General features: G+C 60.6%; 108 protein-coding genes, 3 tRNA genes and 1 pseudogene (2 of these 112 cut by a window edge). 54 read left to right on the forward strand and 58 right to left on the reverse strand.

What is annotated here, in order from left to right; translation table 11 throughout:
- From IPJ76_17435 to IPJ76_17475, 9 genes are all read right to left on the reverse strand, one after another.
- A protein-coding gene (locus IPJ76_17435) for a beta-ketoacyl synthase chain length factor (protein QQR86346.1) crosses the window boundary here: on the reverse strand, positions 1-638 show its 5' portion. 418 nt of this gene lie to the left of the window's left edge; the window shows 638 of its 1,056 coding nt (coding positions 1-638); its start codon is at positions 636-638; the stop codon falls past the left edge of the window.
- Positions 635-1,813, reverse strand: a complete 1,179-nt coding sequence (locus IPJ76_17440; protein ID QQR86347.1) for a beta-ketoacyl-[acyl-carrier-protein] synthase family protein — start codon at positions 1,811-1,813, stop codon at positions 635-637. The genes IPJ76_17435 and IPJ76_17440 overlap by 4 nt, the downstream gene beginning before the upstream one ends.
- A gap of 36 nt (positions 1,814-1,849) precedes the next feature.
- Positions 1,850-3,130 carry an ABC transporter permease gene (locus tag IPJ76_17445; GenBank protein ID QQR86348.1) on the reverse strand — a complete coding sequence of 427 codons (1,281 nt, stop codon included), beginning with the start codon at positions 3,128-3,130 and terminating at the stop codon, positions 1,850-1,852.
- A gap of 2 nt (positions 3,131-3,132) precedes the next feature.
- On the reverse strand, positions 3,133-3,864 hold the full coding sequence (locus IPJ76_17450; GenBank protein ID QQR86349.1) for an ABC transporter ATP-binding protein: 732 nt from the start codon (positions 3,862-3,864) through the stop codon (positions 3,133-3,135).
- A 2-nt stretch (positions 3,865-3,866) separates the two neighbouring features.
- Positions 3,867-4,880, reverse strand: coding sequence for a BtrH N-terminal domain-containing protein (locus IPJ76_17455; GenBank protein QQR86350.1), 1,014 nt, complete (start codon positions 4,878-4,880; stop codon positions 3,867-3,869).
- Positions 4,877-5,311, reverse strand: a complete 435-nt coding sequence (locus tag IPJ76_17460; protein QQR86351.1) for a hypothetical protein — start codon at positions 5,309-5,311, stop codon at positions 4,877-4,879. The genes IPJ76_17455 and IPJ76_17460 overlap by 4 nt, the downstream gene beginning before the upstream one ends.
- A gap of 54 nt (positions 5,312-5,365) precedes the next feature.
- The gene (locus IPJ76_17465; protein ID QQR88502.1) at positions 5,366-6,496 is read right to left on the reverse strand and encodes a beta-ketoacyl-ACP synthase III; all 1,131 of its coding nucleotides are present in this window, start codon (positions 6,494-6,496) and stop codon (positions 5,366-5,368) included.
- 157 nt (positions 6,497-6,653) lie between these two features.
- Entirely contained in the window at positions 6,654-7,535 is an 882-nt protein-coding gene (locus tag IPJ76_17470) for an OmpA family protein (GenBank protein ID QQR86352.1), read from the reverse strand.
- Between the two features lie 43 nt (positions 7,536-7,578).
- Complete coding sequence (locus IPJ76_17475; GenBank protein ID QQR86353.1) at positions 7,579-8,040, reverse strand: hypothetical protein; 462 nt, start codon at positions 8,038-8,040, stop codon at positions 7,579-7,581.
- Positions 8,041-8,108: 68 nt separating this feature from the next.
- On the opposite strand from IPJ76_17475, the gene IPJ76_17480 reads away from it, so the two are divergent.
- The 5 genes from IPJ76_17480 to IPJ76_17500 all read left to right on the forward strand — a co-directional run bounded on the left by IPJ76_17480 (position 8,109) and on the right by IPJ76_17500 (position 11,916).
- Positions 8,109-8,672: a Crp/Fnr family transcriptional regulator gene (locus IPJ76_17480; GenBank protein QQR86354.1), complete on the forward strand. Its 564-nt coding sequence runs from the start codon at positions 8,109-8,111 to the stop codon at positions 8,670-8,672.
- A 78-nt stretch (positions 8,673-8,750) separates the two neighbouring features.
- Positions 8,751-9,317, forward strand: coding sequence for a DinB family protein (locus IPJ76_17485; GenBank protein ID QQR86355.1), 567 nt, complete (start codon positions 8,751-8,753; stop codon positions 9,315-9,317).
- Between the two features lie 78 nt (positions 9,318-9,395).
- Positions 9,396-10,829 carry a spore maturation protein gene (locus tag IPJ76_17490; GenBank protein ID QQR86356.1) on the forward strand — a complete coding sequence of 478 codons (1,434 nt, stop codon included), beginning with the start codon at positions 9,396-9,398 and terminating at the stop codon, positions 10,827-10,829.
- Between the two features lie 93 nt (positions 10,830-10,922).
- On the forward strand, positions 10,923-11,444 hold the full coding sequence (locus tag IPJ76_17495) for an SET domain-containing protein-lysine N-methyltransferase (protein ID QQR86357.1): 522 nt from the start codon (positions 10,923-10,925) through the stop codon (positions 11,442-11,444).
- Between the two features lies 1 nt (position 11,445).
- Complete coding sequence (locus IPJ76_17500; GenBank protein QQR86358.1) at positions 11,446-11,916, forward strand: SET domain-containing protein-lysine N-methyltransferase; 471 nt, start codon at positions 11,446-11,448, stop codon at positions 11,914-11,916.
- On the opposite strand, the gene IPJ76_17505 is transcribed toward IPJ76_17500, so the two are convergent.
- Positions 11,913-14,291, reverse strand: coding sequence for a choice-of-anchor B family protein (locus IPJ76_17505; GenBank protein ID QQR86359.1), 2,379 nt, complete (start codon positions 14,289-14,291; stop codon positions 11,913-11,915). The two genes, IPJ76_17500 and IPJ76_17505, sit on opposite strands and share 4 nt — an antisense overlap.
- A 190-nt stretch (positions 14,292-14,481) precedes the next feature.
- On the opposite strand from IPJ76_17505, the pseudogene IPJ76_17510 reads away from it, so the two are divergent.
- A pseudogene (locus IPJ76_17510) lies at positions 14,482-15,678 on the forward strand (IS256 family transposase).
- 490 nt (positions 15,679-16,168) lie between these two features.
- On the opposite strand, the gene IPJ76_17515 reads toward IPJ76_17510, so the two are convergent.
- On the reverse strand, positions 16,169-16,966 hold the full coding sequence (locus tag IPJ76_17515) for a T9SS type A sorting domain-containing protein (protein ID QQR86360.1): 798 nt from the start codon (positions 16,964-16,966) through the stop codon (positions 16,169-16,171).
- Positions 16,967-17,068: 102 nt separating this feature from the next.
- On the opposite strand from IPJ76_17515, the gene IPJ76_17520 reads away from it, so the two are divergent.
- Entirely contained in the window at positions 17,069-17,932 is an 864-nt protein-coding gene (locus IPJ76_17520; GenBank protein QQR86361.1) for a TIGR02757 family protein, read from the forward strand.
- A 135-nt stretch (positions 17,933-18,067) separates the two neighbouring features.
- Here IPJ76_17520 and IPJ76_17525 read toward each other — a convergent pair whose 3' ends face one another.
- Positions 18,068-20,509, reverse strand: coding sequence for a VCBS repeat-containing protein (locus IPJ76_17525; protein ID QQR86362.1), 2,442 nt, complete (start codon positions 20,507-20,509; stop codon positions 18,068-18,070).
- A 200-nt stretch (positions 20,510-20,709) separates the two neighbouring features.
- Here IPJ76_17525 and IPJ76_17530 point away from each other — a divergent pair, with 200 nt between their 5' ends.
- The 3 genes from IPJ76_17530 (at position 20,710) to IPJ76_17540 (ending at position 24,453) form a co-directional block, all read left to right on the forward strand.
- Complete coding sequence (locus IPJ76_17530) at positions 20,710-22,743, forward strand: BatA domain-containing protein (protein QQR86363.1); 2,034 nt, start codon at positions 20,710-20,712, stop codon at positions 22,741-22,743.
- Positions 22,740-24,029 carry a dihydroorotase gene (locus IPJ76_17535; GenBank protein QQR86364.1) on the forward strand — a complete coding sequence of 430 codons (1,290 nt, stop codon included), beginning with the start codon at positions 22,740-22,742 and terminating at the stop codon, positions 24,027-24,029. Before IPJ76_17530 ends, IPJ76_17535 begins: the two co-directional genes overlap by 4 nt.
- Positions 24,030-24,105: 76 nt before the next feature.
- Positions 24,106-24,453: a GIY-YIG nuclease family protein gene (locus IPJ76_17540; protein QQR86365.1), complete on the forward strand. Its 348-nt coding sequence runs from the start codon at positions 24,106-24,108 to the stop codon at positions 24,451-24,453.
- A gap of 239 nt (positions 24,454-24,692) precedes the next feature.
- On the opposite strand, the gene IPJ76_17545 is transcribed toward IPJ76_17540, so the two are convergent.
- Genes IPJ76_17545 through ruvX form a run of 3 tightly spaced genes read right to left on the reverse strand, consistent with a single transcriptional unit; the run spans position 24,693 to position 26,375 of the window.
- The gene (locus tag IPJ76_17545; protein QQR86366.1) at positions 24,693-25,325 is read right to left on the reverse strand and encodes a tetratricopeptide repeat protein; all 633 of its coding nucleotides are present in this window, start codon (positions 25,323-25,325) and stop codon (positions 24,693-24,695) included.
- Positions 25,322-25,903 (reverse strand): peptide deformylase, encoded by a 582-nt coding sequence (locus IPJ76_17550; GenBank protein QQR86367.1) that lies wholly within the window; start codon positions 25,901-25,903, stop codon positions 25,322-25,324. Before IPJ76_17550 ends, IPJ76_17545 begins: the two co-directional genes overlap by 4 nt.
- 49 nt (positions 25,904-25,952) lie before the next feature.
- On the reverse strand, positions 25,953-26,375 hold the full coding sequence (ruvX, locus tag IPJ76_17555) for a Holliday junction resolvase RuvX (GenBank protein ID QQR86368.1): 423 nt from the start codon (positions 26,373-26,375) through the stop codon (positions 25,953-25,955).
- Positions 26,376-26,598: 223 nt separating this feature from the next.
- Between ruvX and IPJ76_17560 the strand changes: the two genes are divergently transcribed.
- Together IPJ76_17560 and IPJ76_17565 are read left to right on the forward strand one after the other, a co-directional pair.
- Positions 26,599-27,471 carry a 2,3,4,5-tetrahydropyridine-2,6-dicarboxylate N-succinyltransferase gene (locus IPJ76_17560; GenBank protein ID QQR86369.1) on the forward strand — a complete coding sequence of 291 codons (873 nt, stop codon included), beginning with the start codon at positions 26,599-26,601 and terminating at the stop codon, positions 27,469-27,471.
- Between the two features lie 50 nt (positions 27,472-27,521).
- Complete coding sequence (locus tag IPJ76_17565) at positions 27,522-28,535, forward strand: glycosyltransferase family 9 protein (GenBank protein QQR86370.1); 1,014 nt, start codon at positions 27,522-27,524, stop codon at positions 28,533-28,535.
- On the opposite strand, the gene IPJ76_17570 is transcribed toward IPJ76_17565, so the two are convergent.
- Positions 28,536-29,912, reverse strand: a complete 1,377-nt coding sequence (locus IPJ76_17570) for a T9SS type A sorting domain-containing protein (protein QQR86371.1) — start codon at positions 29,910-29,912, stop codon at positions 28,536-28,538. It abuts the gene before it with no gap.
- On the opposite strand from IPJ76_17570, the gene IPJ76_17575 reads away from it, so the two are divergent.
- The 11 genes from IPJ76_17575 to IPJ76_17625 all read left to right on the forward strand — a co-directional run bounded on the left by IPJ76_17575 (position 29,865) and on the right by IPJ76_17625 (position 40,267).
- Complete coding sequence (locus tag IPJ76_17575; protein ID QQR86372.1) at positions 29,865-31,505, forward strand: HD domain-containing protein; 1,641 nt, start codon at positions 29,865-29,867, stop codon at positions 31,503-31,505. The two genes, IPJ76_17570 and IPJ76_17575, sit on opposite strands and share 48 nt — an antisense overlap.
- A gap of 95 nt (positions 31,506-31,600) precedes the next feature.
- Positions 31,601-32,215, forward strand: a complete 615-nt coding sequence (locus IPJ76_17580) for a hypothetical protein (GenBank protein QQR86373.1) — start codon at positions 31,601-31,603, stop codon at positions 32,213-32,215.
- A gap of 222 nt (positions 32,216-32,437) precedes the next feature.
- Entirely contained in the window at positions 32,438-33,346 is a 909-nt protein-coding gene (gene miaA / locus IPJ76_17585) for a tRNA (adenosine(37)-N6)-dimethylallyltransferase MiaA (protein QQR86374.1), read from the forward strand.
- Positions 33,347-33,434: 88 nt separating this feature from the next.
- A complete protein-coding gene (locus tag IPJ76_17590) occupies positions 33,435-34,493 on the forward strand; it encodes an extracellular solute-binding protein (protein ID QQR86375.1) in 1,059 nt (352 codons plus the stop codon).
- 12 nt (positions 34,494-34,505) lie between these two features.
- Positions 34,506-36,074: an iron ABC transporter permease gene (locus IPJ76_17595; protein ID QQR86376.1), complete on the forward strand. Its 1,569-nt coding sequence runs from the start codon at positions 34,506-34,508 to the stop codon at positions 36,072-36,074.
- Positions 36,071-36,745, forward strand: a complete 675-nt coding sequence (locus IPJ76_17600) for an ATP-binding cassette domain-containing protein (GenBank protein ID QQR86377.1) — start codon at positions 36,071-36,073, stop codon at positions 36,743-36,745. The genes IPJ76_17595 and IPJ76_17600 overlap by 4 nt, the downstream gene beginning before the upstream one ends.
- Positions 36,742-37,068 carry a tetratricopeptide repeat protein gene (locus IPJ76_17605; protein ID QQR86378.1) on the forward strand — a complete coding sequence of 109 codons (327 nt, stop codon included), beginning with the start codon at positions 36,742-36,744 and terminating at the stop codon, positions 37,066-37,068. The genes IPJ76_17600 and IPJ76_17605 overlap by 4 nt, the downstream gene beginning before the upstream one ends.
- Positions 37,065-37,997: a hypothetical protein gene (locus tag IPJ76_17610; protein QQR86379.1), complete on the forward strand. Its 933-nt coding sequence runs from the start codon at positions 37,065-37,067 to the stop codon at positions 37,995-37,997. The genes IPJ76_17605 and IPJ76_17610 overlap by 4 nt, the downstream gene beginning before the upstream one ends.
- An 81-nt stretch (positions 37,998-38,078) precedes the next feature.
- Entirely contained in the window at positions 38,079-39,236 is a 1,158-nt protein-coding gene (locus tag IPJ76_17615) for a hypothetical protein (protein ID QQR86380.1), read from the forward strand.
- Positions 39,237-39,277: 41 nt separating this feature from the next.
- A complete protein-coding gene (locus IPJ76_17620; GenBank protein QQR86381.1) occupies positions 39,278-39,793 on the forward strand; it encodes a DinB family protein in 516 nt (171 codons plus the stop codon).
- A gap of 6 nt (positions 39,794-39,799) precedes the next feature.
- The gene (locus IPJ76_17625; GenBank protein ID QQR86382.1) at positions 39,800-40,267 is read left to right on the forward strand and encodes a DUF962 domain-containing protein; all 468 of its coding nucleotides are present in this window, start codon (positions 39,800-39,802) and stop codon (positions 40,265-40,267) included.
- On the opposite strand, the gene IPJ76_17630 is transcribed toward IPJ76_17625, so the two are convergent.
- The 7 genes from IPJ76_17630 to IPJ76_17660 all read right to left on the reverse strand — a co-directional run bounded on the left by IPJ76_17630 (position 40,261) and on the right by IPJ76_17660 (position 47,900).
- Positions 40,261-41,358 (reverse strand): ABC transporter substrate-binding protein, encoded by a 1,098-nt coding sequence (locus IPJ76_17630; protein ID QQR86383.1) that lies wholly within the window; start codon positions 41,356-41,358, stop codon positions 40,261-40,263. The genes IPJ76_17625 and IPJ76_17630 overlap by 7 nt on opposite strands.
- Positions 41,355-42,803, reverse strand: coding sequence for a hypothetical protein (locus IPJ76_17635; protein QQR86384.1), 1,449 nt, complete (start codon positions 42,801-42,803; stop codon positions 41,355-41,357). Before IPJ76_17635 ends, IPJ76_17630 begins: the two co-directional genes overlap by 4 nt.
- An 81-nt stretch (positions 42,804-42,884) precedes the next feature.
- The gene (gene pckA, locus IPJ76_17640) at positions 42,885-44,498 is read right to left on the reverse strand and encodes a phosphoenolpyruvate carboxykinase (ATP) (protein QQR86385.1); all 1,614 of its coding nucleotides are present in this window, start codon (positions 44,496-44,498) and stop codon (positions 42,885-42,887) included.
- Between the two features lie 89 nt (positions 44,499-44,587).
- Positions 44,588-45,004 carry a DUF423 domain-containing protein gene (locus IPJ76_17645; protein ID QQR86386.1) on the reverse strand — a complete coding sequence of 139 codons (417 nt, stop codon included), beginning with the start codon at positions 45,002-45,004 and terminating at the stop codon, positions 44,588-44,590.
- Positions 45,005-45,035: 31 nt separating this feature from the next.
- Complete coding sequence (locus IPJ76_17650; protein QQR86387.1) at positions 45,036-45,548, reverse strand: VOC family protein; 513 nt, start codon at positions 45,546-45,548, stop codon at positions 45,036-45,038.
- Between the two features lie 2 nt (positions 45,549-45,550).
- A complete protein-coding gene (locus IPJ76_17655) occupies positions 45,551-46,501 on the reverse strand; it encodes a carbon-nitrogen hydrolase family protein (GenBank protein QQR86388.1) in 951 nt (316 codons plus the stop codon).
- 88 nt (positions 46,502-46,589) lie between these two features.
- Positions 46,590-47,900, reverse strand: coding sequence for an aspartate aminotransferase family protein (locus IPJ76_17660; protein QQR86389.1), 1,311 nt, complete (start codon positions 47,898-47,900; stop codon positions 46,590-46,592).
- A 297-nt stretch (positions 47,901-48,197) separates the two neighbouring features.
- Between IPJ76_17660 and IPJ76_17665 the strand changes: the two genes are divergently transcribed.
- The 3 genes from IPJ76_17665 to ribD all read left to right on the forward strand — a co-directional run bounded on the left by IPJ76_17665 (position 48,198) and on the right by ribD (position 50,754).
- On the forward strand, positions 48,198-48,395 hold the full coding sequence (locus IPJ76_17665) for a hypothetical protein (GenBank protein ID QQR86390.1): 198 nt from the start codon (positions 48,198-48,200) through the stop codon (positions 48,393-48,395).
- Between the two features lie 104 nt (positions 48,396-48,499).
- Entirely contained in the window at positions 48,500-49,690 is a 1,191-nt protein-coding gene (locus tag IPJ76_17670) for a hypothetical protein (GenBank protein ID QQR86391.1), read from the forward strand.
- A gap of 2 nt (positions 49,691-49,692) precedes the next feature.
- Positions 49,693-50,754: a bifunctional diaminohydroxyphosphoribosylaminopyrimidine deaminase/5-amino-6-(5-phosphoribosylamino)uracil reductase RibD gene (gene ribD / locus IPJ76_17675; GenBank protein ID QQR86392.1), complete on the forward strand. Its 1,062-nt coding sequence runs from the start codon at positions 49,693-49,695 to the stop codon at positions 50,752-50,754.
- On the opposite strand, the gene IPJ76_17680 is transcribed toward ribD, so the two are convergent.
- Complete coding sequence (locus IPJ76_17680) at positions 50,751-51,164, reverse strand: acyl-CoA thioesterase (GenBank protein QQR86393.1); 414 nt, start codon at positions 51,162-51,164, stop codon at positions 50,751-50,753. The genes ribD and IPJ76_17680 overlap by 4 nt on opposite strands.
- Before the next feature lie 390 nt (positions 51,165-51,554).
- On the opposite strand from IPJ76_17680, the gene dnaA reads away from it, so the two are divergent.
- The 3 genes from dnaA to IPJ76_17695 are packed head-to-tail and all read left to right on the forward strand — an operon-like array spanning position 51,555 to position 54,210.
- On the forward strand, positions 51,555-52,985 hold the full coding sequence (gene dnaA, locus IPJ76_17685; GenBank protein QQR86394.1) for a chromosomal replication initiator protein DnaA: 1,431 nt from the start codon (positions 51,555-51,557) through the stop codon (positions 52,983-52,985).
- 53 nt (positions 52,986-53,038) lie between these two features.
- Positions 53,039-53,497: a low molecular weight phosphotyrosine protein phosphatase gene (locus IPJ76_17690; GenBank protein QQR86395.1), complete on the forward strand. Its 459-nt coding sequence runs from the start codon at positions 53,039-53,041 to the stop codon at positions 53,495-53,497.
- Positions 53,494-54,210, forward strand: a complete 717-nt coding sequence (locus IPJ76_17695) for an SAM-dependent methyltransferase (protein ID QQR86396.1) — start codon at positions 53,494-53,496, stop codon at positions 54,208-54,210. Before IPJ76_17690 ends, IPJ76_17695 begins: the two co-directional genes overlap by 4 nt.
- Here IPJ76_17695 and IPJ76_17700 read toward each other — a convergent pair.
- From IPJ76_17700 to IPJ76_17725, 6 genes are read right to left on the reverse strand one after another with little or no spacing between them, the layout of a single operon-like run.
- Positions 54,207-55,646: a hypothetical protein gene (locus IPJ76_17700; GenBank protein ID QQR86397.1), complete on the reverse strand. Its 1,440-nt coding sequence runs from the start codon at positions 55,644-55,646 to the stop codon at positions 54,207-54,209. The two genes, IPJ76_17695 and IPJ76_17700, sit on opposite strands and share 4 nt — an antisense overlap.
- Positions 55,647-55,681: 35 nt before the next feature.
- The gene (locus tag IPJ76_17705) at positions 55,682-56,557 is read right to left on the reverse strand and encodes an FKBP-type peptidyl-prolyl cis-trans isomerase (GenBank protein ID QQR86398.1); all 876 of its coding nucleotides are present in this window, start codon (positions 56,555-56,557) and stop codon (positions 55,682-55,684) included.
- On the reverse strand, positions 56,554-57,075 hold the full coding sequence (locus IPJ76_17710; GenBank protein QQR86399.1) for an FKBP-type peptidyl-prolyl cis-trans isomerase: 522 nt from the start codon (positions 57,073-57,075) through the stop codon (positions 56,554-56,556). Before IPJ76_17710 ends, IPJ76_17705 begins: the two co-directional genes overlap by 4 nt.
- Complete coding sequence (locus tag IPJ76_17715; GenBank protein QQR86400.1) at positions 57,072-58,061, reverse strand: bifunctional oligoribonuclease/PAP phosphatase NrnA; 990 nt, start codon at positions 58,059-58,061, stop codon at positions 57,072-57,074. Before IPJ76_17715 ends, IPJ76_17710 begins: the two co-directional genes overlap by 4 nt.
- Before the next feature lie 60 nt (positions 58,062-58,121).
- Positions 58,122-58,739 carry a hypothetical protein gene (locus IPJ76_17720; GenBank protein QQR86401.1) on the reverse strand — a complete coding sequence of 206 codons (618 nt, stop codon included), beginning with the start codon at positions 58,737-58,739 and terminating at the stop codon, positions 58,122-58,124.
- 7 nt (positions 58,740-58,746) lie between these two features.
- On the reverse strand, positions 58,747-59,649 hold the full coding sequence (locus IPJ76_17725; GenBank protein ID QQR86402.1) for a hypothetical protein: 903 nt from the start codon (positions 59,647-59,649) through the stop codon (positions 58,747-58,749).
- Positions 59,650-59,800: 151 nt separating this feature from the next.
- On the opposite strand from IPJ76_17725, the gene IPJ76_17730 reads away from it, so the two are divergent.
- Positions 59,801-60,220: a nucleoside-diphosphate kinase gene (locus IPJ76_17730; GenBank protein ID QQR86403.1), complete on the forward strand. Its 420-nt coding sequence runs from the start codon at positions 59,801-59,803 to the stop codon at positions 60,218-60,220.
- 117 nt (positions 60,221-60,337) lie between these two features.
- Here IPJ76_17730 and IPJ76_17735 read toward each other — a convergent pair whose 3' ends face one another.
- A complete protein-coding gene (locus IPJ76_17735; protein ID QQR86404.1) occupies positions 60,338-61,372 on the reverse strand; it encodes an SRPBCC family protein in 1,035 nt (344 codons plus the stop codon).
- Positions 61,373-61,482: 110 nt separating this feature from the next.
- On the opposite strand from IPJ76_17735, the gene IPJ76_17740 reads away from it, so the two are divergent.
- Both IPJ76_17740 and IPJ76_17745 read left to right on the forward strand, forming a co-directional pair.
- Positions 61,483-62,070 (forward strand): hypothetical protein, encoded by a 588-nt coding sequence (locus tag IPJ76_17740; GenBank protein QQR86405.1) that lies wholly within the window; start codon positions 61,483-61,485, stop codon positions 62,068-62,070.
- 69 nt (positions 62,071-62,139) lie between these two features.
- On the forward strand, positions 62,140-62,835 hold the full coding sequence (locus IPJ76_17745) for a zinc metallopeptidase (protein ID QQR86406.1): 696 nt from the start codon (positions 62,140-62,142) through the stop codon (positions 62,833-62,835).
- Between the two features lie 14 nt (positions 62,836-62,849).
- Here the strand turns inward: IPJ76_17745 and IPJ76_17750 are convergent, their stop codons facing one another.
- The 5 genes from IPJ76_17750 to IPJ76_17770 all read right to left on the reverse strand — a co-directional run bounded on the left by IPJ76_17750 (position 62,850) and on the right by IPJ76_17770 (position 66,781).
- Positions 62,850-63,944 carry a hypothetical protein gene (locus IPJ76_17750; protein ID QQR86407.1) on the reverse strand — a complete coding sequence of 365 codons (1,095 nt, stop codon included), beginning with the start codon at positions 63,942-63,944 and terminating at the stop codon, positions 62,850-62,852.
- A gap of 14 nt (positions 63,945-63,958) precedes the next feature.
- On the reverse strand, positions 63,959-65,518 hold the full coding sequence (locus IPJ76_17755) for a DUF853 family protein (GenBank protein QQR86408.1): 1,560 nt from the start codon (positions 65,516-65,518) through the stop codon (positions 63,959-63,961).
- Between the two features lie 62 nt (positions 65,519-65,580).
- The gene (locus IPJ76_17760) at positions 65,581-65,781 is read right to left on the reverse strand and encodes a dodecin domain-containing protein (GenBank protein QQR86409.1); all 201 of its coding nucleotides are present in this window, start codon (positions 65,779-65,781) and stop codon (positions 65,581-65,583) included.
- A gap of 82 nt (positions 65,782-65,863) precedes the next feature.
- Entirely contained in the window at positions 65,864-66,298 is a 435-nt protein-coding gene (locus IPJ76_17765; GenBank protein QQR86410.1) for a hypothetical protein, read from the reverse strand.
- A 78-nt stretch (positions 66,299-66,376) separates the two neighbouring features.
- Positions 66,377-66,781 (reverse strand): DoxX family protein, encoded by a 405-nt coding sequence (locus tag IPJ76_17770; protein QQR86411.1) that lies wholly within the window; start codon positions 66,779-66,781, stop codon positions 66,377-66,379.
- Between the two features lie 98 nt (positions 66,782-66,879).
- Between IPJ76_17770 and IPJ76_17775 the strand changes: the two genes are divergently transcribed.
- Positions 66,880-68,196, forward strand: coding sequence for an alkaline phosphatase D family protein (locus IPJ76_17775; protein ID QQR86412.1), 1,317 nt, complete (start codon positions 66,880-66,882; stop codon positions 68,194-68,196).
- On the opposite strand, the gene IPJ76_17780 is transcribed toward IPJ76_17775, so the two are convergent.
- Genes IPJ76_17780 through IPJ76_17790 form a run of 3 tightly spaced genes read right to left on the reverse strand, consistent with a single transcriptional unit; the run spans position 68,190 to position 69,522 of the window.
- A complete protein-coding gene (locus IPJ76_17780) occupies positions 68,190-68,864 on the reverse strand; it encodes a hypothetical protein (protein QQR86413.1) in 675 nt (224 codons plus the stop codon). The two genes, IPJ76_17775 and IPJ76_17780, sit on opposite strands and share 7 nt — an antisense overlap.
- Positions 68,861-69,244 carry a hypothetical protein gene (locus tag IPJ76_17785; GenBank protein QQR86414.1) on the reverse strand — a complete coding sequence of 128 codons (384 nt, stop codon included), beginning with the start codon at positions 69,242-69,244 and terminating at the stop codon, positions 68,861-68,863. The genes IPJ76_17780 and IPJ76_17785 overlap by 4 nt, the downstream gene beginning before the upstream one ends.
- Positions 69,245-69,246: 2 nt before the next feature.
- The gene (locus IPJ76_17790; GenBank protein ID QQR86415.1) at positions 69,247-69,522 is read right to left on the reverse strand and encodes a DUF493 family protein; all 276 of its coding nucleotides are present in this window, start codon (positions 69,520-69,522) and stop codon (positions 69,247-69,249) included.
- A gap of 100 nt (positions 69,523-69,622) precedes the next feature.
- On the opposite strand from IPJ76_17790, the gene IPJ76_17795 reads away from it, so the two are divergent.
- Positions 69,623-70,600 carry an IS1595 family transposase gene (locus IPJ76_17795; protein ID QQR86416.1) on the forward strand — a complete coding sequence of 326 codons (978 nt, stop codon included), beginning with the start codon at positions 69,623-69,625 and terminating at the stop codon, positions 70,598-70,600.
- Positions 70,601-70,752: 152 nt separating this feature from the next.
- On the opposite strand, the gene IPJ76_17800 is transcribed toward IPJ76_17795, so the two are convergent.
- A tRNA-Ile gene (locus tag IPJ76_17800) sits at positions 70,753-70,823 on the reverse strand.
- Positions 70,824-70,882: 59 nt separating this feature from the next.
- On the reverse strand, positions 70,883-71,380 hold the full coding sequence (locus tag IPJ76_17805) for a hypothetical protein (protein QQR86417.1): 498 nt from the start codon (positions 71,378-71,380) through the stop codon (positions 70,883-70,885).
- A gap of 417 nt (positions 71,381-71,797) precedes the next feature.
- On the opposite strand from IPJ76_17805, the gene IPJ76_17810 reads away from it, so the two are divergent.
- Genes IPJ76_17810 through IPJ76_17820 form a run of 3 tightly spaced genes read left to right on the forward strand, consistent with a single transcriptional unit; the run spans position 71,798 to position 74,446 of the window.
- Complete coding sequence (locus tag IPJ76_17810; protein ID QQR86418.1) at positions 71,798-72,913, forward strand: hypothetical protein; 1,116 nt, start codon at positions 71,798-71,800, stop codon at positions 72,911-72,913.
- 2 nt (positions 72,914-72,915) lie between these two features.
- Positions 72,916-73,533 carry an RNA polymerase sigma factor gene (locus IPJ76_17815; protein QQR86419.1) on the forward strand — a complete coding sequence of 206 codons (618 nt, stop codon included), beginning with the start codon at positions 72,916-72,918 and terminating at the stop codon, positions 73,531-73,533.
- Entirely contained in the window at positions 73,505-74,446 is a 942-nt protein-coding gene (locus IPJ76_17820; protein ID QQR86420.1) for a hypothetical protein, read from the forward strand. Before IPJ76_17815 ends, IPJ76_17820 begins: the two co-directional genes overlap by 29 nt.
- A 3-nt stretch (positions 74,447-74,449) precedes the next feature.
- Here the strand turns inward: IPJ76_17820 and IPJ76_17825 are convergent, their stop codons facing one another.
- Together IPJ76_17825 and IPJ76_17830 are read right to left on the reverse strand one after the other, a co-directional pair.
- A complete protein-coding gene (locus IPJ76_17825) occupies positions 74,450-74,776 on the reverse strand; it encodes a hypothetical protein (GenBank protein ID QQR86421.1) in 327 nt (108 codons plus the stop codon).
- A 64-nt stretch (positions 74,777-74,840) separates the two neighbouring features.
- Positions 74,841-76,148, reverse strand: a complete 1,308-nt coding sequence (locus IPJ76_17830; GenBank protein ID QQR86422.1) for an NAD(P)/FAD-dependent oxidoreductase — start codon at positions 76,146-76,148, stop codon at positions 74,841-74,843.
- A gap of 62 nt (positions 76,149-76,210) precedes the next feature.
- Between IPJ76_17830 and mnmE the strand changes: the two genes are divergently transcribed.
- The 4 genes from mnmE (at position 76,211) to IPJ76_17850 (ending at position 80,086) form a co-directional block, all read left to right on the forward strand.
- A complete protein-coding gene (mnmE, locus tag IPJ76_17835) occupies positions 76,211-77,560 on the forward strand; it encodes a tRNA uridine-5-carboxymethylaminomethyl(34) synthesis GTPase MnmE (GenBank protein ID QQR86423.1) in 1,350 nt (449 codons plus the stop codon).
- Between the two features lie 123 nt (positions 77,561-77,683).
- Positions 77,684-78,841 carry an ATP-binding protein gene (locus IPJ76_17840; GenBank protein QQR86424.1) on the forward strand — a complete coding sequence of 386 codons (1,158 nt, stop codon included), beginning with the start codon at positions 77,684-77,686 and terminating at the stop codon, positions 78,839-78,841.
- A complete protein-coding gene (locus tag IPJ76_17845; protein ID QQR86425.1) occupies positions 78,838-79,518 on the forward strand; it encodes a WbqC family protein in 681 nt (226 codons plus the stop codon). The genes IPJ76_17840 and IPJ76_17845 overlap by 4 nt, the downstream gene beginning before the upstream one ends.
- A 130-nt stretch (positions 79,519-79,648) precedes the next feature.
- A complete protein-coding gene (locus IPJ76_17850) occupies positions 79,649-80,086 on the forward strand; it encodes a cold shock domain-containing protein (protein QQR86426.1) in 438 nt (145 codons plus the stop codon).
- A gap of 85 nt (positions 80,087-80,171) precedes the next feature.
- Here IPJ76_17850 and IPJ76_17855 read toward each other — a convergent pair.
- Both IPJ76_17855 and IPJ76_17860 read right to left on the reverse strand, forming a co-directional pair.
- Positions 80,172-80,246 (reverse strand) — tRNA-Pro (locus IPJ76_17855).
- A 682-nt stretch (positions 80,247-80,928) separates the two neighbouring features.
- Positions 80,929-81,018, reverse strand: a tRNA-Ser gene (locus tag IPJ76_17860).
- A gap of 105 nt (positions 81,019-81,123) precedes the next feature.
- Between IPJ76_17860 and IPJ76_17865 the strand changes: the two genes are divergently transcribed.
- Entirely contained in the window at positions 81,124-82,302 is a 1,179-nt protein-coding gene (locus IPJ76_17865; GenBank protein QQR86427.1) for an acetyl-CoA C-acyltransferase, read from the forward strand.
- On the forward strand, positions 82,299-83,087 hold the full coding sequence (locus IPJ76_17870; GenBank protein QQR86428.1) for a C40 family peptidase: 789 nt from the start codon (positions 82,299-82,301) through the stop codon (positions 83,085-83,087). Before IPJ76_17865 ends, IPJ76_17870 begins: the two co-directional genes overlap by 4 nt.
- Before the next feature lie 64 nt (positions 83,088-83,151).
- Here the strand turns inward: IPJ76_17870 and IPJ76_17875 are convergent, their stop codons facing one another.
- The 5 genes from IPJ76_17875 to IPJ76_17895 form a co-directional block, all read right to left on the reverse strand.
- Entirely contained in the window at positions 83,152-85,512 is a 2,361-nt protein-coding gene (locus IPJ76_17875) for a TonB-dependent receptor (protein ID QQR86429.1), read from the reverse strand.
- A gap of 67 nt (positions 85,513-85,579) precedes the next feature.
- On the reverse strand, positions 85,580-87,445 hold the full coding sequence (locus IPJ76_17880; GenBank protein QQR86430.1) for a hypothetical protein: 1,866 nt from the start codon (positions 87,443-87,445) through the stop codon (positions 85,580-85,582).
- Positions 87,446-87,455: 10 nt separating this feature from the next.
- Positions 87,456-88,424: a FecR domain-containing protein gene (locus tag IPJ76_17885; GenBank protein ID QQR86431.1), complete on the reverse strand. Its 969-nt coding sequence runs from the start codon at positions 88,422-88,424 to the stop codon at positions 87,456-87,458.
- 20 nt (positions 88,425-88,444) lie between these two features.
- Entirely contained in the window at positions 88,445-89,044 is a 600-nt protein-coding gene (locus IPJ76_17890) for an RNA polymerase sigma-70 factor (protein QQR86432.1), read from the reverse strand.
- A gap of 12 nt (positions 89,045-89,056) precedes the next feature.
- The gene (locus IPJ76_17895) at positions 89,057-93,403 is read right to left on the reverse strand and encodes a gliding motility-associated C-terminal domain-containing protein (GenBank protein ID QQR86433.1); all 4,347 of its coding nucleotides are present in this window, start codon (positions 93,401-93,403) and stop codon (positions 89,057-89,059) included.
- 164 nt (positions 93,404-93,567) lie between these two features.
- Between IPJ76_17895 and IPJ76_17900 the strand changes: the two genes are divergently transcribed.
- Both IPJ76_17900 and IPJ76_17905 read left to right on the forward strand, forming a co-directional pair.
- Complete coding sequence (locus IPJ76_17900; GenBank protein QQR86434.1) at positions 93,568-96,039, forward strand: carbohydrate binding family 9 domain-containing protein; 2,472 nt, start codon at positions 93,568-93,570, stop codon at positions 96,037-96,039.
- A complete protein-coding gene (locus IPJ76_17905) occupies positions 96,036-96,968 on the forward strand; it encodes an alpha/beta hydrolase (protein ID QQR86435.1) in 933 nt (310 codons plus the stop codon). The genes IPJ76_17900 and IPJ76_17905 overlap by 4 nt, the downstream gene beginning before the upstream one ends.
- Positions 96,969-97,128: 160 nt before the next feature.
- Here the strand turns inward: IPJ76_17905 and IPJ76_17910 are convergent, their stop codons facing one another.
- From IPJ76_17910 to IPJ76_17940, 7 genes are all read right to left on the reverse strand, one after another.
- Complete coding sequence (locus IPJ76_17910; protein ID QQR86436.1) at positions 97,129-98,628, reverse strand: AMP-binding protein; 1,500 nt, start codon at positions 98,626-98,628, stop codon at positions 97,129-97,131.
- A 12-nt stretch (positions 98,629-98,640) separates the two neighbouring features.
- Positions 98,641-99,783 (reverse strand): D-alanyl transfer protein, encoded by a 1,143-nt coding sequence (locus IPJ76_17915; GenBank protein QQR86437.1) that lies wholly within the window; start codon positions 99,781-99,783, stop codon positions 98,641-98,643.
- 3 nt (positions 99,784-99,786) lie between these two features.
- Positions 99,787-99,936, reverse strand: a complete 150-nt coding sequence (locus IPJ76_17920) for a hypothetical protein (GenBank protein QQR86438.1) — start codon at positions 99,934-99,936, stop codon at positions 99,787-99,789.
- Positions 99,933-101,120, reverse strand: a complete 1,188-nt coding sequence (locus IPJ76_17925; protein ID QQR86439.1) for a hypothetical protein — start codon at positions 101,118-101,120, stop codon at positions 99,933-99,935. Before IPJ76_17925 ends, IPJ76_17920 begins: the two co-directional genes overlap by 4 nt.
- Positions 101,117-101,356: an acyl carrier protein gene (locus IPJ76_17930; protein ID QQR86440.1), complete on the reverse strand. Its 240-nt coding sequence runs from the start codon at positions 101,354-101,356 to the stop codon at positions 101,117-101,119. Before IPJ76_17930 ends, IPJ76_17925 begins: the two co-directional genes overlap by 4 nt.
- A gap of 53 nt (positions 101,357-101,409) precedes the next feature.
- Positions 101,410-103,281 (reverse strand): M1 family metallopeptidase, encoded by a 1,872-nt coding sequence (locus IPJ76_17935; protein QQR86441.1) that lies wholly within the window; start codon positions 103,279-103,281, stop codon positions 101,410-101,412.
- A gap of 61 nt (positions 103,282-103,342) precedes the next feature.
- Complete coding sequence (locus IPJ76_17940; GenBank protein QQR86442.1) at positions 103,343-103,834, reverse strand: response regulator; 492 nt, start codon at positions 103,832-103,834, stop codon at positions 103,343-103,345.
- A gap of 148 nt (positions 103,835-103,982) precedes the next feature.
- Here IPJ76_17940 and IPJ76_17945 point away from each other — a divergent pair, with 148 nt between their 5' ends.
- The 5 genes from IPJ76_17945 to IPJ76_17965 all read left to right on the forward strand — a co-directional run bounded on the left by IPJ76_17945 (position 103,983) and on the right by IPJ76_17965 (position 110,207).
- The gene (locus tag IPJ76_17945; GenBank protein QQR86443.1) at positions 103,983-105,134 is read left to right on the forward strand and encodes a ThiF family adenylyltransferase; all 1,152 of its coding nucleotides are present in this window, start codon (positions 103,983-103,985) and stop codon (positions 105,132-105,134) included.
- Positions 105,131-105,889, forward strand: coding sequence for a hypothetical protein (locus tag IPJ76_17950; protein ID QQR86444.1), 759 nt, complete (start codon positions 105,131-105,133; stop codon positions 105,887-105,889). The genes IPJ76_17945 and IPJ76_17950 overlap by 4 nt, the downstream gene beginning before the upstream one ends.
- A gap of 33 nt (positions 105,890-105,922) precedes the next feature.
- A complete protein-coding gene (locus tag IPJ76_17955) occupies positions 105,923-108,067 on the forward strand; it encodes a histidine kinase (protein QQR86445.1) in 2,145 nt (714 codons plus the stop codon).
- Positions 108,064-109,590 (forward strand): response regulator, encoded by a 1,527-nt coding sequence (locus IPJ76_17960; GenBank protein ID QQR86446.1) that lies wholly within the window; start codon positions 108,064-108,066, stop codon positions 109,588-109,590. The genes IPJ76_17955 and IPJ76_17960 overlap by 4 nt, the downstream gene beginning before the upstream one ends.
- Positions 109,591-109,670: 80 nt before the next feature.
- A complete protein-coding gene (locus IPJ76_17965; protein ID QQR86447.1) occupies positions 109,671-110,207 on the forward strand; it encodes a hypothetical protein in 537 nt (178 codons plus the stop codon).
- A gap of 94 nt (positions 110,208-110,301) precedes the next feature.
- Here IPJ76_17965 and IPJ76_17970 read toward each other — a convergent pair whose 3' ends face one another.
- Complete coding sequence (locus tag IPJ76_17970) at positions 110,302-111,384, reverse strand: 2Fe-2S iron-sulfur cluster binding domain-containing protein (protein ID QQR86448.1); 1,083 nt, start codon at positions 111,382-111,384, stop codon at positions 110,302-110,304.
- 131 nt (positions 111,385-111,515) lie between these two features.
- Here IPJ76_17970 and paaA point away from each other — a divergent pair, with 131 nt between their 5' ends.
- The 4 genes from paaA to paaJ all read left to right on the forward strand — a co-directional run.
- Complete coding sequence (gene paaA / locus IPJ76_17975; GenBank protein QQR86449.1) at positions 111,516-112,460, forward strand: 1,2-phenylacetyl-CoA epoxidase subunit A; 945 nt, start codon at positions 111,516-111,518, stop codon at positions 112,458-112,460.
- A 94-nt stretch (positions 112,461-112,554) separates the two neighbouring features.
- Positions 112,555-112,848: a 1,2-phenylacetyl-CoA epoxidase subunit B gene (paaB, locus tag IPJ76_17980; GenBank protein ID QQR86450.1), complete on the forward strand. Its 294-nt coding sequence runs from the start codon at positions 112,555-112,557 to the stop codon at positions 112,846-112,848.
- Positions 112,849-112,851: 3 nt separating this feature from the next.
- A complete protein-coding gene (paaC, locus tag IPJ76_17985) occupies positions 112,852-113,622 on the forward strand; it encodes a phenylacetate-CoA oxygenase subunit PaaC (protein QQR86451.1) in 771 nt (256 codons plus the stop codon).
- A 75-nt stretch (positions 113,623-113,697) separates the two neighbouring features.
- Positions 113,698-114,133 carry the 5' portion of a phenylacetate-CoA oxygenase subunit PaaJ gene (gene paaJ, locus IPJ76_17990; protein QQR86452.1) on the forward strand. 50 nt of this gene lie beyond the right edge of the window, so the window shows 436 of its 486 coding nt (coding positions 1-436); it begins with the start codon at positions 113,698-113,700; its stop codon lies beyond the right edge, outside the window.

The raw sequence follows: 114,133 nt of genomic DNA on the forward strand, positions 1-114,133 counted from the left end.
AGAACGAAATAGGCTGAGCCCTCCCCTGCCAGGGCGCCGGGTCCCGGTCGGTCCAATACATCGCGGTTGCCGGTCCGGGCTTCAGCGCGCCAGACACAACATGAAGCTTGGGTGGTGATGAAGCCGGGGGTGATGACATCCACGCCACCAACCAGCACGTTGCGCTGGCCTTCCCTCACCTGCAGCAGACCATCCGCAAGAGCACTCGGAAAGGAGAGCCCGGCATGGAGGTAGGTGTAGTTGTACCCCTTGCAGTCCACGGCCATGGCGATCTGCCCGGCCACGCCGTTGTGCGTACTACCGATGAAGGCCGTTGGGTCGGGCACCTGCTCATCGTGCTCGATCATGTTGTTGAGGAAGCGCTCCGTGCTCTGCTTGCACCCATCACCCGTGCCCACGATGACGGCACCCGGTTTCTGAACGCCAGCCTTCTTCAACGCATCCATCCCGGCGGCAATGCCCAGTTTCACCAAGCGGGTCATGCGCCGTGCCTGCATGGGCGGCACGAACGAACTGATGTCCGGGATGGTGGCCATGAGCGGATGCGCCTCGTACCAACGCGGCCCCAAAGCTCCTTCGCCACCGAACGTTGGCTGGGCGGAAATGGCGCTCGCACCTGTAATGAAGACCTTGCTCATGGCGCGCTGATGACCAAGGAGGTGTTGTTGCCCCCGAAGCCGAAGGAACTGCTCAGGACGTGCTGCATGCTGTGTCCAGTTGAACTCTTCAGAACCGGAACCAGCGGCACTTCGGTCATGGGGTGTGCGAACCGCAACGTGGCGAAGTGCGCACCGAGGCGGATGGCCAACAACGCGTAGATCGCTTCAACCACACCCGCGGCTGCCAACGTGTGGCCGGTGTAGGTCTTCGTGCTGGTGAAGGGAGGAACCCGGTCGCTGAACAAGCGCACCAAGGCCCGGCTTTCACTGAGGTCATTGTTGAGCGTGCCGGTGCCATGCACGTTGACATGGTGGATGTCGCCAGCCGTGAGACCGGCGTCGGAAAGGGCTTGCGACATCGCTAGGAAGGCCCCTTCTCCTTCCGGACTGCTGGCCGTGGCGTGGAACGCCTCGTTGGTATTGGCGTGCCCGCTGACCCGGCCAAGGCTCGTCCCACCGGTCCTGCGCAACGCTTCATCGCTCATGATAACGAGATAGCCCGCAGCTTCACCAAGATTCAGCCCGGTGCGCGAGCGATCGAACGGCCTGCATGGCTGATGGTCCAGTATCATCAAGCTGTTGAATCCGTTGATGGTGTATTTGCTCAGGGCATCGCTGCCGCCCACGATGGCTGCATCGAGCTTGCCCGCGCGGATCATGCGCGACCCCAGCATGATGGCGTTGGCACTGCTGCTGCACGCCGTGCTGATGGTGGTAACAAAACCCGTGATGCCCAAGTGTCCTGCCACCCTTTCGGTGTGCTCCCCGGGATCATGGGTGGCCACGAATTCCTTCGCCTTCGGCCCAACGGGATCGGTGAAGAACTGGCCGTAGATGTCTTCACTGCTGTCCATCCCGCCGGCGGTGCTGGCCGAAATGAAGCCGAGCCGCAGACCGTCGAGGGGAACACGGGCAGAACGAAGGGCTTGTTGCACTGCGATCACCGAAAGCAAGGCTGTCCGCGTCCATCCATAGGGGTCACTGACCTCGCCGATCTCAGCCAACCGTTCGTTCGGGTGTTTTATCTCGGCTGCTGGAATGGTTGCAGCATGCCGGGTCTGCAACCGGGTGATGGGACCGACCCCGGTGCGCTCGTGAAGGAGCGCATCCAAGTTGGCTTGCACATCATCGCCAAGCGCGGTGATGACGCCCATGCCTGCGATATGGACCGGTGGACGATGCACGTGGGTTCAGCGGCGCGTCATCCGCCGCTCGGCCAAGATGGCGAACGCAAGGCAGATCAGCGTGAACAGGAACAAGGGCGCCAGCTGAACGGCCACCTCACCGAACGGCGCATGGCGCAGCAGTACCCCGTTAAAGGCCTCCATGCTCCAATTCAGTGGTGAGAGGCGACCGATGGCCTTCATGGCTTCGGGCATGATGTAGAGCGGCACCCAGATGCCGCCAATGGCACTGAGGATCACCACGGCCGTGCTGCCGAACACGGCGCTGCGCTGTTGCGTGCTGCTCACTGCACCCGCGGCCAAGCCGAACGAAGTAGCAGCAGCACCCACCGCAATGCACACCAGCAAAAGCAACAACAGGCTCACCCCGTGAAGGTCCAACGCGGCCAAGCCCAGCAACGGTAGGATGAACACGCCCATCAGCAACAAGAGCACGGCTTGCGACACGCACACCAGCAGGTAGCTGACCATGCGCGCGGCGATGCGTTCGCCGGCACCACCTGGCATGGTGAGCAGGCGCGTCATGATGCCCGCGCTCCGCTCCTTCACCATGTTGCCCGCCAGCAGCACCACAATGAAGAACATGGCGAAAATGGTCCACGCGGGAACGTTGTGCTGCGTGCTGTTCTCAGCCACTCGGTCGCCACTGAGCTCGGCTCCTGCGATGGTCATTCCCACCTGAAGGATGGGCTTCACCAGTTTGAGTTGCGGTGCTTCGGTACCGGTGAGCTCTGCGATCTGCGCACCCATATCGTTCAGCAGCCGATCGCTGGTGATCTCCCCGAGGATCTTCGCTAGGTGGCTGTTCACCAATTCGCGGAACGCTTGTTTCACCGTGGGGTCCAGTATGACCAGCACAACCGAGGTGTCAGGCCGAACAATGCCGGTGCTGTCTCCCGGTGAGAAAACCGTGGCAATGGTGGTCGCCGAGCCTGCGTTGAGCGTGGCCGTTGCGCGTGCAGGGACAATGACGGCCACTTGATGCTCACCCTTCCTGATGACTTCGCGAACGGCCTCCCCGGCCATGCCCTCCGGCGCGTCGTGCACGGTGAACGGGCCTGCTGCTCTCAAGCCTTCGCGCACCCGGGCCCCAACACCTTGACCATCGTTGTCCACGAACAGCACGCTCATCTGCTTGTCACGGAAGTCGCGGAAAGGAGCGTCCTGCACCACGGCCATGATCGTGACCAAGGCCATGGGCATGAGGTAGAGCAAGGCCAACCCTCCCCTGTCCCGCACCAGCAGCAACAACTCCTTGCGGATGTGGGCGGCAATGCGGCGCAGCATGGTCAATCGCGTAGAGCTGTGCCGGTGATGGACAGGAACGTCTCCTCCAGTTTCGCAGCACCGGCGCGGCCCGGGTCGGCCACGTTGGCCACTACACGGCCATGGTCAACGATGACCACACGTGTGCACAACCGTTCGGCTTCTTCCATGTGGTGGCTGGTGTACACCACTGTGGTTCCTTCCGAATGGATCTCCTTGAGCAACTCCCAGATCGCAGCGCGGCTCTGCACGTCGATGCCAACGGTAGGTTCATCCAGGAAAAGAACTTGGGGCTGATGGATGAGCGCGGCCACCAAGTTCAGCCGGCGCTGCATACCCCCGCTCCATCCGGAAATGCGTTCATCGGCGCGTTCCCAAAGGCCGACACGTTGCAACAGCGCCGCGGTACGTTCAGCGAGCGTCGCCTTCTCGAGCCCATGTACCTGACCGAAGAAAACCAGGTTCTCGCGGGCCGTCAACGTATCGTACAAAGCGATCTCCTGCGGCACCAGACCGATGAGCGGTTTTGCTCTGCCCACGTCGCTGCGGAGGTCCGTTCCACAGACTTCCACAACACCTGAAGTGGCGTGGCGCACTCCGGTGAGGATGCTGATCAGCGTGGTTTTCCCCGCGCCGTTCGGGCCGAGCAAGCCGAGGAACTCTCCCCGGTCAACGGAGAGGTCGATGCCGTCCAATGCCGTGCGCTCCGCGTAGCGTTTCACCAATGCGGAGACACGGATGACGGCCTCGCCCATGACTACAGCGGCAACTTGGCCAATTGCTTGAACAGGGCCTTCTCCGCGCGGCCGATCACCTCCAGTTTGTCGGCCAGCTTATCGTAGGTCATGCCTTCGCTCGGGCGGCCCTTGCAGATGCGGCCCGCCTCGAAGGCGAAATCGCGCCACAGGTCGCCGATGCGCGTCATTTCCTTGGCGTGTTCCCTCAGTTCAGGCTTCTCAAGGATTCGAGCAGCCTCTTGCAGGAAGGCGGCGAACATGAAGCGGAAGCCTGCTCCACCAGTACCGATCTCTTCCTGCATCCTTATGATGTTCCCGAGGAAGAGCTTCGCGCGGCGATCACCCAGTTTCTTCTCGTACTGGCGCACCTTGCCGGCGATGTACGGGATCCCGCGAACTCCGAACATCGGCAAGGGCACGTTGCTCATGTCGCGTGCGGTGCGCTTCAGACCCTTGGCCACAGCGGCTTTCACGTCGCTCCCCTTCGGCACCTCCGTGGGGTAGTACATGCGGCCCATGGTGTCCGGGGTCCCTTTCGCGAAGCGCGCACGCACCAACGCCCGGCGATGGATGACGGTTGGGCCGTCCATCACGGGATCGCTCACCAGGTAGTCATCGCCCTTGCGGCCGAAGACCACGATGTTGTGCGCGTTGAAGTGGAAGCGGAAGGCTTGTGGCAGATAGGGCAGGTAGAAAACACTGGTGAGCATGCCCACCGGCAGGCCTTGGTCCAGCACGCGGTCCAGCTCGCGCATGGCCTCATCCTGGTCGCGGAACTTCATGCGCTTCATGCGCACGCCCATGTTCTTGCAGAACCGCTTGAAGACCCAGCCCGGGAGGATGCGGTAACTGGTGACGGGTATGCCGTTGAGCTTCAGGAACGGCATGTGGCTGTAGAACAAACCGCTGCCGATACCAAAAGCCAGCGGCTCGCTCACCTGCACACCATGGAAGCGCATGAGGTTGCTGATGACCCCGCTCTCGCAGTGCGCGCTCTGCTGGTGATCGAACGGGATCGCGACGTCTTTGCTCATAGACCTGCGGAAGTGATCGGGCGGTAAGGTTGGTCCGGCACGCGTTTGAGGTCTTCCACCGAGGTGAGCAGCACTTCTGCATACTGCTCCAGTGTGGCCGGATCCAGTGAGGCGAACTCTTTCACTTCCAAGTGGCGCTTCACCTTGCGGGCATTGATGCCCATGTGCTTCGCAAGAAGCTCCGGGTCCATCATGTTCTTTTCCATGTGGAAGGCGAGCGGACTGGTCTTGCCTGCGAGTACTTGCTGTCGTGCTTCTTCCACACGGTCATTGATCACGTCCCATGCCTGGCCCAGCACAACGTTCTCGGGCTCCCAGCCCACGCTGGGCACCTTTACGTACTCACCGTTCTCGTTCACGGCGTACTTCACCACCTTGAACTTGCCCTCGAGCATGTTCGCGTCGTCCTGGGGTACTTCGTCCTTCTTCATGGGCGTGGGATCGGCGCAAAGGTGCACAACGCGCCCTACGCAGCGATACGGTGATCACACCACCGTCAGGAAGGCGAAGCTGTAGGAGAACCTGGCGCTCTCCGGCACCACCAGCAGGATCCGGTGCCCTTTGCGCAAGCGACCGCTCCGCACCAGTTCGTCCAACATCAGGTAGATGCTGGCACTACCGACGTTGCCCACCTCGGTGAGGTTCATGAACCAGCGGTCCCAAGCCATGGGGATGCCCTGGGCCACGAACTCATCGTGCAGCTTCTGCTTGAAGAAGTTGGAGGACACGTGAGGGAGCACGAAATCGATGGAACGGCTGTCCACACCGTGTTTGGCCAGGACTTCCACCAGGTACTTCGTTCCCACCGGCACCACGTACTTGCCCAGCGCTTTCACGTCCTGCTTGAAGGTGAACAGAGCCTTGCCCGCGAAGTCTTCCGGGGGGCTCACCTTCCAGCCGACCAACTCACCGTTCTCGTCCAAGTCGCCGCCCAGGTACATGCATACCTGCAGTTCGTTCGCGAAGGAGCGCGAATCGACCCACTCCACCTTGAGGTCGCATTCACCGCGTGGGGCATCCTCCAAAAGCGCGGCACCGGCGCCATCGCTCAGCATCCACCGCAGGAATTCCTTCTCGAAACCGATGATGGGGTCCTGATCGAGCTGACGGAAGCGTTCGGTCTCCGCTTCGAAGTTCACGGACCTCATCATGGGGCTGATGAGTTCGCTCCCAGTCGTTACCGCGTTGCGGCTGCAGCCGGTGGCCACGCTCATGTACCCGAACTTGAAAGCGTGCATTCCACTTGCACAGGCACCGCTCGGCGAAATGATCTCCAGGGCGTGTGGCAACAGTCCATGCACTTGGCTGGCATGCGAAGGCAGCAGCTGGTCGGGTGCCGATGTGCCGCAGGCCAGCACCTCGAAGTCCTCAACACGGACACCGCCGTGGGCGAGCCGTTTCACCGCTTCGGCAGCCAATGCCGCGTTCGTGTGCGTGGCCTTCCCATGGGCATCCATGGCGTAATAGCGCTTCACGATCCCGTTGTTGCGCAGCACAATGGCACGAGCACGGCTCGTCTTGCCGTCGACAAGACCCAAGCGCGCCTCCATCTCCTCATTGGTAACGGGAGCATGCGGCAGGAACCCCGAAACCCGGGTGATGTAAACGTCCTTCAGTGACTGGCTCATCGAATGGTCCCCCCCAAGCTCCGTTCCACTTCCGGGGCGACCTTTTAGGTTCCAGACGAGGTGCGGATGAACGAAAGCGGGCGAAAATAGTCTTCGGAACGAGTGATGGACACGCCTTGGCCATCTGGCCGGGCTTCAAGACAAACTACTGCCCGCTCGCCTTCTTCAGCCCATCCTCCACCATTTCGTAGAACTGGTCGAGCTTGGGCAGGATGACGATGCGGATGCGACGGTTGGTCGAACGCCCCTCAGGGGTGTCATTGGCCACCAGCGGCACGTACTCGCTGCGCCCCCCTGCGGTGATACGTGCGGGGTCCACCTTGTAGTCCGTTTGCAGCACACGCGCAATGGTGGTGGCACGCATGGCGCTCAGGTCCCAGTTGTCCTTCACGCAATCCTTCGCAATGGGCACGTTGTCCGTGTGGCCCTCCACCAGCACTTCCATCTCGGGCTTGTCGTTCACCACGGCGGCCACCTTGGCCAGCACCTCCTGTGCCCGCGGGGAGAGGTTGGTGCTGCCGCTGCTGAAGAGCATCTTGTCGCTGAGCGAGATGAACACCACGCTCTTCTCCACGTTCACCACTACATCAGTGTCGTTGAGGTTGCCCAGCGAGCTCTTCAGGCTCACCACAAGGGCAAGGGTCACGCTGTCCTTCTTCGTCAGTGCATCGTGCAGCGATCGGATGCGCAGGTCCTGCTCCTTGATCTGTTCCAGCGATCTCTCCAGGTTCTCCGCCTCTTTCTTCGTCAGGGTGGTCATTTGGTCCACGCTGTTGAGCAGCGCGGTGTTGGTGCTGTTGAGCTGCGCGACCTGGTCCTTGAGATGCTGGTTCTTGTTCTCCATCTCGGCAATGCGCGCCTCCAGCACGCTCTTCTCGCCGCGGCAGGCATCGAGCCCGCGGTTGCATTCATCGAGCTTGTTGTGCAGGGTTTCGTTGGAGGCTTGCAATGCGAGGTGTTTCTTCTTCGATACACAGGAAGAGAACACCAGCAGGGCCGCGACGGGAAGGGCGACGAGGTAGCGCATGTGGAAGGTTTGTGGTGCCGAAAGTAACCGCCTCCCCTACCTGTCATCGTCCGCCAAAACGGATGAAGACGGTGTCGTTAACAGCCCAATGGCCGTTCTGGCGCAAATAGGACAACACATCCTTGCTCAACGGTGCGCCGCCGCGGAACACGGTGAGTTCTTCGCGTGGGTGCCGCCTGCGCGTCGGCGGATGGTGCAGGACAACGGCGAAGGGCGGCTGGTCGCTGAAGGTGCGCTGATCCAGGTCGTAGGTGCCAACGCCGCGTACTTCAATGCGGTCGAGCCCAAGGCTGTCCATCGTCCAGCGCAATGGGCCCATGGCCGTATCGGTGAGTTCAAGGCTGAAGGGTTCGTCCTGCGGTATGGTGGAAAGCAGGTAGCCTAGCGTTGCAGGGTCCCTGAGCACGAACGCCTGCCGATAGGTGACTTCCACCGGCCGCACGAAGTGGTAACGCGCGCAACCCGCAAGGAGCGCGGCAATGCCAAGGGCCAACAGGGTACGCATGCTGAGCAAGTATCGGCAACAACTCCAAAGACGTTGCCGATCTGCACCACGCGGCCTTACTTCGGCACGTGGAGCTTGTGAAGCAGACCATAGCCCGTTATGTGCAGCCCTCGGACGACGAGTGGGGGCGCATACTAGCGCCTTGGAGCGAGCATGCCTTCAGCAAGGGCGCCAGCATTCGCGCGGTCGGACAGGTGGAAGGGCATTTCTACATCGTGAAGAGCGGTGTTCAACGGCTCTCTTTTCCGCACGAAGGGAACGACATCTGTGTGGGCTTCGCCTACGACGGCAGTTGGAGCGGGGAATACGGCTCGTTCGTTACACGCAAACCGGCGCGTTTCGACGTGGTGGCGCTCACTGATAGCGTGCTGCTGGGTATTTCCCATGCAGACCTGCAGCGGCTCTATACCGAACTACCGGTGATGGAGCGCTTCGGGCGGCTCATCCTGGAAGAACTGCTGGTGGGCAGGGCCGTGCGCGAGATCGAACAACTCAGCCTGACGGCCGAAGAGCGTTACGATCGGCTCGTGGCCCGCAGCCCACAGCTGCTGCAACTGGTGGCGCAGAAGGACATTGCCAGCTACCTGCGGATGACGCCGGAAACGTTCAGCCGGTTGAGGAAGCGGCGGTAACGTTCTTGAGCCAGATCAAGTGGTGCACGGGATGCACGGAACTTGTTTCGCGCTCCCAACAAGACGGGACGACCACACATGCCTGCGACCATCGCCACGGAACAACTGATCGCTGACCTGAGCGCCACGCTGCGTGCACAGATCATCCGTGCCCAACAGATCCAACAACTGCCCGCCGACCTCTTGCTGCGCCGGCCCGCGCCCGACAAGTGGAACGCGCTGGAGGTCTTCGAGCACCTGAACATGAGCAGCGGTATCTACCTGCGCGGGCTACAGGACGTTTTCGCGCGGAAGGCAGGAGGGCTGAAGCCGAACCCGGTCTTCAAGCCGGGGTTGCTCGGTGAATACTTCACCAAGGCCATGCAACCCAAGCCCGATGGGCGCATCGGCTCGAAGATGCGCACCATGAAGATGTTCGACCCGGCCCGGAACCAGGGCGCATCCACGGAGAGCATCGCGCGGTTCATTGCCATGTGCGAGCAGTTCCTTGCGCTCTTGGACAAGTCGCGCGGCACGGACCTGAACCGCATGAAGGTGACCAGTTCGCTCGGCCCCCTCATCCGCTTCAAAACGGGCGATGCGTTCCGGTTCCCCGTCGGGCACCAAGTGCGGCACTTCCTGCAGATCGAACGGCTGTTGGCTTGAGGTTCCTTCACAGGCCGGTGTTCGCCGATAAAACGGCAACCCCGCAGGGCCTTGGTCTCGAAGCGCCTGCTTCGCCCCATGGCCCTCTCCCGCTTCTGGACCTGGATGCTCCTTCTCAGCATCGCCTACATCCTCGCCATGCTCTTCACCGGCCAGCACTACTCGCTGGGCACGCTGGTGAACGGCAAGCAAGGCGAGCCTTTGGTGGTGCGCGAGTGGGACACCACCGCATTCGAAGGCAAGGACGCGTTCTTGGCCGCACTGCGGAAGTCGGGTGCTGATGGCCTTCGCCATGGCAACACCCTCTACACCATCACGAACACCGGTGTCGTCAAGGCCTATGTGGGCACTGTACCTGCTGACGGCCTCTTCCCCACTTGCCGCAACGTGCTCACCGATCTGTGGCTGCCGCTCATCGGTTACCTCACGTTCTTCTGCGGCCTGCTGAACCTGCTGGTGGACTCGCGCGCCATGGAGAAACTGGCCCGACGCCTCTCGCCCATCTTCCACCGCATCTTCCCCGACCTGCGCAAGGACCATCCGGCGTACGGCTTCATGACCCTGAACTTCGCGGCGAACTTCCTCGGCCTCGATAGTGCGGCAACGCCCTTCGGCCTGAAGGCCATGGAGAGCATGCAGGAGGACAACCCGACGAAGGACCGGGCCACCAATAGCCAGATCATGTTCCTGTGCCTGCATGCGGCGGGCCTCACACTGCTGCCCACCAGCATCATCGGCTACCGTGCAGCCATGGGCGCTGCCAACCCGGCGGACATAATGATCCCGCTCATCATCACTTCGTTCGTGGGAACGTTGTCGGCGTTGTTGTTCGTGGCGATCAAGCAGCGCATCAACCTGTTCAACCTGCCGGTGATGGCCTTCGTGCTCGGCGTGAGCGTGGTGATCGGCGTACTGATGGCCTACATCACCAACCTGGCGGGTGTGGCCAAGTTCCACTTCACTGACAACCTCAGCAACGGCATGCTGCTGGTCATCATCGGGCTCATCGTGGGCTATGCGTTCCTCTTCGAGCGCTACTTCCGGGAGAAAGGCAGCAACCTGTTCGACAGCTTCGTGCACGGCGCCAAGGACGGCTTCACCACCGGCTTGCGCGTGTTGCCCTACATGATCGCCATGCTCGCTGCGCTGAGCATCTTCCGCAACAGCGGCCTTATGAGCATCGTCATGGACGGCATCGCCTTGGCCATGGCACTGGTGGGCGTGGACAAGCAGGTGATCGACGCGATACCCGTCGCGCTCATGCGGCCCTTCAGCGCTGGTGGTTCGCGTGGTTTCCTCCTTGATGCCATGAAGACGTACGGCCCGGACAGCCTGACCGGTCAGCTGGTCTGCCTCTTCCAAGGCGCGGCCGAAACCACATTCTATGTGGTGGCACTCTACTTCGGCAGTGTGGGCGTGAAGGACAGCCGCTACGCGTTGGGCGTGATGCTGCTCGCTGACCTGGTGTGCGTCATCACCGCGGTGGTGGTGTGCTCGGTGTACTTCAGTTGACCTTGCTTCACTGCTCGCCCGTTCGCCCTTCTACATTTTACGTTCTTCATTTTTCATTCCGCCCCGGCCTGCCATCTTCGCGCGCTTTTTCCAATGACCACCAATCCGAAGATCGCGCAACGGCGCAGCAAGATCCACGGCAGCGGCGTGTTCGCCAAGGCTGCCATCAAGAAGGGCGAGGAGATCGTTGACTACGAAGGCCGTCTCATCACCCACGACATCGCCGATGACACATACGGCGGCGAGGACACCGGGCACACGTTCCTGTTCATCCTGAACGAGCATTGGGTGGTGGACGCCAACGTGAACGGCAACGTGGCCAAGTGGATCAACACCGGCTGCGACCCCAACTGCATCGCCGAGATCGTTACGGACCCCGGCGGCAATCCGCGCAAGGACCGCGTGGTGATCAGTGCCCTGCGCAACATCAAGGCGGGCGAAGAACTCACCTACGACTACGACGTCTGCACTGAGGAACCCATCACCCCCGAAGAGCGGAAGAACTGGGCCTGCCACTGCGGTGCCGCGAACTGCCGTGGTGTTATGCTGAAGTACCAGCCGAAAGCGAAAAAGCCGACGGTGAAACCAAAGGCCAAAGCCGAATTGAAGCACTGACATGGCACGACGTATCGCAGTGCACCGCTCGGCCATCCATGGCAACGGCGTCAAGAGCCTTGTTCCCATCCGCAAGGGCGAACCCATTGTCCAGTACAAGGGCCGCCTGCTGACCACCGCCCAAGCCAGCCGCTTGGATCATGCCACCTACGAAAGCGGGCACACCTTCCTGTTCACCCTCAACGATCAGTACGTTATCGACGCCAACGTGGGCGGCAACAGCGCCCGCTGGCTGAACCACAGCTGCGCACCCAACTGCGTGGCCTTCGTGCACGATCATCCCAGCGGCAACCCGCGCAAGGCCAAGGTCATCATCGAGGCGCTGCGCAGCATCAAGGCCGGTGAGGAACTGACCTACAACTACGGCATCGTGCTGGACGAACGGCACACACCGCACCTCAAGAAGGTATGGGCCTGCCACTGCGGTGCGCGCAACTGCACGGGCACCATGCTTCAACCGAAGTTGCCTTAGCGCACCACCAGACGGCGCACGCCCGTGCGTCCTTCGCTGTTCGTGAGGCGCAGCGAGTACACGCCTGCAGCCAGTTCGTGAACGGTGCTCAATTGCATGGTGAACGTGTACGTGGCCACCACTCGCCCCTGTGCATCCAAAACGTACAATTGCTTGCTGCCACCGGCTGCGGTGGCAATGGCGAACAGACCCGTGGTCGGGTTCGGATACACCTCGAAGGAAAGAGCGTCCGGTTCGTCAATACCATCGCCGCTCATCTCCTGCACGTGGAAGTGGTCCAGCCCACCTTCCAGAAGATGGCCGGGCGCTTCGTCGGCGATGGTCACGATCAGTTGCATCGTGGAAGTCGGTGCCAAGGCTGCCCAATTGCCCCAACCAACAGCTACCCAGGTTCCCATACCGGGGCTGCTGTCGTCCACAAGGTCGATCATCACCGTGTCGAGACCGTTGCTCAGTTCCACGATAATCTCGTCGTTCGGCGCGCCCTGACCACCGCCGTTGTAGAACCAGCGTGAGTAACGCACGGCCGGGTTCATGTAGCTGCTCAGGTCGAACACCGGGCTCGTGAGCACGGTGGTCCCATCGTCCACGTCATCGTTCCCGGCTTGGCCACCACCGTTGCCGGTCACCATGGCCTGGTCGGTGCAGTCGTCGTTCACGTCTTCCTCCGGGTTCACCGCATCGCCCTGCGAGGTGGTGCCCACGGGCTCGCCCCGCTCCCATGCACCGGTCCCGGCATCGCCGTCCTCGGTCCAACCGAAATCGAAGGTGAAGTCATCGTACCAACCAACCGGCAATGTGATGGTCAACCCACCGGTGTTCTGGTCGATCTGTTGCACGGGCAGGCAAACCGTCACATGGCCCCAATGCCCTGCCGTAACCACATAGTTCCCCGCGAACATGGCAGGCACACTGAAGTTGCCGCTGCCGTCCGTCGTTGCGGTGTACGTAAAGTCATCCCCCGACAGCATCACATCGGCCCCCACGATGGGAGCGTTCGTGCCTTCCTCCAGAACCGTTCCTCCTTGGGCGAACGCCACAAGCGGGATCAATTGCGCATCGAGCAAAGTGGTTTGGCCCGCAACGAACTGCACACCTGGTACCGTGAGCGGCAGATAGCCCAGGGCTGAGAACGTCACATCGTACGTGCCTCCCTGATAGTGCCCCGTGGCGTACGTGCCGTCCAGTGCGGTGTTGTCCGTTACGTTGATCACGCTCACCTGCACTTGCACGGCGTTGATCGGCGCAGTGGTCTGCTGGTCCGTAACAGTGCCCTCCAACCGGCATGGCTGTGTGTAGGTGGGGCCAAGGATGTACAGGCCCTCCTCAATGTCGCTCGCCAAGATACGGCCGCTGGGCAGGAAGGGGAACACCCCCCAACATCCGTTGAACCCGCCCCCACCGAAGTTGTGCGACGTGTCGAAGTGGCCCACCTCGATCACGTTGGTCGCGTCGCTCACATCATGGATGGTCACACCGTTGGTGTAGTAGCTCGTCACCAGGTTGTCGTGCAGCCAGTATGTGTTGTGCGGTATAGCCTCACTGCCTGGGTTGCTCTTCGCACGGTCCACTTCGCTGATGTTCTGCGGGTCGCTGATATCATAGCTGCCGATCCATGCATCGTCCACCTCGTCCGTGGTGAAGATGAAATCGCGCGTATCATCGGTCCACAGGTTGTGGGTGAAGTTGCTGGGCGTGTTCTGCGTGCCCAGCAGCACCGGGTTCTGCGGATCGCTCACGTCCACGATGCTCATGAAGCCGTCGTAGATGTGCGCGTTGTAGAGCGTATCGCCATGGGCGTAACAATCGTGCACGTACCACTGATCGAACTCCCCGATGTACACCGGCGCCATCGGATCCGCTGTGAGGTCGTACATCTTCACACCACCGTTGCCGTCGCTGTGCCCGTTGATGTACAGGCGGCCGATGCTTTCGTCAATGAACAGTGAGTGGGAGGTGCTCCACGTGAAGGAGCTGTCCACAATGGCGGGCAGGTTGTTGTTCCCGGGCAACGGGCTGAGGTCGATGATGGTGAGGCCCCAATCCGCTTCGGTGGTGCAGTAGGCGTAGTGGCCGTAGGTTTTGATCTCGCGCCAGATGCTCGGTGGCCCCGGGAAGAAGAACACTTCCTGCGGGTTGGCCGGATCGCTCACGTCCACCACGCTCACACCGCCCGCCACGAAGGGGTTGTTGCGCCCGTTCACGCCCACGATGGCGTACTCGTTGCCAGTGCCATCGGCCCAGCCCCACAGGTTGCTCAGGTTGCTGTTGCGCAGCGCCTGGTAGTTCAGCCGGCCCAGCGAGTCGAGGTTGTAGTTCTGGGCAACGGCCGTGGAGATGACAGCGCTGAGCGCGAGCGTGGAAAGAAGACGCATGTGTTTCATCCCGAAGTGTCGGGGGGCAACAAGGGGTGATCGAAGGTCGCCGAATGTAGGCGGGGGGGACTTCTCTGCGCGGGGCTTCCAAGGATGCGGTGGAACTTGGGCAGGAACGTTAATGCACCGCAACGGGAGACTGTTCAGTAAAGTGTGTCAGGCCGGAGTTGCGAACTTCAAACCCTGACCCATGGAAGACAAGACGGACAAGTTCGATTACGAAGCCTTCGAGAAGGAGGCCATGAAGCAATTGCTTCTGGGCAAGCCGCTCAGCGGCAGCGAAGGGGTGCTGACGCCCTTGGTAAAACGGCTGATGGAAGCCACCCTACGGGGAGAGCTGAGCGCGCATCTGGAAGAGGACACCGGCAAGGCCAACCGGCGCAACGGGCACGGCCGCAAGCGGGTGAAGACCGCACACGGGGAGGTGGACATCGCCACCCCGCGGGACCGGAACGGGACCTTCGACCCACTGCTGCTGCCTAAACGGGAACGGGTTCTGAACGCCGAGCTGGACCTGAAGATCATCAAGCTCTATGGACTGGGGATGAGCCAGCGCGACATCAGCGACCATGTGCGCGACCTCTACGGCATCGAAGTGAGCGAAGCCACCATCAGCGCGGTGACCGACCAGGTGGTCGCCGATGTGCAGGCATGGCGGCAGCGCCCCTTGGAAGCGCGTTACGCCATCGTATGGCTCGATGCCATCCATTTCAAGGTGAAGGAAGAGGGTCGCGTGGTGAACAAAGCCGTTTACACCGCCCTTGGCGTGGGCCCCGATGGCCACAAGGACCTGCTTGGCCTCTACGTTGGCCAGCACGAAGGCGCCAAGTTCTGGCTGAGCGTGCTGCACGACCTACGCCAGCGCGGGGTGGAGGACATGCTGATCGCGTGCATCGACAACCTCAGCGGCTTCTCCGAGGCCATCGCGCTGGTGTACCCGCAGAGCGACATCCAGCTGTGCATTGTGCATCAGGTGCGCAACACCTTGAAGTACGTGAGCTACAAGCACTACAAGGAAGTGGTCAAGGACATGCGGGCCATCTACCGGGCACCCAACGAGGAGCGTGCCCTGCAAGCACTGGAAGTGTTCAGCGACAAATGGGGCGAGCGCTATCCGCAAGCGGTGAACTCCTGGCGCATCAACTGGCCGCTTCTGGCCAGCCAATACCGGTACAGCGAGCGTATCCGGCGGCTGATCTACACCACCAACCCCATCGAGGGCTTCCATGCCCAGTTGCGCAAATACACCAAGACCAAGCGCGTCTTCGAGAACGACATGGCCCTGCTCAAACTGCTCTTCTTGGCCCAGCAGCGCATCGTGGAGAAGATGGCCGCAAAGCCCATCTTCGCCTGGCGTGAGATCGCAGCCGAGTTACGCTTGCTCTTCGGACCGCGCTTCGATCCACAACTGGCCAACACCGATCAACACGTTATCAGTCTCCCCCAGACCCCCTCGTTGAAAACCCAACTACATCAACAACATCAGTGATCAAGATCGTGACACACTTAATCTAACAGACCCCGCAAGCGCGGTGCTTCGCTCTCACCCAGTTCGTCTAACTCGGAAGCCATCAGTTCTATGTACCCTTCAATCCTCTTCCTCAAGAGAACGGCCCTCTCAAGAGGGTTAATGCTCGAACTCAAGGATGGCTCCACGTCTTCATCAGGCAAGTCACTTACCCCCATACCTAGAAGCCCGAGACCAACAGAGGGGTCGTCAAAAAGAGTCTCAATCGCTTCACGGAGTCTGGGGCGGATGTGATATGTCATAATTCCTGCCCTAAGCTCAAACTCACCAGCGCACAAGCACGTGCACCAGGTCTGCTGACTTCATTGCTCTCAGGGATGTCGCGTGTGTCCATCGGTCTGAATCCACGCTACCTCTCCACTACAAACCTCCCCACCCTGCCTACTGCCACCATCCGGTAGGTGTAAGCCCCCGGCGCAATGCCCGCCACGTTCAGCACACCCCGCGCATCGGTCGCCATGCTCACCGCGCGGCCAGTGGCGTCCATCACCTCGACTTGCCCGGCCGTGCCGAGGTTCACGGTGGTGGTGGCCGGGTTCGGGAAGGCTATTGGAGAAGGCTCCCTATCATTTGCCGCAACACCCGTGCTGAGCGGATCCGCGCAGCAGTTGCCGCCGTCGCTCACGAGGTAAGGGCTCTGCCAGCACTGGTACTGCGTGAGTTGGTAGCGCAAAACACCGCCCCAGTTGCTTAGGAAGTAGTGGGCGATCTGGTCGGCGGTGTTGCAGCCGCCCTGGTTGCTGTTCACATCGCAGGTGTAGTTGCAGATGATGCTGCTGTAGCCGAAGGCGTTGGCCCAGGTGCTCGGCGGGAATTGCTGAACGTCGGTGATGCCCAGCGGCACGCCGTTGATGGTGGTGGTGAGCACGCCCGCGCCGGTGTTGCAGTTGTCGTTGTCGCTGTTGTAACCCGCGTACCACACGGCGGTGACGTTGCCCGCGAACGGCCCGCTGATGTTGACGCGGCTGAACTCGTAGCTCACCACACCGATGCGTAGGTCGGGGATGTTCTGGTCCACCACGATGTTGAGGTCGCCTCCATCGTAGTTGCTGTAGATGACCACGTTACCCGCTGGCGCGCAGATGGTCTGGGCCGTGGCGCTGCAGAACAACAAGGTGGAAGACAGAAGGAGTACGGGTGCTTTCATGAGGTAGGGTTCGGGTGGATGAAAGTAGGAAGTTGGCGGTGCACCTTCAGCAGCACGCCAGCCGAGTGAGGTCATCCACAGATGGCGCAGATGACACAGATAATGCCTTCAGCGACGGCATTTGGGGCTTGTGCGTCATGCCATCTGCGTCATCTGTGGATAAACCCGAGCAGACCCATCTGCGCCATCTGTGAACACCTTCGCCCCGTGGATGTCAAAGCCCTCCTCAACGAAGCCTACGACCGCCTGGCCAACCCGGCCTTCATCGAGCGCGACCCGGTGCAGGTGCCGCGCGCCTTCCCCAAGCGGGCCGATGCCGAAGTGATCGGTTTCCTGACCGCCACCATCGCATGGGGGCAACGCACCACCATCATCGCCAACGCGTGGAAGCTGGCGCGCCTCATGGACGATGCACCGCACGACTTCATCCTGAACGCCTCAGCCACCGACCTAAAGCGCTGCGACCGCTTCGTGCACCGCACCTTCAACGGCGGCGACCTGAAGACCTTCACCCTGGGACTGCGCCACCTCTACCACGAGCACGGCGGCTTGGAGGATGCCTTCCTGCGCAACGGCGGGTTCACGGATGCCGGTGCGGCCATCGCGCTCTTCAAGCAGCGGTTCTTCGAAGTGAAGCACCAGGCGCGCACGCAGAAGCATGTGGCCGATCCCGCCAAGGGCAGCAACGCCAAGCGCATCAACATGTTCCTGCGCTGGATGGTGCGGCCCAACGACCGCGGCATCGACATGGGCCACTGGAAGCGCATCCCGGCCTCAGCCCTTCATGTGCCACTCGACGTGCACACCGGCCGCGTGGCGCGCGAGCTGGGCCTGCTCACCCGCAAACAGGACGACTGGAAAAGCGTGATCGAGCTGACGGAGCAACTCCGAAAGCTCGATCCGTCGGATCCCGTGAAGTACGATATCGCACTCTTCGGCCTTGGCGTGGAAGGCGCTACCGGGTAATGGCCGGTCAGGAGTTCGCGCTGATCCAGGATGCTCACACGGAGACACGGAGACACGGAGCAATCCCGATCGAACTCCGTGGCTCTGTGCCTCCGTGTGAGACCTTCTCCTATGCGATCTGGCGTGAGTGGGAGACTACTGCCCCCAGACCAGTCGCGTCGTAGCCTGGCGGCCGACCTCGTCGGTGGCGTGCAGGTAGTAGATGCCGGCGGGCATGTCCTCGCGGTGCAGGATGAGCGTGTTGGAGAGGCGCACCAGACGGATCACCTTCTGCCCTGCCTCGTTGTACACATCGATGGTAACGCGGCCGACGAAGGCCGAGCCGATGTGGATCGTGGCCATGTCGAACGCCGGGTTGGGGCGCACGCTGATGCTGGCCTCGCCGTCCACGTCAACGTCGTTCACGGCGGTTACGCCATTGGTGTAGGTGTTGAACACCGTGTTGGTTACGATGGCGGGGTTGTTATCGAAGTAGATCTCGGCGGTGTTCTCCACCACGGTGCCCTCGGCCAACGCGCTGAGCGGACGGATGGTGAAGCGCACGTAGCCCTGGCTGCCCACGTAGTTGCTGCCGCTGTCGGGCAGGTTGATGCCAAGGTGCTCGAAGCGCACAATGCCGTTCGCCTCCAGCACCACGTGCACGGCGTGGCTGCTGCCGACAATGTGCAGGGTCGAGGGGTCGAGGTTGGCGTCGAGCTGGTCCACGATCACCACGTCGGTGGCGGCCATGTTGCCGGTGTTCATGAAGCGCACGGTGTAGTCCAGCGTGCTTTCCATGGGCGTCAAGTGCTGCGCGCCGGTGCCGGTGGGCAATACCTGCTTGTCGTTGGGATCATAGGCGCACATGAGCATCGGGTGGTACGCGTAGTCCGTGGTGAAGAGCACCTGGCCGTTCTGGCGGGCCTCGGCGGTGATCACATCGTTCATCAACGTGCCCAGGAAGCTGGCGTCGGCGGTGTTCACGCGCACTTCCACCTGGCGCATATGGCTGGGCTGCACCGCGGCGACATCCCAGATGAGCGTATTGCCGTTGATGCTGGTGGGCATCGGGTCGGCGCTGTTGAAGCTGCTGATGGCATCCAGCTGGAAGGTCATGCGCAGGTCGCGCATCTGGTTGCCGGTGTTGGTGGCGTGCAGGAAGTACGGCAGTGTCTGGCTGCAGGTGATGGGGCCGCTGGTCACGAACGTGTTGAACTCGTTCAGGGCGGTATTGGGCTGCATGCCGAAGTCGCGCTCCATGGCCGATCCGTTCGGCGAGGACACGAAGGCGGCCAGGTTGCCGTTGCTGGTCAGGGTCCACTGGGCGGGTTGCCACACGGTGACCGAGTAGTTGCCGGGGCTGGCACTTAACCAGTACATACCGCTGTGGTTGGTGTAGGTGGTGCGACCGTCGCTCAGGTCCACGCGCGCATTGTAGATGCCGTAGTCGTTGCCGTTGAACTGGCCATCGGCGTTGTGATCATGGAACACGCGGCCACCGATCATCAGTTGCGCGTATTCCAGGTTGTCGTACCACACCACGCGGTTCTGCGCGGCCGATCCGGCGAAGAACTCGGGGTCGCCATCGCCGTTGATGTCGCCGCCCACGATCACGTGGGCATTGTCCACGCCATAGGCCACCACTTGCAGGGTACCGAAGGTGCCTTGGCCGTCGATATTCTCGTACCAGCCGATCTCGTCCGTGGCGTCGTTGGCCACGGCCACATCGCGATCGCCGTCGTTGTCCAGGTCCATCACCAGCACTTGGTCGGCGCTGATGCCAAGGCCCACGTTGCTCATGGGATCAAAGGCGAGTTGTCCGGTTATGCCGCGCTGCCAGTCCAGGCTGCCAGCAAGTGTCGAGGAGGAAACCAGGTCGGCCCGGCCATCGCCGTCCACATCGGTGAGGCGGCCCTTGCGATCCGTGCTCATGGGTTGCGCACTGCTGAACGAACTGCCCATGTTCTGGCACCAACCCATCTCTTCAGGGATGCGCACGCTCCACACGAGGTCCAGATCGTTGTCGTCGTCCACGTCCAAGGCTTGCACTTTGGCGTTGTTGTAAACCGGGGTGATGGCCACGGGCATGCTCATGGTGCCTTGACCGTCGGTGTTCTCGCACCACGCCAGTTGGTTGATCGCCAGCACGAAGAAGGGGTCCAGGTCGCCGTCGCCGTCCAGGTCGGCGCTGCCGAGGTCGAGGGCGGTGGCGTTGGGGACCACATCGTAGGCCAAGCTCCAACCCAGGTTGCCGAGGTTCTGGAACCACACCACCCCACCGTTCAATTCGCGGGAGGCGAGAATGTCCAGGTTGCCGTTGCCGTCGAAGTCGGTGACGTGTGCGCGGCTTTCGGTGCCGGTGCCGATGGTCACCACCGGGGCCCAGGTGCCCAACCCGTCGATGTTCTCGTAGTAGAGGATGCCGCCACGGCTGCCGATGAGCAGGTCCTTGTCGCCGTCCTGGTCCAAGTCCACCAGGTCAACGGTTTCGGGGCCTTCCACATACATCGATTGCTCGGGTCCGAACTGCGCGGAGGCGCTGCTCAGGATCAGGAAGGTGAAGGCGGCGGTGAGGGTAGTGGGGCGCAGGGAACGCATGGTTCGGGGAGATTTGGGCCGTCGGAACGCAAGAGGTGTTCGTCGGGTTTCAATCATCGTTCGTCCCGGAAGTCAAGTCTGCTCGTCGAGCCGCGCCCATGGCGGGACTGTGCAGGCCAACAACTTTTCACACCGGCGCGGCACCATGCGCCTCCGGGCACGGGTTCCCATCGGGCCGCTAACCGCATCTTCGCCCGCCGATGGCCTTTCTCTACCCTTCGTTCCTCTGGGCGCTCACGGCGCTGGCCATTCCAATCGCCATCCACCTCTTCCAGTTGCGCCGCTTCAAGCGGATCGACTTCCCCAACGTGCGCTTTCTACAGGCTGTCAGCCAGCAGACCCGCGCCCGGAAGAAGGTGCAGCACTGGCTGGTGCTCTTGGCCCGGTGCCTGGCCCTCGCCTGCTTGGTGCTCGCCTTCGCCCAGCCCTACGTGCCTGCAACGGGTTCCACCGACCCAACCGGGAAGCAGGCCGTCAGCATCCACCTCGACGACAGCTGGAGCATGGATGCCACCAACGAGAACAGCCGCTTGTTGGACCAAGCCCGGAAGGCAGCGCAGGATGCCGTACTGGCCTACGACGCCACCACCGAATTCCAAGTGGTCACCACGCGTGCAACCGGTCGACAACAATTGCTCATCGGCAGGGATGAAGCCCTTGATGCTGTGGGACAAGTGCAAGCAGGACCGTTCAGCCGACCGCTGAGTAAAGTGCTGGCCCGGCAGCGGGAGGCACTGGCACGCAGTGAGGCGCCCCGCAAGCGCGCTTTGGTCTTCACCGACCTGCAACGCACCACCACCGACCCGGAGAACTGGACCGACGACCCGATGGTGCGCACCGTGCTCGTGCCCCTGCCCGGCAGCGACCAGGCGAACCTGAGCGTGGACTCCGCTTGGTTCGAGACGCCCGTGCGCCGCACCGGCCAGCCCGAAGCGCTTCATGTGCGCATCCGCAACTACGGCGAGCGTGCGCTGGTGGATGTGCCCCTGCGGCTGTCCGTGAATGGCAAGCAACGGGCTTTGGCCTCCTTTGCCGTGGAAGCCGACACCCATGTGGATACCGTGCTGCGCTTCACCTCCGACCAGGCCGGGCCGCAGTGGGGCACGGTGTCCATCAGCGATCAGCCGGTGACCTTCGACGATGAACTCTTCCTCGCATGGACCGTGGCTCCGGCCATCAACGTACTCCTCATCGGCGGTGCGGATGCCGTTAGCGACGAGGCTATCACAAGCGTGTTCTCGGCCGACAGCGCTTTCAGGCTGACTTCCGCCGCCCTGCACGATGTGCGCCCAGAGCAAGTGAAAACTGCAGACCTCATTCTCGTGAACGCGCTGACGGAGGCGCCTAGTGGCGTGGCCCAAGTGGTGGCCGACCGCGTGCGGCAAGGCGCCAGTTTGGCCCTCTTCCCGAATGCCGAGGACGGCAGCCTGCTCAACAATCTGCTCGCACCGCTCATGGCGGGCAGCTTCGGCGCTCGCGACACGGCCAGCGTGAAGGTGGATGCCATCGATCTGCGCCAGCCGTTCTACCGCGATGTGTTCAGCGACATCCCCGCCAACGTGGACCTTCCCGTGGTTCGCACGCGCTACCGCCTGAGCACGCCCGCCGGTTCTGATGCCTTGCTCCGCTTGCAGGACGGTAAGCCCTTCCTGGTGATGGTCACTTCGGGTCGCGGGTCGGTTTACTTGGGCGCTGCACCCTTGGCCGAAAGCGGTGGCACGTTCACCCGCCATGCGCTGTTCGTTACCAGCCTGCTGCGCATGGCCGAACTGAGCCGGCCCATGGGCGGCCTCTACCACACGATAGGTCGCGATGGTGAAGCGGTGTTGGACATCGTTCCGCAGGGCGATGTCGTGCCGCACCTCATCGGCCCCGATGGTGTGGACCGCGTGCCAGCGTTGCGCCGCGCGGGCATTTCCCCTGCCCTGCTGCTCGACAATGAGGACCTGCCTACCGGCTCGCACACCGTGGTGCTCGGCACCGACACCGTGCAGCGTATCGCGCTGAACGCATCGCGCGGCGAGAGCGACCTCGGCGCTTGGACCATCGATGAACTGAAGTCGGTGCTGCAACAGCGCGGCCTCACCACCTTCGAAGTGCTCGACGCCGAAGGCGAAGGCCTTTCTGTAAGTTTGACCGCGCTGGACCACGGCACCAAGTATTGGACCTGGTTCGTGGTACTGGCGCTCATTTTCCTGATCCTTGAAGTCGCATTGCTCCGGCTGCTGAAATGAAGGACCTCCTCCTGCGCAACGTCACAGTGATCGACCCCGGTGGCGATCAGCACGAAGCAGGAACCGACATTCTGATCAGCGGAAAGACGATCGCCCGCATCGGCAAGCGCTTGCAGAAGGGCAGCGCCAAGGAACTTTCCATTGAAGGTCTGCACGTGAGCCCCGGTTGGGTGGACCTGCGCGCGCACTTCCGCGAGCCTGGCGAAGAGTGGAAACAAGGCATCCTGAACGGCTTGGATGCGGCAGCGGCCGGCGGGTTCACCAGCGTTGCCGTGCTGCCGAGCACCTCACCCGTGCTGGACCAGCGCTCGGGCATCGAATTCCTGCTGCGCAAGGCGGGGGGGCATGCCGTAAGTCTGTTGCCGCTGGGTGCTATCACCAAAGGACTCAAGGGCGAACAACTCGCTGAGCTGTACGACCTGCAACAAGCTGGGGCCGTGGCCTTCAGCGACGACCAGCATCCCGTGCGCAACAGCCGCTTGATGCTGCTGGCCCTGCAATACTGCCGCAACTTCAACGGGTTGGTGATGTCCTTCGCCGCGGATCACGACCTCACCGCGGGCACCATGATGCACGAAGGGCCCATGAGCGTGCGCCTCGGTATGCGCGGGCAGCCGCCCGTGGCCGAAGCCATGGCCGTGCAGCGCGACCTGTCGCTGTTGGAATACACCGGTGGCCGCTTGCACATCGCCACCATCAGCACGGCGGAAAGCGTGGCGCTCATCCGCGCTGCGAAAGCGAAGAAGTTGAAAGTGACCTGCTCCGTGGCCGCCCACCACCTCCTCTTGGACGATGGCTGCCTGCGCGGCTTCGACAGCAACTACAAGGTGGTGCCCCCACTGCGCGATAGCGAGCACATCGACGCCCTGCGCGAAGGCGTGAAGGACGGCACCATCGATGCCATCGTCAGTGACCACCGGCCCGAGGATGTGGAGCATAAGAAGCTCGAGTTCGCGCACGCGGCGCCGGGCATCATCGGTCTGGAGACCGCCTTCGCCACGGCCAACACCGTGCTCAAAGGCCGCATGACATTGAACCGCATCGTGGAGCGTTTCGCCAACGGACCACGCGCCGTGCTGGGCCTTCCCGCCGTGCACATCGCCGAAGGCTCCGAAGCCAACCTCACGCTCTTCAACCCCAATGAGGACTGGACGTTCGCCAGCAGCGACATCGTGAGCCGGGCGCAGAACACGCCCTTCATTGGACAGCGTTTCGTGGGCCGCCCACTGGGCATCGTGGCCAACGGCAAGGCCGTGCTCAGCGCCGCCTTGACTGCTGTGGCCTAACCCCCTCTTGCCCTGTCACTCCGAGGCGGCTCTGCGCCGAGGAGTCCCGCCCGATCTTCGGCACACTCCTACTCCCATGCGCCTCCGAGCGTACGACTACTGGGCGTACATCATGACCAACCCCACCAAGACGGTCACCTACGTAGGTATGACGAACAACCTTCCTCGCCGCTGTGCCGAACACCGCGCAGCGGCCGATGCGGGAGGGGGCTCCTTCGTTGGACGTTACAACGTGCGCCACCTCGTGTACTTCGAGTACTTCGGCCAAGTGCTGGAAGCCATCGCACGAGAAAAGCAGCTCAAAAGCCTGCGGCGCGAGAAGAAGGCGAGGTTCATCAACGCCGCCAACCCGCGTTGGGTCTTCCTGGACCAGATGATCCTGACCGGTGAAGTGGATATCGGCTTGCCGTTGAAGCTGCAGTAGCGATGGTTACGCCTACGCTCCATCATTCCGAGGAGTCCCCGACGAGGAATCCCGCCCAAACCCAGCGGCGGAACCGTCGTTCAGCCGATCTGATGTGTTCGAACATCGAGCGGGATCCCTCCTGCGTCGGGATGACACAACACCAGTGTTGTGACACGGGATCTCCCCTTCTCTCCCCTCCTTTGTCGGGGCAAGCTCCGCAGAGCCTCCTCGGAATGACGGAGTGCTGGGTATAACCCTCAGCGCACTCCCTTCGCCCTCTCTTTAGCCTCCACTTCAGCCTTGTTGGCGGCGGCTTGGGCAGCGGGATCAGCAGGCCTTCCCTTCGCTTCGAGCTCGTTCTGCATGCGCCACTTCTCGATCAGCTCTTCGGGCGTATACTGCATGTTGTCGATCATCTGTGCAGCGTCCTTCGCGAACTGGTGGTCGGGGTAGCGTTTGATGACCTCTTCATACGCCAGCTTGGCATCGGCCTTCTTACCGAGTTCTTCCACGGTCATGGCCTTCAGGTAGTACGTGTCTACCAGCTTGGGCCATTGCGGGTAGTCCTTGATGACGCGGTCGTAGAGCACCACGCTTTCGTCGGCGCGGCCGAGGGGCAGGGCTAGACCAGCGGCCCGGAACAAGTACTCCGGCGCCAGGCTGTCCTGCGGGAAGGCTTGGGCGTAGGCCTTGTACACGTCGAGCAGTTCCTGAGCCCCGCGCGCGTTGTAGATGGTGTCGTCCTCCATCTCATGGCGCATGCTATCGATGCGGGCTTGCATCATCGCGGCTTTGCCGGAGGTATCACCGGTGGAAGCGTCGGCGGGTTTGTCGCCGCCGCAAGCGCAGAGCAGGGCAACGGAAGAAAGGGTGACTGCGATCTGTTTCATTTCACTGGCGTGAACCGCATTTTGTACTTGGCGTCGGTCTTTCCATGGCTGATGTCGCGGAGCTTGCCTTTCAGCATGGTGCGCCGCAAGGTGGGCAGGTAGTCGATGAACAGCTTACCGTCCAGGTGGTCGTGCTCGTGCTGGATCACGCGCGCTGCGAACCCGCTGAACTCCTGCTCGTGCTCCTTGAAATCCTCATCCTGCCACTGCAGCACGATGGTTTCCTGGCGCTTCACCTCCTCGCGGATGCCCGGGATGCTGAGGCAGCCCTCCTCGAACGGCCACTCCTCGCCTTCCTCCTCCACGATGTACGGGTTGATGAAGACCTTCTTGAAGTCCTTGAGGAAATCGCGCTCCTCCTGTTCCAAGCCTTCATCTTCAGCGAAGGGGGAAGCATCGACGATGAAAAGGCGGATGCTCTGACCGATCTGCGGTGCGGCCAAGCCCACTCCGCTCGCCTCGTACATCGTCTCGTACATGTCGGCGATGAGCTGCTTCAGCCCAGGATGACCGGGTTCGATGTCCGCGGCCACCTTCTTCAGCACGGGATCGCCATAAGCACGGATGGGGAGGATCATTGATGGAATAGGGCTATTGTTCCGAAGGGCCGCGAAAATAGCTGCGCCCTCAACCCCGGCGCTGCCGTTGCTCAAGCCAGCCCTGCAAAAGCACCGTGGCGCTGATGCGGTCCAGTTGGCCCTTATCGCGCTTGGCCATGCGGCCCTTGCCGCTGCTGTTCAAGGTCTGCTGCGCGATGCTGCTGCTGAAGCGCTCGTCCGTGGTCTCCACCCAATGCCCGGGGAAGGTCTTCCGGAGGGCTTCCACAAAGGCCAGCACGTTGGATGTGATATCGGTCGGTTGCCCGTCCAAGCCCACGGGCAGGCCCACCACGAAGCCGTCCACGTGGTACATGATGGTGTAGCGCTGCAGCCAAGTCATCACCTGTTCCGTGGGCACGGTTTCCAATGCGGAAGCAATGATGCCCAGCGGGTCGGTGGCCGCTAAACCCGTGCGCTTCATCCCGAAATCGATGCCGATGACCTGCCCCATTAGGCCGCAAGGTGCGCAGCCGTGGCCGTTCGCCAACGTGGGAGTTCATACCACAGAGGCACGGAGGCACAGAGGACGCTCGAATACTCGAAGCCTGGACGTAGAACCATGTGGGGCTTCCGTAGTGATATCCTCCTCTTTGCCATTGATTTCTCCGTGGCTCCGTGCCTCCGTGGTCTTCATTCCCTCCTATTCCCCTACTTCGCCCTCCCAACCGACACGCATGCAACAGGAGATCGAACGCGCCTGGGAGAACCGGGAACTGCTGAAGGACAAGGCCACGGTGCAGGCCATTGAGCATGTGATAGAACTGCTGGACAAGGGGCAGCTGAGGGTGGCGGAACCGGTGTTCGGTAACAACCAAGCATCAACGCGGGATTCCTCGTCGGGGACTCCTCGGAATGACCGGGCAGGGGTGATTGAATGGAAGGTGAACGACTGGGTGAAGAAGGCTGTGATCCTGTATTTCCCCACGCGCGGCATGAAGACCTTGGAAGCCGGTCCTTTGGAGTTCCACGACAAGATGGAGCTGAAGCGCAACTACGCCCAGCTCGGCGTGCGCGTGGTACCGCATGCCGTAGCGCGTTACGGGGCATACCTCGCACCGGGCGTCATCATGATGCCGAGCTACGTGAACATCGGCGCCTACGTGGATGGTGGCACCATGGTGGACACCTGGGCCACCGTGGGTAGCTGCGCGCAGATCGGCAAGGACGTGCACTTGAGCGGTGGCGTGGGCATCGGTGGTGTGCTGGAGCCCGTGCAAGCGGCACCCGTGATCATTGAGGACGGTTGCTTCATCGGCTCGCGCGCCATTGTGGTGGAAGGTGTGCACGTGGGCAAGGAGGCCGTATTGGGCGCCAACGTGGTGCTTACGGCCAGCACGCGCATCATCGATGTAACCGGTGCCGAGCCCAAGGAGATGAAAGGCCATGTGCCGCCGCGCTCAGTGGTCATCCCCGGCACCACGGTCAAGAAGTTCCCGGCCGGTGAGTTCGGCGTGCCGTGTGCGCTCATCATCGGACAGCGCAAGGAGAGCACCGATAAGAAGACGAGCCTCAACGACGCACTGAGGGAGCACAACGTGGCTGTGTGAGGCGGAGAGAAGACCACAGAGGCAGAGGGGCACTGAGAACACGGAGGAAAATGCAAGGGCGGCAGCAGAGCTTTCTGGTCATACAGACCGCGTTCTTGGGGGATGCGGTGCTGACGACGGCTTTGCTGGAGAAGCTGCATGCCTTCTATCCGGATGCGGCAATTGATATCGTGGTGCGGAAGGGCAACGAAGGGTTGTTCAAGGGCCATCCGTTCCTTCGCCATGTCCATGTTTGGGACAAGCAACGCGGCAAGACACGCAACCTGTTCCGGTTGATCGGCACGTTGCGAAAGACCCGCTACGACCACATCATCAACTGCCAGCGCTTCTTCAGCACCGGGTTGATGACCGTGCTGGCCCGGGGCAACGAGAAGATCGGCTACGACAAGAACCCGCTGAGTTTCCTTTTCACACGCAAGTTGAAGCACGTGATCCCGACTGGACGGGACGGGGACGTCGGTGATGGTCGACACGAGGTGGACCGTCTGAACGCCCTCATCGAACACCTCACCGACAGGTCGCGGCCGCTGCCAAGGCTTTACCCATCTGCGGAAGACAGGGCGAGTGTTGAAGGCCATTGCTCCAGCCGGTTCATCACCATCGCGCCAGCATCCGTTTGGTTTACCAAGCAGTGGCCAGCGGAGAAATGGGTGGAGCTTCTGAAGCAGGTGCCTGCCAACACCCGTGCATTGCTTTTGGGCGGCCCTGGCGACAAGGACCTGTGCGAACGGATTGCCCGCGAAGCCGGCACTGGAACCGTGCTGGCCGGACAACTGAGCCTGCTACAAACGGCCGCCGTCATGGAACGTGCCGCGATGAACTACGTGAACGACAGCGCGCCGCTGCACATCGCCAGTGCGATGAACGCGCCCGTGACCGCCATCTTCTGCAGCACGGTTCCTGCGTTCGGCTTCGGGCCGCTGCGCGCGAACGGACGCGTGGTGGAAACAGCGGAAAAGCTCGATTGCAGGCCGTGCGGGCTGCATGGGCACAGGAGATGTCCCAAGGGGCACTTCCGATGCGCCGAGATCAAGGCTGCGCGAGCACTTGGCGAATTGATCTGATCACTCCTTCACGAACCTCGCTCGCCTCGAACCACTCGGGAACTCCAGTTCCAGCACGTGCACGCCCGGCGCCAATCCGTTAACCGACAGCGATATGTTCGAGCCTTGCATAGTGGCCGCGCCATCCAGCACTATCCTGCCCGAAAGGTCCGTCACCCTTATCCGCATTGGCACGTCTCCATTGACCGTCCGCACGTTCAGCACATCATGCGTTGGTTGGGGATAGAGTTCGAGGCCCTGCTGCGCCAGTTCTTCCTCCCCGAGCGTCACGCCCACGAACGACAGATCATCCACGTACAGTACTGAGCCCGGGTGGCTGCCCGACCAGATGCGCAAGAGGAGCGTGTCCGGCGCGTTGAACAGCGTGATCGGCGATCCGATGAACGTCCAGGCGGAAGTCGCGTTCGTGATCCATGCGTACGTCTCCTGCACCAGCAAACCGTTGCTCACGAAGGCCATGTAGATACCACCGGTGTCCGTGCCAACCGGCTCGTACTGATAGAACGCGGTCATGAGCGTGGGCGTGTCCGTGTAAGGAACACCGGTGAGGAAAGCGCCGTTGGCGATGTCGCTGTTCGCCAAGATGCCGGGCAGCGTGTCATTGCCCAAACCCAGCGTCTCCATGCGCAGTGAAAAGCTGCCTGTCCGGGCATTCGTGCTTTTCGCCACGGGTGCGAGGCCCATGTTCACCAGCAAGGGATTGAAAGAGAACCAACCGTCGGGTTCCTCGGTGGTGATGTCGTGCCAGTCTTCCATGCCGTTGTTCGGCAACTCGTCGGGCACTGGCTCAATGGTGCTCGTGAGTTGGACATCGTCCACTTCCAACCACGATGTACCTGCAATAGGCAGCCCATAAGGATCGCTGCTGACGAAGGCCAGTAGCACGCTGTCGGGCTGCACGGGAACCCCGTTGTTCACCGGGAAGCTCAGGGCGGTCCAGGTCAATTGAGTTCCGCCGATGTACTCCGACAGGGTGTCCACGACGGTGCCACCGCTCCACACGAGCAGGTAGATGAACGCCGAATCACCCGGAACGATGTCGTAGCGGAACCACCCTTGCAGCGCATCTATGGCGGTGCCGAAGGGCACGCCGTCCACCGCCTGGTTGTTCACCACGTTGCCTTGCAGCAGAAGCCCGTACGTCGTGTTCGTTCCATTGCTCACGCTGGTCATTCGCGCAGCATTCGCACCTGAATGACCCGGGACCCGCGTAACGCTGATCACGCCCGGGATCTGGTAGTTCGTCGTTCGCCATTCGTCGATCTCCTCGTAGGCCGCCCGGTCGGACCAGTCCTCGAACCCGCCGTTCGGGATCTGCTGTGCCGCACAATGCACCAACCCGGTACTGAACAAAACCACTGCGAAGGGGCGCACCATGGACCTGAGCTTTCGGCGAAGCTATCTGATCGACCTGCCAGCGCGCCACCCGGCTACTTTCGCCGCCTGTCTGCCGACGGCAGGCCCTTCCCTGGAACCGTGGCCGCACACGCCTTCGACATCGACCCGTCGCGACTGGACGGCATCGCGGAGCAGCCGCTGTTCAAGGCCGTGGCTGATGAAGCCGCAGTCCGGGGCATCCCTGCGTTCGCCATTGGAGGGTACGTGCGCGACCTGCTCCTGGGCCGTCCGTGCAAGGACATCGACTTCGTGGTGGAAGGCGACGGCATTGCTTTCGCGGAGGCGGTGGCCGCTCGGTTGAACGCCGGGCAGGTGCACGTCTTCAAGAACTTCGGGACGGCGATGTTCATCCTTCGACAGGCTCAGGATGACATCCAAGTCGAGTTCGTCGGGGCGCGCAAGGAGAGCTACAGCCGCAACAGCCGCAAACCCGAGGTGCAACCGGGCACCATCAAAGACGATCAAGAGCGCCGCGACTTCACCATCAACGCGTTGGCCATCTCCCTCAATGCTGGCAGTCTCGGTGCGCTGGTGGATCCCTTTGGCGGCATCCTCGACCTGGACAAGGGCATCCTGCGCACGCCGCTCGACCCGGACATCACTTACAGCGACGACCCCTTGCGCATGATGCGCGCCGTGCGGTTCGCCACGCAGTTGGGCTTCACCATTGAAACTGGGAGCTTCGAGGCCATACGCCGCAATGCCGAAAGGCTCGACATCATCAGTGCTGAGCGCATCCACACGGAGCTCAACAAGATCATCCTTACCGACAAACCCAGCGCCGGTTTCATCCTGCTGCGCGACAGCGGGCTCCTCTCCCGCTTCTTCCCTGAGTTCCTGGAGTTGCAGGGCGCGGAGGAGAAATACGGCATCGGCCACAAGGACAACTTCTACCACACGCTGCAAGTGCTGGACAACGTGTGCGAAAAGAGCAACGACCTGTGGCTGCGCTGGGCCGCCGTGCTGCACGACATCGCGAAGCCACGCACCAAACGCTTCGACCCTGAGCACGGGTGGACCTTCCACGGGCACGAGGACAAAGGCGCGCGCATGGTGCCGGGCATCTTCCGCCGCTTGAAACTGCCGCTGGACGATCAGATGAAATTCGTGCAGAAGCTCGTGGCCCTTCACCTGCGTCCCATCGCGCTCACCAAGGACATCGTTACCGACAGCGCCATCCGCCGCCTGCTCTTCGATGCCGGCGACGACATCGACGCGTTGATGATCCTCTGCCGCGCAGACATCACCAGCAAGAACGAGAAGAAGAAGGACCGCTACCTGCGCAACTATGAACTGGTGGTGGAAAAGCTGCGCTCCGTGGAAGAGAAGGACCGTGTGCGCAACTTCCAGCCGCCCATCACCGGTCAGGATGTGATGACCGCCTTCGGTGTAGAGCCGTGCAAGCTGATCGGCGATATCAAGACCGTGATCAAGGACGCCATCCTGGACGGCAAGATCGAGAACGACCGCACGCAGGCGTGGGCGCTCATGTTGGAGACCGGTCGAGCGATGGGACGTGAACCGTTGCGGGGGATGGAGAAGCCCGTTGTAGCCAACGACAGCAAGGAATAGTGACCGGGCCGCCCCGGCGTTGTCAAAGCTCAGGACCGCACCATTCGCAGGTACCGATAGCTTCGCGGTCCCATTGTATCCTCACGCATCCCACAATGCGCATCTACCGTTTCCGCGTCCTCATCGAAGACAAAACCGAAGCCTTTCGTGACATAGAGATCAGGAGCGAGCAATCGTTCCTTGACCTGCACAAGGCGATCAAGAAGGCCTTCGGCTTCAAGGGCGAGGAGATGGCCTGTTTCTATGTGAGCGACGACAGCTGGGAACGCGGCGCGATGATCCCGCTGGCCGACCTGGGCTTCGCGGAGGATGGCGGCACACCGCCCGCCCTGATGGCCGACGTGTACATCAGCGACCACATGCGCAGCACCAAGCAGCGCTACATCTACGTGTACGACTTCCTCTTCAACTGGACCTTCCTGATCGAACTCGTGAGCGCCAAGGAACCGGTGAAGGGCAAGCGTTATCCCCAGGTGGTTTTCAGTCACGGTGAAGCACCTGGCGAGATGAGCCGCATGGACCCTATCCTGCTTCCCGGCAACGACGATGAAGCCGAAGGCGAGAACATGCGCGAGGAGGCCGAGGAGATCTACGACGCCGACGAAGACATGGGCCACGACACGGACATGGGCGATGAGCACGACGAATTCGGCCACGGTGAGGACGATGGGCTGAGCGGGCACGAGCAATTGCCGGAGGATTACCACTGAGGGAGTTGACCCGCGGAACTGAAATGACCTCACGCGGGGGCGCGGGGAACGCGGAGAGGAGAGAAATACGTTCGCGCAGAGGCGCAGAGAACGCAGAGGATGACAGACAACGGGCATGACTTCCTGTGCAAGGGCCGGTTCGGCCGCAGCGCGCAGCGCCCATCATGTTCATCATCTTCATCCGTGGATGCATCTGCGGTTCTGTGTTGATCCATGGAGAGGATGGGGACCAAAGCAGGCACGCTGATCGTTGTGGGCGGACCAACCGCCAGCGGGAAAAGCGCGGCTGCGGTGGCCCTGGCCAAGCACTTCGGAACGGAGGTGGTGAGCGCCGACTCGCGCCAATTCTACCATCAACTGCGGATCGGTGCAGCACCGCCCACCGCAGAAGAGATGGAAGGTGTACCGCACCACTTCGTCGGCCACTTGGGAGTGGAGGAAACGATGAGCGCCGGTGGCTTTGCCAGGGTCGCTGTACGAGTCATTGAGGACCTATTGAAGGAACATGGCACCGCCGTGCTGGTAGGAGGAAGCGGACTGTACATTGACGCGGTGCTTAACGGCTTCGACCCGATGCCACTGGGCGACCACCGCATCCGCACCGAGTTGCAGGAGCGCTTCCGGCGCGATGGACTAGAGCCGTTGCTGCAACGCCTGGCGGAACTCGACCCGGCAATCATGGAACGTATCGACCAGCGCAACCCGCACCGCGTGATCCGGGCACTGGAAGTTTGCCTGAGCAGCGGGCGGCCCTTCAGCGCCCAACGAAGTGGCAACCCTGAGGAACGCCCATGGAAGAGCCTCTGCCTGGCCATGGACCTTCCGCGGGAGGAACTCTACCAACGGATCGACGCACGGTTCGACGGCATGATGGCCGCTGGCCTGCTGGAGGAAGCACGCGGACTGTTTCCCCTTCGCCAGCTGAACGCTTTGCAGACCGTTGGATACCGCGAACTGTTCCTGCACCTCGCCGGGGAATTGGATCTTCCTGGAGCGGTCGCGCTAGCGAAGCAGCACACCCGCAACTTCGCCAAGCGGCAACTGACCTGGCTGCGCCGCAGCGATGCATGGAACTGGGTATCGCCGTCGGACATCCCCGCCATGGTGCGACTGGTCGAAGATTCGGCGTAGCGCTCTACTGCAATCGTGGTATTCCCGGCCGTGCTGCGGGCAGGTAGTTTCGCCGCCCGTTCGCCGCATGCGGACATTTCCAACGAACATGACCAACCGCTTTCTAATTGGCGCTCTCACCGCCATGGCCCTCGCCTCCTGCAGCGACCCTCAGCCCAACGACCAGCAAAACACCGACGCCGCCAGCACCGAAAAGGTGGTTAACGTGTACAGCCACCGCCACTACGATGTGGACAAGCAGCTCTTCGCCGATTTCGAAGCCGCCACCGGCATCAAGGTGCAAGTGATCGACGCCGATGACGACCAACTGCTGGCACGTTTGGCCGCTGAGGGCGCCAACACCCAAGCCGACATCATCCTTACCAGCGACGCCGGACGACTGGGCCTGTGCAAGCAGGGCGGCTTCCTGCAGCCTATCACGACAAAAAACCTTGAGGGCAACGTGCCCCAGCACTTGCGCGATCCCGAGGGCAACTGGTATGGGCTCAGCGTGCGCGCCCGCGTATTCGCCTACGACAAAAACAAGGTGAAACCCGAGCAATTGGCCACCTATGATGCCGTCACCGGTCCTTCCTTCAAGGGCAAGTTGCTGGTGCGGAGCAGTGAGAACACCTACAACCAGAGCCTGGTGGCAGCGATGATCGCACGCAACGGACGCGATGCGGCCTTGGCTTGGTGCAAGGGAGTGGTGGCCAACATGGCGCGTGAACCCAAAGGCGGAGACACCGACCAGATGCTGGCCATCGGCGAAGGCCTTGGCGAGGTGGCCATCGTCAACAGCTACTACGCCGGCAAGCTGATGGTGAGCGAAGACAGCGCTAAGCAGAAGGCCAAGGCGATCATTGCCGTTGCTTACCCTGTCATTGGCAAGGACATGGGCACGCACGTGAACGTGAGCGGTGCCGGCGTTGCCAGGCATACCAAGCACAAGGACAATGCGATCGCGCTGCTGGAGTTCCTCACCAGTGATGCGGCCCAATCCGTCTTCGCGAAAGGCAACATGGAATTCCCGGTGAAGCCTGGCATCGCCGTAGCGCCTGAGCTCGAAGCCTTCGGCAACCTCGTGCAGGACCAACTGGACCTGAGCAAGCTCGGCGAGAACAATGCCGAGGCCGTGAAGGTGATGGCCGAGGCCGGTTGGAAATAAGCCTGACGGAACATGATGCTACGCGGCTGGGCCAACGCACTTGCTGTGCTACTGTGCCTGCCCCTGCTGGTGGTGGCACTCTCACCACTGTTCCTCGAGGCACCGCAGTGGTCTTTCGTTGGTGGCGCGTTCCTATGGGAACATTTGGGAGGTTCTTTGGAGCTGGCGTTCGGTACGTTGCTGCTGGCGTTGGTGTTCGGTGTTGGTGCCGCATGGGTGGTTTCGGTCTTCGACTTTCCGGGCCGGAGGGTCATCTCCTGGTTGTTCGTTCTGCCCTTGGCGTTGCCTACGTACATCGCGGCGCTGGCCTTCGCCGGCCTGCTCGGGCCAACGGGCACGTGGACGGTATTCCTCCGCGAGCACATGGGCATCGAGGTGGATGTCATGACAATGCCCGGTCTGTGCATGGTGCTGGCCTTGGTCCTCTTCCCCTACGTGTACGTGCCAGCGCGAGCGGCATTCAGCGGCGGTCTCAGCGATGCCTTGGAAGCCTCGCGCACGTTGGGTGCTGGCCCATGGCGGCGTTTTGTTTCGGTTGGACTTCCCTTGGCTCGTCCTGCCATTGCCGGTGGTGGACTGTTGGTGCTGATGGAAACCCTGAACGATTACGGCGCTGTGAAGTACTATGGGCTGCACACCATCACCACGGGCATCTTCCGCGCTTGGGGCGGGTTGTACGACCGGGGCAGCGCAATGCGATTGGCCGTTCTGCTGGTCGTGCTGGTGATCACGCTCATTGTTGTCGAACGGATGCTGCGCCGACGTGGGCTGCGCACCACCGACCATCGGCCCCTGACCCGGCTCACGCTCAGTGGTCCACGACGGATCCTTGTCCTGATCGTGTGCTCGCTGTTGGTGTTGATGAGCCTGGTGGTGCCCATTGGAGCATTGTCCATTGACGCGCTTTCTGTGCCAGGCGCGCATCTGCTTCCTGAACTGTTCAGTGCAACGCTGAACACCTTGCATGTTGGCGCTTGGGCCGCGGGCTTCACATTGCTCGTGGCGTTGTTGCTCGCTTGGAAGGCTCGTCAGCAGCAAGGACGGGAAAGCCGCTTGGGACAGTTAGCTGAGCTGGGCTATGTCGTGCCCGGCGCGGTGATAGCCGTTGGTGCCATGGCCCTCGCGGGGCTTCTCGATCGCGCGGTCGGAATAGTGGGCACCGCTTCCGGCCTGGCACTGATCGGTTCGTTGCCCTTGTTGGTGTATGCGTTCGGTGCACGGTTCATGGCGGTGGCCGCGCAGCCCATCAAAGCTGGATCGGCCCAACAACCCATGCTACTCGACGAAGCCGCCCGCACACTGGGTGTTCCTGCAAGCCGCACGTTCCTTCGAGTGAACCTGCCCCTCCTGCGGCCTGCGCTGGTGGCCGCAGCGCTGCTCACTGCGTTGGAAGTGATGAAGGAACTGCCGCTCACGCTCATCATGCGTCCGTTCGACTTCGACACGCTGAGCACCACCGTGCACGAATACGCGCGCATTGAACAGACGCGTGAGGCCGCACTGCCCGCACTGGTGATCGTACTTTGCGCGCTGTTGCCCGTGCTACTTCTGCACCGGCTGCACGACAAGCGCCGCGGATGACCGCCCCTCTCCTCTCCGTCCAACAGCTCGGTTTCGGCTATGGCGAGCGCGAAGTGCTCACCGGCGTGGACCTTTCCCTTGCCCAAAAGGAAACGTTGGTGCTCACCGGCGCCAGCGGCTGCGGCAAGAGCACCTTGTTGCGGCTCATCGCCGGGTTGGAGAAACCCCGGTACGGCACCATCGAGCTGAACGGCGCCATGATCTCGTCACCTTCATCCGTGGTTCCAACAGAGCAGCGGCCCATCGGCATGGTCTTCCAAGGCCTGGCATTGTTCCCGCACTTGACGGTGGAGGGCAACATTGCCTTCGGACTTCGACATCTGCCCAAGACGCAACGCCGTGGAACGGTGAACGAATACCTGGACCTGCTCGGGCTGGAGGGCTTGGGTGAGCGCTTTCCCAACGAGATCAGCGGCGGGCAGCAGCAGCGCGTGGCTGTGGCGCGATCACTTGCGCGCAAGCCGCAACTGCTTCTTATGGATGAACCCTTCAGCGACCTCGACCTGTCAACACGGGTGAACGTGCGCGAAGCGGTAAAAACCGCGCTGCAACGCTCCGGTACAGCGGCCATTATCGTCAGCCACGACCAGCAGGACGCTGAACACATGGCGCACCGTATTGTCCGCATGGAAAGCGGTCGCCTCGTGGAACAGAGCATTGTGGGTGCATGAGCGGCGATCGGTTGCATCAGTTGGAGGCGATGCTCTCGGACGAGCCGGGTGACGTCTTCCTGCGCTATGCCATAGCGTTGGAGCACCGCCGCTTGGGCGACTTCCGGAAGGCGACCTACCTCTTGGAGCAATTGATGCGCGATGTGCCTTCGCACGTAGCCACCTACTACCAGCTCGCGCTTTTGCTCGCCGACCAAGGCCGCGTGCAGGACGCATTGGCCGCCTGCGATGCCGGCATGTTGCAAAGCCTGGTGAACGCCGACCGCAAGGCACGCAGTGAACTCAGCGAGCTGAAGCAAACGCTACTCGACAGCCAGGAATGAAACGATTGAAGCGATGGGGCTTCGGCCTCATTCTCCTTTTCGGTGTTCTCGCTGTGCTCTTGTGGCGCTCGCACGCGTGGCTTGCCATTTCAGAGCGGAGCGGCGGGAAAGTGCTGGTGGTGGAAGGCTGGATGGATGAGCTTCAACTGGAACAAGCCGCCGCGCTTTTCAAGGAAGGTGGCTATGCTCTAGCGTACACCACGGGCACGGTGCGACCGTTCGCCTACTACCTCGTACCGGGTGCACAACTCAGGCTGGGACCTGCGAAACCTGCGTTCCGATCCGTGGAGGTCAGCGTTGCCGGGCTTCCTGCTTGTACTGCGCTTGTGGTCATGAACGGTGACACGGTCTTGCGCGCTCCCACCGGAGACCGCATCACCAACCACGGCATCGACCTGCGCGAACCGGCCAGTTCCATCGTCATCGCCTGCGACCCGATGTACCCGCAACCGGGGCCACCGTCCGTGTTCATCCATTCGCTCCGCTTGGACGGTAAGAACGCGCACGAGCTGCAAGCGTGGATCTCCGTTCTCAACCCGGACAGCTCGCTCCTGCCTGGCACCCCATCCTACGCGGATCATGCAGCCGCCATCCTCGCCCTGCACGGTGTTCCCTCCGATCGCATCACTGCCGTGCCGGCCGGTGGCGATCCCGTCAGCCGGTCGTGGGCCAACGCCGCCACACTGGGCCACCACCTTGGAGGCCAGGGCATCATGGCATTGGACGTGGTAACGCTCGGTGTGCACGCGCGGCGCTCTCGGGCCCTATACCGTGAAGCACTTGGCGAAGGCGTGGCGGTGGGCGTGGTCTCCCTGCCCGACCCCGACTGCCCGGCTGACGGCTGGTGGAAGTCGCAGAAAGGCTGGTACACGTTGCTGAAAGAGATCGCCGGTTCGCAAGAAGCCGCCGTGGTGGATGCCACCCGGTAACTTGGCCGCGTGACCAGGACCCCACTCCTGCCTCTCCTGTTTTGTTGTGCCCTTCCGCTTTGCGGTCAGGACACCTTGCGGATGTTGAGCTACAACCTGCTCAACTTCCCCGACGCGAATCCTTACGGTAAAGCCGATACACTGGCGGACATCCTCGCATGGCACCCGGTGGATCTGCTGATCGCAGAGGAGATCCACGACCTGAACGGCGCCGAGCAAGTGCTCAACGATGCGTTGAACGTGAACGGCGTGGACCGCTTCAGCATGGCCACGTTCGTTCCGCAGCAGAGCGCGCAGTGGGCAACGATCAAACTGGCGCAGTGCATCTACTACGATCACAACAAGCTGGGCCTGCGCGATCAGTCCTTGCTGCTCACCAACGTGCGTGACATCAATGTGTACACGATGTACTTGCGCGACAACGGGATCTTCCAAGGCGACACGACGTTCTTCACTGTTTTCGCCGTGCACCTGAAAGCCAGCAATGACCCACAGGACATCGCCGACCGTGAAGCCATGGCGCAAGTGCTGACGGCCCATGCGGCCGCACTGCCCGCAGGACGGCCGGTGATCGTAGCCGGGGACATGAACATCTACACGGGCAGCGAACCGGCATTCACCGTGCTGCTCACTCCGCTGGGCGGCGTGCAGCTGGAAGATCCGTTGCAGCTCGGCGGCCAAGCTTGGGCTGGACTTGGCAACGCTTCCATCTTCACGCAGAGCACACGAGTGAACGCCATCTTCGGTGACGGTGCTGGTGGAGGCCTCGACGACCGGTTCGACATTGCGCTCATGAGCGACGACATCATTGATGGCTCTGGTCCGTTAGAGCTGGTGCCCGGCTCCTACCGCCCGCTCGGCAACAGCGGCACGTGCTGGAACGACAACATCACCGACTGCTCCACTTGGCAAGCGCCGTTCAGCATCCTGCGCAAGCTCTACTACATGAGCGACCACTTGCCCCTGGCGTTCTCACTATCCACCAACGCAGTTCTTGGCATATCCGCTGGTTCAACCCGTGGGGCAACAGGCATGGCATTGCAAGGCCGTGGGATCGTGCTGCAGAACGCCAAGGATGGTGAACTCACCATCTTCAACGCATTGGGACAAGTGCTCATGGAAACGACCGTTGGCCCGGGCCGGAGCTGCGTGGAACTGCCGCGGGACCTTCACGGTATCTGCATCGCCAGGCTGACTTCCGTGGAAGACCGGGCGACGTTGAAGATGTGCTTGGAATGATCCGGGGGTAATGGCACCTTGGCGCTCCCAAACGGAAGCCGATGCCGAGCAACAAGCCCGAACCACAGGAAGCAGCGCTCTACTACCAGTCGTACATCCGCAAAGCAGACGGCGTCAGTCTTCACCATGCGTTGGGCCACGCGAGTGCCGTACTGCACAAGTCGTTGGAAGGCGTGAAGGGCGACAAAGCGGAGTACCGTTACGCCGAAGGCAAGTGGACCATCAAGGATATCGTGCAGCACATCATCGACTGCGAGCGCGTGTTCGCTTACCGCGCGCTCCGCATCGCACGCCACGACAGCACGGAGCTGCCCGGATTCGATGAGAACGACTACGCCGCCAGCAGCAGTACCGAACGCCGCAGCCTGGCCGATCTGCTCGAGGAACATGATACCGTGCGCCTCAGCACCGAGAAACTCTTCGAGAGCTTCAGTCCCGACATGCTGATGCGCATGGGAACAGCCAACGGTAATCCGTTCAGTGTGCGGGCGTTGGGCTGGATCATCGCAGGGCACGCCGTGCACCATGCGGAAGTGATCCGTGAGCGCTATCTCTGATCCGCCGTGCGCAGCATCCAGAGCTGGTTCGACGAGTACGGTGAGAGCCACCGCAACGCGACCAACATCGCGATCCACTGGGTGTGCGTTCCTGCCATCTTCTTCAGTGTGATCGGACTGCTGGGAAGCATCCCACCAAGCGAATTGCCGTGGCTCGGCCGATTGCCATGGGCCAAACTTGTGATAGGCGCGGTGCTCCTACTGTTTTATGCGCGGTTGTCGCTCGGCATAGCGTTGGGAATGGCCGTGATGAGCTACGCTGCCATGGTGCTGGCCCGATGGCTCGATGACCAAGCACCTTGGCCGCTGTGGGCTGTTAGCCTCACCGTCTTTGCCATTGCCTGGGTAGGCCAATTCTACGGCCACAAGGTGGAAGGCAAGAAGCCGAGCTTCCTGAAGGACCTGGCCTTCCTGCTGATCGGACCAGCGTGGCTGGTGGGCAAGGTTTACAGGCGGTCTGGGATCGCCTATTGATCCTCCGGTGGTGGCGGTATCATGTCCCGAAGTCGTTCAAAGTACCCGGGGTGCCATGTGGGATCCAGTATGCCTGGAAACGGATGCATGATCTCCGTGAGTTCCATCAGTACAACGTCAGGTTCAACAAGGGCTTGCCCGAACAGGTCCTTGCTTGCGGTGTTACCAAGGAACAGTTCATTCATACGCACGACCCTCAACTGTGCTAAGCGTGCGTCGCCACCCGTAAAATCATGTGCGTTGGGAAAGTGGGGCAGGTCCGCGATCATGCCCCACCGGTCAACATCGTGGGCTCGCACCAACATCGTTTCCATGTCCACCGCATTGTTCTCCTTGCCGCGACGGTCGCTGAAGATGTAGTCGCCACCGGCATCCTTGATGAGCTGGGCCATGTAGCTGTTGCCAGGAGGCACCCACCATTGGCCGTTCCATTGACTGCCGAAAAGGACCTTGGGACGCGGACTGTTGCCAACGGTCGCTTTGGCTCGTTCGTACCGATCGGCGATACCCGCGTAGAGGCTATCCGCCAAGTCGGTCTTGCCTACGAGCACACCAAAGAACTTGAGCCACTCCGCGCGCCCGAGCGGATGCGGTTCCAAGTACTCGGCGATCATGAGCAGCGGCACACCCGCGACGGCGGTATCAGATCCCGAGCGGCCGAACGGATAGCCCAGAAGCACATCGGGCGCAACAGTGATCAGTGCCTCGCGGTCCACACCGTCGGCCGTTCCGATCTCCATGACTTGTCCCAGAGCATGGCGCTCCCTGGTCGCCACATCGCGCACCTGCTCCAGATGAGCGGCGGCAACCACACGGTCAGCACAACCCAACGTGCTCATGTACGGCAAGTGGGTGGTGCTCAATGTTGCAATGCGCTGCAAACCGCCCGTTGGAACAAGGAGATCACCTATCGTGTCATGGTGTGCGGAATCACCGAACACCAGCAAGCGGTGACCGGCTGGGACGGTGAACGTGGTGAAGTGCTGCGCGACCAAGGGTCGTACCTCCGAGCCTTGCGATACCTGGGGGCCGCTTTCCTCCGAAGTGCAACCGGCCAGCAGCACGATCATCCAACCCCACCAGACCTTCATGGCATGTTGCCGATGATCTCGAGGGCTTGGTTGCGAACGCTGTCCTCACCCCTCTGCAAGGCTTGCACGGACGGCTTAACGGGCACATCGGGCAGTTCGCCATGGTCCGATGGACCGCTGGGCGAACCATCGAACGTGTAGCGGATCAGGGGCACCACGAAACGCACACCGGTACGCGGTGCAGTGATGCGCAATTCGCGACCACCGCAATACGAAACGGCGTTCGTGCCACCTTCTTCGCCCAACAGCTTACCGCGCGCGTGCCGCTTCACAAGCATGCCCACAGCGGCAGCGCTCTCCCGGGTGGCCCCATCCTGCAGCACGAACACACGCCCTTCGAACCGACGGTGGGCGGCGGGCAACTCCTTCATGCGTTCGTCGGTTTCCGGAAGGATGAAGGCACCGGCTTCGGCCATCGTGAAGGTGCTGTGGACCGAGGCATAGAAGTCGTCCAGTGGTATGGCGCGGCGGTACCACGTCGGAACCGTCACTGAACGAACGGTCATGCGGCGCGCCACCTTGAAAGGGTGTTGCGCGACAAGGGCGAACACCTGTTCAGCCATGCCAAGGTCGCTGCCTTTGGCACCGCGCACATCGATGACCAATGTTCCCACCTTCCTCTTCTCCAGTTCCTTGAGCAGGTCGCCGAGGAAACGCTCCGGACGCACATCGGCGGCTTCCAGGTCAGCGGGTTCCAACGTGTGCAGCTCGAGCCACATCAGGTCACGCTCTTCATACCACGTGCTGCGCCAAGGCAACAACGCCTGCTGACGGACCGTCGCCGAGGCCATTTCCTCTTGCGTGAGCGCATTGAGCGTCACTTCTTCCGCAACACCGTGCGGGTTCTCACAGATCAGCTTGTACTCCGTGCTGATACCATAGCGGGCAACGAACCGAACGGCAAACTCCCGTTCCAGCCGTCGCACACGGGCGGCAGTCGCCTTGCCGTCCACAACGATCAACGGCAGCAGCTCGCGGACGATCGCTCCGGCAGGCATACCGTTGATGGTGTGGATCCTGCTCCCGGGTGCCACACTGCGGAATCCCATGCGCTCAGCGCGCACGTGCAGTAACGTGTCTTCAATGGCCAGGTCCAACGGTAGCAGAGGCACTGTCCTGGCCATTCGTTGGGCCTCGTCCAATGGAAGAGCGCAACGCGTGTGCCCGTCACCGAGCATGTTCAACAGCACGTTCACCGAGTCGATGAAATCGCGCAGTGGCATGGTCATGCGTATGGAGCCCCCCAAACGCGCGAACGCTTGGTCGATGGCCTCCTTCGGCACGTACCGGTAAGGATCAGCGTGCGCCTCGTGGATGGTGACGCGCAAGAGCTCGAGGTCCTCACGCAGCTCCTCCGGATAGAACGTGCGGTCCAGCGACTGTGCCCTGAGATGCAAGGAAGCCGCCGAGACAACGACGAGGACGAGGGTGATGAAGCGCTTCAAGGATGACGAAAGTAGCTGGGCCGGTGCGCACAAATGGCAAGGCCCCGCTCCAACGGAACGAGGCCTTGCACAAAGGGTTGCTTACGCCTTGACAGCGCTCTTCGGCGCAGCAGCGAGGATCTCGGCGCTTACACCGGCAGCGTACTTGGCGAAGTTGTCGTTGAACGCCTTGGCCAGCTTGTCGGCCGCTTGGTCATAGGCGTCCTTGTTCTTCCATGTGTTGCGCGGGTCCAGCACTTCCACAGGCACGTTGGGGCATGTGGTCGGATAGCTCACACCGAAGACAGGGTGCTGCTTGTACTCCACCTTGTCCAACTCACCGTTCAGTGCCGCCGTGATCATCGCACGGGTGAACTTGAGCTTCATGCGGTCTCCGGTGCCATAAGCACCACCGCTCCAGCCGGTGTTCACCAGCCAGATGTGCACATCGTGTTCCTTCATCTTCTTGCCCAGCATCTCGGCGTACTTGCCGGGGTGCAGCGGCAGGAAGGGCGCACCGAAACAGGCGCTGAACACCGTCTTGGGCTCGGTAACACCGAGCTCGGTGCCTGCCACCTTCGCCGTATAGCCGCTGATGAAGTGGTACATGGCCTGTCCAGCGCTCAGCTTGCTGATCGGAGGAAGGACACCACTGGCATCGCACGTAAGGAAGAAGATGTTCTTCGGATGACCACCACTGCTGGGCACGGCGATGTTGCTGATGTGCTCGATGGGGTAGCTCACGCGGGTGTTCTCCGTCTTGGAGCCATCGGCGAAATCAACCGAGGTGGTGCCTTCCTTGAACACGACGTTCTCCAGGAGCGCACCGAACTTGATAGCATCCCAGATCTGTGGTTCTTTCTCCTGGCTGAGGTCGATGCACTTCGCATAGCAGCCGCCTTCGAAGTTGAAGACGCCGTGGGCGCTCCAGCCGTGCTCGTCGTCACCGATGAGCTGACGGTCGGGGTCGGCGCTGAGGGTGGTCTTGCCGGTACCGCTCAAACCGAAGAACACGGCCGTGTCGCCTGCCTTACCGATGTTGGCCGAGCAGTGCATGCTGAGCACGCCCTTCTCGTGCGGCAGCACGTAGTTGAGCACCGTGAAGATGCCCTTCTTGATCTCGCCGGTGTAGCCCGTGCCACCAATGATGATCATCTTCTTGGAGAAGTTGAGGATGGCGAAGTTGTGCTGGCGGGTACCGTCCATGGCGGCATCGGCGGTGAAGCCGGGGGCGCAGATGATGTGCCAGTCGGGCGTGAAGCCGTCCAACTCTGCGTGCGTTGGGCGCAGGAACATGTTGCTGGCGAACAGCGCGCTTGCCGGCTGCTCGGCCACCACCCGGATGTTCAGGCGATAGGCCGGATCGGCGCAGGCATAGGCATCCTTCACGTACACGGTGCGGCCTTGCAGGTAGCCGGTGAGCTTGCTTTGCAGGCGTTCGAACTTCTCGGCATCGAAGGGGATGTTCACATCGCCCCACCACACGCTGTTCTCGGTGTTGGCGTCCTTCACGCAGAACTTGTCCTTGGGGCTGCGACCGGTGAACTCGCCGGTGTCGATGGCCAGCGCGCCGCTGTCGGCGAACATGCCCTGGCCGGTGATGATGGCCTCCTCGATCAGCTCGGCGGGGTCAAGGTTCCAATACACTTCGCCCACTCGGCCAAGACCCAGCTTGGAGAGGTCAGCGTTCTTCGGTTTGTTACCGAACTCGTTCATGTGATGGTGGTTTGGTTCTTCGGTTGGCCTACGGTTGCGCAAGCGGCCGCGAATGTAACCGGCCCTTGGTCCGGGGTCCATGGCATTGGTCAGGACTTCCGCAGCGCGCCCACTGCGAGCGCTGCCCACCCAACGATGAACATGAGCCCTCCGAGCGGGGTTATGGGCCCCAGAAGCGGAGTTAGCGCTTCTGTTCCAAGGACCGGGCGCATGGCGAGCAAGTAGAGCGAACCACTGAAGCCTAAAATGCCCACGGTGAACGCCCGGCGGGCCCATACCAATGAAGATCCTCGAATGCGATCACCGACCAGCGCCAGGAACAGCAAGGCCAAGCCGTGGTAGAACTGGTACTCCACACCGGTCTTCCAGTTGGCCATTGCCTGTGCATCCACCATGTCCCGCAGGCCATGCGCGCCGAAGGCACCGAGCACTACGGCAAGCAGCAAGACCGACGAAGCATAGCCGATGGTGCGCCTGGACGCATGGTGTTGGTTGGGTTTGTCCATTTCCATCGGTAGTGAGGGCTGGAACAGAGCCTCACATACCCCTCTTGGCTGCCTTCTTCCCCGGTTTCGCTTTGCCTCCTCCCTTGAGCCCTGCCTTGATTTCCATTCCTTGCCGCTTTTTCGCAGCAGCTGTAGAGTTGCTGCCACGGTTACCCTCGTGCAATGCCACCCTGTTTCCTTCGCTATCTATGAACAGGCCAAATGATCCGGCAGTATCGCTGATCAGTGTCTTCTGCATGATCACCCGGCCACCTGCCAGTTCCACACGGGCCAACACACCGTCCAGATCGTTGCCTGCATTGAGGTAGATCAGCGAGCCGTGGTCGCTTGGAATGCAGCCTGGGCCTTGGATCAGTGCGCCGCCGATGCCCTTGTCGGCCGGGAAATAGGCCATGGCGAACTCGGCATTGTTGCCGATCTCCATTTCCATGTTGTAGATGGCGTTGTAGAACCGTGCGGCCCGGTGGATGTCCCATACAGGGATCTCGAACCAACTGACGAAGTCCTTCAGTTTGATGTGGTGACGACCGGCTGTGCTGCCCATGCTTATTCGGTTTGTTCCGTCGGGGGACGGTAGGTGGTGATAACGTGCTTCGGCAGTTCGTGCGCACGCGTTTCGTCCTTCACCTCCAGTTCGCTCAATTCGTGCACGCGTGTTGGCTTGATCAATGGGCCCAGGCTTTCCAGGTGCGGATGCTTCAGTCCAGGGCTGTACACATTGAAATCCACAGGCCTATCGCGGAAGCTCTTCAATGGCTGGCCAAGACGCAGCACACCGAGTTCGCGGCTGCGGCGCACCTTTTCAAGGTTGATCTCTATGGGAATGAACTCTTCGTTCACTTCGGCTTGGTACACCACGCGTCCTTCGGGGCCGCACACAATACTACGGCCGCTGCCACCTGCATCCAGACCGTTGATGTCGAAGAAGTAGCACTGATTGGTGGCCGCACTGGCACGGGCAATGCTGAGCTCGATCTCGCGGTCGATGGTTCCCGTGAGCGTGGGGTGCAGGATCACCTCAGCGCCCATCACAGCGAGCGTACGCGTGGTTTCCGGGATCCACATGTCGTAGCAGATGCTTACGCCGAAACGGCCCACGTCAGGCACATCGAACACGCAGAACTCGTTGCCACCGGTCACGCCCACCTCATAGGGATAGAAGGGGAACATTTTGCGGTAACGCGTCACCACGCTGCCTTCGGGATCGATCACCGAGGCCGTATTGTAGATGAGTTCGCTCTTTTTCTCAAAGATGCTTCCGGGCAGCAGCCAGATGCCGTGCTTGGCGGCCATGGCGCACATCTCCTGTTCGAACTCGCCCGGGACGGCTTGGGCGTGAACGATGTGCGGTCCGTAGGCGCAGAGCTCGCTGAACATCACCATGTCCACCCACGGGTAGATGGCCATCAGCAGGTCGAGCTTGGTCTTCATGGCTTCCACATTGGGCACCGCCGAAGAGGTGCGCATCTGGATGCCAGCGATTGAGAATGGCTTCATTCAATGAATGGTGAATGGTGAATGGCGGATGGGGATGAGCATCGGTGTTCCTGTTCGCGTTCACCGATTCCATTCGCCTTGTGCTTGCTCATCCAGCGATCTTGTCCAACTCCTCCTCCATGATGTCCAGTCCCTTGTTCAGCAGTTCATCACTGATCACCAAAGGGCTCAGGACACGGATCACATTCTTGTCCGTGCCGGCGGTGATAACGACCAGGTCCCGCTTCGCGCAGGCGTTCATGAGCTTGGTGCACGTATCCGCATCGGGCTTCGTTGGATCGCGCTTCACACTGAACTCCATGGCCATCATGGCCCCCAAGCCGCGCGCATCAGCCACGCAGTCGTGCTTGGCCTTCATCTTCTCGAAGCGCTTGCGGATCACTTCGCCCACGTGCTTTCCTTTCGCGTTGATATCGATCTCCTCCATGTACTTGAGCGTGGCCAATGCAGCGGCACAGCTCACGGGGTTGCCGATGTAGGTGCCGCCAATGCTGCTGGGGGCCGCCTTGTCCATGATGTCGGCCTTGCCCATCACGGCCGCTATCGGCATGCCGCTGCCGAGGCTTTTGGCCCAGGTGCTCAGATCGGGGGTGATGCCGAAATGGGAATAAGCGCTCCACGCGCCCGTGCGTCCGAAGCCCGCCTGGATCTCGTCGCAGATGAGCAGGATGCCATGCTGATCGCACCACTTGCGCAAGCCTTCCACATAACCCTTCGGTGCCACGTTGAAGCCGCCCTCACCCTGCACCAGCTCAATGATGACACAGGCCAACTGATTGGGATCAACGGTGTTGTGCGATAGTTCTTCCAAGCGGTGCAGTTCGGCCTTCACGAACTCGGCTTCGCTCCTTCCAGCGCCGTAACGGAAGTAATTGGGGTACTGGGTCCGGTAGACTTCCGGAGCGAAGGGGCCGCAATCCGGCTTGTACCCAACCTTACTGGTAAGGGTCATGGCCATCATCGTCCGTCCGTGAAATGCGTCGGTAAAGCAAAGTACGCCCTGACGCTTGGTGGCCTGGCGGGCGATCTTGATGGCGTTCTCCACGGCTTCGGCGCCGGTGCTCACTAGTAATGTCTTGGTGGGCCCGCCATGCGGCAACAGGGCATTGAGCTTTTCGCACAGTGCCACGTATGGCTCATAGCTCGCCACATTGAAGCTCACATGAAGGAACTTCTCAGCCTGCTCCTGAATGGCCTTCACCACGGGCGGTGGGCAGTGGCCCGCGTTCACAACGCCGATGCCCCCGGCGAAGTCGATCAGGTCACGGCCATCGCCGTCGGTAATGGTGGCCCCGCTGGCCTTCGCGGCAGTTGCATAGTTGAACATCCCCACACCATTGGGCACAGCGGCCTTCCTGCGGGCGATGAGTTCCTGGCTCTTGGTCAATTGGTCGGTCATGCTAGGGCTCGGCTTCCGCGGAGCGGTGGCGAAATTGGACAAGTCCTGCGCCGCCGAAGAACCGTTCAGGCGGAAGAAATGCACAAGTCCGCCCCCCCTCCATGCGCCACGCTTGGGCCGATGCTCGGAAACCCAACCTTGTCCGTTCACTGTCCAACCGGGCGGAATGCCTTGTCCATATTGGATTTCCGTACAGCAAGAGCGGTTAAGGGCAACTGAGCGTAGAGGTGCGGAGGTTGCCACAGCCCTGCCCCCTTGTCAGAAGGTTGCACCATCCGCTACATTCGGCCCCGCTCCATGAAGAAGAAGATGCAAGGCAAGACCGAGGAAACCGCAGAGCAGAAGCAAGAGCAACGCTGTTACTCCCAGTACGCCAAGAACGAGACGCTGGACTTCGACCCCTTGAAGGAGTTGAACCTGCCGGCGAACTATGAGGAGGTGCTTACTCGCTTCCAGAAGCTGCAAGGCGAGCGGGCGATGGAGTCACTGAACTGAACCGGATACGTGATGCTTGAACGCCCCGCATTGCGGGGCGTTCCCTTTTGCTCCCCTATCGTCGGTTTTGCCGATGAACGCTGCACCTTAGCGGCGCACTTCAGATGCCGCGCACCAAGAAGGAACCGTTGTTCAGCACGCTTATGGTCTCCCCGACCCTGGCCGTGGTGCGAGCGGGCACCTTGAAAGCCATCGATGTGGATGCGGAGCTGCTTGCCGAACTCAATCGCTCCGTTGTATCGGGGACGCCCTTGACCCTTTCCTGGAGTACAGGCCCTGCGGGGCATTTGATCGTACTGAACACGGCGCAACCCATTGACGATACTGCCCAGGCCCGTGCAGCCATGCACACAGAAGTGGTGAAGGCATCCAACGCACTCGCGGAGCGCAACCTGCTTCTGCTGCCGGCAGGCGCACATCCTTTCTTGGCCGGTAGTACCACCACGGCAGCCACTTTTCCCGGAGCTGATCATCCCGGATGGCGCAATAACCAATGCCTGGTCGTGAAGCTGCCCTTCACGGACGATGAGCTCGCCAAAGTGCTGGCCGCTGTGCGGGTGCTGCTGCCCATCCTTCCTGCGCTTTCTGCCGCTTCCCCGATCATCGAAGGACGCGTTGGACCATCCTTGGATATGCGGCTCGTGCTTCAAAGTCAACGCTTTTCAGCTTGGAGCGCACTTGCCGGTCCGCTCATTCCCGAAGCCGTTTTCACGCGCGACGAGTACTACCGCACCGTCTTCACCCCGATCGTGAAAGCACTCGCCGACGCAGGCATGCACGATACGGCGGACATCATGGCCATGGATTCCAGATCCGCCACCGCCAGCTTCGATCCTGATCACATCGAACTGAAGGTCCTGGATGGTCAGGAGAGCATCGGTGCGAACATGGCCCTGGCTGAACTCGTGGTTGCCGTGCTGCGGAAGCTGTGCAACGGGCGATGGATCAGCACCTACGTGCAACGTGCCTGGGATGCTGCCGATCTCACGGAGATCCTTCAGAACGTATTGCGCAAAGGGGCACAGGGCGTGATCGACAACCAACAGTACTTGCGCACGTTCGGTTGCGATGCCGCAAGCATGAGCGCTGGCCAATTGTGGAAGCACATCATCGCGCAGGTGGGCAAGCAACTGCCGACGGGCAGCCGTGACCATGCGATGTTCGTCCTTCGCGAAGGCTGCCTGGCCCAAAGGATACTCGGAGCTACAGGCTCCGGTCCGGATGAACGCAAGCTGGTGTCAGTGTATGAGCGATTGCGCACTTCACTGATCAGTGACGAAGCCTTCCGCGCCTGACCATGCGACTGCCGGATCGTGCGGTACAGGAGCGCATGATGCGCCGTTGCCTTCAACTTGCGTACAACGGCGCTGGCAGCGCCGCGCCCAACCCGATGGTCGGTGCAGTGCTCGCCATCAACGACCAAGTGCTCGCGGAAGGTTGGCACATGCACCGTGGTGGTCCTCATGCTGAAGTGAATTGCTTGAGGTCCTTCGGCGAAGGTGCCGTGCCGGAGAATGCTGCCCTTTTTGTGAACCTCGAGCCTTGTGCGCATTTCGGCATTACGCCACCTTGTGTGGACCTGGTGGTGGCCCGTGGGGTCAAGCACTTGGTGGTCGGTAGCGTGGATCCGGACCCGCGCACCCACGGGAAAGGGATCGAACGGGCGCGCGCGCACGGGATCCATGTCGAGGTTGGTGTACTGGAGAACGAAAGCCGTTGGTTGAACCGCCGGTTCTTCACTAGCGTGGAAAAGCAGCGCCCGTTCATCGTGCTCAAATGGGCGCAGAGCAATGACGGCTTCATTGACAATGGTCCTTCCGGCAAGCGGGTGGTGCACCGCATCTCATCGCCCGCAACGGACATCCTCGTACATCAGTGGCGTGCCGAAGAGCAAGCCATCCTCGTCGGAAGCAGGACGGTACTGCACGATGACCCTTCACTCAACGTGAGGCACACCGATGGTCGTTCACCGTTGCGCGTGGTGATCGATCGCTCTTGTATCGTTCCGTCAACGAGCAGAGTGTTCAACGATGGAGGAGCAACGCTGCTGTTCACTTCCGTCAGGCGAGGTAACATCGCCGTTGAACAGGTCCTCGTGTCCCACGGCGAAGATCCGATAGCAGCGGTGCTCCGCGAACTGCACGGGCGCGGGATCAGGAGCGTATTGGTGGAAGGAGGCGCCGAACTGCACCAGCACTTCATTGATCGCGGACTATGGGACGAGGTGCGGATCAACACCTCGTCATCAGGCATCATGAACGGTACAAGGGCACCACGGTTCGTTCACGAGCCGACCCAGCGGACGGTAAGCGGCAAAGACACCATCACCTGGCACATCGCCGATCGCTTCGGCGCCTAGCCCTGTTCGAACTTCTCCACCAGCGCCGCAAGCACATGCTGTGGCGCGGTGCGCGGGCGCCCGGTGGCGGCATCAACGAACACGAGCGTTGTTTCCGCCTCGCTGAGCACGGAACCGTCAGCGTGCAGCACCGCGTAGTGGAACACGATGCGAACGGTTGGTAACACCCGCAGCTCCGTCCGGACCGTTATCTCATCGTCGTATCGCACGGGTTTGTGGTAGACGATCCTCAGTTCGCGCACAGGCAGCATAACACCCTCTTCCTCCAATGCACGGTAAGCGATGCCAGCGTTGCGCAGCATCTCCACACGGGCCACTTCCAGGTACTCAGCGTAGTTGCCATAGTAGACGTAACCCATCCGGTCCGTTTCCGAGTAGCGCACCCTAAGCCGTGTCTCATGTGTGTACATGCATCAGCGTTGTCGCGGTGAAAGTAGACCTGCATTGCTTGGTGACGCGCCGATGCCATACCTTGTCGAGCGGTGCGCAGGTATGCATCGCACGCGTTGTATGATCACCGGCACTCAATGTTCCAAACGCCCGCATGAGCGCGCCGCGACAAGTCTTGCCGCTTTTGTGGTGATGCGCTGCAATCCGCGCGGGACGCGGTCTATACGCATTGCATTGATCGCTCCGTCCCAACGGAAAATTTTCCGTTCCAACAAGTGCAACCTCGATTTGTTTTTCACTTCCGCGCGCTCATATTTGCCTCCCCTGTCAGCGCACAGCAATCCATCACCATACGATCACCGCGTACCCGACGATCACCCATGCCTTCAGCATCCGCATCCACACCTACCATGAAGAAGGACCACGAGAAGACCTGGGACAGGTGCCTGGAAGTGATCAAGGACAACGTGAGCGAGCAGAGCTTCCGCACTTGGTTCTCGCCCATCAAAGCATTGCGGCTCTCCGACCACGTCCTCACCATCCAGGTCCCATCGCAGTTCTTCTACGAGTGGCTTGAAGAGCACTACATCGGTCTGCTGAAGAAGATCATCCGCAAAGAGCTGGGGCCGGAAGGCCGCTTGGAGTACTCCATCATCATGGAGAACAACGGCGCCAACGCCCACCCCTACTCGGTGAAGATCCCGACCAGCAATGCCCGTGATACGCGCAACGCTGCTGTGCCTCTTCCGGCCGATGTATCCCAAAGCCCGATCAAGAACCCGTTCATCATCCCGGGACTGAAGAAGGTGATGATCGAGAGCAACCTGAACCGCAACTACAGCTTCGACAATTACATCGAGGGTGATTGCAACCGCCTTGCCCGCAGCGCCGGCTACGCTGTTGCGAGCAAGCCCGGTGGCACATCGTTCAACCCGCTGTTGTTGTACGGAGGTGTAGGCTTGGGAAAGACGCACTTGGCGAACGCCATCGGCATCGAGATCAAGAAGAACCACCCGGAGAAGAGCGTTCTTTACGTGCCGGCCGAGAAGTTCACCCAGCAGTTCATCGAAGCGGTGAAGAACAACACGGTGAACGACTTCAGCCAGTTCTACCAGATGGTGGACGTGCTGATCATCGATGACGTGCAGTTCCTCGCCGGTAAAGAGAAGACGCAAGACGTGTTCTTCAGCATCTTCAACCACCTTCACCAGGCCGGTCGCCAAGTGGTGCTCACCAGTGACAAGGCGCCAGTGGAAATGGCCGGCATGGAGCAGCGTTTGCTCTCGCGCTTCAAGTGGGGCCTCAGCGCCGATCTCCAGACGCCTTCGTTGGAAACCCGCATCGCCATCCTGGAGAAGAAGATGTACGCCGAGGGCATCGAGCTGCCGAAGGAAGTCGTCGAATACCTGGCCTACAGCATTACCACCAACATCCGCGAACTGGAAGGCGCGATGATCAGCCTCATCGCCCAGAGCTCGCTGAACAAGAAGGCGGTGAACCTGGACCTCGCGAAGCAGATGATCGACAAGTTCGTCAAGAACACTGCGCGCGAGGTGAGCATCGACTACATCCAGAAGGTCGTTTGCGATTACTTCGACCTGCCGATCGAACTGTTGAAGAGCAAGACGCGCAAACGCGAAGTGGTGCAGGCGCGCCAGATCGCCATGTACTTCGCGAAGAAGATGACGAAGAGCAGCCTGGCCAACATCGGTGCGCACTGCGGCGGCAAGGACCACGCTACCGTGCTGCACGCCTGCCGTACGGTGAACAACCTGCAGGAGACCGACAAGCAGTTCCGGGGCTACTTGGACGATCTTGAGAAGAAGCTCAGCATCCACTGATCCGAAGGCCCCGCAACGGGGCCTTCGTTCTTTTGCACCCTCAACCACCAGGAATGAAAGTGCTCATGGTCTGCCTCGGCAACATCTGTAGGAGCCCGATGGCCGAAGGCGTGTTGCGCCAACTGGCCAATGAGCGGGGCCTTGCCTTGGAAGTGGACAGCGCTGGTACGGCCGACTACCACGTGGGGGAAGCACCTGACCACCGCGCGCGGGCTTCCATGAAGCGCCATGGCGGGAACATCGAAGCATTGAGGGCCCGACAAGTCAGCACCAAGGACTTCGAGCGCTTCGACATCATCCTGGCCATGGACGGCAATAACGAACGCGATCTCCGCCGCCTCGCACCATCCGATACCGCCCGCCGGAAGGTGCGCCGCATGATGGAGTTCGCCACGGCCCAAGGCACAGGCGAAGTGCCTGATCCTTACTACGGTGCAGACAGCGGGTTCGATGAAGTGCACCGCATGCTGATGGATGCCTGCAGGGGATTCGTTGACGCCCACTTCCGATGAGCGCCCACGGCACCCTGTATTTGCTGCCGGTATGGCTTGGGGATCACGGTGGCCCGGAGACGATGCCGGCATGGAATGCTGCCGTAGCCGCTGGCATCCGCCTCTTCTTCGCCGAGCATGAAAGAACCGCGCGCGCCATGCTGCGGCGACTGGTCCCTGACATCGAACTTCCGAAGCTGGAGATCCACCGCTGCGACAAGGACACCGGTACGAGCGAAGCAGCACGGCTATTGAACTTGATGCGCGGTGGACGTAACGCCGCCATCGTAAGTGAGGCGGGCATGCCTGGCATTGCCGATCCCGGGGCCGTTCTTGTGCGCACCGCACATGCCCTGGACATCAAGGTCGTTCCGCTTCCAGGTCCATCTTCCTTGATATTGGCTCTGGCATCAAGCGGGTTGAACGGCCAGCACTTCACCTTCCATGGCTACCTGCCGCGCACGCCGCGCGATCGGCAGCAAGCGTTGCGCTCGTTGGAAACCGATGTGCGCTGCACCGGTGGTGCACAGCTGTTCATTGAAGCCCCCTATCGCAACGACGCCTTATTGGCCGATGTTCTTCGCACCTGCGAACCAGGCACACTGCTCTGCATCGCTACTGATCTGACACAGCCAACGGAACGGGTCCATACGGCACCGGTTCGTGAATGGACATTGAAGATGCCTGACCTGAAGGACAGGCCGACGGTCTTCATCCTTGGCAAGGAGGCCTAGCGATCGGTGGGGATCGTGCACGGCACGCTCGTCGCGCCGGGCTTGGCGCTCGCTTCGGAGCTGCGCCTGCCCTTTCCCCTGCAATGCGGACTGCGGAACAGGGTGATCTTGAGGCGTGCGTACACATCAACCGTGTACTCGTTGGTGCGCATGAGGAGCGGCAACAGATTGTCCGTTCCGATGATGAAGCTGTTCAAGCGCAGCATCAATCCAACAGTGGGCTTGCGGTACTCCTGCAGAACGATCGGCAGCGCGGCTTCGAACCGCTTGAGTTCGTAGCGTGGGACCAACGCAACGGTTGCGCCCCTGCGGATCCGCATGTTGGAAGTGCCCGTGAGCGGATGAACGAGGTCAGCCGCAACGAACACATTGTTCGCCACGCGCCGATCGTATTGTACGGCCAGTGCGGTCGGCAAACCGATCGTTATCGCCGCATCACCGCTCCAACCCGTGAAGTCAACGGAAAACAGGCTATCGAGACCTTCCGCACCGTCAACGGTCAATTCATCGTAGTCGGGAATGCTGGCGGTGGCATTGTTGAGCGTTCCCCCAACGGCGTTCTTGTAGTTGATGGCTCCAATGTCCACCACACTGACCCCGACCCGCCAGATGTAGGGTGCTGGCGTGCAACCGGCACCCGCCGAATGCGGCACATAGTTGTCCACCTCGCTTTCGGTGCGTTGGATCTCGAACCCGATATCCGCCCCGAAACCGCGCCCGGCATTCATGCTTGGCACAACGAAACCGTACTCGGCCTGCGCACCGTACACCTCGATGCGGGCCGTGTCCACCACCATGTAGTCAAGCTGGTCCACCGTGAGCGCTCCGCCCGCGTGGCCCATCAGGTACTTGCCCGTCGCACCTGCGCTGATGAGCGTGCTGTTGGACCGGCTGATGATGTGCGCCATGCTCAATCCGAATTCGGTCCACGCGCCTGCCGCCAACCGGAAGTTGTCCTCGTTGTACCGCACGCCGTGCTGCGGCTCGTAGCTGAAGGTCTCGGTTGCGAACGTGGCCAGTGACACCGGCACACCGACCGCGCTTACCGCTGCACGTGAGCGCATGCTCAAACCGATGGCGGTGCTGCCCAATGACCATGCGATGGCGGGGCCTTTGAACTCTACCGCGACATACGCCTTCTTATCACGCATGGAGAGCTCGTTGCCGATGACCAGGTCACTGTTCGTGCCAGCGATACCGCCGCGGATCTCACCGATCAGTGAATACTGCTTGCCGAGGAACACATAATTGTTCCGTGCGTGCAGGTTCGCGCCTACCAGGTTGACATCGAGCCACGGCCATTGCGTGGCCATGCGCGCTGGATTGAGCACCACGGCATCCGTTCCCGCGTAATTGCTGTTCAGCAACCCGAACTGCTCCTGCCCGAAGGCTTGAGCACAAATGAACACCATGACAAGTGGGATGATCTTCCGCATAGCGCCGCTCTTACGAACGCTGCGGCGATTGGTTCCTATTGGGCGGGCGCTCCTTTCGGCACGACTTCCGTCACCTCCACGGTGTACCGCACGGGTGTCCAAGCCGGCACAATGCCGCTGGACGAACCTTCAGGGCCGAATGCCATTGAACTTGGGATGATGAACTCGCCTGAGCTTCCAAGGTGAAGCAGGTGAACGGCCACCTCCACACCCTTAATGACCTGGTCCGGGTCACCGAGGACGAACGTCATGGGCGCTTGTACGGCTCCTTCATCGAACACGTGACCGTCCAGGAACCGTCCAAGGAGCCGGATGGTGACGAGGTCCCCCGTTTTGATGGTCGCGCTATCGTATCCTGGATCGTTGAGCCGGTAGAACAGAAGACTGCTGCCCCATCGGACCCAGTCGGTGCTGTCCGAATAGGCCAAGAGCAGCGCTTGCTCAGTGCTGTCGGTACCGGCCATGGCTACATACCGCCCGGTTGATCTCTGCTCGAACATGTCCATGATGTCCAGCAGGCTCATCTCCACTTCGAGCGTGGTGGAATCAGTAGGCGCTGGCACGACGCTACCTATCCATTGCTTCCAGGGAAAGGCACCGGCGAGCACCTTAACGCTCACACTATCGCCTTCATTCATCCGCGTGAGCATGGCCCCATCGAACCCACGCGCCCGGTCCACCAGGAAGTAGCGCTCCGAACTGTAGAGTGAACCGGGTGGTTGACCCGGCAGCGAAATGCGCAGACGCATCAATGCGCTATCGCCGGTGATGGGTGCGGCCGTTCCATCGCCAAGGGCATGCAGCTTGAACCAGATACCCGGTGCGGCCTGCTTGAAGCCGGGGTACTTACCGTCGCCGCAACCAATGAGCGCCACGATGGCAGAGAGCACGAGAACCGGGCGGCACCTCATCGAACATCCTTGATGTCAACCACACCGACCCTGTACACGACCGTACTGCGCATGGGCACCTTGGCCTGGTCGCCGATAAGTCCGAACGCACGGTGGCTCGGTATGATGAGCACCGCACTGTCCCCAATGCTGAGCTGCTGCACGGCCTCGTGCAGTCCGCTCTCCACATCATCGTGCTCCACGCGGAAAGATTCAGGTTCGCCTGGTTTGCTCTTGTAGCACTCCACACCGCTGAGCAGTTCCATCACATAGTTGACCGTGACCAGTTGGTCCGGCTTCGCAACGTTTCCTTCGGCATCGCGCAACTTGCTCACGTGCACGCCGGTCCCGATGTCGATCGCTGCGATCGAGCGGCGCTTCAGATAGAGGTCGATGTCGCGCATCTCCTGTCGTGCAGCACGCTGGTTGTCGGTGATCAGTTCTTCTTGATCGGGCATGTTGCGCGTCTGCGGTCCAGGGTCGGTGCAGCCACCAACAGTGAACATCAGTAGCATCAGCAGTAGCAACTCTGTTCTCATAGGTAAGCCGGTACAACCTTCAGGAACCGCTCCACCACATCGGCCAATGGTTCGAACGCATGCCCGCCCGCCGCATTGCGATGGCCGCCGCCCAGGAAATGCTCTGCGCAGATCCGGTCGGCCGGATATTGTGCTTTGCTCCGGAGGCTCACCTTCACACGGTCGGGTCGTTCCATGAAGAACGCGGCGAGCTTGGTGCCCTTGATGCTGAGACCGTAGTTGACCAGTCCTTCGGTGTCGCCTGGTTGGAAACTGAAACGTTCCAAGTCGTTCCTGGAAAGCGCAATGACGGCCACACCCAGGTCCGCGTGAAGCTGCAACCGTTCGCTGAGCGCAAAGCCTGTCAACCGCAGCCGATCAAAACTGTTGTCATCGAAGATGGCCGACTGGATCGTGTCCGGCACTGCACCGCGTTCCATCAGGTCGGCGCCTACCCGCAACGTGTGCGGCGTGGTGCTGCTGAAGCGGAACGAGCCGCTATCCGTCATGATGCCGGTATACAGGCAGGTTGCGACGCGTTGATCGATGTGCCCCCTCCAGCCCAATCCAACGGCGATATCATGCACCATCTGGGCTGTGGCACATGCAGTTATGTCGCTGAACGCGATGTCGAACGCTTCTGGTTCGCGGTGGTGGTCGATCAACACCTTGAGGGGTGCCTTGCGCAGGGTTTGCTCAAGTTTCTCCACCCGGTCCAGCCGATTGAAATCCAGACAGAAAAGGACATCTGCGTCGCGAACGGCTTGCTCGGCTTTCGCTGGTGCCACATCAAAGGCCACTGCTTCATCATACCCCGGCATCCAACGCAGGAAGGCCGGGGGCTGATTGGGCAGCACGACCGTGGCCGGGTGTCCGGCTGCGCGGAGCAGGTGCATCCAGCCCAGGCTGCTGCCGATGGCATCACCATCGGGGTTGTAGTGCGTAACGATCACCGTGCGCTTCGGGGTACCGAGCAGGGAACGCAACCCGCCTAAGGCTTCTTCCATGGGCCGCAAAGAAAAGTCCCCGCAGCTTGGCGGGGACTTCCGTTCATCAATGATCAGGGATCACTTCGGTCCACCGAACCCGACATCCGGGGTCGGCATGTGTTCAATGAGGATACCGACACAACCGATATCGCGGTCCTTGTTGGCGCCCTTTCGCTCTTCTTCCGGCACCCCGGGCGCCACGACTTCCACCAGCAATCGCTTTGTACTGGTGCACGTGAATTCGATCTCCTGGGCCATGTCATGTTCGCTGCAGTCCCATACCACCTTGCGGACATCGGTGTACACCACACGTTCTTCCGTGCGTTTGCTGGGTTTCGTTTCGCCCGTGGGTTGGCCGTTCTCGTCCAGCACGGCTACGTTCTCCACAATGTCCACCATCTCCTTCTGCGGCTCGCGTACGATCTCGATGAGCCTGAAGCCCATCTGCTTGCCGATCACCTTTTCATCGTAGCACAGGCCGATCCGGTAATCCTGGCCAGCGTACACAATGACGTTCAGTTCCGTCGGAACCCCCACCTGCACCGCTGCACTCCGGCTCTGGCCGTTGAGCGAGAAGCGCGCATCGCCGCTCCGTTCGCAATTGAACTTGTGGTAATCGGTGCAGTTGTACTGCGCCTGGGACACCGTTGCACAAGCGATCAACGCCGCCAATGCCATCTGCTTCACGTTCTTCATCACGGATTCAATTGCTGGCCGTTGGTGCGTCCTCGGGCGCCACTATGGCGGCCCTAACGCTTTCCACTGCGGCACCCAGTTGTTGGTACAGGTCTTCACTGACGGATACCGAGGTGTTGTCGCCCAGCACCATGCGGCCACTGGAACTCTTGCCTTCAGCAGGACTGCGTTTCACCTCCATCCGGTCATAGATGTCGCGGATCCCCTTGAGCTGGCCGAGCACTTTCGCCACCGCTGGGTCCTCTTTCTGTTCTTCCATCAACTGGACCAAGTGCTCCAAAGTCGGCTTCTGATCGGCAACGCGCTGGCGCAGTTCGACAGCGTTTCCGGTGGCTTCTGCCTTCTTGATCACCAAGTGCATGCTTTCCACCCATCCACCGGCCAACACCAAGGACAATGCTGGGCCCATGTCCTCGTCCTGGAGTTTCTCATAGGCTTTGTAATAGGCTTCGTTGCTGATGACCTCCAGGGAATCACCTTGGGAGACGTTCTTGTCCAACCGGCTTTGGATTGCCGCGTCGAACGCACTGCTGAGGCCGAGCTTCTCACCAAGGTCCTTCACCGTGAGGTAATAGCGCGCAACCTCCACCCGGTTGAATTGGCTGGCGTAGACCAGATCGGTGGCATAAACCCCGAAGTTCAGCGCCCTCTTGCTCGTGGTTACATAACGATCGGCGGAAGCCACATTGCTCATGAGCTTGCGATCCCCCTCGCCCATCAGATTGCGCACCAACGAGAACAGCTCGTTGGGGGTTGGCATCTGGTAGAGGCTCGCGCTCAGCGCCGCTCCTTCGTCGGCCCCAATGGTCAGCTTCTCCGTGGAGGTCTCGGCCGATGGTCGCTGGCCACCGCCACAAGCGGCCACCAAGGCAGCCACAGCGAACAGCGCTGTACAGGTCTTCATGTGCATGTCGGGAATGAGGAATGCCGGTCAAAAGTACCCGGGTGCCAGGGGATGCCCGTCCCGGCGCCGGTGATCTTTCCATGCCCCACTGTTGATGGGTGGTGGAAGGCCGCTAGTTTCGCGCCCGCTTTCCAATACAGCAGAAAACGAGCATCCGATGGCAGGGAACAGGACCTTCACCATGATCAAGCCGGAAGCGGTGGCCGCAGGCCATGCCGGCAAGATCCTTGACATGATCATCCAGAACGGCTTCCGCGTGGTGGCCCTCAAGTACACGCGGCTCAGCCACAAGGAGGCTGGTGCGTTCTACGCCGTGCACAAGGAACGCCCGTTCTACGGCGAACTGGTGGACTACATGGCCAGCGGTCCCATCTACGCGGCCATCTTGGAAAAAGACAATGCGGTGGAAGACTTCCGAGCTCTTATCGGTGCTACGGATCCCGCACAGGCGGCTGAAGGAACGATCCGAAAGCGGTTCGCGGAGAGCAAGGCGAAGAACGCTTCGCACGGTAGCGACAGCGACGAGAACGCGCTCATCGAAGGGCACTTCTTCTTCAGCAGCCGCGAACAGTACTAAGGCCAACGACCTTTCCTTCGAAAGCCGCCTTTCCGGGCGGCTTTCGCTTTTGGTACCAGCAAGAACGAATGAGGGCCGCCATTGGGCGGCCCTCATTCGCTTGCCAAGGCGCGCGCCTCACTTCATCATGTAGTAGATGTTCGTGAGCCACTTCATGCTGTCAGGCTCGCTCATGGGGTCGGTCACGTATTCCTCGATCACGTGGTCCTTCAATTCGCGGCCGTTCGCTTTCATGGCGTCGTCCATGGCCATGTGCGCGTTATAGCTACCGTGATAGCCGCCCATGTACGGGATGAACTGTGCCTTGCCGGCCGGTACCACCAACGTTTCCCAGCCCTTCACACTTGTCGTGGCGTCACCTTTCACCGGCATGGCCGCCATCATGTCGGCTTGCTGGTTGGGCTCGTCCCACTTGAAAATGATCCCGGATGGCATTCCGGACATTTCAAGCTTTGCGGCTCCAAGGTCTTTGCCAAGAGCTTGGTAAGTGTCGCCATAGAACTTCTCCATATCCGCCCACTTCACCACGGCACGCTTGCCCACGTACACCATCTCAGGGCGATCGACCATGTCGACCTTGTAGCCACGGAACTCGTTTTTGGGCGCCGACACCGCCGCAGCCTCCGCCTGCTCTTTCAGGCGTCCAAGCCCTTTATCGAACTCTGGTCCTACCATCTTGTCCATGTTGAAGAACATGCTCATGGCCTTCGCGATCATGCCGTCGTTATTGCCGAACATGGCCCACGTCACTTTCGTGCTGTCGCCCATTCCCTCCAACAGGACCTCCGCGTTGCTTTCGCTCTCCATTGGCTCCTTGAAGTGCAGGGCAACCCCGACCTTCTTGTTGGGCTCCAGTGCAACGATCTCTTGTGAGCCCGATCCAACATCACTGTTCCCTTCCCAGGATGCTGTGGCTCCAACGGTCCCGTCGGTGCCGCTCATGCTCTTCTTCATGTTCGGGTCGTGATCGTTCCATGGGCTCCACTTGTCCATTGCCGCTAGAGTGCTCGTGTGCGCGTACACCACTTCCACAGGAGCCTTCACCGTCACGGAACGTTCCACTCGATAAGTGTCGTCGCCCATGAGCGACATCACGAAAACAATGGCCAGGATAGCCACAAGGATGATGAGTATGGTCTTCAGTGCTTTCATGCGCTTGGGGGTTTAGAGGCGAAAGATGGCACGCGGCAAGCGCCCGGCAAGCGCTAACCCAAGGCCAGTGACGACCGGTGGCACAGTGTTTTCTTTGCGCCTTCCAAACCTTGAACAAGATGACCGCCCATTTGCGCACCCTGGCCCAAATAGTCGTTGTGGGACTGCTCGCCCTGCCCTTTGCCGGCTGCAAGGAGAAAACCAGTGCGGCCCTCGGCACCAAGGTTCAGCAACCCTTCAGTGGATCGAACTACGAGAGCAACAACCGTTGGTTCCGCGGTGTGGGTATCGGCGCCAGCAGCAAGCAGAACATAGCCCGCAGCAAGAGCGACCTGGATGCCAAGAGCCAGCTGGCAGGCCAGGTGGGCAGCTCAGTGCGCTCGGTGAGCGACCAGTACTTGGGCGAAACGGGCAACGCGAACGCAAGCGAAGTGGCGGACAAGTTCCAAACGCTGGTGCGCGACGTGATGAAGACCGAGATCGCCGACCTGAGGAAGATCGGCGAGGAGACCTTCCACAATGCGGAGAAGGGCGAATTCACGGTTTACACGGCCTACGAGATCAAGAAAGCGGCCATGTGGCGCTTCATGAAGAAGCAGGCGCGCACCGAAGCCAAGATGGACGAAGCCACTTTGAAGGTTTGGGAGGAGATGATGGACGAGCAGATCAAGCTGGCAGAAGCCGAGGAGGAGAAGTAAGGCTGACGGTGTGTCAGGTCGGCACGGAACGGTGCTTCCTTTGCTGAGCGCAACCCAAACATATCGAAGATGGCAGGTCTATGGATCCTCGGGCTGGTGATGTTCGGCATCAGCTTCCTCGTGAGCCAACGCTTGAAGAGCAAGTTCACGCAGTACAGCAAGACGCCGCTGAGCAACGGTATGAGCGGCCAGGAAGTCGCGCTCCAAATGCTGGCCGACAACGGCATCCGTGATGTGAAGGTGGTTTCGGTCGCGGGGCAGCTCACGGACCATTACAACCCGGCCAACAAGACGGTGAACCTGAGCGAGGTGGTGTACCACAGCCGCAATGCCGCCGCCGCCGCTGTTGCCGCCCACGAGTGCGGGCACGCCGTGCAGCACGCCACCGCCTACAGCTGGTTGCAGATGCGCAGCAAGCTGGTGCCCGTGGTCCAGGTGAGCAGCCGCTGGATGCAGTGGGTGATCATCGGAGGCATCATCCTCACTTCAACAATGGCCGGCCCCCTCGGACCGAACGTTCTTCTCGCGGGCATCATCATGTTCGCGTTCACAACCCTGTTCGCTTTCATCACGCTGCCGGTGGAATACGATGCCAGCAACCGTGCTCTGGCTTGGATGAAACAACGCGGCATAGTGACCACGGCCGAGTACGCCATGAGCGAAGACGCTTTGAAGTGGGCCGCACGCACGTACGTGGTTGCCGCCATCGGCTCGCTCGCTACGCTGCTGTACTACATCATGCTCTACATGGGCCGGAGGGACTGACCCGCACAACTGATCTAGTGGAAGCCCTGGTCCCCGATCGGGGCTTCTTCGTTCCCACCGAGCGTGAGCACAACGGGCAGATGATCGCTGTAGCCACCGTGGTACTTGCCGCGCCCTCCGTACGTGCGGTTGGGAGAAGGCCCGAAACGCGGATGGTCGAACAACAGGAACGGAGAACGCACAGCTCGTGCATTGAACGCGCGAACGCCATCGTTCGGCCAGAGCAGGCCTCGGCTCACGATCATGTGGTCGAGGTAGGACCATTCGCCATCGAACTGGTGCGAACCGGCAGGCTTCTGCCTGTCCAAGGCCACCAGGTCGTACAGGTCATGGTCATGGCTTCCGGTGTCGAGCGCAGCAGCAAGCCCTTCGCGTATGCTACGGTCCAACGGCGTGTCGTTCAGGTCGCCCATCACGATGATGCGCGCTTGCGGCTCGGCGGCCAACAGCGCGTCCACCTTGTCGCGTACCACGGATGATGCCTTCATGCGCTTTGGCTCGCTCTCCTGGACGCCTTCACGACGGCTGGGCCAGTGGTTCACGAACACATGCAGCGCCTCGCCATCCGCGAGCTGTAGGCGCGCGTACAGCACATCGCGCGTGGCATCGCCCTGCAGCTTCACGGAAAGAGATTGAGCGTGATCGGGGAAAACGTACGGGCCTTCCTGCACCAGCAGCGCCACATCGATGCCGCGCTCATCGGGTGAATCGAAATGCTCCAGGACGTAGTTCCCTTGATCAAGCGGTGGTGTTGCGATCAGGTCCAGGCACACCCGCGCGTTCTCGACTTCCACCAAACCGATGATGAGCGGCAACTGCGCCGAGGCCGAAGCAATGGCTCGGGCAAGGTGCGCCAGCTTGGTCCGGTAGCGCTCTTCGGTCCACTGGAGGTCGCCATTGGGCGTGTACTCTTCATCGCCGCGCACGCTCGGGTCATCCTGTGTGTCGAACAGGTTCTCCACGTTGTAGCACACCACGCTGCCCTGCGCGATGGGCAACAGCTCCGTTGGTTCCTGCGGGCGTGCCTCCGCTGAGTTCGTCGCGACCTGTTCGCCGCAACCCAGCGCAAGCACCATGGCCGCGCTGCACCAATGCCAACGCTTCTTCATGTTCTGTGATGGTCCTATCCGAAAAGCCCCTTGCTCTTCCTTCGACGGGTGGAACTTTTAACGCCCAACACGCCGAGCAAACCACGGGTGAGCACGTTGGCAACGGTCCTGCCGACCTGCCGCACCATGGTGTTCTCGCTGAGCTTCTCCAAGGTCCCCTTTTCCCCTTTTTCCTTCTTCCTACCCTCTTTCTCTTCCGCTTCTTCCTCCTCAGCCTCGCCGTGGTCCTTCAGCCGCTTTTCCAGCAGTTCGAAGGCGCTCTCGCGGTCGATGGCCTCGTTGTACTTGCCTGCTAACCTGCTTTGGCTCACCAAGCCCTGCATCTCCAACGGGGAAAGCACGTCCATTCGTGTGATGGGTGCGCGCATGAGCGTGTGTGCCAGCGGCGTGGGGGTCCCTTTTTCGCTGAGTGCCGTCACTAGCGCCTCTCCGATGCCGAGCGAGGTGATCAGCGCTTCGGTGTCGTAGAATTCCGTGAGCGGGTAGTTCTCGGCGGTGCGCTTTATGGTGGTGCGATCCTTGGCCGTGAAGGCGCGCAGGGCATGCTGCACTTTAAGTCCGAGCTGTCCGAGCACGCTCTCGGGCACATCGCCCGGGTCCTGTGTGCAGAAGTACACACCCACTCCTTTCGAGCGGATCAGCTTGATGATGGTTTCGATCTGTTCCAACAAAGGCTTGGTGGCCGTATTGAAGATCAGGTGCGCTTCGTCGATGAAGAGCACGAGCTTGGGCTTGTCGGCATCACCTTGCTCGGGGAAGGTTGAGTAGATCTCCGCCAGCAGGCACAGCATGAAGGTGCTGAAGAGACGCGGCTTGTCCTGGATATCGGTAAGGCGCACGATGTGCACCACACCGCGGCCATCGCGGAGCTGCAACAGGTCCTGCACGTCGAAGCTGCGCTCCCCGAAAAATGTGTCCGCTCCTTGCTGTTCCACCTCGATTAGCTTGCGCAGGATGGTGTTCACCGTGGCCGGGCTGACGTTGCCGTAAGCCTTGCCGATCTCCTCCTTGCCTTCATCGATGGTGAACTGCAGCACGCGGCGGAGGTCCTTCAGATCGAGCAGTGGCAAGCCTTTGTCGTCGCAGTACTTGAAGACGAGACTGAGCACGCTGCTCTGCGTGTCGTTCAGTTCGAGGATTCGGGACAAGAGCACGGGACCGAACTCGCTGATGGTGGCGCGCAACCGTGCACCCGGCTCTTTGCTCAGGCTCAGCAGTTCAACAGGCACCGCTTGCGGCTCGTACGGCACGTTCATCCTCTGGTGCCGGGCGGTGATCTTGTCGTTGACGGCGCCTGCCGCAGCCAGACCGCTCAGGTCGCCTTTGATGTCCATGAGCAGTGTGGGAACGCCGTTCAGGCTCAGTTGCTCGGCGAGCACTTGAAGCGTCTTCGTCTTGCCCGTGCCGGTAGCGCCGCAGATGAGACCGTGGCGGTTCATGGTGCGCAGCGGAACCTTTACTTGGGTGCCCGGCGCGCATTCACCATCGAGCAGCGGCGCGCCCAGGATGATACTGTTGCCTTGGAACGTATAGCCCGCCTGCATGGCGGCGGTGAACGCTTGCTGATCTGCCATGGGGGAAAAGTAGAAACGGAAAGAGGGCCGTAGAGCCCTCTTCCCGCGAACATTCGGTGCGTTCACTCGATCGCGAAGGCGATCTTCAGGTTGACGCGGTACTCCACGATCTTGCCTTTTTCGACGACTGCGCTCTGGTTCTGCACGTTCACGGAACGGATGCCGCGCACGCTCTTGCTGGCGGCTTTCACAGCGTTTGCGGTTGCGTCTTCCCAACTGGTCTTGCTGTTGCCGAGAATCTCAATGACTTTGATGACGCCCATGGGAGGTTGGTTTTAGGGTGTAAAGTGAAGGGTGGAAAAGTGCGAGGTGGAAGATGGAACGTGCAGCACTTGCCCGGGCAACCTACTTGAATAGCTTGCCCAGGAGGCCCTTGGCCATGTCGGCGATGCCACCGCCACCGAGGTTGCCCAACAAGCTTTGGAGATTGCCGGCGTTGCCTCCGATCTTATCGCTGAGCAACCTGGTAAGCAGGGGCATTACAATCGCACCCACGCCACTGGCTTGGCTCGCGTTCAGCCCCACGTTGCCGGTGAGCTTGCTTTGGAAGGTATTGCCGATGTTGCTCAGCAGGTTGTCGGCATTCGCAGTGTTCTTGGCGTCACTGAAGAGGTTCAGCACATCGTCGAGGCCGAAGCCATCGCCTCCTCCAAGGACTTCCTTCACGCTGTCCGCAGCTGCATTGATGCTGCCATCGGTCTGTTGCTGGTTGAGGCCGGCCTTCTGCATGAGCTGCGGGCCGACCTGGTTTTTCAATTGGTCGAGGATCTGATCGAACATGGTCGTTGGGTGTTTATGGCGTTCGGACGGCACCATGCCCATCCGTCACACTGCCCTACGAACCTAACACATCAACGATCAACTGAAACTGATGCGGTCGATGGAGAACCTCCCACTCCCCGTGAAGAACAGCGCTACAAAGGCACCGAGGTAAACGAGCGCCAGTTCCATCTCCTTGAAGGGGCCATCCCCGTTGGCCATGAAGGCGGCCACCGCCATGGCAATAACGAGCGGCACCGTGCTCAACCGCAACCAAAGACCGAGCATAACCATCGCACTGCACACCACTTCGGCAAAGACCACCAGGCTCAGCGCGAGCACCGAACCCATGCCAATGGGATCATAGAACGTGTCCATCCGCTCGCTGAAGTTCATGAGCTTGGTCCAGCCGTGGCCGTACAGCATGCCGCCACCGGCCACCACGCGCAATACGAGCAGGCCGAAGTCGAGACCGACCGGCTCGGAGTTCAAGAGCTTCGACATGGTGCAAAAGTGGTCGGCGGTGGAAGTCGCGGACTAGCGGGGCGGGTTCGTTCATCAACAGAGTCCGGTTCACCTTTGGGGGGTTATAGCAACTGCCCATGCGCCTGTTACTCGCTCCTGCTCTCCTCCTCTCGACAGCGCTCCACGCGCAGGATACTATCAACCCCGTGGTGATGCTCGGACCCGTAACCATGAACGAAGCCACCATTTGGTCCATGCGGTACAGCATTCCGGACATTGCGATCCAGTACCGGATCGCGAACGACAGCATGGACAAATGGTCGAACAAGTGGTCGTGGCCTTTGGAGGAGCAGTCGCTGAGGAACGTCAAGCTTGATGGGCTCATTCCCGGGACCACCTACGAGTACCGCCTTGTGCACCCCGAGGACCGTTCGGAGCACGTGCTGAGCGACGTGTACCACTTCACCACCCAACCCCTTTGGCAGTGGCGTACCGATCCGCCGGAATTCACCGTGGCCATGGGCAGCTGCAACTACGTGAACGAGGAACGCTTCGACCGTCCGGGCAAACCCTACGGCGACGGTTACCAGATCTACAACAGCATCGCCGACAAGAAGCCTGACCTGATGCTCTGGCTCGGCGACAACATCTATTTGCGCGAACCGGACTGGGATTCGCGCAGCGGTTTCCTGCACCGGTACACGCATACTCGCTCGATGCCGGAGATGCAGCGCTTGCTGACCACCTGCCCCAACTACGCCATCTGGGACGACCACGACTTCGGCCCGAATGACGGCGACCGCAGTTTCGTGCACGCAGAGACCTCGCGGGAAATGTTCCGCCTCTTCTGGCCCAACCCGACACCTGAGCAACCCGGCGTGGGTGGCGTGGGCACACAGTTCAGCCATGCTGACATCGACTTCTTCCTGCTCGACGACCGCAGCTTCCGCACGCGAGCCGACCTGAAGTCCGGCGAGCCGCAGATCCTCGGCACCGCGCAGATCGATCGGCTCATTGAAGGCCTCAAGTTCAGCAAAGCACCGTTCAAGCTGGTGGCCGTGGGCGGACAGTTCCTCAACACCGTGGCGCAGTACGAGAACTTCGCCAACTATCCAAAGGAGCGGCAGGCCATCATCGACCGCATCCAGGCTGAAGGCATCACCGGTGTCTTGTTCCTGTCCGGGGACCGGCACTTCACCGAGTTGAGCGAACTAACACTGCCGGACGGCAACATCATCCGCGACCTGACGGTTTCGCCGCTAACGAGCACGGCCTACGACCCAAAGGAAGACAACACCCTTCGCGTGGAAGGCACGCGCGTCGGCCAGCGCAACTTCGCTACGCTCACCTTCAGCGGAAAACGGACGGAACGTGCGATGACCATCCGCGTGTTCGACAGCGATGGGAAGTTGATGTGGGAGCGCAACGTACCGCAGCCGAAACCCGGTCAGTAGTAGTCGACCGGCTCTTCGCCCTTGCGGAAACGGGCCGAGACCGAAAGCCCGAGCGTGAAGTAGCGGATGGGGCCTTCCGTTTCACCCACGCGCCTGTTCGGCAAGGCGGTGAGCGCGAATTGTTCCGGCACGAGGTAAACACCATCGGCTTCGTAACCGATGACCAAGCCGAAGGCGAGGTTCTTGGTGGCCATCAGGTACCAGCCGAACGCGGGGCTGAAATAGCTCCCCTGCGATGTGTGCGTACCCAGACTGTCCGTTCGGAACGCGTAGCTGGTCGTGCCGAAACGCGCCCCTAGTTCAATGAATGTTTTCTCGCTGGTGAGCACCTCCCACTGCACTTTACCGTAATACGACCAACGTTGCACACTGCCCGTGCGCGCATTGCCTTGGAAGCTGCGCTGGTCGTAATCGAAGAAGCTGGCACGAACGCCCCCGCCGATACCAAGGCCCTTGTACAATGGGAACTGCACGTTCAACCCAAGCTGACCGATGACCTCCGTGAGGTGGCGCATCTGCGTGTTGTTGAAAGCGGAAGGCAGCACGAAGTCGAGCTGGGCGCCGGACACCGGGAACTTCTTGTCGCGCTTGCTCACACCGCGTTGTGGCTGGGCCATTGCGCCAAGGACAAAAACAAAAGGCAGCACGAACGCAATGTACCTTCTCATGCCCCGCGTAAGATGAACATCCGCTCCGTGCTCTGGCCGGACGAAGTGAGCCGCACGTAATAACGGCCAGGTGCCAGGCCGCTCACCTCGAGCACCCATTCCGGCCGGCCCCGTTCAAGCAGACGGGCGGGGAAGCGCTTCACCTCGTTCCAACCTTCATCCAGGACGGCCGCGTGCATTTCCTGGTCGCGGGGCACGGTCATGGACAATTTCAACCGTTCAGGGTGGTAGGCCACATCGAGCTGCGTGAGTTCGGCGTGCTTCACCACGGGCACCTCATTGGCCAGCGTATTGACGCGGAAGCGGCGGTACCATACGAACACCAACGTGATGCTGAGCGAGACCAGCAACACCCAACGCAAAGTGGACAGATCCATCATGTTCAGAGAACGATAACGCCTTCGATGAGGGCCGCCTTCTCATATCGAGCAACCACCTCATCGGCGCTCATCATCACCTCACGCACGGTAAGGCTCAGGTATTTGCCACCCGCGCTGTACTTCCTCAGCATCTCCACCTCGGCCGGAAAGAGGACCGTCACAGCATCCAGCCGGGACTGGTCCGGTTCGAAGATGAACTTGAACATATAGACCGAAGGCCACTCATGCACCTCGTTGAGCCGCTGGCGCAGGCGGTCCTTGGTCTCGTCGTTCAGCATGGTCGGTCGGGGCTTCGGAAGGCCGTTACTTTGGCAAAGGTAACTATATTTGGTTTGAACCAAACTCTTTCCTATGTTTGGCCCATCAACGACAGCACCGATGGCGACCACGAAACTAACCGGCTTCAAGTCCCTCCAAGACCTGCACGATTTCTTCCCCACGGAACAGTCCTGCATCGACTACTTGGCCAGCATCCGGTGGCCCGGCGGGAAGGTGACGTGCCCCTACTGCGGATCGGAGAAGGTCTATACCCTAAAAGGCAAGACTAAGCGTTGGAAGTGCGCCGCCAGTTCGAAGAAGGGAGCGGTGAAGTGCAACAGGCTGTTCTCCGTCCGCATCAACACACCCTTTGAAGACAGCAACCTCCCCCTGAAAACTTGGTACGTGGCTCTGTTCCTTGCCACCAACACATCCAAGGGGGTATCGAGCGCGAACTTGGCGAAGCTGGTGAACATCACACAAGCCAACGCTTGGCATTTGATACACCGCTGCCGAGAAATGATGAGGGAGGACGCCCCTCAATTGATAGTCAATGACACCGAGGTGGATGAATGCTACATCGGTGGCCGTGGGAAGAATAGGCCTAGGAGCAAGCGGGACAATGCCCGTGGTCGTTCGATGAAACACAAGACCCCGGTGTTCGGCATGCTCGAACGTGGCGGTCGTGTGGTGGCCAAGGTGGTGATAGACACGAAGGCTCGCACCATCCAACCTATCATGCGCCAACACATCGCCATAGGAACTACTGTTCACACCGATGAATACCTTGCTTACAAGGGTGTCGAAAAGACATTCCGCCACTTGGTGGTGAAGCATGGAAAGGGAGAATACGTCACATACCATCCAACCGGAGAGTACTCATCAACGAACGGAATGGAAGGTTACTGGTCACTTCTGAAGAAAGGTCTAAATGCTGTGTATCACAGTGTTAGCCCATTTCACTTGCAGCAATACGTTAATGAGTATTCGGCTCGGTACAACCAACGAAAGCAAAGCAACCAAGAACGGTTCGACAATGCCTTGAAACAGGCTGATGGAAGGACGATGCCTTATAACAAGCTGGTGGCGAAAAAGTGACTTGAATGACTATGAACAAGAACTAACTTGACCTACATTTGTCCTAGGTAAAAAAGCCAAGCGGCCGCCAACCCTTTTCCGTCTTCTCTGCCCCGTTTGCAACCGCAGGTAGAGGTGAGTACTAGGATCGGCGGCCCACCTTGACAATAAAGTGGACCCGGGGGGAATCCAACCCCACACTCCCGATTATAAGTCGGGGCCTTCCAGCAAGAAGTCCGGGCCCATTAAGAGAGCCGCCCCCTGACCGGGGCGGTTTTCGTTGGTATCAGTCCATGATGCTCATCAGATTTTGTAGAACACGCCGTTCTCGTATTTCACTGTCTTTCCGCGCCTAGCAAGACCGTGCAGGGCATACCGCATAGGCTCCATGCCCTCGCGGTCCCTGCCATCCGTCAACCCGGCTTCCAACGACTTCGTTACCAACTGCTCGAAGGTGCCGGAGGTGAAGGCGTTCAGGATCTTCTCGCCCATGCCTGTCCAGTACCCGTAGGGGACAGTCTTCGCCCCCTTCGCCGGACCATCGTCTTTGGGCTCTACCTTCACAGCGCCGATGCTGAAGGTCGCTGCCGATGCCCTCTTGAAGTACTCCGGGTCCACCATCAGGATGGCCTCCCGCCACTGGTCCATTTCCCGCTTGCTGTTGGCGGACTTCTCCGCCGCATCCTTCGCTTCCTGGTCGTACCGCTTGAAGTTGTCGCGCGCTTCAAGCATTCGCTTCGACATGAACTCGATAGCCAGCAACTCGCTGGGGTCTGGGTTGGTGCGGAGCTTAAAGGACATGGTACCTGCTTTTCACGGGGCGAAAGCTAGGTCGATCCACAGGCCGAACACCACGGGACAAGCAAGATGCTAGAAAATAAAGACACGAGGGATGCGATCCGATCGACATAACTTACGCGCGCGATGAACGAAAAGCCCCTGAAGTTGTCCGCTACGTTTGATGAGGTGTTGGCGATAGCGGCCAAGCACGTACCCAAGTCCAAGAAGGTCAAGCGCACCCCGAAGAAAGGGGTCACTAAGGCCAAGAAGTCGAAGGGATAGGATATCCTACAACCTGCGACTATCTAGGGGGAGCATGATACTAGGTTCAAAAGGAATATAAACACCTTGGCAAAAGTAGCCGGGCATCGGCGCCGGAGGGTCCACATTGAACCTTCAGGGCGCGAAGGTGTACGGCATCGCGGAATGAAAACCGGAATGATCCTCCGACACCTGGTCGCCCTGCTGGCTCTCAGCACAGGCGGCCATGCCGGGGCACAGGCCCAAGTCGAACAGGCAAAACCCGAAGCGCCCGCTGTGAGCAATAGTTACCAGGGCAATTGGGACAGCCGCAGCCTCAACTACGACAGCGGCTTCCTGTTGAACACCACCATCACCACCCCTGCGAACGCGAATGCGTGGGGCCTCTACTTCCAGAACGAGCGCAACGCGGCTTTAAGCACCAACAACGGCACGCTGTCCACCAACGACAAGGCGCGCCTGCAGGGCATTGCGGACGACATGGAGGAAGCCGTACCGGGTTCGTTCGAGGCCGAAATGGCCACCTACTACTTGGAGTTCCCGAAGCCGGCCGGTTATGCGGCCTTGGACCGGGCCACTGCCAAGGAGCCCGCGCGCACTGAGCTCTGCGGCCCTAAACTGGCACAAGCCGTGGTCAATGACGATGCAGAAGGGATCCGCACCTGGAGCCTGGCACTGAAAGATCGTGGGGGCCTCGCCCCCCCCCTCCTGGATGTTGCGGCGGATGTTCTCGCCAGCGTGGACCGCGATGCCGTCCTGTTGGCGAACGGCGAAATGGACACCTACCCGCTTTGGGTTGAGCAATACGCACTATCGCTAAGGCCCGATGTTCTGGTGGTCCACCAGGCCGCCCTACCGGATGACAGCTACCGCGCACTTGTGTGGCGAAAGGCCCGTGCGGAAGGGAGCGTGCCAGGACCGGAAGTGGCGGACTTCGTCAAGGCTTTGGCCACGCGCTCGCCCAGGCCTGTTTACCTGGCCCCCAGTTGCGATCGGCAGTTGCTGAACACCCTCCGCAAGGATCTCTACCTCACCGGACTTGCCATGCGCTACAGCACAACCCGCGTGGATAACCTGCCCAAGCTCAAAGCTGTTTGGCCGACGCTTCGCAAGAACGCACAAGCAGGCCCGTTGAGCCGCAACTACGTTCTGCCAGCCATCACCTTGCGCGACCACTACCTGGCCATCGGCGACGAGAAGAACTACGCCCTGATGGATGCCGAACTCCTGCAATTGGCGCGCAGCACCGGCACCGTCAACCGGCTTTACGAACTCGGCGTCCTGAAGCACTGAACATGGGTTTGTTCGGCACCGATCACGCGAAGCTCAGCGACGAGCGGCTCATGGAGCTGGTCGTGCGCGGTGATGAGCCCGCGTTCGGTGCGCTGTACGACCGCTACCAGCGCCGCATGATCGGCTATTTCCACCGCATGCTATGGAACGACCGGGAACGCGCTCAGGACTTCCTCCAGGAACTCTACACCAAGCTGGCGAAGAACCCGGCCAGCTACGACCCTTCGCGTCCGTTCAGTACCTGGCTCTTCAGTGTTGCGAACAACATGTGCAAGAACGAATACCGCAAAGAGGAGGTGCGCCGTGCTGCGGTACCGCACCTTAAGGCAGAGTACAACGGCGTGGCCGAAGCACGCAGCGGCGATGGTGTGGACAAGGAACGTTTCAACGATCGCCTGGCCGCCGAGCTCGACCGTTTGGACCCCGACCACAAGGCCACCTTCACCATGCGCTACCACGAGGATATGGCCATCAAGGAGATCGCCGTGGCATTCAACATCAGCGAAGGCACGGTGAAGAGCCGGCTCTTCTACACCCTGAAAAAACTTGCGGAACGATTGAAGGAATTCGACCCGCGCTCACTGCACGAACATGGAACGCCGAGAACAGTACGATCCTGAGGACATCGAATCGCTGCTCATGGAGCGGCCCTTCGAAGAACTCCTCCCCGAGGAGCGCGCCTTCGTGCTGCGGCACCTGAAGGACGCCGACGAGTACGAGGCCATGCGCGCCACGCTGAACGCGCTGCGCAACCTGCATGAGGACAACGAGCCCGTGGCAGCGGACGCAACTGTACGCGAGAACGTGATGGCCGCCTTCCGCGAGCAGCGGCGCCCACGGTTCCAGATCTGGTTGAACAGCGTCGGTGCGTTGTTCATCCCCGGGGAAAGCCGTGGTTTCTGGATGCCTTCGCTGCGCCTGGCCAGTCTTGCCACGGTTGTGGGGTTGAGCGTGTGGGGGCTTTACCGTGCGGGCTCCGGTGTGCAGGACGCTGGCTTTGCGGAACTGAACGAAGTGGAGAAAAAGGAGGCTCCTCCGGAAGCGCAGCCGATGCCCACGGAAGAGGCGAACGCCTCCTTGAAAGGATCCTCAATGGCAGATTCCGCTCACGTTATTTCCAACTGGTCAGCTCAAGCGGATGGAGCTGTTCAAGCCGAACCGGCCGAGGAGGGTTCCTTGAAGAACATTGCTTTGGAAGATCTCACCTACGCTGATGCTTCAACCCACCTGCAGTCCGCGGACGAGGTCAGTTTGGACGAGGCAGGGGAGCCTGTTACGCACCTTGGTGCAGTAGCAATGGACACCACCGCGCCACTCAGCCCGGCGCGGACCACGAGTGCGGCTCCAGACGCGGCTGCCGCTCGCGAAGAGCAACTCGCCGAAGTAGCGGCGGTTTCCAAGAAGAAAGTCGAGATGGAGGCGGACAGCCGCCGCGAGCGGAAAAAGGACCAAGAGTTCAGGGCCGATGCTGAAGCAGCTTCAAGCCAAGCGCTCGATGCCAAACTGCTCACCTTGCAGAACGCCGCTTGGTGAGACTTACTGCACCAAGAAGTGCTGGGTGATGTTGAAGTCCCGTGCTTCTACACGCAAGGTCATTTCGCCCTTGGCGAAGCCTTGCTTATCGATCCGTCGGACCAATTCGTTCTTCAGGGCCTTGCCCTCTTCGATGTAGAACACTTTGCCGGTGGCATCGGTGACGGTGATCTTCACCTTCCCGATGCGACGCTCGTGCAGAATGCTGATGTTGATCAGCGATGAGTTGCGCGTGCATTCAACGCGCACCGTGGCCTCCCCTCCTTTCCCTTCGGCGAACACCGGTGCCACTGCGAGCAGGCCGATGGAAAGACAGATGGTGCGGATCATGGGTTTCTTGGGCGAGGTGGCGAAGATACCCGGGACACTGGAAGCTGTAAAGACCTTCGACCGGTCAGCCCCCCGTGCGATGGGCGGGCCGTACATACGGACGGATGATGAGCCGTATGGTGTTCTTCCAGCTCATGTACTTCCATGCCCAGCCCAGAAGCACTTGCAGGCGGTTCCGGAAACCCACGAGCGCCATCAGGTGCACGAACATCCACGCCAGCCAGGCGAACAACCCGCCGATGTGCATGCCGAACGCGTCCACCACCGCCTTGTACCGGCCAATGGTGGCCATACTACCCTTGTCCTTGTACGTGAACTCGCGCATTGACCCACCCTCGGCCTTTCGCACCAGATTGGCGGCCAGCAATTCGGCTTGCTGGATGGCCGCTGGCGCCACCTGCGGGTGACCGAACTCCCACTTTCCCTCTTGCATGAAGGCTACATCGCCGAGCGCGAAGACATCGGGAACACCAACGAGGCGGTTGAAGCGGTCCACCTTGTAGCGGTTCGCTTTGGGGTCCACGGCGGCCTCCAGTCCGGGGATCAGTGTACCCTTCACCCCGGCCGCCCAGATGAGCGTGTTGCTCTCCATGCTCGTGCCGTCCTTGAACGTTACGCGCTCACCGTTGAAGTCCGTGACCCGAGCACCGAACTTCACGTTCACGCCCATGCCTTGCAGATAGCCAAGCGCGCTGGCGCTGGACTTTTCGGAGAAGTTCTTCAGGACACGCTCATTGCTGTCCACGAGCCAGATCTGCATGCGGTCGCTCTCGAGTTCCCTGTACTCACGCTTGAGCACCGTGCGTTTGATCTCGGCCAACGCTCCGGCCAGCTCAACACCGGTGGGCCCTGCACCAACGATCACGAAGTTCAGACAGCGCCGCTGACCGGTCTCGTCCTGCGCGTAGAGCGCGGCCTCGAAGTCCTGCAGGAAATCGCTACGGATGTCGAGCGCCTGGCCGATGCTTTTGAGCTGCATTGCTTCGCGCTCGATGACGGTGTTGCCGAAGAAGTTCGTCTCGCTGCCCGTGGCCAGCACGAGCAGATCATAGTGGAAATCTCCCTGCTCGCTGACCACAATCTTCCGTGCGGGGTCCACAGCCGTCACCTTGGCCATGCGGAAAGCCACGTTGGGCATAGGTGCCACCGTGCGGCGGAACGGGTGAGCGATGCTATCGGCGCTGAGGCTCGCAGTGGCCACTTGGTACAACAACGGCTGGAAGCAGTGATGGTTGTGCCTATCGAGCAGCAGCACCTTGTATGGTTGTCCGTCCAGCCGCTTGATCAGCTCCAGTCCAGCGAAACCACCGCCGACCACGACGATGGTCGGGAACTTGAGTTCGTCGTAGGCTTTCTTGACCGCTGTTGACATGTGGTTCGGATGGCGGGCGAAGATCGGCCCAAATTCGCGGCTGCTTACCGAGGCTACCACCGATGCTTGAACAGGACACCATCTGCGCGTTGAGCACACCACCGGGAACGGGTGGTATCGCGGTGCTGCGCCTGAGCGGCCCCGATGCCCTGCGCATTGCACGGGCGTGCTCCGACCTGTCGCAGAACATCGTGGCACGCATGGCATACTTCTGCCGCTTCAAGGATGCTGAGGGCGGTATCGATGAAGGTTTGCTCACCTGGTTCAGGGCACCCTCTTCGTACACTGGCGAAGACGTGGTGGAACTTAGCGTGCACGGCTCGCCCTACATCGCACAACGCTTGCTCGAAGCGCTCTCTGCGGCCGGTGCGCGCACGGCCCGCCCGGGCGAATTCACGCTGCGCGCCTTCCTGAACCGCAAGCTGGACCTGAGCCAGGCCGAAGCCGTCGCCGACCTCATCGCCAGCAGCAGCCGTGCCGCGCACAAGCTGGCGTTGCAACAGTTGCGCGGCGGCTACAGCGAACGGATCGAAGGCCTGCGCCAGAAGCTCATCGATTTCTGTGCGCTCATCGAGCTCGAGCTCGATTTCAGTGAGGAGGACGTTGAGTTCGCGCGTCGTGATGACCTGCTGGAACTGCTCAATGAACTGATGGGCATCTGCAACGACCTCATCAACAGCTTCCGTTATGGCAACGCAGTGAGACAGGGCGTGCCGGTGGCCATCATAGGAGCACCGAACAGCGGCAAGAGCACCTTGCTCAATGCATTGCTGCAGGAAGACCGGGCCATCGTGAGCGACATCCCCGGCACCACGCGCGACACGGTTGAGGAAACCATCACCATCGGTGGCGTGCTCTTCCGGTTCATCGACACGGCGGGCATCCGCAGCACGGAAGATACCATCGAGAAGCTCGGTATCGAGCGGAGCTTCAAGAAGGCACGTGAAGCGAGCATCGTGGTATACCTGGGCGATGCCACTGTGGTGAACGAAAGCGCCTTCCGTACGCAGGCCTCGCTGTTGCGCGAACAGATCGGTAGCGGGCCGCAACTGATCCCGGTGCTCAACAAGGTCGATCTTCCAGAAGCCCGCAGGGGCAGCGCCGTCATGCACATCAGCGCACGGAGCGGCGAAGGATTGGATGAACTGAAGGATGCGTTCATCGAGCACGTGCAGGCGCTGCAGGAAAGCGATGGAGGTTTGGTGGTCACCAACGCCCGGCACGTGGAAGCGCTCGGGAACGCTCGTCATGCCCTGCACGATGCCCGACAGGCCATGGCCAACGGCGTGAGCGGCGAGTTCCTTGCCACCGACCTGCGCCGTGCGCAGCACCACTTGGGCGAGATCACGGGCCGCATCACACCGGACGACATCCTGGGGAGCATCTTCGGGAAATTCTGCATCGGGAAGTAGCGGGGCCTGAACAGCCAGGACCATGGCCGGACATGACCTCCATCGGTGACACGCTTGTTTGTAACACATTTGTTACAAACAAAGACGTTACATTCGCCGGGCACCCGTTCCAAAGTCCTCCGCATGGATGAAGCACGCTCCCCTTTCCTCATCGGCACGCTCGTTTCCGGCGACAGTTTCGTTGATCGCGAATGGCCGCGCAAGAAACTGCGCGACAACTTCCGGTCAGGACAGAACACCGTACTGATCAGCCCGCGTCGATGGGGCAAATCATCGCTCATCCGACAGGTGGCCTTGGACATGGCACGGGAGAAGAACGTCCGCTTCGCGTTCCTGGACCTGTTCCATGTGCGCACCGAACAGGATTTCATCGAGCGCAGCATCGAGGCAACGATCAAAGCGTTGGGAAAGACCATGGAACAGCGCATGGCCGACGTGAAGGAGTTCATCCGGGGCGTGGTGCCGGAGATCGGGTTCGGGGCGGACCCGCAAACCGAATTCAGCTTGAAGCTGAACCTGCCGGAAGGTCGTCGCAGCGTGCTCGACCTGCTTGACCTGCCCGAACGCATGGCCAAAGCCAAGGGGGTCCAACTGGTACTGTGCATCGACGAGTTCCAGAACATCACGATGCTACCGGACCCGCTGGGATTCCAGAAAATGCTGCGCGCTTCGTGGCAACATCACGAACATGTGTGCCATGTGATCTACGGCAGCAAGCGGCACATGATGATGGACCTCTTCAACAAGCAGAGCATGCCGTTCTTCCGGTTCGGTGACACGATGCTGCTGGACAAGATCAAACGTGAGGATTGGGTACCCTTCATACAGAAGCGCTTTGCGACGGCGAAGATCAATATCGCGTTGGACGTCTGCGACCACCTGGCCGAACGCATGCAGGACCACAGCTACCACGTGCAGATGCTCGGGCATGCCGCGTGGTTGCGCACCCACCGGCGCACGTGTACCCGCGCCACCGTGGACACCGCCTTGCAAGACCTGCTCAACCAGCACGATGCCCTCTACCACCGGTTGGTGGACGAGCTGACCACGCCCCAGCTCAACTACCTGCGCGCACTGCTCAACGGCGTCACCCGGTTCACCACCATGGACACGATCCGGCGGTTCAACCTCGGCTCCAGCGCGCACGTGAAGCGGATGACCACGGCTTTGGAGAACAAGGAAGTGCTCGACTTCCAGGGGCCGCACACCGAATGGATCGACCCGTTGTTCAAGATCTGGCTGGAAGAGCGCTATTGGGGAGGGCGGCTAAGGATGGTATGAGCCTCCCACTCCTCCCCGCCTTCTACTTCGGCAGCGTGGAGCATTACCGGCTCCTTGCGCAGCACCCGCGCGTGCTCATCGACATCGGTGAGCACTACGAGCGGCAGAGCTATCGCACGCGCACCGGCATCGTGGGCCCCAACGGGCGCCAGGACCTGAGCGTGCATATCGTGCACGACCACGGCAACAAGATCCGCATGCGCGATGTGCGCTTGAGCTACGCTGAAACCTGGCCGCAGCAGCATCTGCATGCCATACGCAGTGCGTACGGGCAGACGCCGTGGTTCATCCACTACATCGATGACATTGAGCAAGTGCTTTTGGCCAAGCACGAGCGGCTCACCGACCTCTTGTTGGCCACCCTGCAACTCGGCCTTCGTTGGCTCCAACTGCGCACGGATATCAGCGTATCCGACCAGTACGTCGAGGGACCGGAATTCCGGTCGGATGAAATGGGCCTCGGCCCTGTTGATCCGGCAACACCCCTGGCCCAACGGCTGCCGATGATCGACCTCAGGATGTCCTTCCACCCGAAAAGGCCGCTGCCAGCGGAAGTCACGGCCGTACCACCGTACCCACAGGTCTTCGCCGACCGGCACGGCTTTGTGCCACGCTTGAGCCTGCTGGACCTCGTTTGCAATTGCGGCCCCGATGCGGCGGCAAGAGTGATGGCTTAGGTCATCCGGCCGAACCGGCTACCTTTCGGCCAAGAACACCGACCAGGTAGCAACCACCTCAGCGCACTTCTGCCAGTGGCAGGTCGCGCTTGGAACCACGGCTTGGCGGGAAACCTGTTCTGTGCGGTCCATGTCAACATTCGAGAAACGCGAGAAAGAGAAGAAGCGCCTGCAGAAGCAGGAAGAGAAAAAGCGCAAGAAGGAAGAGCGCAAAGCCAACTCCTCCGGTGGGGGCTTGGAGAACATGATGGCTTATGTGGACGAGTTCGGCCGCATCACCAACACGCCGCCCGACCCCACCAAAAAACGCCAGGAGATCGACGCATCGGAAATCGAGATCGGCGTACCCAAGCGAGAGGATGTTCCCGTGGCCGCTGAGCGTGTGGGCCGCATCGACTTCTTCGACACCTCAAAAGGCTTCGGCTTCATCCGCGAGGACGGCACACAGGAACGCTACTTCGTGCACATCAGTGGCCTGCTCGATGAAGTGGGCGACGGTGACAAAGTGGTCTTCGAACTGGAACGCGGGCCCAAAGGCATGAACGCGGTGCGGGTGAAGAAAGGCTGAGATGCCCCCAACGTCGGTCGTTGCGCAGCGCAATGACCAAGCGGCACGAAACGCAGAACGCCACCCGAAGGTGGCGTTCAACTTGTCGGGGCGGTGTGATTCGAACACACGACCCCCTGCTCCCAAAGCAGGTACGCTAACCGGACTGCGCTACGCCCCGAACTTGACAAAAAGAACTCCTGACTTCACACCTTCCGAACAACGACCCTCCCGCCAACAGCGGGATACGCTAACCGGACTGCGCTACGCCCCGAACTTGACAAAAAGAACTCCTGACTTCACACCTTCCGAACAACGACCCTCCCGCCAACAGCGGGATACGCTAACCGGACTGCGCTACGCCCCGAACTTGATAAAAAGAACTCCTGACTTCACACCTTCCGAACAACGACCCTCCCGCCAACAGCGGGATACGCTAACCGGACTGCGCTACGCCCCGAACTTGACAAAAGAACTCCTGACTTCACACCTTCCGAACAACGACCCTCCCGCCAACAGCGGGATACGCTAACCGGACTGCGCTACGCCCCGAACTTGATAAAAAGAACTCCTGACTTCACACCTTCCGAACAACGACCCTCCCGCCAACAGCGGGATACGCTAACCGGACTGCGCTACGCCCCGAACTTGATAAAAAGAACTCCTGACTTCACACCTTCCGAACAACGACCCTCCCGCCAACAGCGGGATACGCTAACCGGACTGCGCTACGCCCCGAACTTGACAAAAAGAACTCCTGACTTCACACCTTCCGAACAACGACCCTCCCGCCAACAGCGGGATACGCTAACCGGACTGCGCTACGCCCCGAACAATACCAGGCCTCGAACGTCGGGACCTTGCGGAGAGGGGGGGATTCGAACCCCCGGTACCCCTTAACGAAGTACGGCAGTTTAGCAAACTGCTGGTTTAAGCCACTCACCCACCTCTCCAGTGGAAAAAGAACGTCCCCGCGAAGGGGCGGCAAATATAGAAGCGCAGGGTTAGCCTGGAACCTACTTTCGCACCGCGATAAAAACCCTCGCGAAAGCAAGCACATGGCACGTGAAGTCGTCATCGTATCCGCGGTCCGTACCCCCATCGGCAGTTTCGGTGGCGCGATGGCCGATGTGTCCGCCACGCAATTGGGCGCCACGGCCGTGAAGGCTGCTGTGCAGAAGGCCGGCATCGACGGTGCCTTGGTGCAGGAAGCCTACATGGGCAGTGTGCTGCAGGCCAACCTGGGCCAGGCTCCCGCACGGCAGGCCATCAAGTTCGCCGGTCTGCCCGATGCGGTGCAATGCACCACGGTGAACAAGGTGTGCGCCAGCGGTATGAAAGCAACCATGATCGCCACCCAGAGCATCCTGCTCGGTGACGCCGATGTGGTTGTGGCCGGTGGTATGGAGAGCATGAGCGGCACGCCCTATTACGTGGAGAAGGCCCGCTACGGCCAGCGCTATGGGAACGGCGTGCTTGTGGATGGTATCGTGAAGGACGGTCTCACCGATGTGTACCACCAGAATGCCATGGGCGTGAGTGCGGACCTGTGCGCCACCAAATACGGCATCACCCGGGAGCAGCAGGATGCCTTTGCGATCGAGAGCTACAAGCGTAGTGCAGCGGCGTGGGCTGCGGGCAAGTACAAGGATGAAGTGGTGCCCGTGACCGTGAAAGGCCGCAAAGGCGATGTGGTGGTGGAGGAGGACGAGGAGTTCAAGAACGTGAACTTCGAGAAGATCCCTGGCCTGAAACCCGTGTTCCAACAAGGTGGAACCGTTACAGCCGCCAACGCCAGCACGATCAATGATGGTGCTGCCGCCATGGTCCTGATGAGCGCTGATAAAGCCGCGACCTTGGGAGTGAAACCCATCGCGAAAGTGCTGGCCTATGCCGATGCGGAACAGGCCCCGGAGTGGTTCACCACCTCCCCTGCCCTTGCCATACCACGCGCGGTGGAAAAGGCAGGTTTGCAGATGAGCGACATCGGCTACTTCGAGATCAACGAAGCCTTCAGCGTAGTGAGCTTGGCCAACATGCAACTGCTCAAGCTGGACCCGGCCAAGGTGAACGTGAACGGCGGTGCGGTTTCCCTCGGCCACCCGTTGGGGTGCAGTGGTGCGCGCATCATCGTTACGCTTATCCACGTGCTCAAGCAGAACGGTGCCAAGTACGGCGTTGCCGGTATCTGCAACGGCGGTGGCGGTGCCAGCGCCATCGTCATCGAGGCCCTGTGAGCATCGTAGTCTGTCCGCTCAGCATCGTCCCCGTCCGCAAGGATGCGAGCGACCGCTCTGAGCTCGTCACCCAATGGCTCTTCGGCGAAACGGCCGAGGTGCTGGAACAGACCGCCAAATGGAGCCGGTTGCGGTTCGATCTGGACGGTTACGAGGGCTGGGTGGACAACAAACAAATGGTGGCCGCGCCTGGGGCGCTCCCCATTTCGGCCAAGCGCAGTATTGAGCCATCCACATCGGTCGATCTCGGTGAAACCCAACTGTTGTTGCCCATGGGCGCGGTAGTTGAGTTCCCCGAGCGCGATGGGAATATGATCCACCTGCACGGCAACGTGAAGCACACTGGCAGGACAACCCGCGACCTGCAAGGCTCCACAACCCTGCGGGCCATGCTCATGACGCGGCCCTTCCTCGGCACACCATACCTCTGGGGCGGTCGCACGCCGTGGGGCGTTGATTGCAGCGGCTTCACACAGATGGTGTACCTCTTGGCCGGGCTCCAACTACCTCGTGATGCCTATCAGCAGGCCGAGGTAGGTACCACCATCGAACTGCTGGACCTGGCGCAACCCGGCGACCTGGCTTTCTTCGACAACGACGAGGGCCGCATTGTGCACGTGGGTTTCGTCCTTCCCGGACCCGATGGTGAGAAGTTCATAGTTCATGCCAGTGGAATGGTGCGCATGGACAAGCTTGACCAACAGGGCATCTTCCACTTGCAGGAGAAACGCTACACCCACAAGTTGCGGATCGTGAAGCGGGTGACCGGCAAAGCGGAGAGCTGACCCTTTTTCGATCAGCCCTCCTAACGAACGGCCCGAGGCCCTGCTCAACGTCCAACGGCAGGTATCAGAATCGCAGTGTGTACTGTACCACGGGCAGGATGCTCAGCTGTGAATAGCTCTTGATGTTCTCCGTGCGCTCGTCGTAGAAGTAGCCGACCACGGTCCGGGCGTTCAGTACGTTCTGCACATCCACCTTGAACTCGTGGTTCACCTTCGGGCGGCCTACGCGGTAGCTCGCCACCAGATCCACCTTGTGCACAGCGGGCAGTTTGCGGCTCCATTCATCATTCGTGTATTTCACCTCTTCCGCCGCGCGGCTGGCTTGCAGATCGATGGGCGTGTCGTACTGACCGCCTTGCAAGCTGTACCGGAAGCCCGTCATGATCACGCGGTCCTTGCCTTTGCTCGCACCGATCTTCCACTCCTTGCCCGCAAGCGCGTTCGCCACGGTGCCCAGGTTGAAGCGGGAGTTGTGCCACTCGCCATCGAGGGCCTTGTACTTGGTTTCGCTGAAGGAACCAGTGGCCATGAAGTGCCAGCCGCGGGTGAAGAACTTCTCCACGCTGATCTCGATGCCGGTGTTGTAACCGGTGCCTTCGTTCACGAGCGCCCGGTTGCTGAACCATTCGATGGTGTTGCTCTCGCTGTACGCACTGGTAACGTCGTTCTCCACGGGCAGGTCGTAGAGGTACTGGTAGAAGCCTTCCACCTTCACCTGCACATCCTCGGCCAGCATCCGCTCGTAGCCGACCACCGCATGCAAAGCCCGCGTAAGGCCCAGGTCCTCGTTGGGGCGCAGGACGTTGCCCTGTGCGTCAAAGTCCTGGGCTTGCAGCGTGAGGAGCGATTGTGTTCTGGAATGCAGGCCCGTGCCCAGCGTGAAGGCCTGATCGGGGCGCATCTGGTATCGAAGGGCCAGACGCGGCTCGATGCTGAAGGCGTTGTTCGCATCGTAGTGCAAGGCATGGATACCACTGGTCATGCTCCAGCGCTCGTTCCAACGCCATTTGTGGCTCACGAAGGCCTGTGTGGTGTTGGCCGATCCGCTGCGATCGAGCAACGCCTCCATGCGGTCGTTGTCGTCGTTCCAGTCATTGAGCAGCATGCGGTAGTGGTCGTTGGAGAAGATGACGCCCGCGCGCAGTTTGTGGCTGGCGTTGATGCGTGTGTTGAGCGTGCTCGTGGTCCGTAACGTCCACTTGGCGAGGTCGCCATGGCTGCGCAGTTCCGTGCCCGGTTCTCCGGGGGCCGGGGCTTCGAAGTACTCGTTGCCACTGCCGTTGCCGCTCATGGACACGGTGCTGTACAGGAAGCTGTTCTCCCCATAGGTGCGGGTGTTGGTGAGGCCCACCACACCCATGCGCGAGCCATAGCTGTTGCGGGCGAAAAGGGTATCGCCCGTGGTGCCCATGTCTTCCTGTGCGATGCTGCTGCGGCCCCCGATGCCGAACACGGTGAACGTGCCGGCGCGGCCAGATGGTGCTTTCACCTTGAACGCGGCGTCCGTGTATTTCGGCACGCCCTGGTAGTCCACGATGCCAGCACCATCGAGCAGGGCGAGCGTGCTGTAGCGGTAGTTGGCCAGGTAGGAGCCGCCCTCGAGACCGGGGATCGGACCCTCAGCGGTGAGGTCGGTACCAAGCACACCGGCTTTCAAGGTGTATTCGCGCTTCTTGTTGTTGCCGTCACGAAGGCGCATGTCGAACACGGCGCTGTACACGTTGCCGAACTCCGCACTGAAGGCCCCCGTGTGGAAGTCGGAATCATCGATCATATCGCTGTTCAGCACATTGATAGGGCCGCCGGTTGAACCATCATCGCTGAAGTGGTTCGGATTGGGGATCTCCATGCCCTCCAACCGCCATTGAACGCCCTTGGGGCTGTTGCCGCGCACCACGATGGTATTGTTCCCGTCGGGGGTGCTGGCCACACCGGCGAAGGTGCCAACCATGCGTGCCGGGTCATTGATGCCACCAGCGATGCGCGAGGTTTCCTCCACGCTGATGCGGCGCGAGCTCACCGTGCTCATGTCGTTCCGGGCCGAGCCCTTGCGCCTAGCCGCCTTCACCTTGGCCTCATCGAGCTGTTTCACGCTCGTGGTCATCGGCGCATCGATGACGGTCTCTTTGCTGGAGATGACGAGCAGGTTGGCGAATGTCATGGGCTCGTACCCGAACATCGTCACCACCACATCGATGCGGCCCGTGGGCACGTTCGCTATGCTGAAGTGGCCGTCCTGATCGGTGACAGCCGTAAGAACAACGACCCCGGCTTTCACGTCCACCGTGGCGCCGAACAAAGGGATGCGCGTGTCGGTGTCGACGATCGTGCCCCGCACGGTCTGTGTATTGGTCTGGGCAATGATGTGCGAATTGAGCAGGACGAGCAGGGCGATGAGGACGGACTTGACGGTTCGGTGGGTCATTGGATCGTTGTTGTTGACCCTATGACAGGAAGGTGCCGCAGCACCCCTACTCTACCGCACGAATATCTCAGAAACGCAAGCCCAAACCAACACGGAAGCCCAGCCAGCCACGTACGAGCACATCCTCCTCCTCTTGCTCGTACATCACGCGGGGCGCGGCTTCGGAGAGGTAGGCCAGGGTGTCCTCATCGCGCCAGTCGGTGGCGAGGACGTTCAGACTTGGGCCCGCCGATACGACGAACCGGTCGGCGATGGCGTAGCTGTAGAAAACGCTCAAGCTGCTGCGGATGTTCACCGCGCCGATCCACACAGTGTCTTCGTTCACGTGCTCGGCCATCAGTTCAATGTTCACCGTGTGGCGCTTGGGCCAGCCGAGCTCGGTTCCCGCGCCATAGCCAAAGCCCCACCGACCATCGATCTCCGGCGAATAGCTGAAGGTGTTGTAAAAGCGGTGAGTCCCGGTGCGCAACACGACGGAAACGGGAAAGACCTCATCGTAGTGCACGTCAACCCGGTGGTAGCCGCGCCACGCGAAACTGAGGAAGCCGATGCTGGCACCGGTGATGGTGTCCGCCACATTGAGGAAGCCGAGCTGACCTCCTTCGCACTTGCGGGCAACGTTCACGAAACCCACCTGCCCGCCGCGCACGGAGCGCAATGCCACGTTGAGCATACCGGTGACTTGTCCGCCGGTTACGTCGCGCGCATAGTTGAGAAGGCCGGCGACCTGTCCACCCCCCACGCTGTCCAACGCCACGTTCGCACCGCCCGTGATCTGCGCGCCGCTCACGCTCTTGCCATAGTTCAAGAGGCCGCTTGCCTGCCACCGGTGCACATCCTTCAGTGTCACGTTCGCAGCTCCGCTGATCTGTGCACCGTTGCAGTTCTCGGTGGTGAGATTGGCCAAACCACTTATCTGTGTTCCCTGCATCCCACCTTTCAGAACGTTCACTGCACCGGCCAGCTGTACACCGCTCAGGGTGTCCCACACCACGTTGGCGAAACCTGCCACTTGCATGCCGTTGAGCGAGAGCATGGTATGGTTCACCGCACCTGCGATCTGCACGCCGCTGGTATTGCCGCCCACCAGGTTCGTGAGACCGGCGAGCTGCACGCCCTTCACATCGCGGCGCTCCATATTGAAGGCCCCGGCCAGTTCGAAGCCGTCGAGGCCGCGCGAGTAGCCGCCGATCGCGTTGAACGACATCTTATTGACCATGGCGCCGCTCACCTTTCCGTTGGTACCGACCGTGGGCACCAGCGATACCTGCCATTTCCGCACTTCGGCATACTCCAGGTTGGCGGCGATATCAGCTTGCTTGCCGCGTACGAGGGCCGACGACAGGTCGAGCCGTTCCACTTCGGGCTGCCTCACGGACAGCATCGGCATGGTCTCCTTGGGCATTAAACGGATCCGGCCAAGCTTACCCGCACGATCCACGAAGACGATGGTGTCCTGGTAGGCCACCCGGCTGATCCGCAGTGCGGTCCGCTCTTGCCTGCCCGATGCCTCCAAGGCAAAAGTCCCTCGTCCATCCGTGAGCGCGCTCGCGCGCTCGCGCACCTCATACACCGAAGCGCGCGCAACGGCATGACCGGTCAGTGCATCGACCACGTTGCCGGTCACGACGAACTTCTTCTTGCCTTGTCGTGGCCCCAGAATGATGACATGCTCGCCGCTTTCCTTCAGCGTCCTGTCCTTGCCCAGCAAACGCTCCAAGGCCTTCTCAACTGTGGTAACCCCGGTAGCAACATCAACAATGCTGTCGCCGTTGACGACGGCCGCGTTGTAGCTCAGCTTGAAGTGCCCATCCTGTGCGACCAGGTGCAGCGCATCGGCCAACCGCACATTGTTCGCCCGCACGTCCACGGTGCGCTTCAGGATGCCTTGGGCGCTGGCGCTGCTCACCGCGAAGGCCAGCAGTACAAGCACCCCCCAGCGATCAGCAGCCTTCCCCATTGATCGTCCAGCCCTCCGGGCCGTTGCTCACGACTTCAAAACCGAAGGTGTTGGCAATGACGTGCACCACTTGGTCCACTGGTTCATTGCCGAAGGTGGCCGTGAGCGGGCATCCGAGGATGGCCTCGTTCCCCAATTCAATGCGAACGCCGTACGCGGCATTCAGCTCCTCGACCACTTGCTGGAGCGGAGCGTTGTTGAACTGGATGATGCGATCGGCCCAGCGCTCCACCGGACCGATAGCGCTGCGGACCAGCAATTCACCCTTCACCCATTGTGCCTTTTCGCCCGCAGCAAGCACCACCGCCTCAACTCCATAATGGGCAACACCCACTTTGCCATGGTGCACACGCACGGTCACCGTGTCGTTTCCATCCCGGTGCGTCACTTCGAAGGCGGTGCCCAAAACCGTTACGCTCATACCGCCGGCATCCACAACGAAGGGACGCGCTTCATCCCGCTTCACCTCGAAGTAGGCTTGGCCGGTGAGTTCCACATGGCGTTCGTCTCCCATGTCAGCGACCAACCGGCTACCGGGAGACAGTGTCACGGTTGAGCTGTCAGCAAGTGCCGCCTTCATGAAATCGTTGCCCGAGGCCAGTTGCTGGCTCTCGGGTCCGCCCATCAACACACGAACCAGGAAGAACGTACCGACAACCGCTGCCGCCGCCGCCATCCACTTCCATGCGCTGCTGCGTGACGGCCGCAACGGGATCACTTTCGCTGCGTCCATGCGTGCGGCCACCCGTTGCCAGGCGGCATCCACGTCCACGTCGGGGCCATCGCCAGCGCCTTCGGCCATTGACCATGCCGCACGCAGGCGCTGGAGTTCGAGAGCGTTGGCCGGTGCGGCAGCAACCCATTGCTCCACGGCTGCGCGTTGCGCTGCGTCGGCTTCACCGGCCACAAAGAGGGCCAGCAGATCACTATCAATGTTGGAGTAGAGTTCCACTTATGCGGTGCAATGACAGGTCAGGTGATCAATACCCCTACTCCCCGGTCCAACTCCTGGGTCAAGGCCAGCAGCGCCACCCAAATAGGCACTAGATCGGCCAGGTCTTCGCGCAGTGTCTTCAGGGCCTTGCCCATCTGGTTCTCAACGGTTTTGATCGAGATGCCCAAGCGCTCGGCGATCTCGTGGTACTTGAGGCCCTCGTTGCGGCTCAGCTTGAAGACCTTCCTGCGCACTTCCGGCAGGGCCTCGATGGCGGCCAAGACCCTGGCGGAACGCCATGTGTGATCATCCTCAGTAAGCTCCGTTTCCACAGGCCCGTCGTGATGCGATTCGTTCAGCGGTTTCATGCGCACCACTTTTTCGAGTTCGTTCAGGCTGCGGTTGCGCACGGCCGAGAACAAGTAGGCTTTCAGCGAGCTGGTCACGTTGAGGCGTTCGCGCTCGTTCCAGAGCTTCACGAAGAGTTCCTGAACGAGATCCTCCGACCTGTCGCGGTCCTTCAGATAAGTCCCAGCGAACGCGCACAACGGCCTGTAATGCGCACGGAACGCCTCCTCGAAGGCGGCCCTGTCACCGGATGCGATGCGGGAGAATTCCACGGCCGTTGTGGCGGCCAAGGTAGAAGTGGGTCAGCGCGTAAGATGCAAGTAGCCCGTCCGGACCAATTCGCTGCCGTCGCCACGGTCGAGCTTCAGAACGAAGTAGTACACACCATCCGGCACCGGTTCGTTGGTGGTCTGGTGCCGACCGTTCCATGGGCGCACACGCGGGTCGCCTGAGTATAGTTCCTGGCCCCATCGGTTGTGGATCACAGCTTGGGCCGCAACGAAGCCATCAGCGGTAACAAGCCAGCCATCGTTGCTTCCATCGCCATTGGGCGAGAACACGTTCGGCACCTCCAACCCGCAGGTCAGTCCTTCGATGAAAAGGGTATCGCTGACCGTGCAACCATTGACGTCCGATGCCAACACCCAACAGAGTGCTGGCACCAGGAAAACCGACGAATTCCCCGACGCACCATTGCTCCATTGCCCATTGCTGAAGCCATTGGGCAATGCAACGGTGTAGGCGAGTCCTTCACACAGCGAAGTATCTGCACCAATGTCCAGCGGTTGAGCATTAACGACGGAAACATCCCACGAGTAGCTGCCCCAAGTGCACGGGGCGGCGGACGGCGTTGCGACATAGGTGCCCGCGACATCAGCTTGAACGGGATACACCACCAGCGGATCACCTGTCACCGTTCCGTTGGGTGTTTGCCACACCACACTCGTGTAGGGCCCACCGGTCATGTCCAGCACCAGGCTATCACCAACGCAAACTTGTCCGGGTCCGACAATGCCTGCACCCGTTGGCGCGGCAATCACAAGCACCTGGACTTCCACAGGTGAGGCGGTGCATGCACTATCCTCCTGGAGCACATAGACGGTGGTGCTTTGTTGCACCGCTGGGATAGTGATGCTGGTGCCCATCCCGATCACATTGGTAAGCCCGGGATCGGAGAACCAGGAGATCTGGCCGGAACCGGTAGCGGTAAGAACAGCATCGGAGCCTTGGCAGACGGTGTCGCCTTGAACCAGCAACGGATCGGATACGGTGGCAATGCCCACAACGGCTACCGCAGTGTCCGTGCAGCCAACATCATCGATCACCATCAGTTGGTAGCTGCCTGGATTACTGACCCAGATGGACTGCTGCAACAGGATCGAATCCCAGATGTATACTGCCGCGCCGTTCGCTCCAGTCAACTGCACCGAGTCTCCGGCACATAGGACCATGGTATCGTTGGGAAGAATGGTCGCGTTCGCTGAACCACCGACGATATTCGCTGTGAGCGTCAATACGGCACACGCGCCCACCGTTACCGAATATAGCCCCGGCTGAGTGACGGTCTGGATGGAGTCGCTTCCACTGAACGGGGCAGACCAGGATATGCTAGCTGTGTCATTGGTGATCACTGTGATGGTAATGGAATCGCCGGGGCATAAGACGTAATCAGGTTGCACGTCCAAAAACGGCGATGCGAACTCGGCAAGTTCAATGGGACCGTTGGTGATCTCGCACCCGCCCGTATCGATGACCGTGATGAAGTAATCACCGAAGTCCGACACCCACAGGCTGTCGTTGTTGAAAGGGATGGGACCGTTCGGACCAAGCCATTGGTAACTGGTGCCTTGTGCCGTGGTCCAGAGCAATGCGGAATCACCGGAACAGATGGCGCCGGGGAGAATGTCCAGGGATGGGCCCGGAACAATGTCCACCCAATGAGAGCTATTATAGTAACAGGTGGCCGTACCGACCGTGTTCCATGAGTCCAGGTCCACCGGTCCGACCTGGTCGAGGAATACGGAGTTCACGTTGACACCTATGGTATCCGTGAACCAATAGGTCCATACAAGCGAATCGCAAGAGATGCACCCCGAGGTCAGTTCGATACTATCCCCTGGGCAAAGCAGTGTTGGACCGACGATCCCCTGGACCGGGTTCGCCACGACCACTGCATACACGCTGTCGGAAAAATAGAACGGCGCCACATCGAACCCACAAGGGGCATTGTTAAAGCTACCGTACGTCCCGAACGTGTACCAACCCGACACTGGTGGAGCAAGAGACCACCCGATGGCGGAGAGCCATGGTGGGTCATGACCTTCGGCGCAGATGCTGTACCAATCCGCCACTGCCGCAGAATCCAGTTGCACGGGCCCACCTCCTTGGTACCACGTAGGGACGATCACCCCTTGTGCGCATTGGCCTTCGCACACATAAACGGTGTCTGTCAATAGCATATCCGCTCCGTCCGTAACGTACCACTCAAAGGATGCAGAATCAAAAGCGGGCACTGGTGGGGTTGGTAGCAGGTCAACCACCAAAATGGTGAACGATGTGCAGCCTTCTTGGGAAGTAAAGGTCAGGATAGACGTACCTGCGATAGCAGCTGTGTCGGTCAACACTGTGTCAGGGGTCGTCCAAAGGGCGGTTGCACCGGGCGGTAAATTCGAGAACCAGACATCCACGGTGTCACAGATCGACAGCGTAAGCCAGTTGCCCTGATCAACATATTGGCCCAACTCGTCCGAGACCAAGGGAACGGGTGGTGGAGGATCGACCGTCACGTGAATGGAGTCCGTCCATGACCAACAGCCATTGGCCGTGGAGACCGTACACCAGTACCAGCCGGTAACCGGTGCGGATGTCATGAGTGCCGTAGTACCATCCGACCATAGGAAACTGAGTTCAGGTCCGATATCGTCACCGCCGCCTATGCCCATACACGATTGACATTCCTGGAAGGAGATGGGGTCGTTGGCATCGGCGCACTGCGACAGCACCGCCAGCGACAACGTACCACATACCGAAACCGAATCGACACAATCAGGCGAAAGCCACCCATTGAAAGGCCGCACGCACAAGTCCAATGATGGGCGCTGGCATTGGATGGAATCGTACCTGATCCAGAAGTCGTAGGGTTGTCTCGACGTCACCAGCGCGCGACCGATGAATCCCTCGCTCAGTCCGCTTGCAATAAGTGTGGAATACTTGGTATAGTCACCGTCCTGGCAGTAGCCCGAAAAATCCAGACCTGTGGTGAACGCGTGATCGCACCAGAACTGGTAAGGACGGTCGCCCCAAGCCGATGCATCGCTCGGAATGTGCAGCCTGTCTTCGTACCCTCCTCCAAAAACCACATCGCCATTGGGCAACGAGGCAATTCCAGCAGCGCTCTTGTCTTCCTTACCGCCGAATTGCTGGGCCTGCAACACTTGCCAATTGCTGAAACGATGCTTGGCCACAAAGAGATCTTGCGGCCCGGTGGCCATGAAGAGGCCCGTACCGTTGTAGAACTGACTTAACCCTGTGAACTGGCACTCGAACTCTCCGAAAACGGCCACGGTGTCGGCGCGCTGGTCCACCGCGCGCAGAGCAACCGGGTTCTGCGAACCCACGGCGGTGTCGGACAACAGGGTTCCGCCCGCGTCTACACGTAAAAGGAAGTAGTTGTAGTCGTCAGCTGCGGCCACTGTCTGCGGAACCGGGTCCATGTACAACATGTCGCCCTGCAGGTCACCTGCCACCAGCAGCTGTGAACCTGAAGTGACCTGCATATCCCGCAACTGGTTCAGGGTACCCCCTCCGCACCTGCGGAACCACTGCTCATTGCCTGCCGCATCCAGCTTCAGCAAGAAGATGGCGCTGGACATCGCATTGTTGTGGACCTGATCGAACTGGATGGTGTCGCTGAACTGGCCCCCGACATAGAAGTTGTTGTTCGCATCAGCCACCACATCGAGGGCTCGGTCGGTGAACTCGGCTTGGCCATGCTTGAGCCAAAGAGGCGTCCCGGTGGTGGTATAGGCCGCGACGAAGACATCCACGCTTGGCAGCAACGTATTCGGGTCAAGCATGCTGGTGAGCGAGGTGCCATCGAAGTCGGACGTGCCCTGGAATTCGCCCACTGCCACCACTGTGCCGTTCGGAGCGATGGCCACTCCGCTGGCCAGATCACCAAAAGCAGCCCCACCCCCCGTGCGCACCCATTGGCTGCTCCCATCGGCCATGCTCAATTGTGCCAGGAAAAAGTCGGTCGAATTGGCAACCGAGGTGAACGCACTTCCGAAGAGATCGGCCGCGCCCAGGAATTGGCCGGTGACAACCAAATGGCCAGCACCGTCAATAGCAACCTTACCACTTCGATCAATGGCGCTGCCTCCTGCTTGTACAAGCCAAACGACGCTTCCGGCATCGTCCATCTTCACCACGAACACATCAGTGCCGCCGCTCGATGTATAGGTGGTACCGTCCACCACCATGGCCGCGCTGAACTCACCGACCGCATAGATGAAACCGTCCGGCCCAACCTTCACATCCGTGATGCGGTCACCACCTGTGCCGCCGAGATCCTTGGCCCAGTATTGCGCGTGCAGCGACAATGGAGCGCAGAGCCCGACCAGAAGCACCGTTGCACCGAACAGCCGCATGGCGTCCAAGTTACCCAACGCCAGGAAGGATCCTCGACGATCCGTCCGAAATGATGAAGACCTGTCCGGGAGCCTCGGGGGAACTCAACCGATGGTCACCCTGTTCGTGACTTGCCTCGGAGGGGCGGCATTGATGTGGCGCGTGCTGCCAATTTCGCGCGCTCATGAGGGTCGTTGTTGCTGGCATGCTTGGCCTCGTCTTCACTGTTGCGTCAGCGCAGGATGGGGCGCCTTTGCTCTGCAAGAACATCGGGGCCGTGCGCACCTCCAGCCCTATTGCCATTGATGGGGTGCTGACGGAAACCGACTGGACGTTGACTACGCCCGGGATCGACTTCGTGCAGAACGAGCCCCGGCCTAACGAACCGGCTTCCCTTGCATCGTCCGTCAAGGTGCTTTATGATGATGCGGCGCTTTACGTCGGCGCTCAGCTGTCGGACCCCGAGCCGGACAGCATCATGATGCGCCTGAGCGCCCGCGATGCGATCGGCATCACGGATTGGTTCGGCATCACCCTCGACCCGTACAACAGCGGTCTCAATGGCTTCGAGTTCATCGTCACCTCAGCCGGTGTGCAATTCGATGCCATCGTGGCCAACGAAGAGGAGGACGAGAACTGGAACGCTGTATGGCAGAGCGGGGTCGCCCGCAACGCAGATGGGTGGGCGGTGGAGATGCGCATCCCCTATTCGGCGTTCCGCTTCCCCAAGGTGGTGGAGAACGCATGGTCGGTCCAATTCCTCAGGCTCGTAGGCCGGAACCGGGAGAAGAGCTTCTGGAACCCGATCGATCCGTTGAAAGAGGGCTGGTTGCGCCAATGCGGCACGGTGAGCGGGATCACTGGCATCAAGGCGCCGTTGCGCCTGATGCTCTACCCCTATGTCAGCGGCTATGTGCAACACTTCCCGGCCAACGACCCCACCCAGAGCGACTGGACAACCTCCTTCAACGGCGGGATGGACGTGAAGCTGGGCTTGAGCGATGCGTACACTTTGGACATGACGCTCATTCCTGACTTCGGGCAGGTGGTGAGCGATAATGTGGTCCTGAACCTCTCGCCCTTTGAGGTGCAGTTCAATGAGAACCGGCAGTTCTTCACCGAGGGTACGGAGCTGTTCCAGCGCGGCGGGCTCTTCTACAGCCGACGCATCGGCGGTGTGCCTCTGTTGCGCGGTGACCTGTACAATGGACTGGGCGAAGGCGAAACAGTTGTGGAGGATCCCGGTGTGAGCAAACTGCTCAATGCCACGAAGTTGAGTGGACGAGGAGCCAGTGGTTTGGGCCTGGGTCTGCTGAACGCCGTTACGCGTGAAACACATGGCAGCATACGCGACAGCTTGGGTGCGGAACGGCGCGTGCTCACCGATCCGCTCACCAACTACAACGTGCTGGTCGCCGACCAGCTTCTTCCGAACAACGGTTACGTGAGCCTCATCAACACGAACGTGATGCGCGATGGCGGCACATACGACGCCAACAGCAGCGCGCTTGACTTCCTGTTGAACAACAAAACCCGCACGATCCAAGGCGGTGGGATCGTCCGGGTGAGCCAGCAGTTCGGCACCGCGTTGGAGAGAACGCCCGGATACGCATGGACGGCCTTCCTGAAGAAGACGGGCGGCTCCACAACGTACGCTCTGGAGTACAACCAGATCAGCGACGATTTCAACCCCAACGACCTTGGCTTCTGGCAGCAGAACAACTTCAACGGCATAACGGGATCCGGGGAGTACATCAAGTACAAACCGAAGCGCCCATGGCAGCGCTGGGGCATCGGGTTCGAAACGGAATACCTGCGCGTGGTGCAACCCGACCACTTCTTCAATTTCGCGGTTGAACTGAACACGTTCTGGGTCCTGGAAGGCTTCAATGCGTTCGGCGGCCATGTGCGCGCCGAACCGGTGGTGACCTTCGACCCGTTCGAGGCGCGCGTTCCCGGCCGTTTGTATGCGTACCCGACGAACGTGGAAGGGCGCGTGTGGATCAGCAGCAACTACAACAAACCGTTCGCGTTCGACATGGACGGCTACTACCGGCACTTCAACGACCCGGGCGACGGCACCGGGGCTCGTGATCGAAAGATCATGAAGGCCAGCTTCGAACCCCGCATCCGGCCGAACGATCGCACGTTCGTCATCCTGAGCGCCTCGCATTCATTCCGCGATGAAGACCTGGGCTGGGTGGCTTTCGACGCTGATAGCATCATCCTGGGGAGGCGTGATCTCTGGACCACCGAGCTGGGCATTGAGGGACAGTACATCTTCAACAATCGGATGGCGCTCACCTTGCGAGCACGGCATTACTGGAGCCGAGCGCAGTACGTTGACTTCCACCGGCTGCTGGACGATGGCTATCTGGCGCCGACCGCGTACGACGGCATGGACGAGGGTGGCCAGCCCATGCACGATGTGGACTTCGACGCGTTCACCGTGGACCTCATTTTCCGATGGAACTTCGCGCCCGGCAGTGAGATGACCCTGGGATGGAAGGACAACATCTTCACGAGCGACAACGTGATCACCGTGAACTACTTCGACGATCTCCGGAACACCTGGGAAGCCCCGGGAGTGAACAGCTTCTCGTTGAAGGTGCTTTACTTCATCGACGCGGGGAAACTGTTCCGCGCGAAGCGATGAGGACCACCATCCTGTTGGCCGCTACTGTGCTGACGCTCGCGTCATGCAACCTGGCCCGCATGCAGCACAGCCTGACGGAAGGGCGCTTGGAGCGGGCAGGATATGAAGAGCGAACGTTCCAAGCCACTGATGGTGCCCATCACGTTTGGCACCGCGATTCGGGCAAGCCGAAACTGCTTCTGCTCCATGGCTACACGGGTACGGGTCAATTGCAGTGGAGCAAAACCGCCCAGCTTTTGCGCGAGGACTACGACGTGATCATGCCCGATCTGCTTTGCCATGGCAAGAGCACGACGAAGTGGAGCGGTTTCAACTTCGATGCACAGGTGGCGCATGTGATCTTGTTGCTGGATAGCCTGGGGGTAACCGGTCCGATCCCAGTTGTCGGCAATAGCTACGGAGGAGGTGTTGCAGCACATCTGGCCGAAGTGAGGCCCGAACGCGTGGGCCGGCTTGTGCTGTACGATGCGCTCGTGAGCGACTACACGAAGGCGCTCGCCGATAGCCTGGCCCGCAGCGTTGGCGGCGAGAGCATGCTTGCAGTGATGCGGACACCGAAAGTCGAGGACGTACGTTTCGGATTGCGCCTCTCGCTGTACCGTCAGTGGCCCATACCGAAGTTCGTTCTGAGGCAGGCGTACGAGCTGAACATCAAGCCGTACAGGGTCGCACAGATCACGTTGCTTGAAGACCTCCTTCAACGCGAGACACAATTGAAGGAGCGCCGCTACGGCTGGACGATGCCCGTGCACCTTATCTGGGGCGAGCGCGACCGCCTGATCCCCAACAGCACCGGCCTGGCCATCCTGCGCCGGAACAACTTACCGGAGACGCACTGGCACGTGATCCCGCGCACCGGGCATGTCGCGAACATTGAACGGCCCAAAGCCTTCGTTCGCGAACTGAGGGCCGTTCTCGCCGCTCCTTAGAGCCTGTTCGGGATCTCTTGAACGAAGGGCTCCGAGGCTATTTTTCGTTCAGGCGCATCCGGAAGATCATCGCGTAGCGGTGCCTACGGGATCATTTTCCGGCGAAGCATGGGCGGAAAAAAGACCGGAGAGCGAGTTTGAAGAGATCCCAAACAGGCTCTTAGCGCCGCTTCAAGTACTGTTCGATCAGCGCTTTGCGATCGGTCTTGTGGCTAGCGTTCACTGGGAAGGCTTCCACGAAGGCGATATCGCCCGGCACCATGTACTCGGGCAACGTGCGCTTCAGGTGCGCCAGTACCATACCGCGCAGTTCCTCTTGCACTACACCCCCGCCCGGCCGGATGAAACCCACGATGCGTTTCACAGTATCGCCGTTCTTAAGCGGCACCGCAATGGCGTCGGCCACGCCCGGCACGGCCAGCATCTGGGCTGTGATGTCGCCAAGCTCTATGCGGAAGCCGTTCAACTTCACCTGCTCGTCGCGGCGGCCGTTGAAGAACAGGATGCCGTCCAGGAAGTAGCCGTAGTCGCCGGTACGGAACCCGCGTGCACCATCCTCGATGAAGAACTTCTCGGCATTGAGCACTTCGTTGTTGAAGTAGCCAATGCTCACATGCGGACCGAGGATCTCGATCTCTCCAGGTTCATCTTTTGTCCCCGTCGGAACAGTGCGCACGGTTCCTTCCGGTTTCGGCACACCTACCGGCATGTCGGCATAGCGTCCAAGCACTTCGCGCGTTACGTCGATGAGCGTGGTGGCCACCGTTGCCTCGGTCGGTCCGTAGGTATTGAGGACCCGGGCCGTTGGAAAGCGATCGAGCAATCGCTGCGCGGTCATCTTCGGAAGCGCTTCGCCGCAGAAGAGGAATGACCGCAGCATTGGGACTTCCGCAGCAATGAACTTGGGCTCGGTGAGGTAGAGGTAGGCGAACGTGGGAGTGCTCACCCACACACTTCCGCCGTACCGGCGCACGCGATCGAGGAACTGCGAGGAATCCTTGCAGGTCGGGGCATCGTTGAGGAGCAACGTGGCGCCGGTGTGCAAGGCGGTGAACAGTTCGTACACGCTCAGGTCGAAGCTGAACGGTGCTTGGTTCACGAAGACGTCATCAGGGGTGAAACCGAAGTCGCCCGTCATCCAGCGCAGGAATGATGCAGCCGCTTCACGGGTGATCTGCACGCCCTTCGGCTCGCCCGTGCTGCCGCTGGTGAAGATGATGTAGCGGATGGGGTCGTGCGGACGCGGAAGTAGATCCGCACCGAACGTGCATTGGGCCCGTTTTGAGACCTGCGCTTGCTCGAGCACTATGGCTGCATTGATTTCCGTCGCTGCGCCTGTGCAATTGAGAAGCACTTGTGAGCCAGTCAGCTTGCTGATGCGTTCAATGCGATCGAGCGGGACCACGATGTCCAGCGGGATGTACGGAAGGTCAAGCGCAATGCACGCAAGCATGGCCACTACCATCTCCGCACGTTTGTGGCCGTGCACGAGCACCAGATGTCCCGCGGGTAGATCAAGCGACTTCAGCCGCGAAGTCCACTCCCCCACTTCAGCCTGTAGTTCGTTCCAGGTCAAGGCGCGGTCGCTGCCGATGACGGCCAACTTACCGGGCTCACGGTCAGTGTCCTCAAAAGTGCCGGTGACGATATCGAAACGCATGGCTGGGCTTCCTCACTGCAAGTATGGGAAGCGCCCGCTGAAGATGTACAACGCGAAGCAGCAGAGGTTGATCATGATGAAGATCGACAACCACTTCACCGCGGGAGCTGGCCAGCCTTTCCAGATGTCCCGCTTGTGCTTGCGGCTTTGGTGCTGGTATGAATTGTACACCACCGAGTAGAGCCCGAACAAAGCACCGCTGATCACATAGTGGGGCTCAAGGCCGTTCCAACAACCCATGAGCAGGAAGGTGCTGAAGAGCGCGATGTTCTGGCGCAACAGCGGCCATGTGCGCAATCCGTGCACGCTGCTCAGTTGCTTGTAGATCGGGCGGAAGAAGTAATCGCGCAGCCAGTCACCCAAGCTGATGTGCCAACGTCGCCAGAACTCCGGCGGGTTCTGCGTGAGCCACGGCCTATCGAAGTTGGCGGGCAGCGAAATGCCCATCATCCGGCCCAGCCCCAGGGCCAGCAGGGAGTAACCGGCGAAGTCGAAATACAGGTACACCGTGTAGGCGTACATGGTGTTCGCCATATCAACAAGGCCGGTGCTTTCGGCGGGTATGCGCGATAGCCAGAACCGATCGGCCAGTTCCGCCAGCACGAACTTGTGCAGCAGCCCGAGCAAAAGAAGTTCCCAGCCGGAAGTGAACGCTTGGCGGTCCAACCGCTGCCAACCAGCATCCAGATCGCCTTTGAAGCGCTCGTACCGATCGATGGGGCCGACCAGCAAGCTCGGCGTGAACGAGAGGAAGGTGATGAAGGAACCGAACCTGAACTTGTCGCGGTGCAGCTCGGCATCCAGGTACACCTGCACGCAGCGGAACGTGATGTAGCTCAGACCGGCGAACGAGAGCAGTTCGGTCTCCACGTTCAACTTGACCAGTACCATGGGCAAGGCCAGCAACAGGCTGCCCAACAGCTTGTGCAGCCGCTGCCATCTGAACAGCAACAACCAACAGAACAGGCACTGGTAAGCCAAGAACGCCAGCAACTGCAGCGGTTTCGGGTAGTACACCCCCACGAACCCCAAGCTGACCACCAAGAGTACCTGCGCCAGTGGAACACGATCGGCGGCGAACGGCTTCACGGCGAACAAGGCCAATACCACCAGCCCGAACAGCAGGAAGAACTCAAGTGAAGCGAACGGCAGCATGGTTCAGAACTGCTGGTACACGAACTTCACTGCGCTGGCAGCGGCTTCCATGCCGACCTCGAGCGGGTGGTGCAGCCACCAGAGGCCCAACATCACGGCCGAATAGATCACGGTCCACTTGAGCGTGTTCTGGAAGTTGAACGGCTTCTTCATCGGAAATGGGCCATGAGCGCACTGTCCACCTTGTACCAACCCAGGGCGCCCAAGTGGGCTGCATCCGTGAGCACGCCTGGCTGGAACCTCGCGGTGTCATCCTCCCACAAGTCCAGGTAGGTAAACCCGCGACTGTCCAGTTCAGCCTTTACCCGGTCCATGGTGGCGGTGAATGCACGCACGTCCGCATACACGAACGGGTTCACCGGTTGCACCACGAAAAGCGGATCGGCGTTCATGTTCTTCAAATGATCGAGCAGAACGACCAGGTCGCGCAGTTCCTGGTTGTCATTCTCTTCCAACGGTCGCAGCAAGCGGGTGCTTCCGTTCACGTAGGTGGAGTAGTACTCGTCGTTGATGGAGAACCGGTTGTTCGTGCACTCGGCGACATGCTCTTCCAAGGCGGCCGCGCGCAGCGCCTGCCAGTCGATGGCGCTGTCGTCGGTCCCTGTCACTGGTGCCCCGCTCAGGGATGGTGTGTCCAGCATGCCGTTCCTTGTTCCTTCCACCACCAACGCATCGTAAGGGCGAACGAACCAATGCTTGGCTGTCTCCCAGGCACTTCCTCGTGCAATGATCTCCTTCACCACGGGGCTGGCCATGCTAAGGTCATCAGCGTGCCGCACCAAGTAGTCCGGCACGGGCAATGTGGTGGTATCGCCTGTCATCAAACGCTGATGCACGCGGTACAGCGAGGGTGAAGGGTTGTACTCCAAGAAGCACGAGAGCTCCGTGCCACGTCGCCCGGGCGTTCCCCCGAACCAGCTTGGCGAGAGCATGATGGCCAACTTGGCCTTGGAAAGCTCTGACCCGGCGCTGATCAATTGGCTGTGGATCGCGAAGCACTGGTTGCCATCGTGCCCGATCGCCAGCAGCGGCCGCCCCAAACGCTCGTTGAAGAAATTGACGGGCTTGGCAGGATGGTCTTTGGTCGTCAATTCCGAGGAGCCGAACAGAACGATGCTCGAACCATCGGAGAGCGCGCCTGCCAGCAAAGAGGACAAGAACGGCTCGCGCGCGTAGGTGTCCACATGGCCATGCAAAGGCAGCGTGAGTACGGTGGATACTTCGACGTTCTCCGGTTGCAGGATCTCCGTTGATACCGAGATCGCACCAACGATGCAGGACGCCAGCAGGAACGCCGTTCCGTGTTCCCGCCAACCGCTGACCGGTGCGCCGTTCATGCCGTCTTTTTCTGCACGTATTCCAACAGGGTCAGCACACTTTGGAAGTGCTGTTTGTTGATGTCCACGAACGGGATACTGATGCCGAACGCACCTTCGAGCGCCACCGCCAGATCGACCGCACCAACGCTGTCGAGGATGTTCTGTTCCAAGAGCGCATCATCGTCGTTCACGGAGCGGAACACGACATTCTCCACTTCCTGCTTGATGATGGTCTTCGCGGCTTCAGCGTCCATGTGGTCCAATGCCGCTAATATCCTGGGCGGCTGGCGAATGTACCGTCCATCGACTACGGCCGCTGGACCGAGGAGTCCCCCTTCGGTAGCTCGAGCCGGTCGTTGGTGCGGTCAATGTCCGCCGCGCGTAACGTGGGGTCCGTGCTTACGCTCAGCACACGGCGCTTCTTCGGCACGGCAACGGTGAATTCGTAGGTCTTGTGGGTCCACGTCCATGGCTTCACGCTCGAAAAAGCGTACGGCTCGCTACCAGCCGGTTTTTCGCCCAACATGAGGGAGAGCGGCACATGCACCACCGCACGGCTGCTGTCGTCGAAGAGCACTTCGACATCAACGGGCATCAGTTGTTCCCCGATGCGCGACAACGTCACCTTCACGCTGTCCTTCTTCTGTTCGATGCCCGATACGGCGTAGTCCAAGGTCCGCGTCGTGTTCATCCACTCATCGAAGTACCAGTCCAGTTCAAGCCCGCTTCGTTTCTCCATCACGCGCTTCACGTCGATGGGCTCGGGGTGCTTGAAGGCACAGGCCGTCCACAGATCGAGAAGCCCCGCGTGAACGGTCTTGTCCCCGATCACCGTACCGAGCTGGTGCAGGAACATCTCGCCCTTCGAGTAGGCCGATGTGCCGTAAGCGTGGTTGGTCAGGAAGTGATCGGCGTGAACGCTGAGCGGCTCATCCCTTCCGCTTTTCACCAGGTCGAAGTAACCCTTGTACGCGTCAAGGTGCGGATCGCCCGTGCCTCCGAACAAATGGCGCATTACCTCGCTGCTGGCATACTCCGTGAAGCCTTCGTCCATCCACGCGAACCGCCCTTCATTGCTGGCCAGCACACCGTAGTACCAACTGTGTACGCTCTCGTGCACGCTTACCCCCACCAAGCTGCCCAAACGGCGCTTGCCGGTGATGAGGGTCAACATCGGATACTCCATACCGCCATCGCCGCCTTGCACGAAGGAGTATTGCGGCCACGGGTACTTTCCAAAGTGCTCGCTCATGTACGTGAAGCTCTTGGCCATGTATCCGGGCAATTGCTTCCAGGTGTTATTGAACTCAGTGTCTCCGGGCTGGTAGAAGAAGTGTAGCAGGGGGCCGTTGGGAAATTCCAGTTGCTCGTGCACGAAATCGGGGTCGGCCGCCCAAGCGAAGTCGTGCACGTTCTCCGCCTTGAAATGCCAGGTCAGCTTGTCCCCCGTCGCACGGAGCATGTTGTCCTTCACTGCATAGCCATGACCCACGGCGGTCGGGTTCAGGAGCACGCCGGTGGCTGCCACGGTGAACGAACTGTCCAGCGTCATCTTCACGTCGAAATCGCCCCAAACGCCATGGAACTCCCGTCCCACATAGGGTATGGCGTGCCAGCCGTGGTGGTCGTATTCGGCAAGTTTGGGGTACCACTGTGCCATGCTGTAGCTGATGCCCTCGGCGTTGTCCCTTCCGCTGCGCCGGACCTGTTTGGGTACTTGGCCATGGAACGTATAGGTCAGAGTGGTCTTCGACCCGGGAGCGAGTGCGTTGGGGAGCTTCACCTTGAGGACGGTACCCCTAGGGTCAAGCGCGGCCGTGGCACCAACCTGCTCGAGTTGATCAACGACAAGAAGCCCTTGTTCCTCGGCGGCCAGTTTCGAGATGCGGTCCAGAACCCTCCCGTCGGGGTCCTCAATGGTCCGCGACCGCATGTCCATCTCGCTTCCGGGCTGGAAAGCGTTGAAGTAGAGGTGGAAATAGACCTCCTTGAGCGTGTCGGGGCTATTGTTCCAGTAATCCACATCGGCCGCTCCCGTGAATCGGTGAGTGCGGACATCCAAGTCCACGTTCATCCGATAGGACACGCGTTGCTGCCAGCGATCGCATTGAGCGTTCAGTAAGGAAGGGAGCACCAACGCCGCCAAGGGCAATGCTCTGCTGAAGTGGAGATGAAGCATGGTGGGCAAATATGCCGACGAGGGCATCGCCTACCATGCACCGTGCCACGGAACGCGCGGATCAGGACAGGAGCGCCTGGCGCAGCGCGAATTCCAGCTGGGCGTTCGCCTCGCTCAACCGGGTCACGTGATCCTCCTTGTCCCGCTCCAAACGCACTTCATAGAAAGCCCTTTGGACCGCGCCCACAACCACCTCCGGTTGCCAGGGCTTGCTGATGTAGCTCATGACACCACCCTGGTTGATGGCATCGATCACCGCGTGTATGTCGCTATAGGCGGTTACGAGCATGCGCTTCACCTTCGGGTAGCGCTCCTTCACCAGCCTCAGCAACTCGGTCCCCAAGGTCCCCGGCATGCGTTGATCGGCCATTACCACGTGCACCTCGTTGCTGTTCAGCAGGTCCATGGCCTCTTGGGCCGTGGTAGCCAGGAGGACCTTGAAGTTCTTACGGAAGGAAGCCATGAAGGCTTGCAGGTTGCCAGGTTCGTCGTCCACGTAGAGCACGCAGGGAACCGGAACATTCGGCTGCTGAAAGTTGACCAGTATTGACATGGCGGTTTTCTTGCCCCCCGCAGTACGTATCCGGCGGCAGAATGTTGCCGTGTCGGACATAGAATGTTGAAAAAATGTTGATAACTCGATAGCCATTCTTAGCTTTCGCGCCCACCAGGAACTTCTGAGCGCCCACCAGAAGCCTCCAATGGACCAAGACCTGCTAGCCCACATAGAGGTTTCTGCGTCGCTTGCCGACGTCTGGAAGCCGGAGTTCATCCGCTTGGACCAAGCCGGTGGGGCGACGCGCTTCCGATCACTTCTGGGCCGGCCTGGATCGCACGTGCACGATAGCATTCGATCCCAGGTCAAAGAGCTGGTCCGATCGCTGAACCCTTCGGTCCGTTACTCCGCGGATGAACTCGATCAGGCCGCCGATGCGCATGTTGGGGCCACCGCTTGGTCAGCATACGGTGTCTGGGTCTTCTATCCTTGGAGCAACCGGTTGGTGCATCTCCTGGACGAGGCCGAGTTCGCATTGGTACGCACCGATCGCAACCGCAACAAGATCACCCGGGAAGAGCAGACCTTACTTTCTACCAAGCGCGTGGGCGTGATCGGCTTGAGCGTAGGGCAGAGCATCGCGCTGACCATGGCGTTGGAGCGCAGCTTCGGGGAGATCCGCCTGGCGGATCACGATACGCTGGACCTGAGCAACCTGAACCGGATACGCAGCGGGGTGCACAACCTGGGCCTGCGCAAGGTGGTGAACGTAGCGCGGGAGATCATGGAGATCGACCCGTTCCTCAAGGTCACCTGTTTCCCTGAAGGCATCACCCGCGACAACATTGATGGGTTCTGTTCAACAGGTGGCAAGCTCGATGTGCTGGTGGATGAGTGCGACAGCGTTGATGTGAAGATCTACGCCCGCCAAACGGCGAAAAGACTGGGCATACCCGTGGTCATGGACACCAGCGACCGGGGCATGATCGACGTGGAACGCTTCGACCTTGAGCCCGAGCGGCCGATACTGCACGGGTTGATCGACCATTTGGATGTTGAGGCAGGCGCCAAGGCTTCCACGAACGCCGAAAAGCTCCCGTTTCTACTGGCCATGGTCGGGTTCGACCGGCTCAGCCAACGGTTGAGATCCTCCTTGACCGAGGTCGGCAAGACGATAGTGACCTGGCCTCAGCTCTCCAGCAGTGTTGTCCTCGGGGGGGCTCTCGCGGGCGACGCGATCAGGCGCATGTTCCTTGGCAGTTTCAGGGCAAGCGGCCGTTGGCGAGCAGACGTCGAGGATATCCTCTTACCATCGAATGCTGAAATGCCGGCAACTTCACAGACCCTTCACGCATGATCGAAACCGAACGCATCACGATAAGGGCCTACCGCGCGGTCGATGAACCCAGCACGTGCCGTGAGTTCCTGCGCGGGCACGCCAAGGTGCTTGAGGACTTCGGCATCCAGAACGTAACGACCAACAATCCCCTTTGGTGCTCGGACCCGGACACATATGTATTGGTGGCCATTACGAAGGAGCACGGCATGATAGGAGGTATCCGTCTGGAGGTATCGAAGCCGGGGAGGATCCTTCCAATGCAGGACGCACTGAAGAAGTTCGAACCGGGGATCGCCATGCGCATGGCAGGGATGGGCAAATACGGTATGGCCGAGGTATGCGGGTTGTGGGTTGCGAACCAGATGGTGGGCAAGGGACTTCCGGGGTTGCTGGCTCTTTCCGCGGTCTCGATGGCAAACCAGATCGGCATGTCCTCGTTGGTGTGCTTGGTGGCCCACTATACACTGCGTCAGGCCGTCCGCTCAGGGTTCACGCCGATCTCCGACATCGGTGACCAGGGAAAATTCTCCTATCCGATCCCTTCGATCACCGCGTACGCCATGGCCGTTCCTGACGCTATTTCATTGGAGACTACCCCCACTGCGCAGCGTGAGGCATTGATGAGCTTGAGGTTACGGCCGGTCCAGGAAAGATCCGAGCAGCTGGCAGGGAAGAACGTCCAGGTGCGTTACCTGCTCCAGCTAACGGAAACAGCGGTGAACATGACCTTGTACGGCAGGATCCTGGTGGACCGATTGGCAAGGTCTGCCTGAACTTTCGACGACCTTCTTGCGTAGGAGCGCGCGATGAAAACGCTCCTGCTCGTTCTGGCCCTTGGGGCCGCTACACCGCATAGTAAGGCCAGCCAAGTGCCGGTCTTGGTCCAAGAAGGCGGTTCCGGGCGGTCCCCGATCGGGCTCTCCATGGAATTGCTGGAGGATCCCGACGGCACCCTGACCGCCGCGGAAGTCATTCGCTCGAACGGCTTCGTGGCTGCGTCCTCCGAAGCGCCCAATCTGGGGCTCACAGGGTCAACCTATTGGGCCCGTTTCACGGTGGTGAACAAGACCCAGGGGAACGACCTCCTTGTGGAGGTTTCGAACGCCGAAACAGAGCACATCGAAATGTTCGCCTTCAAGGGCGGACAACTCTTCGCGAATATGACCACCGGACAGCTCCTTGAGGTGGACCAGCGCCCGGTGACAGATGTACACTTCCTGATGCCTCTGCCCCTTGAGCCGAACGATAAGTGCGTTGTCCTTCTGCGTGTGCGAAGCTCGAAACAGCTCCAAATTCCCGTGAGGATCACCACACGTGCCGATCTCCCTGCCCAACGCGTGTCCCAAACACAGCTCGTAGGAACCTACACCGGCGTTATGCTCGTGCTCGTGATCTACAATCTGTTCATCTATTTCTCCTCGCGCGATCGCAGCTACATGTTCTATGTGATCTATCTGGCCCTCGTAGCGTTGACCCAGCTCACTTTCTTGGGGGTGGGCCAATTCTCCTTCTGGCCGGGCAACGTATGGTTCGCCTCCAAGGCATCGATCATCTTCACCATTGCCACGGCCTGGGCTGCAAGCGAGTTCATGCGCGCTTTCATTCTGACCAAGGATGTGGTACCGAGGTTGGATCGATATATCCCTTGGTTCTATTGGTTGTTCGTCGTTTGCTTGGGGGTGTACATCTCGGGGTACGGCCAGATCGGTTATGCCCTCGCCCAGGTCTGCGCGGGCTTGTTCGCTCCCTTCATGTTCTATACGGCCTTCCGCGTCTGGCGCCGAGGTTCCAGGCAAGCCGGCTACTTCCTGATCGCATGGAGCGTGTTCCTATCGGGCACCATGGTGTTCGTGCTCAAGGACGCTGGTATCCTGCCCTACAACGACATCACCATCTACACAATGCCACTTGGGTCGGCCATTGAAGGCATCCTGCTCTCCTTCGGTCTCGCAGACCGTATCAACGTTCTGCGCAAGGAGAAGGAGCGCTCTCAGGCCGCCGCACTGGCGGCGTCCCTGGAGAACGAACGCATCATCCGCGACCAGAACGCCATCCTTGAACAGAAGGTGACCGAGCGCACCCACGAGCTCGTGGAGGCCAACAACGAGATCAAGCGCACGCAGGTGCAGTTGGTAGAGGCTGAGAAGATGGCAGGTCTGGGTCAGCTCACGGCCGGCATCGCCCACGAGATCAACAACCCCATCAACTTCATCAACAGCAACATACCGCCGTTGCGCCGCAATCTGCAGGACATGACCGAGGTGATCCGCGGCTATCGCAGTGGTCAAGAGGATCCCGCAGCCCGGTTGGCCGAAGCGGACAAGCTCTACAACGAGCTCGGGATCGATGATGCACTTGCCGAATTGGACGGCATGATCGGCAGCATTGATGAGGGTGCGCGGCGCACCGCCGAGATCGTGAAGGGCCTGCGCAACTTCAGCCGTTTGGACGAGGATGCCTTGAAACTGGCCGACCTGAACGAAGGAGTGCAGTCCACGCTCGCCCTGCTCAGCCCGCAAGTGCGCGGACAGGTCACGTTCAACACCGTGTTGGCCGAGTTGCCACAGGCCGAGTGCCTACCGGGCAAACTGAACCAAGCCATTATGAACCTGTTGACCAATGCCGCGCAATCCGTAAGGGCCAAGCACGGCGAGACTGGGCAAGGCCTGGTGAGCATCCGCACCTGGCATGAGGACGGTCGCATCACCATTGCCGTGAAGGACAATGGCGTGGGCATGACCGAGGAGGTGAAGGCCCGCATGTTCGAGCCGTTCTTCACCACCAAGGGCGTGGGTGAAGGAACCGGGCTCGGCCTCTCGATCACGTACAGCATCGTGCAGAAGCACTTTGGACAGATCGCCGTCGAAAGCGCTCCCGGCGAAGGCGCTGAGTTCCGCATCACCGTTCCGGTGCGGCAGGAAAATGCGGACAACATCGCTCTGCGCGCATGAGCACCACCAATAGCAAAGTGACCGTCCTCTACGTGGACGACGAACAGGGTAACCTGAGCGGTTTCCGCAGCAATTTCCGCCGCGAGTTCAACGTGCTCACCGCCCAAAGCGGCGAAGAGGCACTGAAGCTGATCGAGGAGCAGGAGGTCCATGTAGTGATCAGCGACCAACGCATGCCGGGCATGGAGGGCGCCGACCTACTGGCACGGGTGCGCGACCTGCAACCACGTGCCGTCCGGATGCTCATGACCGCTTATGCCGATGTGCAAGCCGTCATCGACGCGGTGAACAAGGGCAACATCTTCGGGTACGCGACAAAGCCTTACGACCCCGCGGATCTGCGTATCCGCATCGAGCAGGCCGCATCGTTGGCCATCGCCCGATCGGAAGCCGACCGTACGAACGCGCGCTACAAACAGATCTTCGAAGCTGCGGGCGATCCGATCTTCCTGGTGGACGCCAAAGCGTGCATCGTGCAAGCGAACGGTGCTACGGAGCGGTTGTTGGGCGCGTCCCAAGGCTCGCTGATCGGCAAGAACTTCCTCGATCTGCTCGAACACCGCCGCGACCTGGTGACCGTTCTGCGTGAACACCGGAAAGGAGGCGACATGATCAACCTCGACATCAGTCTCAGGGGAACGGGAGGTCGTGTGGTCGATTGCCTGCTGACAGCCAACTGCATCGGACAAGACCTGGCCGGTGACATGCTCTACCAGGCAGTACTGAAGGATATCACGGACAGGAAACAGGAGGAACTGCGCTTGCAAAAGCTCAATACCGACCTCGATAGGCGCGTTGGCATGCGCACGCGCCAGCTGCGCGAAGCCATCGACGACCTTGCTTCCTTCAGCTATTCCGTGGCGCACGACCTGCGCAGCCCTTTGAAGAACATGCTCGCCCTTACCGGCATGCTGAACGAACAAGGCCCCCGTGAGGAAGCACTGGCCCCACGGATCGCGAGCAACGCGGGGCGTATGCTCGATCTCGTGGATGATCTGCTCCGCTTCGCGCTCACCAACCGCACCAGCCTCCAACGGGGCGAGGTGCACTTGGCCGAATTGGTTGGTGAGGTGGTGGCCCAGTCGGTACCTGGCGACAGGCAGCATGCCGTTCGACTGCTCGTGGAACCCACGGCTCTGGTGAACGCGGACGGGGCCATGCTCAAAGTGATGTTCACGAACTTGATCGGCAACGCGTTGAAATTCACACGTGATAAGGCTGAGGCCGTGGTCACCGTGGCCTGCACCAAGGAACTCAATGCCCACCACATTACTGTCTGCGACAACGGCATCGGCTTCGACACGTCGGCCGGTGTCGATGTTTTCGCGGCCTTCAAGCGCATGCACCGTACCGACCAGTTCGAGGGCAGTGGCATCGGATTGAGCATTGTTCAGCGCATCGTAGCCAAGCACGGTGGCGAAGTATGGGCGGAAAGTTCCCCGGGACAGGGATGCACCATTCATGTCCGGCTACCGATCAACTCAGCCGAGGACAATGCCCTTCCTTTCGAGGAACGAGCATGACCCGGGAACCCCTTGGTGAAACTTACCTCGTGCCTGTTGCGTACCAAGCACATCCCGCAAGGGCCCCCACACTCACGGTTATGAACACGCACGACTTCCTCCGCAATTTCGCCCCTGTTGCGTTCATGGGGCTCTCGTTGGCCGCCTCCGCACAGAGCGGCAAGCTCGTCGACCGACGGGACCAAGCCGAAGGCTGGTACCTCCCACTTCACGGCATCGTTCTCGCCGAAGGCCAAAAAGCCGAAGGCGTCAAGGTGGTGCTGTACAAGAACAACGAACTGGTGGGCGAACTACCCGTGGACAAGAAAGGCCACTTCATCGCTGAGCTCGACATCGACAACACGTTCGCTTTGGTGATCACCAAGGACGGATTTCAGATGGAGCTGCTGCACGTGGACACGACATTGCCGGAAGGCAGGGTTGAATACCCCGAATACGAGTGCACCATCAACATGGAGAGGGCTACGGCCTTTGCCGGCAAGGATGAGGGCTTCTACCTCGACTTCCCGGCCGCCATCGTTCGCTGGAGCGACGACATGAAGGGCTTCTACCACAGCGAAGCCTACCACATGGACATCAAGGGCCGATTGGCGGGGTACGCCCAGGCCTCCTTCTGAACCAAGCTTCTCCTCCGCCTACAAACCAAACAAACCAGGCAGAGGGAACCCGAGGGCGCTCGCCGCAAGGCAGCGCCTTCGTCTATTGCGCCCGTCAGTGCTGGTCGTAGTCGATGGTGACGTTGGCGCTGCGCGGGTGGGTCTGGCAGGTGAGCACGTAGCCGTCGGCCACCTCGCCGTCGGTGAGCGCGTAGTTCATGTCCATCTCCACCTGCCCTTCCACTACCCGCGCCTTGCAGGTGCAGCACACAGCTCCCTTGCACGCGAATGGCACGTCGAGACCGGCCTCCAGCGCGGCATCAAGCACGGCATCGCCATTGGCCGGTACCTGCAGCACATGCTCGCGGCCGTCCATGATCACCTTCACGGTGGCTGTCCCTGTGAAGGCTCCCGGGGACGCGGGCGTCGCATCAGCTTTGGGTGCTGAAGAAACCGGCGTGGTGAATAGTTCTACATGGATATGCGACTTCGCGACACCCATGCTTTCCAGTGCTTCGCTCACGTTCACCATCATCTGCTCAGGGCCACAGATGAAAAACTCCTTGTGCATCGCATCACTGACGAACCGCGACACGAGCTGCTTGGCCTTTTCCGTGGTGATACGCCCATTGAAGAGCAGGTCTTCATCCATGCCCTTGCTCAGAATGTGGTGCACGCTCAAACGGTCACTGTGGGCAGCTTTCAGTTCGCCGAGCTTCTCTCGGAAAATGATCCGGTCCGCATCCGTATTCCCGTAGAACAAGGTGAACTTGCTCATCGGTTCGGTGCGCAGCACGGTTTTCAGTATGCTGAGAATGGGCGTGATGCCACTGCCCGCCGCAAAGGCGACGTAATGCCGCTCGTGCGCCGGATCGAGCAAGGTGTAGAAGTTCCCCATCGGGGTCATCACCTCCAACTTGTCTCCCTTCTTGAGCTGTCCCACCAGCGTTGAGCTGGCGCGGCCCCGGTCCACACGCTTTACCGCTAGGCGGATCACATCGGTATCCAAAGGGCTGCTGCAAATGCTGTAGCTCCGGCGCAGTTCCTCACCGTTCACGATCAGTTTCACGGTCAGGTATTGACCATGGATGAACTTGAAATCGTTGCGCTTGTCCGCAGGCACCTTCAAGCCGATGACGATCGCATCAGCGGTTTCCTGCTTCACATCCTCCACCTCCAGGGTATGGAACCGGGCCATGCGTTGTTCGCTCATAGTTGAAGAGCGCGCGAAAGTAGCTGCCGCGTCGCCGTGTTCAAGGAATGCCCTGACGGCGGTCAACATGACGGTAGCGCGGCCTTCTATCTTCGCCGCATACCAAGCACAACGACATGTCGGACCTGCAGCTGCTCGAAGAACGTTTCCAAGCCAAGGTGGACGCCGAACTGAAGATCGAGCCAAAGGATTGGATGCCGGAGAAATACCGCAAAACGCTCATACGCCAGATCAGCCAGCACGCGCACAGCGAAGTGGTGGGCATGCTCCCCGAGGGCAACTGGATCACCCGTGCACCGAACCTGCGCCGCAAGGCCATCCTGCTCGCCAAGGTGCAGGACGAAGCGGGCCATGGCCTCTATCTCTACAGTGCCTGTGAGACGCTTGGCGTATCGCGCGAGCAGACCATCGACGACCTGCTCAGCGGCAAAGCCAAGTACAGTAGCATCTTCAACTACCCCACCCTCACTTGGGCGGACATCGGCGCCATCGGCTGGCTGGTGGACGGCGCGGCCATCATGAACCAGGTGATGCTTTGCCGCACGAGCTACGGCCCTTACGCGCGAGCCATGGTGCGCATCTGCAAGGAGGAGAGCTTCCACCAGCGCCAGGGCTACGAGATCATGGCCGTGCTGGCCAAGGGCACGCCCGAGCAGAAGGAGATGGCGCAGGACGCCCTGAACCGGTGGTGGTGGCCCAGCCTGATGATGTTCGGCCCCACCGACGCCAACAGCCCGCACAGCGCCGAGAGCATGAAGTGGAAGATCAAGCGCCAGAGCAATGACGAGCTGCGCCAGACCTTCATCGACCGCACGGTGCAACAGGCAGAAGTGATCGGCCTGAGCATCCCCGACCCCGACCTGAAGTGGAATGAGGCCACCCAGCATTACGACTGGGGCACCATCGATTGGACGGAGTTCAACAACGTGGTGGCGGGCAACGGTCCCTGCAACAAGGATCGCTTGGCCGCCCGCAACAAGGCCCACGACGATGGCGCCTGGGTGCGCGAGGCCGCGCTCGCCCATGCCGCCAAGAAGGCCAAGAAGAAACAAGCAGCATGATACAGAGTGGCGAGTAGCGAGTGGCGAGTGGTGAGTCTGCCCAGGCAGCACCACTCGCCGATCAGCACTCGCCACTCGCAACTAACCGGACCCAATGAGCAACAACCCGAACAACTGGCCCCTCTGGGAGATCTTCATCCAGAGCAAGCGCGGCCTGGAGCATAAGCACGTGGGAAGCCTGCACGCAGCTGACCCGCAGATGGCCATCGAGAACGCCCGCGACGTGTACACCCGCCGTCAGGAAGGCCAGAGCATCTGGGTGGTGCCCGCCGACGCCATCAGCAGCAGCCAGCCTGATGATGCGGCCATGCTCTTCGATCCCGCCGACGACAAGACCTACCGGCACCCCACCTTCTACACCATGCCCGAGGGGGCCAAGTACATCTGAGCGATGGCCGCATCCATGAGCCAGCAGGACGCCCTCTTCACCTACAGCCTCCGCCTCGCGGACGACCTCCTCATCCTGAGCCATCGCCTGAGCGAATGGTGCGGGCACGGACCCGTGCTCGAGGAGGACATCGCCCTCACCAACCGCGCGCTGGACCACATCGGCGAGGCCCGCAACCTGTACACGTACGCCGGTCAGGTGGAAGGCAAGGGGCGTGATGAGGATGCCTTGGCCTACCTGCGCAACGAGCGGCAGTTCGTGAACACCAAGTTGGTGGAACAGCCCAACGGCGACTACGCGCACACCATCGTGCGGAGCTTCCTGTTCGACGCCTACCACCTGCCGCTGGCCGAGGCCCTCACCAAGAGCGCCGATGCCCAGCTGGCCGCCATCGCCGCCAAGGCCGTGAAGGAGGCGCAGTACCACGTGAAGCACAGCAGTGACTGGCTGATCCGCTTCGGCGACGGCACGGAGGAGAGCCATCGCCGCGCCCAGGAGGCCCTGGACAACCTGTGGACCTACACTGGTGACCTCTTCGTGATGGACGTGGTGCACCAGGACCTGGTGAAGGCCGGCATCGCACCCGACCTCACGAAGATCAAGGCCGTCTTCGACGCCACGGTGGACCGTGTGCTGGCCGAGGCCACGCTCAAGCGCCCCGCCGACGGCTTCATGGCCACGGGCGGCCGCGAGGGCAAGCACGGCGAGCAGCTCGGCTTCATCCTGGCCGAGATGCAGTATTTGCAGCGGGCGTACCCCGGGGCGGAGTGGTGAACGCACCGCCTTCGAACAGCGCACCCGTACCGTCGACCCACCGGGTCGACCCTTGAAAATGGCCTTCGCGCACCCATGATCACCAAGGACCGCATCCTCGAGCTCCTCGACTACGTGAAGGACCCGGAGATCCCGGCCATCAACGTGCTGGAGCTGGGCGTGGTGCGGCAGGTGGAGGTGGAGGCCGACGGCAAGGCCATCATCACCATCACCCCCACCTACACCGGCTGCCCGGCCATGGACGTGATGGCGGCCGACATCAAGAAGGAACTGCTGGAAGCGGGCGTGCCGGCCGTGGAGGTGAAGATGAGCCTCTCCCCCGCCTGGACCACCGACTGGATCACCGAGACCGGCAAGCGCAAGCTGAAGGAATACGGCATCGCGCCGCCGGAGAAGACCGCTGACATACGCGCGCTGAAGGGTGAACAGCCCGTGGTGGCGTGTCCGCAATGCGGCTCCACGAACACCGCGATGCTCTCCGCCTTCGGCAGCACGGCCTGCAAGGCGCTCT

The sequence above is a fragment of the Flavobacteriales bacterium genome, assembly GCA_016699575.1.
GTDB lineage: Bacteria > Bacteroidota > Bacteroidia > Flavobacteriales_F > PHOS-HE28 > PHOS-HE28.

Bases quoted from the DNA above. Each gene is read 5' to 3' on its own strand.
- IPJ76_17440 (QQR86347.1), bottom strand. From the start codon at position 1,813: ATGGGCGTCATCACCGCGCTTGGCGATGATGTGCAAGCCAACTTGGAT.
- IPJ76_17445 (QQR86348.1), bottom strand. From the start codon at position 3,130: ATGCTGCGCCGCATTGCCGCCCACATCCGCAAGGAGTTGTTGCTGCTG.
- IPJ76_17450 (QQR86349.1), bottom strand. From the start codon at position 3,864: ATGGGCGAGGCCGTCATCCGTGTCTCCGCATTGGTGAAACGCTACGCG.
- IPJ76_17455 (QQR86350.1), bottom strand. From the start codon at position 4,880: ATGAGCAAAGACGTCGCGATCCCGTTCGATCACCAGCAGAGCGCGCAC.
- IPJ76_17460 (QQR86351.1), bottom strand. From the start codon at position 5,311: ATGAAGAAGGACGAAGTACCCCAGGACGACGCGAACATGCTCGAGGGC.
- IPJ76_17470 (QQR86352.1), bottom strand. From the start codon at position 7,535: ATGCGCTACCTCGTCGCCCTTCCCGTCGCGGCCCTGCTGGTGTTCTCT.
- IPJ76_17475 (QQR86353.1), bottom strand. From the start codon at position 8,040: ATGCGTACCCTGTTGGCCCTTGGCATTGCCGCGCTCCTTGCGGGTTGC.
- IPJ76_17485 (QQR86355.1), top strand. From the start codon at position 8,751: ATGCCTGCGACCATCGCCACGGAACAACTGATCGCTGACCTGAGCGCC.
- IPJ76_17490 (QQR86356.1), top strand. From the start codon at position 9,396: ATGGCCCTCTCCCGCTTCTGGACCTGGATGCTCCTTCTCAGCATCGCC.
- IPJ76_17495 (QQR86357.1), top strand. From the start codon at position 10,923: ATGACCACCAATCCGAAGATCGCGCAACGGCGCAGCAAGATCCACGGC.
- IPJ76_17500 (QQR86358.1), top strand. From the start codon at position 11,446: ATGGCACGACGTATCGCAGTGCACCGCTCGGCCATCCATGGCAACGGC.
- IPJ76_17505 (QQR86359.1), bottom strand. From the start codon at position 14,291: ATGCGTCTTCTTTCCACGCTCGCGCTCAGCGCTGTCATCTCCACGGCC.
- IPJ76_17515 (QQR86360.1), bottom strand. From the start codon at position 16,966: ATGAAAGCACCCGTACTCCTTCTGTCTTCCACCTTGTTGTTCTGCAGC.
- IPJ76_17520 (QQR86361.1), top strand. From the start codon at position 17,069: ATGCCTTCAGCGACGGCATTTGGGGCTTGTGCGTCATGCCATCTGCGT.
- IPJ76_17525 (QQR86362.1), bottom strand. From the start codon at position 20,509: ATGCGTTCCCTGCGCCCCACTACCCTCACCGCCGCCTTCACCTTCCTG.
- IPJ76_17530 (QQR86363.1), top strand. From the start codon at position 20,710: ATGGCCTTTCTCTACCCTTCGTTCCTCTGGGCGCTCACGGCGCTGGCC.
- IPJ76_17535 (QQR86364.1), top strand. From the start codon at position 22,740: ATGAAGGACCTCCTCCTGCGCAACGTCACAGTGATCGACCCCGGTGGC.
- IPJ76_17540 (QQR86365.1), top strand. From the start codon at position 24,106: ATGCGCCTCCGAGCGTACGACTACTGGGCGTACATCATGACCAACCCC.
- IPJ76_17545 (QQR86366.1), bottom strand. From the start codon at position 25,325: ATGAAACAGATCGCAGTCACCCTTTCTTCCGTTGCCCTGCTCTGCGCT.
- IPJ76_17550 (QQR86367.1), bottom strand. From the start codon at position 25,903: ATGATCCTCCCCATCCGTGCTTATGGCGATCCCGTGCTGAAGAAGGTG.
- ruvX (QQR86368.1), bottom strand. From the start codon at position 26,375: ATGGGGCAGGTCATCGGCATCGATTTCGGGATGAAGCGCACGGGTTTA.
- IPJ76_17560 (QQR86369.1), top strand. From the start codon at position 26,599: ATGCAACAGGAGATCGAACGCGCCTGGGAGAACCGGGAACTGCTGAAG.
- IPJ76_17565 (QQR86370.1), top strand. From the start codon at position 27,522: ATGCAAGGGCGGCAGCAGAGCTTTCTGGTCATACAGACCGCGTTCTTG.
- IPJ76_17575 (QQR86372.1), top strand. From the start codon at position 29,865: ATGCACCAACCCGGTACTGAACAAAACCACTGCGAAGGGGCGCACCAT.
- IPJ76_17570 (QQR86371.1), bottom strand. From the start codon at position 29,912: ATGGTGCGCCCCTTCGCAGTGGTTTTGTTCAGTACCGGGTTGGTGCAT.
- IPJ76_17580 (QQR86373.1), top strand. From the start codon at position 31,601: ATGCGCATCTACCGTTTCCGCGTCCTCATCGAAGACAAAACCGAAGCC.
- miaA (QQR86374.1), top strand. From the start codon at position 32,438: ATGGGGACCAAAGCAGGCACGCTGATCGTTGTGGGCGGACCAACCGCC.
- IPJ76_17590 (QQR86375.1), top strand. From the start codon at position 33,435: ATGACCAACCGCTTTCTAATTGGCGCTCTCACCGCCATGGCCCTCGCC.
- IPJ76_17595 (QQR86376.1), top strand. From the start codon at position 34,506: ATGATGCTACGCGGCTGGGCCAACGCACTTGCTGTGCTACTGTGCCTG.
- IPJ76_17600 (QQR86377.1), top strand. From the start codon at position 36,071: ATGACCGCCCCTCTCCTCTCCGTCCAACAGCTCGGTTTCGGCTATGGC.
- IPJ76_17605 (QQR86378.1), top strand. From the start codon at position 36,742: ATGAGCGGCGATCGGTTGCATCAGTTGGAGGCGATGCTCTCGGACGAG.
- IPJ76_17610 (QQR86379.1), top strand. From the start codon at position 37,065: ATGAAACGATTGAAGCGATGGGGCTTCGGCCTCATTCTCCTTTTCGGT.
- IPJ76_17615 (QQR86380.1), top strand. From the start codon at position 38,079: ATGTTGAGCTACAACCTGCTCAACTTCCCCGACGCGAATCCTTACGGT.
- IPJ76_17620 (QQR86381.1), top strand. From the start codon at position 39,278: ATGCCGAGCAACAAGCCCGAACCACAGGAAGCAGCGCTCTACTACCAG.
- IPJ76_17630 (QQR86383.1), bottom strand. From the start codon at position 41,358: ATGAAGGTCTGGTGGGGTTGGATGATCGTGCTGCTGGCCGGTTGCACT.
- pckA (QQR86385.1), bottom strand. From the start codon at position 44,498: ATGAACGAGTTCGGTAACAAACCGAAGAACGCTGACCTCTCCAAGCTG.
- IPJ76_17645 (QQR86386.1), bottom strand. From the start codon at position 45,004: ATGGACAAACCCAACCAACACCATGCGTCCAGGCGCACCATCGGCTAT.
- IPJ76_17650 (QQR86387.1), bottom strand. From the start codon at position 45,548: ATGGGCAGCACAGCCGGTCGTCACCACATCAAACTGAAGGACTTCGTC.
- IPJ76_17655 (QQR86388.1), bottom strand. From the start codon at position 46,501: ATGAAGCCATTCTCAATCGCTGGCATCCAGATGCGCACCTCTTCGGCG.
- IPJ76_17660 (QQR86389.1), bottom strand. From the start codon at position 47,900: ATGACCGACCAATTGACCAAGAGCCAGGAACTCATCGCCCGCAGGAAG.
- IPJ76_17665 (QQR86390.1), top strand. From the start codon at position 48,198: ATGAAGAAGAAGATGCAAGGCAAGACCGAGGAAACCGCAGAGCAGAAG.
- IPJ76_17670 (QQR86391.1), top strand. From the start codon at position 48,500: ATGCCGCGCACCAAGAAGGAACCGTTGTTCAGCACGCTTATGGTCTCC.
- ribD (QQR86392.1), top strand. From the start codon at position 49,693: ATGCGACTGCCGGATCGTGCGGTACAGGAGCGCATGATGCGCCGTTGC.
- IPJ76_17680 (QQR86393.1), bottom strand. From the start codon at position 51,164: ATGTACACACATGAGACACGGCTTAGGGTGCGCTACTCGGAAACGGAC.
- dnaA (QQR86394.1), top strand. From the start codon at position 51,555: ATGAAGAAGGACCACGAGAAGACCTGGGACAGGTGCCTGGAAGTGATC.
- IPJ76_17690 (QQR86395.1), top strand. From the start codon at position 53,039: ATGAAAGTGCTCATGGTCTGCCTCGGCAACATCTGTAGGAGCCCGATG.
- IPJ76_17695 (QQR86396.1), top strand. From the start codon at position 53,494: ATGAGCGCCCACGGCACCCTGTATTTGCTGCCGGTATGGCTTGGGGAT.
- IPJ76_17700 (QQR86397.1), bottom strand. From the start codon at position 55,646: ATGCGGAAGATCATCCCACTTGTCATGGTGTTCATTTGTGCTCAAGCC.
- IPJ76_17705 (QQR86398.1), bottom strand. From the start codon at position 56,557: ATGAGGTGCCGCCCGGTTCTCGTGCTCTCTGCCATCGTGGCGCTCATT.
- IPJ76_17710 (QQR86399.1), bottom strand. From the start codon at position 57,075: ATGAGAACAGAGTTGCTACTGCTGATGCTACTGATGTTCACTGTTGGT.
- IPJ76_17715 (QQR86400.1), bottom strand. From the start codon at position 58,061: ATGGAAGAAGCCTTAGGCGGGTTGCGTTCCCTGCTCGGTACCCCGAAG.
- IPJ76_17720 (QQR86401.1), bottom strand. From the start codon at position 58,739: ATGAAGAACGTGAAGCAGATGGCATTGGCGGCGTTGATCGCTTGTGCA.
- IPJ76_17725 (QQR86402.1), bottom strand. From the start codon at position 59,649: ATGCACATGAAGACCTGTACAGCGCTGTTCGCTGTGGCTGCCTTGGTG.
- IPJ76_17730 (QQR86403.1), top strand. From the start codon at position 59,801: ATGGCAGGGAACAGGACCTTCACCATGATCAAGCCGGAAGCGGTGGCC.
- IPJ76_17735 (QQR86404.1), bottom strand. From the start codon at position 61,372: ATGAAAGCACTGAAGACCATACTCATCATCCTTGTGGCTATCCTGGCC.
- IPJ76_17745 (QQR86406.1), top strand. From the start codon at position 62,140: ATGGCAGGTCTATGGATCCTCGGGCTGGTGATGTTCGGCATCAGCTTC.
- IPJ76_17750 (QQR86407.1), bottom strand. From the start codon at position 63,944: ATGAAGAAGCGTTGGCATTGGTGCAGCGCGGCCATGGTGCTTGCGCTG.
- IPJ76_17755 (QQR86408.1), bottom strand. From the start codon at position 65,518: ATGGCAGATCAGCAAGCGTTCACCGCCGCCATGCAGGCGGGCTATACG.
- IPJ76_17760 (QQR86409.1), bottom strand. From the start codon at position 65,781: ATGGGCGTCATCAAAGTCATTGAGATTCTCGGCAACAGCAAGACCAGT.
- IPJ76_17765 (QQR86410.1), bottom strand. From the start codon at position 66,298: ATGTTCGATCAGATCCTCGACCAATTGAAAAACCAGGTCGGCCCGCAG.
- IPJ76_17770 (QQR86411.1), bottom strand. From the start codon at position 66,781: ATGTCGAAGCTCTTGAACTCCGAGCCGGTCGGTCTCGACTTCGGCCTG.
- IPJ76_17775 (QQR86412.1), top strand. From the start codon at position 66,880: ATGCGCCTGTTACTCGCTCCTGCTCTCCTCCTCTCGACAGCGCTCCAC.
- IPJ76_17780 (QQR86413.1), bottom strand. From the start codon at position 68,864: ATGAGAAGGTACATTGCGTTCGTGCTGCCTTTTGTTTTTGTCCTTGGC.
- IPJ76_17785 (QQR86414.1), bottom strand. From the start codon at position 69,244: ATGATGGATCTGTCCACTTTGCGTTGGGTGTTGCTGGTCTCGCTCAGC.
- IPJ76_17790 (QQR86415.1), bottom strand. From the start codon at position 69,522: ATGCTGAACGACGAGACCAAGGACCGCCTGCGCCAGCGGCTCAACGAG.
- IPJ76_17795 (QQR86416.1), top strand. From the start codon at position 69,623: ATGGCGACCACGAAACTAACCGGCTTCAAGTCCCTCCAAGACCTGCAC.
- IPJ76_17805 (QQR86417.1), bottom strand. From the start codon at position 71,380: ATGTCCTTTAAGCTCCGCACCAACCCAGACCCCAGCGAGTTGCTGGCT.
- IPJ76_17810 (QQR86418.1), top strand. From the start codon at position 71,798: ATGATCCTCCGACACCTGGTCGCCCTGCTGGCTCTCAGCACAGGCGGC.
- IPJ76_17815 (QQR86419.1), top strand. From the start codon at position 72,916: ATGGGTTTGTTCGGCACCGATCACGCGAAGCTCAGCGACGAGCGGCTC.
- IPJ76_17820 (QQR86420.1), top strand. From the start codon at position 73,505: ATGGAACGCCGAGAACAGTACGATCCTGAGGACATCGAATCGCTGCTC.
- IPJ76_17825 (QQR86421.1), bottom strand. From the start codon at position 74,776: ATGATCCGCACCATCTGTCTTTCCATCGGCCTGCTCGCAGTGGCACCG.
- IPJ76_17830 (QQR86422.1), bottom strand. From the start codon at position 76,148: ATGTCAACAGCGGTCAAGAAAGCCTACGACGAACTCAAGTTCCCGACC.
- mnmE (QQR86423.1), top strand. From the start codon at position 76,211: ATGCTTGAACAGGACACCATCTGCGCGTTGAGCACACCACCGGGAACG.
- IPJ76_17840 (QQR86424.1), top strand. From the start codon at position 77,684: ATGGATGAAGCACGCTCCCCTTTCCTCATCGGCACGCTCGTTTCCGGC.
- IPJ76_17845 (QQR86425.1), top strand. From the start codon at position 78,838: ATGAGCCTCCCACTCCTCCCCGCCTTCTACTTCGGCAGCGTGGAGCAT.
- IPJ76_17850 (QQR86426.1), top strand. From the start codon at position 79,649: ATGTCAACATTCGAGAAACGCGAGAAAGAGAAGAAGCGCCTGCAGAAG.
- IPJ76_17865 (QQR86427.1), top strand. From the start codon at position 81,124: ATGGCACGTGAAGTCGTCATCGTATCCGCGGTCCGTACCCCCATCGGC.
- IPJ76_17875 (QQR86429.1), bottom strand. From the start codon at position 85,512: ATGACCCACCGAACCGTCAAGTCCGTCCTCATCGCCCTGCTCGTCCTG.
- IPJ76_17895 (QQR86433.1), bottom strand. From the start codon at position 93,403: ATGCGGCTGTTCGGTGCAACGGTGCTTCTGGTCGGGCTCTGCGCTCCA.
- IPJ76_17900 (QQR86434.1), top strand. From the start codon at position 93,568: ATGAGGGTCGTTGTTGCTGGCATGCTTGGCCTCGTCTTCACTGTTGCG.
- IPJ76_17905 (QQR86435.1), top strand. From the start codon at position 96,036: ATGAGGACCACCATCCTGTTGGCCGCTACTGTGCTGACGCTCGCGTCA.
- IPJ76_17910 (QQR86436.1), bottom strand. From the start codon at position 98,628: ATGCGTTTCGATATCGTCACCGGCACTTTTGAGGACACTGACCGTGAG.
- IPJ76_17915 (QQR86437.1), bottom strand. From the start codon at position 99,783: ATGCTGCCGTTCGCTTCACTTGAGTTCTTCCTGCTGTTCGGGCTGGTG.
- IPJ76_17920 (QQR86438.1), bottom strand. From the start codon at position 99,936: ATGAAGAAGCCGTTCAACTTCCAGAACACGCTCAAGTGGACCGTGATC.
- IPJ76_17925 (QQR86439.1), bottom strand. From the start codon at position 101,120: ATGAACGGCGCACCGGTCAGCGGTTGGCGGGAACACGGAACGGCGTTC.
- IPJ76_17930 (QQR86440.1), bottom strand. From the start codon at position 101,356: ATGGACGCTGAAGCCGCGAAGACCATCATCAAGCAGGAAGTGGAGAAT.
- IPJ76_17935 (QQR86441.1), bottom strand. From the start codon at position 103,281: ATGCTTCATCTCCACTTCAGCAGAGCATTGCCCTTGGCGGCGTTGGTG.
- IPJ76_17940 (QQR86442.1), bottom strand. From the start codon at position 103,834: ATGTCAATACTGGTCAACTTTCAGCAGCCGAATGTTCCGGTTCCCTGC.
- IPJ76_17945 (QQR86443.1), top strand. From the start codon at position 103,983: ATGGACCAAGACCTGCTAGCCCACATAGAGGTTTCTGCGTCGCTTGCC.
- IPJ76_17950 (QQR86444.1), top strand. From the start codon at position 105,131: ATGATCGAAACCGAACGCATCACGATAAGGGCCTACCGCGCGGTCGAT.
- IPJ76_17955 (QQR86445.1), top strand. From the start codon at position 105,923: ATGAAAACGCTCCTGCTCGTTCTGGCCCTTGGGGCCGCTACACCGCAT.
- IPJ76_17960 (QQR86446.1), top strand. From the start codon at position 108,064: ATGAGCACCACCAATAGCAAAGTGACCGTCCTCTACGTGGACGACGAA.
- IPJ76_17965 (QQR86447.1), top strand. From the start codon at position 109,671: ATGAACACGCACGACTTCCTCCGCAATTTCGCCCCTGTTGCGTTCATG.
- IPJ76_17970 (QQR86448.1), bottom strand. From the start codon at position 111,384: ATGGCCCGGTTCCATACCCTGGAGGTGGAGGATGTGAAGCAGGAAACC.
- paaA (QQR86449.1), top strand. From the start codon at position 111,516: ATGTCGGACCTGCAGCTGCTCGAAGAACGTTTCCAAGCCAAGGTGGAC.
- paaB (QQR86450.1), top strand. From the start codon at position 112,555: ATGAGCAACAACCCGAACAACTGGCCCCTCTGGGAGATCTTCATCCAG.
- paaC (QQR86451.1), top strand. From the start codon at position 112,852: ATGGCCGCATCCATGAGCCAGCAGGACGCCCTCTTCACCTACAGCCTC.